This is a genomic window from Thiothrix nivea DSM 5205 (genome assembly GCF_000260135.1).
GTDB classification, from domain to species: Bacteria; Pseudomonadota; Gammaproteobacteria; order Thiotrichales; family Thiotrichaceae; genus Thiothrix; species Thiothrix nivea.
Genome location: NZ_JH651384.1, coordinates 3860754 through 3976096 on the forward strand (window position 1 = coordinate 3860754; position 115343 = coordinate 3976096).

Here is a 115343-nt window from a genome sequence, read left to right on the forward strand (position 1 = left end):
CTGACTGAGGATCACGGTATTGATGTCGCGGTTGCGTGCACCCATGGCCTTGAGTGTGCCGTAATCACGCAGGTGTTCCAGCGTGCTGGCGTAAATCGTCTGCCCGACAATCGCGCCGCCGATCAGCACCGCCAATATCGCTGTCAGGAAAAACGACATGCCCATACCGGTCTGAATCGTCCAGTATTCCACCGCACGGTTGATAAACTCCTGGCGCGTGTAGACATCGTTGTTCGGCAGCCTGTTACGCAGAGTTGCCACCACATCCGGCAGGGTCGCGGGGTCTTTGAGCTTGGCGACGATGAAAGAAGTCTGATTGGCGAAATTTGTGCCCGCAAGACTGCGCTCCATCCATGCATGAGAGGTAAACATGACCGGAACCGTCGTAAAACTGACCACCCCTTGCGACACGCCGACCAGCTTGAAGGATTCTTCCTTGAACACATTGACTTCCCACAATGACCCCGGAGTTAGGTCGCCAAGGCGTTGGCGGGCACTGGCATCCAGAATCATGTAGTTGCCCCCTTTGACATCGGTGGCTTGCCCGCTTTCCATCGCCCAGGGGCCACCGACGCCGCTATCCGGGTCAAAACCCACCAGCTCGACCTGTTCGCGGCGACCGTCATGCAGCTTGAGGAAACCGAACCACACCTGGATGCTGTCAGCCCGCGCCACCTCATCCAGCCCGCGCACCCGGTCAATCAGGTAATCGGGGAAAGGCTGCGAAAAATCGAAATTGGGGACGTTTTTGGACATGATCCAGATGTCAGCATCCGTGTGGCGCACAATCCCCGTAGCGTTGCCCATCATGCCGAGGTAGATACCCACCTCCATCAGGGTCAACACGCCGGAAAAGACAATGCCAACCAGCGTAATGATCAGCCTGGATCGTTCCTGAAACAGCATTTTGAATGCAAGCCAGAACATGGGCGTGGATAGCCTCGCTTACTCTAAGGTATTGGAATCAATGGATAGGTTCCTGTTGGGAACCCTGCTTGTGTATGGGCAGTGATCATACCGAAAGATTTGTTAATGGACTGTCAACAGGGTTTGTTATGTTACTCAGAACCAATTTTCCCTAAGTGGCAAACAATCAAGGTTGTTGACAGCCTGTTGACAAACTTTTCTTTATAGTGGGGTTCGTAACGAATACATGAGGAACTGGGTAGATGAGCATTCAAAAGAAGATAGTAACGGCGATGGCATTTGCAACCACCACTTTGGTGGCGATGCCCGCCAGTAGTGCCGAGCCAGATGACATCACACACGGGAAATACCTGATCCTGACCGCAGGCTGCAACGACTGCCACACCGCCGGGTATGCCGCGAGTGGCGCAACAATCCCGGAGCCTGAGTGGTTAAAGGGGGATAGCCTGGGGTTCCGTGGCCCGTGGGGAACAACCTACGCCGTCAATTTGCGCGAATACATGGCTGGGCTTAGCCAGGAGGAATGGGTTAACAAAGCCAGGACGCTGAAAGCCAGACCCCCCATGCCCTGGTGGGCGTTAAATGCCATGACTGAAAAGGATCTGAAAGCCATTTACACATACGTCAGGGCGCTGGACACGAGTGATAACAAGGTTCCCGAGTTTGTTCCGCCGGATCAGGAGCCACCGATGCCATACGTGCAGTGGCCGATGCCGCAATAAGGTTTGACCCGCTTGCAGCACATTTCCTCCAGACCGTGCTGCAAGCTCCTTTTGGCCAGCCAGCGTTCCTAACCCTCTCGCTGGTTGGCCGTTTTCTTGTTACACGGTTTATTGGGGAGGCTTATGCCCATACACTTCCCGGTATAAAATGTCACGGATGCGGTAAAATTCCTCGGCTGACAGTTCCCGTGGATACGACATGATCCGTAATGGAACGGGAGGCTTGTCAGGTGAAAAAGCCGGTTGTATATACGGGAAATGATTGAGCACAAACCCCAACCTGATATACCAGTCAACCCGCCGCTGTTCGGCCATTCCGCTTTCAGGAAGCTCCACCTCAAGCACCAGCAAACCTGCGTTTAGCTCGCACAACTCACGGATAATCCGCGTGCCAAGCCCGCTTTTTCTGGCGTCACGGGCGATGGCGATATGTTCCAGAAAGAGCAGCCCGTCAAAGTGCCAGGTGGCGGTTATGCCAATGACTTTGCCTGCCGATGTGATGGCACGAAACCGGTAGCGGGGATTTGGCAGGATGTTCAATTGCTGTGAAAGTGAACGCCGTTCGGCGCTGGGGAAACTGTCTTCATAAATGCGCCAAGCCTCCCCGAATTCGGCAGGAAGGCTTGGCGTCAGGTCATTACCACAGTTTGCTGGCATCAGTTGCAGATTACCGGTACGTCAATCAATGGAGCACTGCTCAGTGCCCCGCTTTCAATTTTTCCCAGTAGTCATTGTAAAGCTTGAGCGCAGCGCCGACATCCAGTTGGAATTCACCTTTTTCCAGTATTTCGGCAGGCGGGAAAATAATCGGGTCATTGCGGATTGCCTCGCTGACCAGTACCCTGGCAGCGGTGTTGGGGGTGCTGTAACCGAGTTTTTCCACCATCTGTTTGGCGACTTTCGGCCTGAGCATGTAGTCGATGAACTTGTGGGCATTATCGACATTTTCCGCGCCAGCGGTGATGGCGAGATTGTCCACCCACAGGGAAGCGCCTTCTTTCGGGTAGATGTAGTGGATGTCCTTGTTTTCCTTTTGCGCCTGACTGGCTTCGCCGCTCCAGATCATGCCCAGGTTGACATCACCGGCCAGGAACGGTTCACGCGGTGCATCGGCATTGAATACCCGCACGTTGGGCATCAGCTTTTGCAGGTCTTGGTAGGCGACCTTGATTTCCTCCGGGTTGGTGCTGTTGGAGGAAAAGCCGTTCTTTTTCAGCGCCATGTCAAAGATGCCGCGCAGGTCGTCGGTCAGCAACAGCTTGCCTTTCCATTTCGGTTCCCACAAATCCGCCCAGCCGGTAATGCTGGCGGGATCGATTGCTGCTGCATTCACGGCAATTCCGGTACTGCCCCACATATAGGGGATGCTGTAACCATTGCCGGGGTCAAAGGGCTTGTCGAGCAGCTTGGGGTCAAGGTTGCCGAAATGGCTCAGCTTGGTTTTGTCGATCGGGTGCAGCAGCCCCTCCTCGCGCATTTTCGACACCATGTAGGCGGAAGGCACCACGATGTCATAGCCCTTGCCCTGTTGCAGCTTGAGCTTGGCGTACATGGTTTCGTTATTGTCGTAAGTGGAATAGTCGACTTCGATGCCTGTTTCAGCAGTGAAATCTTCCAGCACGCCGTCGGGAATGTATTCCGTCCAGTTGTAAATCACGACTTTTTCTGCGGCCTGTAACAAAGGGCTGGCCACCAACAACAGGCTGGCAAGCAGGGAACGTATGGGCATGGTGATTCTCCTACACATGAAACTTGAAGGCATTCATTGTGGAGAAAAAGGTGTCAACACACTGTCAACAGCCCGACTTGTTTGATTTATTTCCCAGGGTTTCAGCAAATAGTGAAAGCTGTTGACAGACCATTGACATTTCTTCCGCTACAGTAGTCGCTGGTAATGACACTGGAACAAGACAGGTTAGGGGATTTCCCTGAAAGATTCCCCCGCAATGGCTACACTTGTCTTATCGACAAGCGGAGTCCCTATCCCCATGCCCCCCGAACCCCAAACAGCTAACCCGATCCTGAGTGAATCCCAGATAGCCGACCTGAAACTGGCGGCCTCGAAAATGTCTGGCAGCACCCGCCGTGCGTTCCAGGCGGACATGAGCCGGAAATATTGTGCAGGCAACGCCCGCCAGACTGAAAGGTGTTTTGGCTGGGGTCGGGAGGGGGTGCAGTTGGGTTTGGAGGAACAGCGCAGCGGCATGGTTTGCGTGGGTGCGCAGGCGGCGTATTGTGGCCAGAAGCGCTGGGAGGAAACCCAGCCGGAAGCGGCAGCCGCCTTGCTGGCGCTGGCGGAAGCACATAGCCAGCAAGACCCGACATTCCGCAGCAGCATCGCCTACACCCGCCTGACGGCGGCGGAAGCCATCCGGCAGTTACAGGCCATGGGTTTCAGCGGTGGACAAGTGCCCGCCCCCAGCACCATGGCGCGGATACTCAACCGGAATGGCTACCGCCTGCGCAAGGTGGAGAAAGCCAAGCCGCAAAAAAAATTCCAGAAACCGACGCCATCTTCGCCAATATCCAGGCCAACGATGGGCAGTTTGCCGATGGGGCGGTCAAACGCCTGAGCATGGACTGCAAGGCGACCGTCAACATCGGTGACTACTCACGGGGCGGGAAAACACGGGGTGACAATAAAGCCGCTGACCATGAGATGGGCTGCAAAGAGAAATACATCCCTTTTGGCGTACTGGATGAGGACAGTGGGCAGGTTTACCTGACCTTCGGCAGTTCCAGCAAAACCAGTGACTTCATCGTGGATTCCCTGTGCCGGGTATGGGAACAGATGCCTTCTGCTGACAAGGACGCCTGCCAGTGCATCCAGATCAAAGCGGACAATGGCCCGGAAAGCAGCGGGATCAGGACGCAATTCCTCAAGCGCATGGTGGAATTCGCCAACCATACCGGTAAGACAGTCCACCTGCTGTACTACCCGCCTTACCACAGCAAGTACAACCCGATTGAACGCTGCTGGGGGATTCTGGAACAACACTGGAACGGCACCCAGCTCAAGGATGCCGAAACCCTGCTGGAATGGGCAAAAACCATGACCTGGAAAGGCATCAACCCCATGGTCGAATTCAGCCACAAGGTTTATGAGAAGGGTGTGACCCTCAGCAAAAAAGCTATGGAGGCTGTTGAGGCGAGGCTGGAAAGAAATGCTGCTTTACCAAAATGGGACATTCTGATTCGCCCTGTTTTTGGGTAATGTCTTTGAGGTAAATCACCTTATTCCACTTGCAAACGATAACCTTGCCCGCGTACCGGGTTTATCGAGGCGTCACAGCCCAGTTTACCCAGCTTGGTGCGCAGGCGGCTAACCAGGGTATCGACGCTGCGCTCGTTGCCAAAACGGGTGTCAGTACGTGAAACACATTGGAGTAGTGATTTGCGGGTACAAACCCCTGCCCCATTCTGGACAAGGGAAACGAGAATCCGCTGTTCCGCATCGGTCAGTGTGCAGCGCTCTGTTTTGTCCGTGCGTACAAGCGCATACTCATCCACAAGCAGCAGGCTGTTGCCGATGGTTAATTGCTGCTGGTTGGTTTGCCCCCTGTGCGTATTGACCCGCATGGCGAGTGATTTGACCTTGAATACCAGCTCGGCAGCCACGACCGGTTTATCAATGAAGTCATCAGCGCCTTCACGTAACCCGTTCAACCGTTGCTCGGCACTGGCGCGTGAGGAGATCATGATGACCCCAACGTCAGAATGCTCACGCAGATACGTCAAGGCGTCCAGGCCGTTCACTTTGGGCAGTACCAGATCCAGAATGATCACGTCCACTTTCTGCGTTTGGAGCAGCGCAAACAGTTCCTCGGCACTGCCGCATTCGAGGACAGTGACCTTATGCTCACGTAGGGCTGAACCAATCAAGATGCGTGTGACTTTATCATCATCGACCAACGCCACTTTTGTGTCGGAAAGCGTAATAGAATTCACCAGTGTTTCCCGCCAATACCCGTCTTTGCATTATCCATTGCGATAATGCAAAGAACTCCCTGCAAGTGTTTGTAATGAAACAAAGAGCTTACTATTGACCGCATTTATACTCAAGTACAACGAGTGAACTCCGAGTGAATCCGAGGTGTCTGGCTTGGCAGACGGGCGATGAAATCGGTTTCCAGGTTGCTGGATATATGTAATCCCATGGTCTTGATCTGTTCCAGCATGAGGGTTGCATCCTGTTCAGTGATGTGGGTGTGCCGATAGTGTCATCTGGTGTTCGTCGGCCAGGGCAATAGCTTCGGCTTTGCCGTAATCCAGTGTGCCGTCAAGCAGGTTCAACAATTCACGGCGAACAGGTCTTTGTGTTCGTGCCCCGGCGAGGTGATTTCACACACCCAGTCGGGCAGGGTTTCCATGATGCCGGTGGGGCGGGCAGGAACCCGTTCCTTGCGCCAACCAGCCAAGTCATGGGTAGGGCAGTGGTGTTCGTGGTAGCGGACGCTGATTTCGGTCATGATCCACCAGCCGTCAATGCCATCCTTGCGTTTGAATGGCAGGATTTCATCCGATAGCCCGGACTGCACCAAGGCATGTTCCGAACGCGCCATCGGGCGTTTGATGATTTCGCCATTGATTAGTTCGATGCGCTCATTATCGGCATTCAGCAAATCGGCAATAGTCTTCAGTTGCAGGGCTTCTATCCGCTAGGCTCCAGCAGGTTGATTGCCTGATTATAACGGAAAACAGGGTGCTTCTGGACAAACCCGCAGTCGTGGTATAAACCTACTCCCTTTAACATCCGCCCGACTGTTCATCGGGTCAACAGGAGCCAATATGTCCACGCGCCCCAGCAAGGAACTCGAAACCTTCCCCAACCCCAACCCGCAGCGTGATTACACCATCCGCATCGATGTGCCGGAATTTACCTGCATCTGCCCCAAAACCGGGCAGCCGGATTTCGCCCAGTTCAAGCTCGAATACGTACCTGACCAGAAATGCGTCGAGCTGAAAGCCCTCAAGCTCTATATGTGGAGCTACCGCGAGGAGGGCGCATTCCACGAAGCCGTCACCAACAAAATCCTGGAAGATTTGGCGCAAGCCACTGAACCGCACTTTATGCGCTTGACAGGCGTGTGGAATGTGCGTGGCGGCATCTACACCACGGTCGTGGTCGAACACCGCAAAGAAAGCTGGGTTCCCGCCCCCAAGGTTGAGCTGCCGTAATTGTTTGGAAAAAACAGGGCTGCGCGCTATTATGCGCAGCTTCTAAACAAGCAATAAACACGGGGGACATACTGATGAAACATCTTCTCACTTTTCTTTTTGCAATGATGCTTGGCCTTGGCGCTGCCGGTTGTAATGCCGATGAAAAAGCGGCTGACAAGGCTGACGGGCAGTCAACATCTGGAGGTAACATGTCCACTATTCTGATCGAAACCAACAAAGGCAATATCACGGCTGAACTGTACGTCGACAAAGCGCCCAAGACCGTAGCCAATATCCTGACCTATGTGGAAGAAGGCTTCTACAACGGCACCATTTTCCACCGCGTTATTCCAGGCTTCATGATCCAGGGCGGAGGCATGAACGAAAATATGGCGGAAAAAGCCGACAAGCGCCCACCGGTTGAGAACGAAGCTGACAATGGCCTGAAAAACGACCGTGGCACACTGGCAATGGCGCGTACCAACGACCCGCATTCCGCCTCTTCGCAGTTTTTCATCAACGTGAACAATAACGACTTCCTGAACTTCCGTTCCAAGACGCCGCAAGGCTGGGGCTATGCGGTATTCGGTAAGGTGACCGAAGGCATGGATGTGGTTGACGCCATCGTTAAAGTAAAAACCGGCAACCACGGCTTCCACCAGGACGTACCGGTTGAGCCTGTCATTATCAACAAGGTTTCCGTCGTCGAGTAAGCCTTGCCCGATGGCTACCCTTCCGGCTGGAAGGGTGGCCTTGTCTGCCCACCTGTCGCGAATACGACAAAACGTCCTGAACCCGCCATGCAAAGCAGCTCATTAAGGCAGTTCATATCATTGATGTAAAAAGAAAATTCTTGAATGGCACGTTTCCTGCTGTGCCTCCGGTATTTGTCACAACCGGAGATTTCCCCATGCTGCTGGATACCTACAAAGCCCAAGATCTGATCTGGCTCACCACCGTCAACGCCAAAACCTCAAGCGGCACTTACGCATTCCGTGGTGACCTGGTGGTCAAAGAAGGCGAGATGAACGAGGCGGCAGGCAAGCGCAACCCGCCCATTGCCATGATCAAGGAAGCGGTTATCCTGGCCACCGATGACAAGCTGCTGATGGTGGTCGGTAACTTCGCCGATGTGAACGAATTGCCGGAATACATCGCCCACTTTACTACCGACATGGCGGCAACCTGCAAGCCGGTATTCTACGTCGACAATATCAAGGAAGGCATGGTGGTGGGGGCTGAAGGCTTCACCTACACCCTGATCCCGATCACCTCTGGCATGGTGTGGAACGAGCTGCTCGACCTGTGCTACCTGGAAAAATCCGACCTCAAGGGTCAGTCCACCGAAGACAAGGTAGTCACTGCCTATGAAGCATTGAAAGATTTCAAACCAAAATTCACCACCGTTTCGCTGGATGAAGCGCTGGCCGCTCGCACCGACTCCAAACGCGAAGCCTGGGGCGCGGTGTAATGGGTTTGTTGATTGACGATTTCGGTGCGAAATACCTGCTGGGCGTGACGGTGATGGATACTACCCACCGCGAATTCGCTGATCTCGTCAATCAGCTTGCTGTCGTCAAGGGAATAGGCTTCGACAGCCTGTTCCTGCAACTGTTGGAACACACCCGTGAGCATTTCGCGCGCGAAGAAATGTGGATGCAGGCCAGCGTTTTCCCCGCGATTGCCGAGCATCACGCCGACCACCAGCGCGTGTTGGGTGATATGACCCGCTTCGCCCGCCAAGTGGAACGCGGCCTGATCCCGATGGCGCGCGCCTACGTGCGGGAACTGCCGCGCTGGTTTGCCCTGCACGCCGTCACCATGGATAGCGCCCTGGCTGCGCACATCAAGGCCACTGGCTACACCATCCAGTCTGAGGATTCCCCATGAGCAATAAAACCCTGCAACAAATCCAGCAACAGGTTGATGAAAACCCTGTCATCATCTACATGAAAGGCACGCCTGACGCACCAGAATGTGGCTTTTCCGGCAAAGCCGTCGGCTACCTGAAAAAGGCCGGGGCGGAATTCGCCTACGTCAATGTGCTGAAAGCGCCGTTCATTTACGAATATCTGCCACGCTTTTCACAATTCCCCACCTTCCCGCAGGTCTACATCGGTGGTGAGTTGGTTGGTGGCAGCGACATCGTGGAAGAGCTGTACAACAGCGGTGAACTGACCACCATGCTATCAGCGCTGGTGGACGCAGGGATTGTGCCAACCCTGAAGGTTCCGGCTACAACAGGGGAAGAAACCAAATCAGCCAACGATTTGGTGCAACTCACCTTACCCGGATAGCGCATGGATACACAAACGGCACGTCACTACCACGAACGTACCAAACACCGGCTGGACGCCTACGCCAAAGGCCCGCAATATCTGGACTGGGATCAACAGCCAAACCCGTTCCGCCGGTTTGCAGGTACGGAGGTGGTGGAACTACCGTTGTGGGACGCTTCTTCGCTCCCTGCCCCCCTTACGGGGGAGGGGATGGGGATGGGGGGTATCGCAGCTTTGCTGCAACGCTCCCTCGGCCTCTCCGCTTGGAAACAGTTCGGCCCCGACCGCTGGGCGCTGCGCTGCAACCCCTCCAGCGGCAACCTGCACCCCACCGAAGGCTACATCGTCGCTACCGGCATCGAAGGCTTGCAGGATGGCGTCTACCACTACGCCCCGCACGAACACGCGTTGGAACGGCGTGGCAAGATTGCGCCTGACCCCACTTCCGCCCCACAGTGCTTGCTTGGCCTCAGCAGCATCGCCTGGCGCGAAGCCTGGAAATACGGCGAACGCGCTTTCCGCTACGTGCAACTTGACGCAGGCCATGCCCTCGGTGCCATCCGTTACGCCGCCGCTGTCCTCGGCCTGCAAGTCGAACTGTTGCCGGTAACGGATGCAGACATTTCCACTTTACTGGGGCTCGACCGCGCAGCAGACTTCGATGGTGCGGAAACCGAGCACCCCGACATGCTGTTACGCCTCTACGCCCGCACGCCGGAACACCCCGCCTTCCTGCCCAAGATCCACGAATGGTACGGCAAAGCCAATGCCCTCGGCGGCTATCCACACCCCGACTGGCCTATCATCGACGACGTAACAAAAGCCACCACCAATACCCGTAGGGGCGTATGGCATACGCCCTCTTCACAACCTGCACCCGAACCCCAACCCCGCCTTATCCCCCTGATCCAGCAACGCCGCAGCGCCCAAGCCTTCAGCGGCAAAAACAGCACCCTGCCACAAGCTACTTTCCAGCAAATGCTCGCCGCCCTGTTGCCCGACGCTAACCGCACTCCCTGGGATGTGTGGAACCTGCCCACCCGCCTGCACCCGGTCTTCTTCGTCCACCGGGTAGAAGGCTTGCCGCCCGGCCTCTACGCCTTGCCCCGCCACCAGGAAGCCAAATCACAACTACAGGCCGCCATGAACCCTGATTTCCACTGGCAAAAACCGGTAGGCTGCCCGGATGACCTGCCGCTTTACTGGTTGCTCGAAGCCGATGCCCGCAAGGCCGCACGCACGCTTTCCTGCCATCAGGACATCGCTTCCACCAGCGCATTTTCATTGGGGATGCTGGCGGAATTCGATGCCGGTTTGGCGGAGGGTGCGTCTGTTTACCGCCACCTCTATTGGGAGGCTGGTCTACTGGGGCAAGTGCTGTATCTGGAGGCTGAAGCAGCAGGCGTGCGTGGCACCGGCATTGGCTGCTTCTTCGACGACAGCGTGCACGAGGTGCTGGGGCTGGCGGGGACGCAATTCCAGAGCCTCTACCATTTTACCGTTGGTAGCCCGATCGTCGACGCCCGTCTGGAAACCTTGCCCCCCTATGCGCATTTGTCCAGTGAACGCTTCCACCTTAACGGAAACTGCTCCACCATGACCGAAATTGAAGAATTGGCTGCCCTGAAAGCACGCATTGCCAGCGTATTTGCCCGGCGTGAACAACTCAAACAAGCCATGGGGGAAGGTTCCATGCCACCCCGGCAAGGTTTCCGCGCGCTGGAAAGTGTGGATGCGGAATTGTCCGCGCTGGATTCACATTTCAAGCAATTGTGGGATGCGCAACAGGTGAGGCCCAACAACATGTAGGTGGAGCTATGAAAGTGGCGGTTCTTGGCGGCGGCGTGATCGGCGTGTGTACCGCTTATTACCTCGCCAAAGCGGGGCATGAAGTGCATGTGCTCGAACGTAATGCTGGCGTCAGTTTGGAAACCAGCCATGCCAACGCTGGGGAAGTTTCTCCTGGATACGCCTCACCGTGGGCGGCTCCCGGCATTCCGCGCAAAGCCCTGTGGTGGTTATTGAATAAACACAGCCCGCTGGCACTGCGCCCCTGGGCAGATTGGCGAATGCTGCCCTGGTTGGCGGAATTCCGGCGTTACTGCACTGCCGAAAGCTACCAGCTCAACAAGGGGCGCATGGTGCGGCTGGCGGAATACAGCCGCGATTGTCTGCGGGAACTGCGCGTCGAAACCGGGATCCACTACGACGAACGCAGTCTTGGTACCTTGCAGCTATTCCGTACCCAGAAACAACTCGACCACAGCGCAAAAGACGCCGAGGTGCTCACGGAGCAGGGCGTACCGTTTACGCTGCTGGATCGTGCAGGTGTCATTGATCACGAACCCGGCCTGGAGCAAGTGCAGGGCAAATTCACCGGTGGCCTGCATCTGCCGGGTGATGAAACCGGCGACTGTTTCAAGTTCACCTCAGCCTTGGCCGATAAGGCGGAAACGCTCGGTGTTACCTTCCACTACGGGACGGAAGTCAAACAGCTGGTGGTCATCGACAACAGTTGGGAAGGTGTCATCACCAACAACGGTATTGTGCACGCGGATGCCTGCGTGGTGGCAATGGGCAGTTACTCCGCACGCTTGCTCAAGCCGCTGAATATTCACCTGCCGGTTTACCCGGTCAAAGGCTATTCCCTGACGGTACCGATAACACACCCGGAACTGGCTCCCGAGTCCACCGTGATGGATGAATCCCACAAGATTGCCATTACCCGCTTGGGTGACCGCATCCGTCTGGGCGGCACGGCGGAACTGAGTGGCTTCGACCTGAAGATACCGCCCAAACGCATTGCCACCCTAAAACATGTGCTGAAAGATTTGTTTCCGGAGGGTGGCGACATGGAGCAGGCGGCAGGTTGGGCAGGGTTACGCCCGATGACGCCGGATGGCCCACCCATACTTGGCAAGACGTCCTGCATGAACCTGTTTCTCAACACCGGTCACGGTACGTTGGGCTGGACAATGGCGGCGGGTAGCGGGCGGGTGCTGGCGGACATGATTTCCGGTTTACACCCGCCCATTGCCATTGACGGGTTGGGGTTGGAACGTTACGGATAAGAAAATACAGCCATGATGGCCCACAACCGTAATATTTGGCCTCTTGATAGACAGGTGTTGATAGCTTTAAGGTATGACTGCATTGGGTAGTGGCTGAACGGCAACCCGAGGAAGGTTTGAAAAAGGCACGGAATTTGCACCTCACCCCAGATACGGACAGACCCAACGTCTGCCCTCCTGCTGACGACAACGACTGAGGAGGCGTTATGGCCTTGCTGCATCAGACTGTCGAAGAGATTACCGGGCGTATCCGCGCCCGCAGCCTGTCTTCCCGCCGTGCCTATCTGGCGCGCATTGACCATGCTGTCCGCACCGGCCCGGTGCGTGGTTCGCTGGCCTGTACCAATCTCGCTCATGCTTTCGCCGCCGCACCAACGGGCGACAAGCAGGTGTTACGTGCCCTGCGCCAGCCCAATCTGGCAATTGTTTCCTCTTACAACGACATGCTTTCAGCGCACCAGCCACTGGCGGAGTACCCAACGCTGATCAAACAGGCGGCCAATGAGCTTGGAGCAACCGCCCAGTTTGCCGGTGGCGTTCCGGCCATGTGCGATGGCGTCACCCAGGGTCAGCCAGGCATGGAACTGTCGCTTTTCAGCCGTGACACGATTGCGCTAGCGACAGCGGTGGCACTTTCCCACAACAGCTTTGACGCCGCCGTCTACCTCGGTGTGTGCGACAAGATTGTGCCTGGATTGCTGATCGGAGCATTGAGCTTTGGCCATCTGCCTGCCGTGTTCATCCCGGCTGGGCCGATGACTTCCGGTATGTCCAACGACGAAAAGGCCAAAACGCGCCAGTTGTTTGCCGAGGGCAAGATTGGCCGTGATGTACTGCTGGAAGCCGAGAGCCGCTCTTACCACAGCGCCGGAACCTGCACCTTCTACGGCACTGCCAACAGCAACCAGATGCTGATGGAAGTGATGGGGCTGCATGTGCCAGGCAGCGCTTTCGTCAATCCGGGTACGCCGTTGCGTGATGCGCTGACCCGTGCAGCCGCGCTTCAGGCACTGAAAAACACCGCGCTCGGCGAGCATTTCACCCCGGTCGGTCGCATGATTGACGAACGCAGCATGGTGAACGCCATTGTCGCACTGCTGGCGACCGGCGGTTCGACCAACCACACCATGCATCTGGTAGCGATCGCTCATGCAGCCGGTATCCAGATCAACTGGGACGATTTCAACGGCCTGTCAGCGGTGGTGCCGCTGCTGGCGCGGGTCTACCCCAACGGCAAGGCAGACGTAAACCAGTTCCATGCCGCTGGCGGTAGCGCCTACCTGATCCGCGAGTTGCTTGGTGCTGGGTTGTTACATGCTGATGCGCAGACCGTCACCGGCACACTAGCCGATTACGCCAGCGAACCCTGGCTGCATGAAGGCAAGCTGGCATGGCGTGCGGCTGCTGAACAAAGCGGTGATACGGGAATTCTCCGGCCAGCCAATGAGCCTTTCGAGGCTTCGGGTGGCCTGCGATTACTACAAGGAAATTTGGGGCGTGCGGTCATCAAGGTTTCAGCGGTCAAACCGGAACATCGCGTGGTCGAAGCCCCTGCACTGGTGTTCAATGATCAGGACGAAGTTGCCGCAGCATTCAAACGTGGCGAACTGGAACGCGATTTTATTGCCGTCATCCGCTTTCAGGGGCCGCGCGCCAACGGGATGCCCGAACTGCACAAGCTGACGCCGCCGCTGGCAGTCCTGCAAGGGCGCGGTTTCAAGGTGGCACTGGTGACGGACGGGCGTATGTCGGGCGCTTCCGGCAAGGTTCCCGCAGCCATCCATGTCACGCCCGAAGCGGTTTGCGACGGCCCGTTAGCGCGCGTGCGCGATGGCGACCTGATCCGTCTGGATGGCGAAACCGGCGAACTCAACGTGTTGATTGATCCTGATGAATGGGCGGCACGAACACCCGATTCCATCGACATCAGCCACGCGCATTGGGGCATGGGGCGTGAGCTGTTCGATGGTTTCCGCGTGCGCAGCGTTGGTGCAGAACAGGGTGCGCTGAGCATTCTATGTGACCTGTTCGACATTCATTACACCCCCTCCAGTGCAAGCAAAACGCAGGTGGAAGCATGAGTACACCCATCCATCAGACGGAAAACATGGCGCTTCCGCAGATTCTCGGTCTGGCTCCGGTTATGCCAGTGATTGTAATCGAAGATCTGGCTCATGCTGTACCACTGGCCAAAGCGCTGGTGGCTGGCGGCTTGAGGGTGCTGGAAGTGACGCTACGCACCCCGGTCGCCATGCAGGCCGTTGCCATGATCGCCGCCGAAGTGCCGGAAGCGGTGGTCGGCGTCGGCACTTTGACCCGTCCGGAACAGTTTGCTGAAGCCGAAGCCGTAGGTGCACAGTTCGCTGTCAGCCCCGGTCTCACCTCCGCCCTGGTCGTTGCCAGTAAACAATCGGCCATGCCCTTGCTACCGGGAATATTTACTCCCGGCGAAGCCATGCAGGCATTTGAGGATGGCTTCCGTTACCTGAAGCTGTTCCCGGCCAAACAGGCGGGTGGCTTGGGTATGCTCAAGGCGCTGGGCGGCCCGCTACCGGAATTGAGCTTCTGCCCCACCGGCGGGATCAGCAGCACCGATTTCCGTGACTATCTGGCGCTGCCGAATGTGGTGTGTGTCGGCGGCTCCTGGGTCGCGTCGCTGGAACTGATGCGCGCTGGCGACTGGCAGGCCATTACCCAACTTGCGGCAGAGGCAACGGCCTGAGCAGCCACGCCATGCAGGAGGACAAACCATGATCGAAACGCCTGTCTCCAACCCTCTGCTGGCTGGTCTGCAAGAGGATCAACTGGCCCAACCCTGTATCTTGGTGATCTTCGGCGGTGGTGGCGACCTTTCCAAACGCAAACTGATACCCGCGATCTATAACCAGTCGCTGGATGGGGGTCTGCCAGCCAGCTTTGCCCTGCTGGGTCTGGCCTTGCAGGAAATGGACGATCAGGGCTACCGCCAATTTGCTCGTGAAGGCATCGAAAGCTTCTCGCGACAACCGTTGGATGAGCAACACTGGCCGGATTTCGAGCGCCTGTTGCACTACGAGCCTGGTTCCTTCACCGACCCGCAAACCTACCAGCGGCTCAAGCAGCGGCTGGAAGAAATCGACCAGACTTTCGGCATTCCCGGCAACCGGGTGTTTTATCTGGCGATTCCGCCTTCCCTGATCGAAACCTGCGTGCAAAACCTCAACGACGCCGGGCTGGTCTATCCGGTCGAGGACGCCCAGCACTTTTCACGGGTAATCGTGGAAAAACCGATCGGCCACGACCTACAAAGCGCGCGGCAGGTGAATGACGTGCTGGGGCGCAATCTCGACGAAAGCCAGATTTACCGCATCGATCATTACCTCGGCAAGGAAACAGTGCAGAACATCCTGGCAATGCGCTTCGGCAATACCATCTTCGAGCCGCTGTGGAACCGCAAATACATCGAGCACGTGCAGATTACCGTGGCCGAAGCGGAAGGCGTTGGTACGCGCGCTGGCTATTACGACCACGCCGGGGCGCTGCGTGACATGGTGCAGAACCATATCCTGCAGCTGCTGACCCTGATCGCCATGGAGCCACCTTGGTCAATGAAGGCAGACGTGATCCGTGACCACCGCCAGAACGTACTCAACTGCCTGCGCCCGATCACCCCGGAGATCGTCAACCAGCATGTGGTGCGCGCGCAATACGGGCCGGGCTACCACGGCGGCTTCGATGTGCCCGGCTATCGCCGCGAGGAAGGCGTCGGCCCGGACTCCACCACCGAGACTTACGTGGCGCTGAAGGTATTCATCGACAACTGGCGTTGGGCGGGCGTGCCGTTCTACATCCGTACCGGCAAGCGCATGACCAAACGCGCCAGCGAAATCGCGGTACACTTCCGGGGTGTGCCGCCAGTGCTGTTCAACGCTGACCCCAGCCATCCGATCGAACAGAATGTGCTGGCTTTGAGTATCCAGCCTAACGAAGGCTTGTCGCTGCGCATTTCCACCAAATTGCCGGGGCCGAAGGTGCGCATCTTCCCGGTGAAAATGGACTTCCGCTACGGCTCCACCTTTGGTGACCAGTCGCCCGAAGCCTACGAACGCCTGATGCTGGATGTGATGGCGGGTGACGCCACTCTGTTCATGCGCCGTGATGCGGTGGAAAGTTCCTGGATGTTTATCGAAAACATTCTGGATGCCTGGAACAGCAGCGGTGTGCGTTGGCTACCGGAATATACTGCAGGCACCTGGGGGCCGGTCGAAGCCGAACGTATGATCGAAAACGACGATTTCAGGTGGCGGTTGCTATGAACGAGAAAACCCGCCACCGCCTGCGCAGGGTCGAGGAAAAAAACGTCCGTATCCGCCATATTCCGCGCGAGCTGGACGCCATTTGGGCTGGCTTGCAGCAAGAGCTGGGCGAGGGGCAGGTAGTTACCCGCGCCTGCATGTCCAACCTGATCATTTATTGCGATGACGATGACCAGACCCTTGAGGTTAATGAAGCCCTGCCGCGCATCGTCTCGGCGCACCCTTGCCGGGTGATCCTGCTGACGGGGTTGGGGTATACCGGCGAACCGGGGCTGGATGTGTTTGTCTCCGGGCTATACAGCAAACTGCCCGGCGGCCTGCAGGTCAGCGCCGAACTGATCCGTGTGATTGCCGATTCGAGCGCGCGCAAACGGCTAGCACCGGTAGCGCGCGCCCATCTGGTTGGTGACTTGCCGACTACCCTGTGGTGGGCATCCCATGAACCCGCCCCTTTCCTGGGCGAAACGTTTAACCCGCTCACCGCCATGGCTGATCAGATCATTTACGACAGCTTTGGTTGGCAATCACCCACCAAGGGAATGCAGGCGATGTCGCGCTGGGTGCAGGCGCAAAGTGCTGAATATGTGATTTATAATCTGGCCTGGCGGCGTCTGAAATACTGGCGCAACCTGCTTAGCCAGGTGCTGGATCCCGCCGTGCAGCCGAATGCCCTGTCCGCAGTCAGTAAACTGCACATCGAACACGGCCCCCATGCCGTAGCCATGAGTTCACTGCTGGTCGGCTGGTTGGCTTCGCTGCTGGGCTGGCGGGTCGAAGGCGGCAAGGTGGTTGCCGGTAAACAGACCGTATGGCAATTCAGCATCGGCAATCGCCGCGTACCTGTCACCCTGACACGGCTGGTCGAAGCACCCCCCGGCCCGTCGCGTATCGACTGGCGCTGGCGGGAAGGTAGTGCGGAACGCCGCGCAGTGTTCGCCGATCTGGGCGGAGACCGTATCGGTGTGGTCGAAGTTGAATCGGATATTCCGGTACGCCTGCTTCATGCGCCTGCCGCCTGTCAGGCTGATTTAGTGTCAGCGCAAATGGCTCACCGTGCGCGTGATCGGGTGTTTGAACGCGCCCTGGAAACCGGCAATAGCATGACCAGCGTTCTTCTTGGGTGATTTTTAGTTACCTCAATATACAACCGGTTATTCCGGTTTTTGTGTTGTTTATCGTAAAGAAAGGGCTGCCTGACATATTTTTATAACCTTGTAAGCGCCTGATTCGACTACACTCCTTAGTGGATATTTCAACAATAGCCCCAAGGAAAAGTGTCATGGAGAGAAAGCGTTCGTGCTGTTGTGGTGGTTTGCCCACGATGTGGTGGTGGTTGCTGACCCTGTTGGGTTTGCCCTTGCTGTTTTTACTGATGTTGAGTTCGCGCCAGGGCGTGATTGAGAATGACCTCGCTAGCCGGAGTGAAGCTGGTTTGAAGGCGGCAGGCATGGGCTGGGTCACAGCCAAACTGGCCGGTCGTGATGTGCAACTTCAGGGCGTTGCCGCATCGGAGACAGAGCGGGATGAAGCCGCCCGGCTCGTGCAAGGTATTGACGGCGTGCGGGATGTGCAAAACCTGATTGAGGTCAAGGCTCCCGCAACACTGGCGGATAGTGCAGGCTTGGCGGCGGATGCTGATCCACAGTTAGAGGCTCCGCTAGACACAGGTACAGGTACGCAGGAAGCACTTGCCGCCGCGCAAGAAGTGCCCGCAGCGCCCGATCCAGCATCCCCGGAAGCACAAGGAGGGGGCGCTGCGCTTGAACAGCCTGTTGCACTAACACTCCCTGACCAGTCCGCTATTCCTGGGCAAGCCACTGCGCCCGAGCAAGCTATTGCACCTGATCAAGTTACCGAGCCGGGGCCGACTGGTATGGATGATGCTACCCAGGGGCAGCAGCTTGCTGTAGCGCCAGAGCCGTCAGCGGTTCCTGCTGCTGAGCCAGCCCCTGAACCCGTGGTAGCCTCTGCTTCCGAACCCAGTGCCGAAGAGCAGGCAGTACAGGATTGCCAGCAACAATTGAATGATGCCATGAGCGGCAAAACTATCCTGTTTGAAACCAACAAGGCAGCCATCAAGCGCGGTAGCATTGCCTTGCTGGATTCACTGGCGGGTATTATGTCCAGTTGCAAGGGCGTGGTTGCAGACCGTGGTGTTGAAGTGAGTGGCCATACCGATAACGTGGGCAATGACACTTACAACCAGAAGCTGAGCCAGCGGCGTGCCGATGCCGTCAAGGATTATCTGGTTGGCAAGGGTATTGATGGCGCATTGCTCAAGAGCGTGGGCTATGGTGAAAGCAAACCGGTTGCTTCCAACGATACTCCGGAAGGCCGTTCCCAGAACCGCAGAATCAACTTTGAAATCAGCCCGGAATGAGGAGAAGCGAAATGATGTATTTATTTTCACAACTGTTCTTCTGGCTGCTGCTGGCCTTTATCTTTGGCCTGGTGATGGGCTGGTTTTCAAACTCAGGGAACGAGGACTAAATCATGACGATGTTTTTGATACAGGCTTTATTGTGGTTATTAGCAGTTTTCCTGCTTGGTTATGGGATTAGCCGTTTTTTGAAATCGCTGTTCTGCCGTGATCAGGTGGATGACATTGATGCTTACACTTATAACCGGCCAACGGCGATGCCTGGAGTAGATGCAGGCAGGGTTGGCGCGCCGAGTAGGGGTATTTCGGCCACTACCGCTAGCGCCTTGGGTGGCGTGGCTGCGGCTGCTGCGGGTGCAGTCGCGGTTGCCCGCACCAAAATGGAGGAGGCCGAGTTTCCTGAAGTCTCGTTGAAAACGCCACGTATGGATGCAGACCTGCCAGACGTCTCGTTGAAAGCGCCGCGTATGGATGTAGGGCTGCCAGATGTTGGGTTGTCAGCTCCTGCCATGGTGGGCTTGAGTGGCATTGACCCACACAAGCCGATAGTCAATCCGCCTGATCTTGATATGGAGCTGGAGCTACCAGAGCTAGGCTTGCCTGATATCGAAACCGCTCTGCCAGAAGCTTCGCTGACAATGCCTGAAATTAAGGCTGATGTACCTGACATATCGCTGGAAATGCCGGAAGTCGATGTTCCTGACATATCGTTGGAAATGTCTGAAGCTGAAGTTAACGTGCCAAGCATTTCCCTGCAAGCGCATGAACTCAACCCGATGGACGCGGATGCCAATATCCCGAGCGTAGCGTTCGCCGATGAAGCCCCGTCTCTGCCAGAAGCCAGCACGGATGACGGTGGCAGCTTACTGGACATGGCCAAGGGGGCAGTCGTTGCAGCGGGTGCAGGTCTGGTAGCCAAGGCCGCTTCCGCCATGGATTTCAGCGGTGTTGACCCACACAAACCGATAGTCGACCCGCCTGATTTCGACCTTGATCTGCCAGATATGGCGGTGAAATCTTTGGGAATGGGTGTGGACGGCATTGACCCGCACAAGCCGATCATTGACCCGCCTGACCTTGACATGGAACTGGCAGGATTGGATTTGCCTGATGTCAAAGCCAGTCTGCCAGAAGCCGCCATAGAAATACCAGGGATTAAGGCAGGTTTACCGGATGTATCCGTGGAAATGCCGGAAGTTGAAGCTGACCTGCCACAGCCTTCCCTGCAAGCGCCGGAACTGAGTCCAATGGAAGCAGATGCCAGCATCCCGAGCGTAGCGTTCGCCGATGAAGCCCCGTCTCTGCCAGAAGCCAGCACGGATGACGGTGGCAGCTTACTGGACATGGCCAAGGGGGCAGTCGTTGCAGCGGGTGCAGGTCTGGTAGCCAAGGCCGCTTCCGCCATGGATTTCAGCGGTGTTGACCCACACAAACCGATAGTCGACCCGCCTGATTTCGACCTTGATCTGCCAGATATGGCGGTGAAATCTTTGGGAATGGGTGTGGACGGCATTAACCCGCACAAGCCGATAGTCAATCCGCCTGACCTTGACATGGAACTGGCAGGATTGGATTTGCCTGATGTCAAAGCCAGTCTGCCAGAAGCCGCCATAGAAATACCAGGGATTAAGGCAGGTTTACCGGATGTATCCGTGGAAATGCCGGAAGTTGAAGCTGACCTGCCACAGCCTTCCCTGCAAGCGCCGGAACTGAGTCCAATGGAAGCAGATGCCAGCATCCCGAGCGTAGCGTTCGCCGATGAAGCCCCGTCTCTGCCAGAAGCCAGCACGGATGACGGTGGCAGCTTACTGGACATGGCCAAGGGGGCAGTCGTTGCAGCGGGTGCAGGTCTGGCAGCCAAGGCTGCTTCCGCCATGGATTTCAGCGGTGTTGACCCACACAAACCGATAGTCGACCCGCCTGATTTCGACCTTGATCTGCCAGATATGGCGGTGAAATCTTTGGGAATGGGCGTGGACGGCATTGACCCGCACAAGCCGATCATTGACCCGCCTGACCTTGACATGGCACTGGCAGGATTGGATTTGCCTGATGTCAAAGCCAGTCTGCCAGAATCTCTGCCAGAAGCCAGCACGGATGACGGTGGCAGCTTACTGGACATGGCCAAGGGGGCGGTCGTTGCAGCGGGTGCAGGTCTGGCAGCCAAGGCCGCTTCCGCCATGGATTTCAGCGGTATTGACCCACACAAACCGATTATTGACCCACCTGACCACACTGCGGCTTTGCCTGCTAGCGGCTGGGGTGCAGGTACGGATGCCGGGAAAAGTGAGGAAGACGATGATGATGCTGATTGGTTGTTAGCTTTGGTACGGCGGATCAAATATGAATACCAAGGACGTAATCCCCGCGCGGTCAGCAAGTTATGGGATGCGGTCAGCAGTGATTATGACTGCTCGGCTCTTGATGAATACGAGTCACTCACCTTGCATCCCGCGCAGTACGACAAACTGGGTATAAGCCATTGCGGTGTCCCTCATGCCGGTTTTGTCGCGGTTGGCGGTGATGTCAGTAGCATAGAGCCGGGTTGCGCTGTCCTTTTCCATTACCCTAATGTCGTAGTGTGTCGTGACCACGAAGACAACCATCATTTTATCCGTGTAACCGGTTAAAGTCGTTGTGATTTCCCCTCCACATTTTAGAGGGGAAATCAGTCTCCCCATTAATTTGCGAAATATCAAAAATTATAATGTCTTTGGTTTAGTATTCTAAAAAACCGATTATGATAAGCGAAAAACCCTATCGTAGGGCGTGAAAAATCTTGACCTGCATCAAGTTGGTGCAGTGGCTCAGGCGTAACATGATTGCTCGAAACAATTTACCCTAAATAAAAAAGTAGGAGATAGTCATGAAAACACAAATCCTGATGGTGTCGCTGCTGACGCTGGGCCTAGGCTCTGCGGTCTGGGCGGAAGATGCAGCAAAAACAGAGCTGGCCAAGATTGAAGAATCTGCCACTGCCGCGAAAGATGCTGACAAGCCTGCTGATGTGGTTGCTGCCAAAGATGAACCGATCAAGCCGATTGAGGCTGCTGAAGTCAAAGACCCTGCCATGGTTGAGCTGGGTAAAAAGCTGTATTTTGACCCACGCCTTTCCAAATCCGGTTTCATTTCCTGCAACTCCTGCCATAACCTGAGTATGGGCGGTACTGACAACCTGCCGACCTCCATTGGCGATCACTGGCAACAAGGCCCCATCAACGCTCCGACCGTGCTGAACTCCAGTATGAACGTGGCGCAATTCTGGGATGGCCGCGCCAAAGACCTGAAAGAGCAGGCAGGAGGCCCGATTGCCAACCCCGGCGAAATGGCGTTCACGCATGAGCTGGCGCTCGATGTGCTGCAATCCATCCCCCAATACAAGGATGAGTTCAAGAGCGTATTTGGCAAGGATGAAATGGATATCGGCATGGTGACCGATGCCATTGCCGCGTTTGAAGAAACTTTGGTGACGCCAGATTCCAAATTTGACCAATGGCTCAAGGGTGACAGCAAGGCGCTGGCCGATAACGAACTGGCTGGTTACAAGCTATTCAAGGAAAGCGGTTGCGTGGCTTGTCACAATGGCCCGGCAGTTGGCGGCAACAGCTTCCAGAAAATGGGTGTGGTGGAACCCTACAAGACCGATAGCAAGGCCGAAGGGATGGCCGGTCTGACCAAGAAGGATGAAGACCGTTTCAAGTTCAAAGTGCCAACGCTACGTAACGTGGAAATGACCTATCCCTACTTCCATGATGGGGCTGCCAAGACGCTGGAACAGGCTGTTACCACCATGGGGCAACTCCAGTTGGGCAAGAAGTTTACCGATGCGGAAACTGCCGACATCGTGGCTTTCCTGAAGACCCTGACCGGCAAGCAGCCTGAGCTACAGCTGCCTATCCTGCCGCCTTCCACCAACGATACGCCAGTGCCAGAGCCTTTCAACAAGGCTGATATGGAAAAAGCCAAGCAGAAAGACGCTGCGGCCAAGACTGACGGCAAACAGTCCTGATCCTGCACAGTGAGGCTATCGCCCTTTCCCGGATCGTTTTTACGGGAAGGGGAGGGCGATACTGATGCGTAAACCTTGCCCCGGCCTGTTGGTAGCGCGGATGCTGCCGCCGTGGCTTTCAATGGCGCGGCGGGCAATCGCCAGCCCCAAACCATACCCGTTGCGGGCGGGGCTACCCGTGCTGCTGCGCTGGAATGGCTCAAAAATGCTCTCCAATTCCGTTTCCGGTACGCCACTGCCTTGGTCATCTACCGTCATGTGCAAGCTGTTGCCGTTTTGATGGATGGCGACCGTCACCGTGGTGTCTGGTGGGGTGTGGTGGATGGCGTTGCGCACCACATTTTCCAACGCCCGGTAAAGCAGCTCGCCATGCCCCTGGATGAGCAGGGATTCTTCCAGGTCGGACTGGAATGACACTTGCCGCGACAAGGCGCTGGCCTCAAAGCGGGCGTCATCAATCACCGCGTCTACCAGTTCCAGAATGTCGATATATTCGTCTTTGGGTTGCGGTACGCCGGATTCCAGGCGGGAAAGGGTTAGCACTTCGCCGACCAAAGTATCCAGCCGTTCGGCTTCATGCTCAATGCGCTCAAGGCTGCTGGCTATCTTTTCCGGTTGCTGGCGGGCGAGGCCGATACTGACCTGCAAACGCGCCAGCGGGGAGCGCAGTTCGTGCGAAACGTCATGCAGCAGGCGGCGTTGCGAGGCCATCAGGTTCTGTATCTGCGTGGCCATATCGTCGAAAGCCAGCCCGAGGTCAGCAATTTCATCACGCCGAGAACCGATGGCCGGGCTGACACGCCGACTCAGGTCGCCTTTGGCAACCGCGCCGAAGGCTGCACGTAATACCCCTACCGGTTTGGAAAAATACCACGCCAGCAGGAAGCTGGAGATAAAGCTCACAATAATGCCGGAGAAGATTAGCGATTCTGGCCGTAAGTGGTGTGGCGGTGGCAGACGGTTGCCTGCTTGCTGGAACTGGGGAAACTGGCCTGACAAGGGGGCAAACAACAGGTAGCTTTCGCTGTCTTTCTGTACCTGACGCACGATTGGCAGCTTGAGGTCACCTTCCAGCCCGGCGCGTACCCGTTGCAGGGTATCGGCGGATACTTCCCGCCCTAGCAGTTCCTTGCCTGCGGCATCGACAGCGTAGATTTGCAGGCTGCCGGGGGCTTCATCTTTCTGTTCCTGCAACATGTTGCGCATGGCCGCAGTGCCGCCATACAGGAAGGTGTTGGCGGCTGCCTTGACCGCCAGTACCGAGCTAGGGCGGATGACGACTTCCTTGTCCATATCCTGAAAGCTGCTGCGGTGTATCCAGACGGTAACGCCGGTGACAACGCCTGCGGCCAATAGGGTCAGCCAGAAGGTGAGCAGGATTTTCCAGAACAAACGCCCCATGGGTTACTCCCAGATCAGTTGGTAGCCGACGCCGCGCACGGTCTGTATGCAGGAGCGCCCGTCCGGCAGGTTGCCGAGTTTGTGGCGGAGGCTACTCATGTGTACGTCGACGCTGCGGTCGTAACGGGTGAGCGCGCGCCCGAGACCGTGACTGGAAAGGTCAGCCTTGCTGACGGTCTGGCCTGCCTGGCGGGCGAGCACTTCCAGCAGGTTGAATTCGGTACTGGTCAGCTCCAGCGTTTGGCCTTGGCGCAATGCCTGCCGTTTTTCTGGCCATAGGGTCAGTTCACCAGCGTGGATGGGGTCGCGGTTATTGGCGCTGGTTTCCGGGTTGGCGCGGCGCAGGATGGCACGGATGCGGGCGGCGAGTTCGCGTGGCATACACGGTTTGGGCACGTAATCATCTGCACCCAGTTCCAGGCCGATGATGCGGTCGATGTCGTCGCCACGGGCAGTGAGCATCAGCACGGGCATCTGGCTATGGGTGCGGATGCGGCTGAGGGCTTCGATACCGCTCATGCCGGGCATCATCACATCCAGCACCACCAGTGCGTAACTGCCGTTGAGCGCGGCGCGTACTGCCGAGTCGCCGTCATGCACGGCGTCCACGCTGAAACCTTCCTGTTCCAGGTATTCCTTCAGCATGTTGGTGAGTTCGATGTCGTCATCGACCAGTAGTAGCTTGCTCATGGCGGTGGGTGTTTTTCCGGGTTTTACATACCCCGGATGATACGGTGAATGGGTGGGCAAGGTGGAGGGTTTTACATTTCTTTACATGGGTTTACTTGCGTTTACGGAGAGGGGGGTAGGTGAGCAATAACTGGGCATGGTTGTCAACTTCTTTTTTCTTTTTTGGATGCTTAAACTGTTATAAGGCACAACAAAAGCCTAAAATATGGATAAGTCAACTGCACTTTGTCTGATTTTTATTGTGGATGGTCGGATTTATGGTGGAGCAAGCTATGATGTTAGCGTTTCTGAGGTTTGGGGCAATTGATCCTCCGGTGGAAGCAGGTTGGCTTCCCCAGTTGATAGAGTGGGGAATTCAACATATAGACTTTCTTTTGATTGGGGTGATTATCTTTGGGCTGGCGATTATGCTTTACCTGCAAGGGCAAATTGCTGGTGAGAAGCAAGGTTTTGTCGAAGGGGTCAAGCATCATATTCACATCCAAGCATATGATAAGGCGGATTTTCCGGCAACCTATCAAAAAGATAAATATACCGTTGTTGCACAAAAAAAGCTGGAAAAAAGCTTAAAGCCGAAAGTTCCTGTCGATATTCAAGATGATGCATGAGCAAAGCCTTCATGTTTCTGGCTGGCGCAGTGTTGATGTTGTGGTTGGTTGGTATCTCGCAGCAAGTACCTGTTATGACTGCCAGTGTAACCTTGGGTAGTGTGCCTTACCAACCTCCCGCTCCAGCCGCCCAACCTATCCGGCAAGCAAGATGTCGAGAGTGGTATTTTGTTGTTCAGGGTGACACCCAGTGGACGATAGCCCTCCTGTATTCCGGTAACATCGAGAAACATCTGTGGTTACGCCAGATGCGGTATATGTCAGGTTTGCCAGTGACTGATGAAAATATTCGGACAAACCAGCGGTTATGTGTAGGGTGGTAAATATATTGGGCAATATGATCAAATAATGTCTAACGCGCTTATGTGGCTTCCAATATCCACTCAAACCCCACCAAATTTCTTACCTGCTCATTAAATTCCATTCCCACCAGTAAAATTTGGTGCTGCTAATCCCAATATGGCGCGGCATAATCCTTTTCGCGGATTTGCCGTAGCGCGCTGCCGTCGCTTTTCGTCCCTTCCACTCCACCAGAAACCACGGTGTTGCGGTTTCAAACCAGTGGCATCCTGCCCCTTGATCAACGTTGTCCTGAACAATCGGTCGCAGGGAGCGGATTCCGATCGGCAGTTTTTTCATCACTGGGCAGTATTGCTTGGCTATTGATTAAAGCCAGTATAGCGCAGGGTTTTACAGATGCTACCAATCTCCCCGCGCTAGTCTATAATGCAGCCATCAAACGGATAACGAGCATCAAGGCACTGCGGTTGGGCAACATAATCCCCAACAGGCTGGAGAACAATACGCATGAGCAACCAACAGGGTATGGATGAATCTTTCCTCGACGGCGACCACGCAGTCTTCCTCGAACAACTTTACAGCCAGTACCAGCAAGATCCCAACAGCATAGAGCCACAATGGCAGGCATATTTTCAGCGGCTGGATAGCAGCCCCGTCACCGGCATGGCTGCCATGGGTAGCCGTAATGGCAAAGTGATGGAACACCGCAGCGAACAGTTGCGTGTTTCCCGTCTGATCAATGCCTACCGTTACCTCGGCCATTTTGAAGCCGATACTAACCCGCTGGGCGACTACGCCTACAAGACCAGCGTGCCGCAACTGACACTGGAACATCACGAGCTGGCAAACATACCGCTGGATACGCTGTTTGACCCCGGTTCTTTCAATATCGCGGGTCAGCCAACTCTGGGTAATATCCTTCAGGCTCTGCGCGAAACCTATGTGCGCGCCATCGGTTTCGAGTACATGCATATCCTCGATATCCAGGAAAAGCGCTGGCTACAGAAACGTATTGAGTCGGATTTGGGCAAACCCAAACTTTCCCATCCGCAGCGCCGCAAGATCCTGGAAAACCTGACAGCGGCGGAAGGTTTCGAGCAATACCTGCACCGCCGCTATGTTGGCCAGAAGCGTTTCGGCCTGGAAGGCGGCGAAAGCCTGATACCGCTGCTGCAAACCCTGATCCACGAAGGTGGTCAGCAAGGTTTGCAGGAAATCGTCATCGGCATGGCGCACCGTGGCCGTCTCAACGTGCTGACCAATGTGCTGTGCAAGCCCGCCGGGGATCTGTTCCATGAATTTGAGGGCAAGATCGACGAAAGTTACACTGGCGATGTGAAATACCACAAGGGCTATTCCGGCGATATCAGCACGCCCGGCGGCCCGGTGCATCTGGTGTTGGCCTTCAACCCTTCGCATCTGGAAATTGTCAGCCCGGTGATGGAAGGTTCCGTGCGCGCCCGTCAGGATCGCCGCCAGGACAAGGACGGCGATCAAGTTTTGGGCATTTCCATCCACGGTGATGCTGCGTTTGCGGGGCAGGGCGTGGTGATGGAAACGTTCAACATGGCGCAGACGCGCGGCTACCGTACCCGTGGCACCATCCACATCGTCATCAACAACCAGGTCGGCTTTACCACCAGCACGGTTTCCGATAGCCGCTCCACCTATTACCCGACCGATGTGGCGAAAATGATCAATGCGCCCATTTTCCACGTCAACGGCGACGACCCGGAAGCGGTGGTTTACGCCGCGCAGGTGGCGCTGGAATACCGTCAGGTGTTCCAGAAAGACGTGGTGCTTGATCTGGTTTGCTACCGTCGTCTGGGGCATAACGAGGCTGACGAGCCGACCATGACCCAGCCAGTGATGTACGACATTATCCGCAGCCTGCCGACTACCCGCGCCAAATACGCGCTGAAACTGGCGGAGGAAGGTGTGGTCAGCGCGGGTGGTGCTAAGGGGTTAGTGGATGCTTACCGCACCAAACTGGCCAATGGCGGCATTACCTGCTGCAACAGCCAGACCCGTACCGGTCTGCCACTGGAATTGCTGACCCACTGGAAACTCTACGTCGGCCAGCCGTGGCGTCAGGAGATTGATACTACCTGTTCCGCCGAGCGTATCCATGCATTGACGGAACGCTGGGTCAGCAAGATTCCGCAGGACTTCGTGGTGCATCCGCGCGTACTCAAGGTGTTGGAGGCGCGTGCCGCCATGGGGCGGGGTGGACAGCCCGCTGACTGGGGTTTTGGCGAGACGCTGGCTTACGCCACCTTGCTGGAGGATGGTTTCGACGTGCGCCTGTCGGGGCAGGATTGCGGGCGTGGTACGTTCTCGCACCGCCATTCCGTACTGCACCACCAGAAACGCCGTGAGCAATGGGTTCCGCTCCAGCATACCGCCGATTTCCAGGCCAAATTCACCGTGATCGACTCAGTGCTGTCGGAAGAGGCAGTGCTGGCGTTTGAATACGGCTATGCCACCGCCGAGCCGGAAACGCTGGTGATCTGGGAGGCACAATTCGGCGACTTCGTGAATGGCGCGCAGGTGGTAATCGACCAGTTCATCAGTTCCGGCGAGCAGAAATGGCAGCGCCTGTGCGGGCTGGTGATGTTCCTGCCGCACGGGCTGGAAGGCCAAGGGCCGGAACACTCTTCCGCACGGCTGGAGCGCTTCGTGCAACTGGCGGCACAGGAAAACATGCACATCTGTATCCCATCCACGCCTGCTCAGGTGTTCCATATGCTACGGCGGCAGATGATCCGCAAGTACCGCAAGCCGCTGGTGGTGTTCACGCCGAAAAGCCTGCTGCGCCACCCGTTGGCGATTAGTGAACTGGAAGAGTTCATCAACGGCAAATTTGAAGTGGTGCTGGACGATGTGGACATTACTGACGTGGACGCCAAGGAACATGTCAAGCGCGTGATCATGTGCAGCGGCAAGGTTTACTACGACCTGCTGGAAGAACGCCGCAAGAACGCCATCACCGACACCGCCATTATCCGCCTGGAGCAGCTATACCCGTTCCCGTCACAGGAACTGGTCGATGTGATGGAGTATTACCCCAATGTTGAAGCCGCTATCTGGTGCCAGGAAGAGCCAGTCAACCAGGGGGCGTGGAACGGCATCAAGCACCGTTTCGAAGCGTATGATTACACCGAAGTCGTGTGCGTTAGCCGCCCGGCGATGGCTGCCCCGGCAGTAGGTTCGCTATACATGCACCAACACCAGCAACAGGCACTGGTCAGGGAAGCGTTGGGGCTGGAAACGTAACAAGCTTTCACCACTGCGCGTGGATGTGGTCGTCATGCCGTGCGGCATGACAGCCCTGAAAGCGGATATTGGCCGCCTGCACGCCCAGCTTCTTTTGCAGATACGGTTCCAGCAGGATTTTTTGCGCATCCACCGCCAGTAATTGCAACAGCAGGCGGGTGCGTGCAACGTCCAGCGCATAAGCCGCATAACGGGATTGTAGCCAGTCAAAATTCCAGCGCAGCCAGCCGGCTTGCCTGGGCAAGCCTGTTCCTTGGGTGAAGATGGTTGCTCGTAAAACCAGTAACCCAGCCATGCAGGCGAAAAATCTACCGGCTCGCCCGTTGCTTTGCGCTGGTAGAAATAAGCCAGGTCAACCTTGCCGCCATCCGTGTGGCTGAGGTGGGGCAGTAACGGAAAGCCATCCAGAAACGGAAAGCCTGCATCCAGATACCGCACCGTTGTATCCGGGTAGGTTTGCTGGAATTGACGGGCAACGTCCGTCAGATGGGTTTTGATTGTGGGTTTGACGTAATTGCGCATTAGCAGGCAGTAACCCAGGTTGGCTGGTTCCAACGGCGTATCCTCAGTAGCGAAACAGGGCAGGGGAACCCGCCCGCCTTTAGCCGCCAGTTCTGGCACAACCACTGCCACGCTTACAGCATACAACAGCAGGAATACAGCCAACCCCGACAGCCTGCGCAGCCAACGTGAAGGGGGGCGGGTCAGGTTCGCCAACCTCAGGCTCAGCAACCATAGCAACCCGCCGACCTGTGTCAGCAGGGTTAACAGGATGACTATGGTCAGCAGCATTACGTGGGGTATTTTCGTCAGTTTTAGATTGCGCTGATGGTAAAAAGCCCCGCATTGCGGGGCTTTTTACTGTCTGGGGATGCCGATTTACCAGTAGTGACCCTTGCCGGATACCTTCTGCGCTGCTGCGGAACCCAATGCATTGCTGACGGCAGCGCTGACGCCGACGCCTGCTGATTGCATCAGGCCGGCCAGTTGCTGGTACTGGCTGGTATCCTTGCAGGCGGCGGCGGCCTTGTCATACAGGCTGGCAGCCTTGTCGCTGTTGCCCCATTTCTGCGCCAGTTCAGCCAGGTAGGCGAAGTGGAACAGGTTGTCAGCCTTGGCTTCGGCCTTGTCCAGAATCTGTTGCGCCTGTGCGTCATCACCGAGGTGTTCCTTGACCGCGCTGGCCAGCTTTTTGAATTCAAACGCGCTGGCATTGCCGGATTCCAGTTTGGCCAGTTGGTCGCCGTAGAATTTGTTGGTCCATGCCTTGCCGAAGTCGCTGTCGGCCAGCTGTTTGCACACGGTTTCGCCGAGGCTGCGTACCTGCGCGAAAGTGCCTGCGTTGCTGGCGGCCAGATCCAGCAGGCGGCTCAGCCATGCGTTGTCCTTGACCAGATTGCCGACCGCGAGGATCAATGGCTGATAAGAGGCAAAGCTGAAACTACCAGCAGCCTGCATCTTGTCTTCCGCCGTGGTCAGCAACTGGGTGGCGTAGGATTTATCGTCCAGTTCCTCGACCACTTTACCCGCCAGATCAATGAACTGGTTGGATTTGGTCAGGGTCTTTTCCTGGTTCTGGAATTCGATGTAACGCGCTTGGCTGGCTTCACGCTTGGCAAGCTTGTCGGCGATACGGCTGTTGCGTTCGGTATCGTCAGCCGCCAGCTGCTTGGCGGAAGCGGCCAGTTTGCGCATTTCGTCCAGTGAGCTGACGTTGGCTTCGGCCTTGTCCAGCGCCTGGATGGCAATGTCATTGCTGCCGAGTTTCTGTGCGCGCTGGGCGACATCCAGTACTTGTGCGTTGGTTTCGGTCAGGCTGAGCGCCTTGTTCAGGGCGCTGGCGGCAAGGGCGGTATCCGGGGTGGATTTTGCCAATGCATCCAGCACGCTGGCGCTGTCGGTGAAGACCTTGCAGCTGTCCACGGCTTTGGCGTAGAGGCTGTTGGTTTTGTCGGCGTCCTGCAAAGTGGTGCTGACTTCGCCAGCGAGATTGACCAGCGCGGAGGCGGTGTCGGCTTTGCCTTCGGCAGCGGCGTAAATGCTGGTTACCTTGTCCTTGTCGCCGAGGTTGTCGTTGACGGCCTTGGCCAGCATGGAGAGGTCGGCAACCGTGTTGAGCTTGCTGGCGAGCTTGTCATACGCTTTGCCAGCGATGGCTTTGTCATCCATGTTGGCGGCAGCAGCGGAGGCCAGATTGAGCAGGTCATCCTTGGTACTGAATTCGTTCAGGGCGACGTTGTACATATCAGCAGCGGTGGACTGGTCGCCCAACAGGCTGGCGTAACCGGTGGCGAGGTCAAGGTTTTCCTGCCCGCTCATGGCGAAGTTTTTGCCGTTTTCCAGCAACTCTTCGGCCTTGTCCTTGTTGCCCAGCAGTTTCATGAAACCGCCCGCCAGCGCGACGAATTGCGCCGGGAACATGCAGCCGCCTTCAGCATCACTCAGCGCATCTTCCACGGCTTTGTCATCACCGAACATATCTTTCAGGCCGGTGGCGTAATCGACCACATCCTGTGTGTCGTTGCTGGAAGGTTCCGCTTTTTTGAACACCATGCGCGCGGCATTTTCGTTGCCTTCTTTCTTGATGTCGGTCGCCAGCTTCTGGTAGTCAGCGATGGTTTTGCAGTTGCCGGTCACCTTGCCGAACAGCTTGTTCGCCAGCGCGTTGTCTTGCAGCGCTTCCTGCACGTAGCCTGCATAAGTCAACAACTGGTTGGTGTTGGAGGTTTCGCCAATGGCTTCTTCCAGCAGGGCGCGGCCTTTGTCCTTGTCGCCGAGGTGCAGGGCGATGCTGTAACCGACCAGCGCTTTTTCGCTGGCGTCGAAACAGGCTCCTGCGGCTTCGTCATACAGCGCGGTGGCCTTGTCCTTGTCGCCCGCCGCTACATAGCCTTCGGCAACACTGACGTAATGATCAGGGAAGGAACAATAGGACTCGCCTTTTTCCAGCAATTCTTTTGCGTAATCAGCGTCGGCAGGTTCGGCCAGTGCCTGTTTGGCCAGTGCTGCGCAGGAAGCAGCGTCGGTGCAAGTGGATGCCTGATCTTTGAGTTCGTCGCGGGTAGCCATCGGTTCCTCCGTTGTAGGGATATAGTGCGATCATTTGTGGGGGTTTGTGTGTTGTAAAGGAAAACCGCTTTGGGTTCAAGTACGTGAAAGGGGATATAAGGGCGGCAAACACTGTTTGATTGGTCAGGCATCCCACCACTCAGGCAAAAAAAACTTCTTTCTGTCAGAACACTGTGCGGGATTGCGTGGAGGGAGGCTGAAAATGGTCTGCGTAGAAAACCGTTAATCGCACAAACCCAATCAACATGGAGGATATATGACATGAGCAGCATATCACAGGGAGGTGGCTACAAGGATATTCAGTCCGGCGGCCAGACCCTCAGCAGTACGTCTACCCAGTCCCAAACGGCGAATACCGTTACCCAAAGCGCAGTAGGTTCGATCCAGGAACGCCAGCAAAATCCCTTTTCTGGCAATCAGGAAACACTGACAAACCTGATCCAGCTACTGATAGACCAGATCAGCAAATGGAAGGACAAAAAGGGCAAGCAGCCACCACAATCCCAGCCCCAACCGTTGCAACTGAACAAGGATCAGGATCAGGCTATCCGCAACCGTTTCGGTATTTTCGGCGAGCTGAATTATGAAGTGCTGGACAACAACCGTGACCGCAAACTGAGTGCGGGTGACGAGTTGGTCATTTCTGGTGGTTTTACCGGCGGGGAAATTTCCCGGCAGAAGCTGACCCAGAAGGATGTGGACGCCATCAACGGCTCCGGCCTTACCGATGCGCAAAGCCAGCTGGATGCCAACCGCAAGCAGTGGGAATCACAAGGGATTGACGATTATTCATTTACCTTGCAGCGCAGTTGCTTTTGCCGGGGTGACGCCATCCGCCCGATCAATATCGAAGTCCGTGATGGTAGCGTGACCTCTGCCCGATATGCCGATACGGGGGAGCTGATTCCGGATGACCGCCAAACCAACAAACAGTCGATTTATAACCTGAGCGCGGATGGACTGTTCAATCTGGTCGATCAGGCCATCAAGGGTGGCGCGGCGCAGGTGGATGTGAGCTATGACAAGCAGTATGGCATCCCGACCTCTATCTACATCGACCAGAGCAAGCAAATTGCTGACGAGGAAATGGGTTACAGCATCACCAATTTCCGCCCTGAACCGTCAGTGACAACTTTGGCAGTGGGCGAGGAAGATGGCGGTGGCGGGCCGGTTATCATTGATCCACCGGTTGAACCACCGATTGCGACCACCAAGGCATTGGGTGAGGAAGATGGTGGTATCAAGCCCGGCCCCATCAAACCGCCGGTTGAACCACCCATTGCAACGACTTTAGCCCTGGGTGAGGAAGATGGTGGTTATCTTGGCCCGCCGATTAAGCCACCGGTTGATGACCCTATCGTGACGACCCAGGCTGTCGGCGAAGAAGACGGTGGTGGCTATCAACTACTCCAATAAAAGCAAGGTGTAAGCGGGCATGAGCAAGACAAGCCGATTGTTGATCGCGGGCGGGGATACCGACCCGCAACTGGTACGCCTGCTGAAACGGGCGGCAATGCACGGTATTCCTGTGCATTGCCTGCTTACCGGGCAATCCGGTTCGCCACGCCTGCACTGGGACATCCGCAATAACTGCCTGCTGGATGATGGTGGGAAAGTCGCTGTTAGCGCGGCTTTCATCCGTCAGGATGTATTTGCCTACCTGAAAAGCAACAATACGCAGGACAGCGCCGCTGCCCGTGAGTGGTATGTCGCGGTGTCCGGCTGGTTGCTGGCTACACCCGGTATCCGTATTTTTAATCGAGCTTTCCTGCCCTGCGGTTCGGTCAACAAACCTTATGTGTTGCGGCTGGCGATGGAGATGGGTTTCCATGTGGCGGATACCTTTGTCAGCAATGACATTCCCGCCATGAACGCCCTGCATGATAGCGGTGCGTGGATTACCAAGCCGGTGACGGGTGGCTCCTATTGCTCACTGCTGGAAAAGCACGCGGGCAGTGTCAATAACATCCTCTCCTATCCGCAAATCGTCCAGCAACGCCTGGAGCAACCGGAATTGCGGGTATTTCGTATTGGCGATGCCTGGTTTGGTTTCCGGGTGCTTTCCGAAGCGCTGGATTACCGCACCTCTAGCGCTACCCGGTTGCAAGTGACGGAAGCACCGGGCGAACTGGTGGAAAAGTTGGCGCAACTGTCCGGGTATCTGGGGCTGGATTTCGCGGCGGCGGATTTCAAGACTGACCCTGCGACTGGCAAGTTGCAGTTTCTGGAAATCAACACCAACCCGATGTTTGCCGGGTTTGATCAGGTGGCAGCGGGCGCGTTGAGTGATGCGATGCTGCGTTATCTGGGTGTGTTGCCAGAATGAAATCGTCTTTTCCAATGTCTGTTTGCTAGCGCTTGTTAGCAGCGGGTTTGCCGTTTGCCCGTAAATCTGCCACTAATTGCTGAAATTGGGGGGAATGGCGCAGCAGTGAGCGCCCGGCGGCAATCAGCTCATCCACTTGTGCGGCGGGCAGTTCCAGCGAGGTTCCCAGCTGTTCCAGCCGTTGCGCCTGTGCTGGGGGCAGTTGCCGGAAGTTCAGTTCCGCCAGATAAAAGTTGATGTCCGCGCAGTTTGGGGTGGGACGGGTCTGGCAGCGCCCTGTTTTCACCTGCTGTTCCCACTCGCCGAAACGGTTGGCCAGCAAGCCCAGCGTATCCTGGTTGTAGCGCCGTGACTGGATGGTGGTGACGGCGCTGAGGGTGGCGCTCACGCTTGGGTCGGAACGGTAACGGGCAATGTGGGAGGGGATGGCAGGGGCGGCATTCACCACGATAAAGGCAACCCTGTGGGTGTTGGCCATGCCGTAGGTTTGCATGATGTCCCAGAAATTGCCATTTTGGCCTTCCACCACATGCAATAGCGAGCGTATTCCCAGGTTGTCGGAGACACCGCCATCGACCAGATGCAGGTATGGGTATTGGTCTTTGCGCAAATATTGCAGGAATTCTGTTGCTTGTGCGCCATCCTGATGTGGGTAGGGCTGGCAACCGGGGTAATTGCGCAGGGTGATGGAGGAAAACAGCACTGGCACGGCAGCCGATGCCGCTACCGCGCGGCCTACCGGATATTCCCCGAGGCTGGAGCATAGCCAGCGGAAGCTTTCCTCGGTAAACGGGAATGCTGTGCCGGTTGACAGGTCGGTGGCGTTGATCACGATGCGCGGGCCATCCTTGCGCATGTCACGGAATTGCTTACCACCGAAAATGCTGTTCTCGAAATAGTCCGCCGCCAGATCGCCACGGTTATACAGGCCCGGTGCCAGTTTCAGCCAGTTTTTGGGTTTCAGCAGGCTTTTGATCAGCCTGCGCTGCACGGTTTGTTTCAGGAAACGCTGTTCATAGTCGTTGAAGATGCGCTTGCCATGCAGGCCGAAGTAGGCAGCGGTAAAACTGCCGCCGGAAACCGAGGAAATCAGGTCGGTTTCATCCAGCAGGCTGTGTTCCTGACCGTGTGTCTGGATGGGGGTATTGTTCAGCTCCTGCATGACACCATAGGAAAGGGCGGCGGCGCGCGTGCCCCCGCCGGAAAAGGTCAGGATCAGCGCCAGATCGTCATCGCGCCCCGGGTGGCTGACCGGAGGGAGAGAGCCGGTAGGTGTCGCCATTGCTTTCAGGGGCTTGTTTAACAGAGGGGACACTGCCGAACATCCCGCCAGCAGCAGGGCAAATAAACAAATGGGCAGAGCTTTTTGCATGGCTGTCGCGTTGGGGAAACATAAAGGTATAGGTTACACCAAGCCGGTGGTGTACGCTTGATTTGCGTCCTTTATCAACCCAAAGCTTGGGCATTCCTGTAAAATGGGTGTAAGGGTTGTTTGCATCTTCGCCATTCAAGGCTATGATGATTTTGTTCCGATCAAATAACGCAGAAAATGTCACGCCCAAGGAGGTTAGCCGATGCAAGGTCTACTGAATGTCGATCAACCGTTTACGCATTATTCCGTGCGTCAGGTCGAATTTTCCGCCATCCCCAGGTGGTTACGGCAGGCGTGGGAGGATGTGAAGGCAAACCCCTTGTCCAGTATGGCGTATGGCCTCATTTTCGCGGTGGGGGGCATCATTATGAGTGTCCTTTCCGCTAACAGCCCCGGTTTTTTCATGGCGGAAGCTGCTGGTTTCATGTTGTTGGGGCCATTTCTCGCGCTGGGTTTGTATGATCTGGCTTATCGGCATGAGCAGGGCAAGCCTGTACGGTTCGTGCATTCCGTAGTGGCGCTGAAACGCAACGCTGTCAACCTGTTGCTGTATGCGGCATTCCTGGGCGTGATGATGCTGTTATGGCTGCGTCTGGCTGCTATCGTGATGGATGTGTTCCTAGGGGAAGCGCTGGCGGCGGAGCAAACGTATACCGGTTTCATGGCTGTATTGCTGGGTACGAAGATTGGCTTGCTGTTTACCCTGCCATTCCTGCTGGTGGGCTTGATGTTTGCACTGGTGTCGTTCGTGACCGGCGTGGCGACTGTGCCGATGTTGCTGGAGCGTAAGGTGAGTCTGGTGACAGCGCTTAATACCAGTATTCGCGCCATCCTGGCTAACTGGAAAGTGATGCTGGGGTGGGCGGCGGTTATCGCGTTGATCATTGGCGCGGGCTTGCTGCCTTTCAGCTTGGGGCTGACCATTGCCATGCCACTGATTTCTTATGCCAGTTGGCATGCTTACCGTGATATGGTGGCAACAGTATAAGGTAGGCGGCATCAATCACTCCATTCGTGCTGCATCGCATTCCTTGCTTTCACTTTAAAACGGTGTGTAGAGCAAGGGATTCTGGCAAGCTTCCTCAAAAAATGTCATAAATTCTCCCCCATCTGATCGAATCAAAGGAAAACAGTATGTTGTTACCGCTGGCTGCTATTGTCGTGGGTCTTGCTGTGTTGGTGTGGAGTGCTGACAAGTTTGTCGAAGGCGCTGCCGCTACGGCAAAACATTTGGGGATGCCTTCCCTGTTGATTGGGATGGTGGTTGTCGGGTTTGGTACTTCAGCGCCGGAAATGACGGTATCCGCTTTTGCCGCTTGGGAGGGCAACCCTGCGTTGGCGTTAGGCAATGCTTATGGTTCAAATACACTGAATATCGCGTTGATCCTGGGGATAACCGCAGTCATTGCAGTGATCGTGGTGCATTCCGATATTGTCCGCAAAGAAATGCCGATTTTGTTGGCGGTTACGCTACTGTCAGGCTTGCTACTGTGGGATAAGGAAATCAGCCGTGGGGATGCCCTGATCCTGCTGGTGGCTTTTTTCGGGATTATGGGTTGGTCTATTTATGCGGCGATGCGTGGGCGGAAGGATGCTTTGTCAGCCGAGGTAGAAGAAGAGTTGGCAAGCCACCCAATGAGGTTGAAAACAGCATTGGTATGGTTGGCTATCGGTTTGTTGCTGTTGGTCATTAGCTCAAAGGTACTTGTTTGGGGAGCCGTTGAGATTGCCCATGCTTTAGGGGTTAGTGATTTAATTGTTGGCCTGACGATTGTTGCACTTGGTACCTCACTGCCGGAATTGGCCTCCTCGATTGCGGCGGCCCGTAAAGGTGAATCTGATTTGGCACTGGGCAATATTATCGGTTCCAACCTTTTCAATACCCTAGCTGTAGTGGGGATTGCCGGGCTGATTGCACCGATTACGGTTGCGGATGAAGTGCTGACCCGTGATTTTCCGATTATGCTGGCAGTCACCGCAGGCTTGTTCATTATGGTTTATGGTTTCAAAAAGCCGGGGCATTTGACCCATTGGGAAGGCAGTCTTCTGTTGAGTGTATACGTGGGGTATACGGGCTGGTTGGTCTACGGGGTAATTGACCTGAGTTTTGCATAAACCTTATGCCGTGAGCATGACTTCTTCCATTGCCCATTTCAAGGACGGCTTTTTGGGTTGCCACGTATAGGCAATCAGGCCACAAATCAGATTGACCATGAAGTTGGCGATGCTGCGATGCCGGGTATGCTCAATCTGTGAGATATTTTTCAGTTGGTCGTTGACTGTCTCAATCAGCGCCCGCTTACGCAATAGCAGCTTGTCTTCCAGGGGCAGCAGTTGGTTCTTCATGTTTTTGCGTACCCGTGTGATCAGTTGCAAACCTTGTTCCATCAGGGTTTCAAACAACTTTTTGGAAATGTAGCCCTTGTCACCGAACAGTTTGCCCACCAGTCCGCGCGCCAGTTTGGGGACGGGCGCGCGGTCATCGGTATTGGCGGGTGTTATCTGGAAAGCCAACAACTCCCCCCGGTCGTTGATGACCAGATGCAGTTTGAAACCGTAAAACCAGCCCGTTGAGGTTTTGCCGCGTTTCGCCACCTTTTTGAACACTTTGTGGCTGTGGATACGGCGGTTGTGGCATACCGCAATGGAAGTGGCGTCCACAAAACTGATCCCGGTTTGCTCGCCACGCCGCCCCATCAGGTAAACACACAACGGGATCAAGGCGGTCGGTGTCAGGTAAACAAACCGGGAGTAGCTGACCAGTTCCGGGAAGGCCGAATGCAGCTTGTCCCGCTGGTACAGGTAGTAATGCTTGAAACAGCGGTAGCTGGAGCGGTGGAAATACACCAGGATCGTCATGATTTCACTTAGCGCCAGCTGCTGTGTACGCTGGCGCTGGCGTTCACCGCTGGCCAGTTGGCGGCGGTTCCACTCCGGCACGAACTGCTGGCAAAAATCGTCTATGTCGCAGAATAATTCCAGTAAGCTGTCTTCCATGGCTTCCGTTCCTTTGGCTGTTTGGTGGTGTGGTTATCTCAAACATACCATGGGGACGGAAGCCTGCCCCGCTTAAGCAAAACTCAGGTTAATTGGATAATCCTCTCTCACTTCCAGCATAAAAAAGCCCCCAACAGGGGGCTTTTTTATGGCTGACAGAAGCTTAGACGACAGAACCGTCGGCATTCATGCCTTCGATCTTCTGTTCTTTCTGAATCATGTGCTCACGTTGCAGGCCGAACAGCAGCAGCAGCGGTGATGCCACCAGTACCGATGAATAAATGCCGAACATGATGCCGATGGTTAGCGCCAGCGCGAAGTTGTGCAGCGCTTCACCGCCGAACCACAGCATCGACAACACCATGATCTGGGTGGATAAGTGGGTAATAATGGTACGTGACATGGTGGTGGTAATCGCGCTGTCGATAATGTCCGGAATGCTGGTGTCACGCAGGGTACGGATGTTTTCCCTGATCCGGTCAAACACCACCACCGATTCGTTCACCGAGTAACCCAGCACCGCCAGCACACCTGCCAGTACGGTCAGGTCAAACTGCCACTGGAAGAACGCAAACAGGCCGAGAATGATCACCACGTCATGCATGTTCGCAATGATCGCGGAAACCGCAAAACGCCACTCGAAACGGAACGCCAAGTAGATAATGATGCCCGCCGCCACCAGCAGCAACGCCAGCCCGCCGTTTTCATACAGCTCTTGACCCACCTGGCCGCCGACGAAATCTACCTTGCTCAGGGCGACATCCGGGTTAGATGTTTTCAGCACGCCCATAATCTGCTCGCTAAGCTGGGCACTGGAAACGCCTTCCTTCAGTGGTACGCGGATCAACACATCCTGCGAAGAACCAAAGTTCTGCACTGCTGCTTCATGGACGCCGCTGGCCTTGATGGATTCACGGATCGTGTCCAGCGGCGCAGCCTGCGCGTAACGGACTTCCATCACCGTACCACCGGTAAAGTCTACCCCCAGATTGAGGCCGTAGAAAAACAGTGCCCATACCGAGAACAGGAAAGTTGCGAGTGAAATGGTGGTTGTAATTTTGCCATACCGCATGAAGGGAATGGCTTTCTTGAAATGAAAAAATTCTAACATCGCCCTATCCCCTTAAATTGCAATCTTTTGCAGGCGTGGTTTATAGCCGTACATCAGGTTCACGATCGCGCGTGACACCGTAACGGCACTGAACATGGAGGTGAGGATGCCAAGGCACAACACCACCGCAAAACCCTTAATCGGCCCGGAACCCAGCATGAACAGGGCAACGCCCGCAATCAGCGTGGTCAGGTTGGAGTCAAGGATAGTCCCCCAGGCGCGTTCGTAACCGGCGTTGATGGCCACCTGAGGTGCCGCGCCAGCCCGCAGTTCCTCGCGGATACGTTCGTTGATCAGTACGTTGGCGTCAATTGCCATGCCTAATGTCAGGGCGATACCGGCGAGACCGGGCAAGGTCAGGGTTGCCTGCAACATGGAGAGCAGCGCAAACAGGAAGAAGCCATTGATACCTAACGCCAGGCTGGCACTTAGGCCGAACATGCGGTAGTAAATGATCATGAATAACACCACGGCCGCAAAACCCCAGATGTTGGAGTTGAAGCCTTTCTCGATGTTTTCCTTACCCATGCTTGGGCCGACAGTACGTTCCTCAACGATGTAGACCGGGGCGGCCAGCGCACCAGCACGCAGCAGCAGGGCGAGGTCACGCGCTTCCTTGGGGGAATCCAGGCCAGTAATCTGGAAGCGCTTGCTCAGTTGTTCCTGAATCCGCGCTACGTTGATGACTTCCTCCGTCGTTTTGCTGGTCTTTTCCACCACACCGTTGACTTCCTTGTTCTCGATCTTGGTTTCGATGAACACGACCGCCATCAGTTTCTGTACATTTTCGCCGGTTACTTTGGCGAAACGGCTGGCACCTTTGCCATCCAGGGTGATGTGGACTGCCGGGCGGCCATGTTCGTCAAAACCGGAGGCTGCATCGGTGATGTAGTCGCCGGTCAGCATCACTTGACGCTTGAGCAGGATTGGGCTGCCGTTGCGTTCCATGTAAAGTTGCGAGCCAATTGGCGCGCGCCCGGACGCTTTTGCCTGGGCTGGATCGTTTTGTTCGTCTACCAAACGGAATTCCAGGGTGGCGGTTGCGCCGAGGATGTCTTTGGCGCGGGCGGTGTCCTGCACGCCGGGGAGCTGCACCACGATGCGGTTAGCGCCTTGCTGCTGGATGATGGGTTCGGCTACTCCCAACTCATTGACGCGCTTGCGCAGGGTGATGATGTTTTGCTGCACCGCGAACTTCTGGATGTTGGTCAACGCTACAGGTGACACGTTGGCCTGAATGTCGGTGCTGCCTTCTGCTGCGGTGAATTGCAGGTCGTTGCCGTATTCGTTGCGGAGTGCGCTCAGGGCAGCGTCACGGCTGGCCGGGTCGCGGAATTTGGCCACGATGTTGTCGCCTTCGCGGGAGATCCCTAGGTATTTGATGTCCTTGTCACGCAGGAAACCACTGAATTCGTCTTCGTAGCGGTTGAGCTGCTTGTCTAGTGCCGCTTTCATGTCCACTTCCATCAGGAAATGTACCCCACCGCGCAAGTCCAGGCCGAGGAACATCGGGTTGGCGTTCAGCGCCCGCAACCAGCCGGGGGTGGAAGGGGCAAGGTTGAGCGCTACCGTGTATTGTTCACCAACTGCTTCCTTGAGCGCTTCAGACGCCTTGAGCTGGACATCGGTGTCTTCAAAACGGAACAGCGCCTGCTGGCCATTGTTTTCACTGGCGCGAATGGTCAGCCCCTTGGCCTGAAGCGCCTGCTCAAAACGTTGCATGGTGGCCGGGTCAATCGGCTGGTCAGCTTTCGGGCTGATCTGGACGGCAGGTTCCGGCGGGTAAAAGTTGGGCACGGAATAGATAATCCCGATTATCAGCGTCATGGCAATCAGGATGTACTTCCAGAGTGGATAGCGGTTCATTGTTATAGGTTTCCGTAAAATAAAACCACCGCACACGCCCCGGCATGAGGTGGTAGGAAAGAAGTCATTATGCGCCTTTCATGGTGCCTTTGGGCATGACGGAAGCAATCGCCTGTTTTTGCACTTTGATGGTGACATTATCAGCGATAGTCAGCTCAACGAAGTTGTCATTAAGGCCAGCAACCTTGCCGAGTACGCCGCCGCCAGTGACGACTTCATCACCCTTGCTGAGCGCTTCCAGCATGGTTTTGTGTTCCTTGGCGCGCTTTTGCTGCGGGCGGATGATCATGAAGTACATGATGGCGAAAAATACGCCCATCATCAGGATCATTTCCAGACCACCACCAGCCGGGCCAGCAGCTGGGCCTTCCGCGTAAGCGTTTGAAATCAGAAAGTCCACGTTTCTATCTCCTTGAATATTATTTTCGGCGGCCATTATGCCACCTCCCACGTAAAAGGGATAACCTGTTTAATGTCATCCACCTGCATCCGGCACATCAGCACCCGGTCGATGCCGATGGCGACTCCGGCGCATTCTGGCAGGCCGGTTTCCAGCGCGGCAAGAAAACGTTCATCGACGGGGATGTCGCTGCCTCGTGCCGTTGCATCCCGTTCCAGTATGTGGCGGTTTTGTTCGGCGTCGGTCTGCTCCTGGTAACCGTTGCCAAGCTCCAGTCCGCCGAGGTAGACCTCAAAACGTTGCGCTACCGATTGGCCGTCGCTGTGTTCCACTTTCGCCAACGCGCTCTGGCTTGCCGGGTAGTGGTAAATGAAAGTCAGCTGGTCGGGTGGAAATTGCGGTTCCACGCAGTGGGTCAGCAACAAATCACGCCAGCCTTGGGCAGACATGTCGCTGTCGATGTTGATCCAGTGGGTACGGGCGCAGGCAGCAAGCTCCGCTTCTCCGGCAACATGGGGGTCAATATGGAGTGTTTCAAGGAACAACTGACGATAGGTACAAAAGCGCGCTGGTTTTTGCAGGTGGGGGATGAGTGTGTGCAGCAGGTCGGCGACTTCCCGCATCAGCTGTTGGTAGCTGAAACCGACCCGGTACCATTCCAGCATAGTGAATTCGGGATTATGGCGGGAGCCGCGCTCATCGCGCCGCCACACCTTGCAAAGCTGGTAGATGTCGCCGGAACCTGCCGCCAGCAGGCGTTTCATCGGGTATTCGGGCGAGGTGTGCAGCCAACGCAGGCCGTGGGCGGTGTTGACGCTGAAACTGTCGATGAAAGGGTCAGTGTTGCCAGCTTGCGAAAGCGCGGGGGTTTCGACTTCTAGTACATTGCGTTGCCCAAAAAAAACGCGCACCTGTTGGCACAGGGATGCGCGTTCCTTGAGTGCGGTCAAATTCACGCTTTGACGCGGGAAACGTATTCGCCGGTGCGGGTGTCAATCTTGAGGATTTCGCCTTCTTCCATGTAGAGCGGGACTTTGACCACAGCGCCGGTTTCCAGCGTGGCGGGCTTGGTGCCGCCGGTGGCGGTGTCGCCGCGCACGCCTGGGTCAGTCTGGGTGATTTTCAGTTCGGCAAAGTTGGGCGGGGTAACGACCAGTGGTACGCCGTTCCACAGGGTGACGATGCACTTTTCGTTGCCTTTCAGCCATTTGACGGCATCGCCCATGGCGGCTTCGCCAGCTTCGAGCTGTTCGTAGGAGGAGGTATCCATGAATGTCCAGGCGCTGCCGTCGGTGTAGAGGTATTCCATGTCGCGGTCTTCCACGTCAGCGCCTTCGGCAGTTTCAGTGGACTTGAAGGTTTGCTCAATGGTGCGGCCAGTTTTGAGGTTGCGCACGCGGGCGCGGGTGAAGGCTTGGCCTTTACCGGGTTTTACGAAGTCACTTTCCACTACTGTGTAAGGGTCGCCGTTGATGATAATCTTCACGCCGACACGTAAGTCGTTTGCGCCGTAGGTGGCCATGGTCCATCTCCAAAAATCGTCTGATCAAAATAGCCCGCTATGATAACCGGAATTCAAGTAAAAAATCAGGTAGAAAATGTTTTACCTGCGAAAGTATCGCTGTGGCAGCGTGAGCTGGCGGGTGCGGTGCGTGATCCGCAGGAATTGATGCGGGTTTTAGGGTTGGAAGAACGTTCTTGTTCCTCCCCTGATAAGGGGAGGCTAGGAGAGGCTTCTTCCAACCCGTTCAAGCTTCTCGTGCCTCACAGCTATATTGCCCGAATGGAAAAGGGCGACTGGAATGATCCGCTGCTGAGGCAGGTGTTGCCGCTGGATGAGGAATTGCAGGTGGTGGAAGGGTTCAACCACGATCCGGTCGGCGACCAGCATTCGGTGGTGGCGGATGGGGTGCTGCACAAGTACCACGGGCGGGTGCTGCTGGTGACGACGGGGGCGTGCGCGGTGCATTGCCGTTACTGTTTCCGGCGGCATTTTCCCTACAGCGATTCCAATCCGGTCAGGGGGGAATGGGAAGGGGCGTTGGCTTACATCCGCGCCAACCCGGATGTGCGGGAGGTGATCCTGAGCGGGGGTGACCCGCTTACCCTGTCGGATGAGCGGCTGGCGGTGTTATTCCGGCAGTTGCGGGAGATTGCGCATGTGCAGCGGGTGCGGTTCCATTCGCGTTTGCCGGTGGTGTTGCCGTCGCGGATTGACGGCGGATTTTTACGTTTGTTGGAACAAATTCCGCAGCAGAAGGTGATGGTGATCCATGCTAATCATGCGCGGGAACTGGCGGCGGGGGATGTGCATGGCGCGCTGGTGGCTTTGCATGAGGCGGGGGTTACGCTGCTGAATCAGGCGGTGTTGCTGCGTGGGGTGAATGATAGTGTGCGGGCGCAGGTGGAATTGAGCGAAAGCCTGTTTGCGCAGCGGGTGTTGCCGTATTACCTCCATGTGCTCGACCGGGTGGCGGGGGCAGCGCATTTTGAGGTGGCGGAAGCTGAAGCCATGCGGTTGATAGGTGACATACGCAAGCAGTTACCAGGCTTCCTTGTGCCGAAGCTGGTGCGGGAAGTGGCGGGGGAGAAGGCGAAAACACCTGTATTTGGCTAATGACCCGTACAGGCATTCACGCCGAGGCTGAGTTGGGGTAGCTGATGACTGAATGACGATGTGGGTGTTTATAAGGCTTGAGAAACTGAATACTCTTGTCTGGTTAATATTTCATCCCGCGTAGTGACGCGGATGTTTATACAATCTACCCATGAGATACCCCATCCATTTCCCTTGCCTGTAGTTGGAGCACACGATGGCGCACCCCGGTTACCCCGTCGCCCCTGGAAGCTGGAACCATGGCGGCGCTACCCTCACCGCCGACGGCGTAAATTTCTGCGTCTTTTCCCGCCACGCGGAACGGCTGGAACTCCTGCTGTTCGAGCGCGATGACAGCACGGAACCGTTCCAGATCATCGAACTGGACCCGGGTACACATCGCACCTTCTTCTTCTGGCACGCGCTGGTGATCGACCTGCCGATGGGAACCTGGTACAACTGGCGTGCCCACGGTCCGGGCGATACCCGCACAACTGGCTGTCGTTTCGATGGGAAAAAAGCGCTGCTGGATCCTTGGGCCACCACGGTCAGCGACCGGCTATGGAACCGTGAACGGGCATCCCGCCCCGGCGACAACACGGCTTACGCCATGCGTGCCCAGATCAATGCTGACTGCTATGACTGGGAAGGCGATGTCCCGCTGTACATCCCCCTGAGCGAGTCAGTCATCTATGAAATGCATGTGGGTGGCTTTACCCGGCATCCTTCGTCCGGGGTGGGGCATCCCGGCAGCTATGCTGGCGTCATCGAAAAGATTCCTTACTTACAGGCGCTGGGTATTACCCATGTGGAGCTGATGCCCGTGATGGCCTTCGACCGGCAGGATTTGCCGCCCACAACGGCTGCGCTGGGGTTAAGCAACTATTGGGGTTACAGCACTCACAGCTTTTATGCACCTCACCCGCATTTCGCGGTGGAACCGGCACGCGCCCGTAATGAGTTCCGCGATATGGTCAAGGCCCTGCACCGGGCGGGCATAGGCGTGATCCTCGATGTCGTCTTCAACCATACTGCCGAAGGCAGCCCACTTGGCCCCACCATCAATTTCAAGGCGCTCGGCAACGAAATGTTCTACCACCTCGATTTCATCGACCGCAGCCGCTATCGGGATTACACCGGCTGCGGCAACACAGTGAACTGCAATCACCCGATGGTGAGCCGTTTTCTGGTGGATGCGCTGCGCTATTGGGTGGAAGAAATGCATGTGGATGGTTTCCGCTTCGATTTGGCCAGCGCCATGGCGCGCGGCGAGGACGGCAACCCCCAGTACCATGCACCGATGCTCTGGCATATTGAGCTGTCGCCGTTCCTGAGCCGCACCCATATCATTGCCGAAGCCTGGGATGCCGCTGGTTTGTACCAGTTGGGCGACTTCCCTGGCTTTCGCTGGGCGGAATGGAATGGCCGCTACCGCGACGTGATCCGTGCCTTTGTGCGTGGCGATGCTGGGCTGGTGGCGGAAGTCGCTACCCGTATCTGCGGCTCCAGCGACCTGTACGGGTCACGCGGGCGCTTGCCGTGGAACTCGATCAACTTCATCACCTGCCACGACGGTTACACCCTGTGGGATCTGGTCAGCTATGCAGGCAAGTACAACGAGGCCAATGGCGAGGATAACCGCGATGGCCACAACCACAATCTGAGCGCCAATTACGGCGTGGAAGGCCCAACCGATGACCCGCGTATCGACCGGCTGCGCCGCCGCCAGGCGAAAAACTTCGTCGCCATCCTGCTGCTCAGTCAAGGTGTGCCAATGCTGCACGGCAGTGATGAGATACTGGCCAGTAAGCAGGGTAACAACAACACCTATTGCCAAGACAATGCACTGTCGTGGCAGGACTGGAATCTGGTGGAACGTAACGCCGACATGCTCGCTTTCGTGCAGGGCATGATCCGGCTGCGCCGCCGCCACCCGAGCCTGAACCGCTCCCGTTACCTTACAGGGCAGCCCGGAAACGGCAATGCCGTGCCCGATATTGCCTGGCATGGGACTAAACTCAACGCAGCGCCCTGGGATGAGCCGGAGGCCCGGTATCTTGCCTTTACCCTTGCGGGTATCGGGCCGAATGCATCCGCGTTGCACATTGCGCTGAACATGGCGGAGCAAGCCCAGACATTTGCCTTGCCGTCATTTCCCGGCAAGCAATGGCATCTTGCCGTTGATACCAGTGCTGCACCGGGGGTTTATGAACCCGGCGAGCAACCCGCCGTCAGTACGGCAAGGCTGAAGGTGGGAGGGCGCTGTGTCGTGGTGCTGGAATTACGTTGAAGCATCAACCTTGGGAACGGAGCAGAGCCATGTGCGCCGCCCCAAGCAATGGTGCTTCCGGATTCAGCGACAGTCGCACCGGAACATGTTCAATGGCACGCGCCATCCGCCCCTTGTCGAGAAAACCCTGCATGAACACGCCGCTTTCCAGCGCTGCCCGAATCTTGGGGCCAATGCCGCCGCCGATGTAAATGCCGCCGCGTGGCAGGCATTTCAACGCCAGATTGCCCGCTTCGCTACCGTAGATACGCACGAACAAACGCATGGCTTCAGTGCATAACGGATCATCGCCTGCCAGCCCATGATGGCTGATCACGGCATTGCGGTCTTCGTTCGCCATTTCCGCCTCAATCGCCGGATTCGGCGCTGCAAAACCGGATGTACGCAGGAAATCATACAGGTTGCCGAAACCATCACCCGCCAGTATGCGTTCACCGCTGACATGGCCGCCGAAGCGCTCGCGCAGGAACAGCAGCAAGGCATCTTCCTGACGGGTGTTGGGGCCGAAATCACAATGCCCGCCCTCGGTCGGCATGACGATATGGCGCTGGCCATCCCAGGCCATGATGGCTTGCCCCAGACCTGTTCCTGCTGCAATCACTGCGGCGTGCCCGGCTTGTGGCATGGCTTGCGGATTCAGCTCGACGAACTCATCAGCGGATAGATGCAACATGCCGTGAGCGGTAGCCTCAAGGTCGTTGAGCAGGTATACATCCGCAAAGCCAAATTCCTCAGCCAATTGACGCGCATCTATTACCCACGGCAGGTTGGTGGCTGTGCAGCACTGATCCTGTATTGGCCCGGCAATGCCGAAACAGGCGCGTTCAGGCCGTTGCGTCACTTCGGCCAGAAAAGCGGTGATCAGGTCGCTGAAACGCTCATGCCCCGCACTGGGGTAGACTGCCTTGTAAATCTCTTCCATGGAACCGCCGACAGAGTTGTCGTCAGCCACCTGATACAGGCACAGAACCGTTTTGGTTCCGCCCACGTCTCCCGCGAGTACGTAACTCATACCGCCTCCTTTGCGTCGCTGTTAAGCAGGTAAACCAGCGCAGTCATGATGTGATTGGCCACGTCTGACGGTGGGCTAAGATAAAAGGCTTTCCACGCATCAGCCCGGTACTGGTCATAGTCCTCTGCCGCTTGCGGCTGTCGCTGTAACCAGGCTAGCCGTACTGCATGACCAATCAGGACATCGAGATACACGGTGTCCTCAATGCGCAGTTGCGGGTTGTTGCGCATCACCAGCATCAGCACCTGTAATGCCTCGCCATACAATTTCAGGCTATCCGGCGCGGGTGTCTTGTGGAGGATATGCGTGACACGATCGCGGAAGAGCTTTTCGCCGCGCGTCATGTCGGCGCACAGACGGTGGGCAAGACGTAGTTTGGTGTTCCACTGGTCGCCGATCACCAGCCCATGCGTCTGGTTAACAATGTCCCACACGCCTTCAAAGAAACTGTCGCTGTAACGCCCGAGCTTGCCCTGATTCGAACGCCACTCGTGCCAGTCCGCCGAGTAGGTCAGTTCCGGGTTCATACTGCTGTCGAACTGCACCGTGACCATGCCGCCGGAATCGGACGCAACATGCATCCGCTCCAGTTGTGTCAGGGAGTCATGGGCATCCTGATAGTGTTCAAGTACGTCGCGTACCGCCCGGGCGACCCGGTGCGGAGCCATATTCATCAGTTCATCCATCGCCTGACTGATTGAGAGACGTGTTGCAGGGTTTAAGCGCACCGCAATCAGTTGCAGCAACTGGCCGGTGCGGATCAGCGGCATGTTGTCGAATAGCTCCGGATGCGAGCGCAACATCAGGCCCAGATAGAGGATCAGTTCCTGGGTCAGGATCTGGGCTCGCAGGTCATCAGGGTTAAATTCGCAAATGGCTTGCATCAGCATGTCGGCACCCATCGGACGGCGGAAAGTCGAGCGGCTGCTGTAGGAACGCGACACGCTCAGCGCCTTCTGATGCACCACAATCTCGGTGGCCGCGCCTTCCAGATTGATGTCATGTTTGCCCAACACCGCCGCGCTCAGCCGGATCAAGTACCAGCAACGCTCCTCACAGGCGCGCATGTAGACCTCTTCCAGCAAGTCAGCAACTCGTGCGGGGTGGTTTTCCAGATCACACAGGCCGGTCTCGAAATCCAGCCCATGGCGGGTGGCGAGTTGACGCAGGGCGTCGAACTGTATCTGCAAGTCTGCCCGTGTTGTCATCAGCGTAATCAGGTCTGCATCGCCCAGCGTTTCAAGGGGTACTGATGAAATGATTTCCGTGCCGGTTCCGTTATCCGTGACCGGCAGCAGCGTAAAGCAGGGGCGTTCTTCTTCCTCGCCGCTACCTTCCGGAAACTGGTAGCCGTGCAGGGTATCAATACGTTCGCGCCCGGCAGTTGGCAGAAAGCTTGCCACGCGGCCAAGCTGTACGGGTGTGCCGCCGACCTGGCCTTCGCGGCACTGATCCATGAATTCGAGCAAGGCCAGGCTGCCTTCCGCCGTCAGCATGCGGTCAGTGACAACCAGCACCACCAGTGGCCGCCCCGGCGCGTCCCATTGTTTACTGACATAGGCCAGTAACATTTTCAAGCGTTCGACCAACATGGCGTTATCGAGGCCAAGATAGAAATCATGCTGATTGATGAAGTGTGGCTGGAACAGCATACGCTGGCCTTCGAAGGTATAGACGACGCTGGTTGCCAGCCCGCGTAAATGGCGGAGGGGGCGGCCACTCAGGCCAAGGCGATCATTGCGGCCAAGCTGGCAATAGGCTTCCGCCAGCGCGGTGGCTTCGTGGATGATGACCGGTGAAACTTCGTTGCGCGTTTCCGCCTTGATGCCTTGTTCCTCCAGCCGCACCTTGATGCTGGGCGAGTCGGCCAGCAGGGCAAACTGCACACGGCGTCCGCGCTTGCGTCCTACCCGCAGGCGGCGACCCAGCGGGTCGATGTCGGCTACGTCGAGCAGGCCGTCCTGCACCAATGCGCCGAGGATGTAGAGGCTCTGTGCCCACACCAGCGGCACGTTTTCGTTAGGCTCTCGCTCCTGACTGCGGGGGTTGTTGCGTTCCGCTTCAATGCGCTCTGCCGGAACCCGGTACAGTTCCGGTAGCAACAGGTCGCCGTCACGTTCGACCAGCAGGCTTTCCAGCTTGTCGCGGTAAATTTTCGCCTGCTCTTCATTGCCGCTGAACAGGTGGTGCAGTAGCAGGTAGGTGAAAAACAGCGGCCATTCGCATTCGATATGCTCGAACTGCAACATCTCTTCGGGTTCGTAATGCAGCCGGTTGTGATCCTCGATCACAGTCTGGTGGCCGTCGCGCAGGAAACGCTTGCAGCCGTAACGGCCTTCCAGCTTACTGATGACTTCACCGACGGTTGCTGCGACCAGATTTGCGTCTTCAACCGCGAAGGCAGGGTAACCGACGATACTGAGGGTGGCAGCGTCGACCTCTTTCGACAGGGATTCGCTGGGCAGGGTGGATTCGAGCGTGATGCGGGCGCGTGCCACTTCATCGGGCACGACGTGCACCACCGAGGCTTGCCCGCCGCCGCTGCCGAACAGGTTGAAACCGTTCATGGCCTCCAGCGCTGCTTTCGCCATGCCGACCGAACTGCTGTTGATTTCAGCAATGCCATGGTTGATCTTGTTGCCGCGTTCCCAGATGCCGTAGTCAGGGGTGCGGTAGGCGCGGCCAATGTAGTGCACCAGATTCTGCACGAAATTGACTTCATCAATGGTGAAAATGATGCGCAGCCCGGAGGCGGTCATTTGCGCCAGCATTAGCAGGAATAGTGAAGTCGCATCGAGTTGCAGATGACCCCATTCATCATCGCCTACGACGGGGATACCGGTGCCGGTGTCGTACTTGGCGTGCAAGGCGTCGAGCGGGTTTTGCGTCAGCTTGAAACGCTCCACCTTGGCAGACTGGCGCATCATGGCCAGCAACAGGCCGCGCATCAGCTTGACCACGCTCTGTTCCAGCAGCACCGTGCGGCCATCGCTTTCGTCGAGGCGGCGATAGGCCAGACCCAGACCCCAGACGGCGAGGATGCTGTACACGTTGTCGCGTACCCATGCATCGGTGTAATCGCCGTGCGCGGTGATGGCGGTGCTGGCGGGCAGCAGCCCGGTGATCGGGTGCTGCCGGGAGAGGATGATGCGGGTTACCTGCCGGTAGTAGCGCTCAAGTTGGTCGAGGGATAGGTTCATACAGATTTTCGCTAGTGGGAATCCCCCTATGCTAGCAAGAAATGTTCCATATCCGACAACAGAACCAGACGCTGTAACCCGCTTTCAGAGGCGTTGCAGCAATTCGGCTTTCTTGGTAGCGAACTCCTCCTCGCTGAGGATACCTTTCTGCTTCAGGTCAGCCAGCTTCTCGATCAGGGCAAAAATATCACTTTCTGACGCACCCTGATTGCCGGGAGCCGGTTCCTGCACTGCATTGAAAACAGGTTGGTTATTCTGGACAGGGGCTTGTGGCTGCGGCATTTGCCCATCAACGGAAACCACTGGCAGGCTGTCAATCTGCACCGTGCCGTACTGGCTGGAGAAGGTCAGCGAGGAGCCGCCGCCCTGCTGCTGAGAAACGCCGCCGATCTGGTGATCCAGCGTGTCGTAAACAGTGACATGGCCGTTCACATCCACCGCCAGCCGCTGGGTTACCGGGAAGTAAGCGTAACGGATGTTATTCTGTGCACCGGTAGAAGCCGCCATGCCCAGATCATTCGGCCACCAGTTGCCGGATGATGTGTTACTGACAAACAGGCTGCTTTGCCCGTAATTGAGGTTCTGCTGGCCGCTGCCCTGATATTGTGACTGATGGCTACCTGAACTCATGAACACCGGCGGGTTCTGGCTGGAAAGAATATTGGAAAGCTCATTGCACAGGTTGTTCACGGTATTTTGCAGCCCGTAATTGAACATATCGCCCACCATGGTCATGCCACCCTGCATCCACTGGCCGGAGCCGCCGAGTTCAGGGATACTGAATTGCGCCATGGTGCCATTGCCATTCATCACGGCATAGAGCATGTTAGTGACGGCATCGGTAGAAATGCCATAGCGTTGGGATAAATCATTGATGACGCTTTGGCCATGTTCGGTAAATGTTTGCACGGGAAAATCTCCGGTAGTGGTGGGTGGCTTCCGTTCTTGGATGGCGGGTTGTTTAGGATTGTGCTTTGCATCATTCCGCCAATCACTGCATTATCGGGGCTAAATGTTTAATTGCAATGATTTGCTGAAAAGGTAGCAAAAATGAATCTGAGTATCGCCGCCCGAGTAGGTATGCCTGCCAGCGGCCTTGCGCGCGGCGCTGTGTTGATCCTTGCCTCGGAATTTTTTCTGGTGTGTTCGGGGATGGTGGTCAAGTACCTGCATGGAACGGTTTCCACTGAACAGACAGTCTTTTTCCGCAACCTGTTCGGCTTGCTGCTGCTGCTACCGTGGTTGTGGCGTAATGGTACGCGGGCGTTGAAAACCGATTGCATCCACCTGCATTTCCTGCGCTCTTTCATGGGCGTGACGGCCATGAGCTGCCTGTTTTATGCGTGGGCACACCTGCCACTGGCGGAAGCTTCACTGCTCAAGCAAACCATGCCGCTGTTTGTACCCGTGGTGGCGTTTTTCTGGATGGGGGAACGCCTGTCGTGGCTGAACTATGTGGCGTTGGGGCTGGGGTTTGCGGGCATTCTGCTAGTGCTGAACCCAACGCAGGAAACACCAGTGCTGAATCTGGCGGTATTGGCGGGGCTGGTGGGCGCGGTGATGGGTGGTTCCACCAAAGTCAGCATCCGGCGGATGCGTTCGGTCGAGGAACCGGCGCAACGGGTAGTGTTCTACTTCGCCCTGTTCGGCACGCTGTTGTCGGCGCTTCCGGCGGGGTTGGACTGGGCGCCGTTGGACTGGAATGCCGCCCTCTGGCTGTTTCTGTTGGGCATTACCGCAACGCTGGCGCAACTGCTGCTGACGGCCGCCTACGGTTACGCGCCCGCCGGGCAACTGGGGGCATTTACCTACGCTTCGGTTATTTTCGCCGCGATCCTCGGCTGGTGGTTGTGGGATGAAACCCTGTCGCTGCTGGCAGTTGCCGGGATGTTCGTCATCATCGCCGCCGGGTTGCTGGTAATGCTGGGGCAGCCGCGCCCCAAGCCTGCGCCGACTGCTTGCAAGGCTTGCTGAAGGTGAAACTTGCCGGGCTAAGGTTTATGTCATGAACCCGACAATGCGTCCTGAACTTGCTACGCACAGCACCAGATTGAGCACTATAGCAGCTTGATAGAAAAGTAATTTTTTAAGTGGCACGTTTCCTGCTGTACGGCAGGCATGAAAACATTCCTCGACTGGTCAGCTTACAAGGACGCCGGGATGGGCGACGCCTACGCCGACATTCCCAAAACCGGCGGCAATTTTGCCAAGGCGGTAGCGGTTTGCATCAACAGCCGCCAGTGCGAAGCCGACGGCAGACAGGTGATGTGCCCCAGCTACCGGGTCACGGGCAATACCCATTTTTCCACTGGTGGGCGGGTGCGATTGCTGAAAGCGGCACTAAACAGCGACTTGGCAGCAGCGGCGTTGGCTGACCCTGAACTGGCTGAAGCCATGGATTTATGCGTCGGCTGTAAGGGTTGCAAGCGCGAGTGCGAAGCCAATGTCGACATGCCATTGATCAAGGCGGAATACCTCGCCCAACGCGCCGCCCGCGATGGCCTGAGCCTGCGTAGCCGCCTGTTTGCGCATACACCACGCTGGTTGCACCGTGCGCCTTGGCTGGGAAAACTGGTTGGCTGGCGTAACCGCAGCGCCTTGTTATCAACGTTGTCGCAACGCTTCCTTGGTCTGAGTGCGGAACGCAACTTGCCGGAGCCTGCTACCACGCCCTTCCTTGCCCCCGAACCGCCAACAATGGAACCGGCTGACCTACCGGAAGTAGTGCTGTGGGTCGATACCTTCAGCCGCCATTTCGAGCCGGAAATCCCCACCGCCGCTGTCGAGGTATTGCAGGCGGCGGGCTACCGCATCCTGATCGCCAAGCCTGCCGCTGAGTTGGCGGATACCGCCCGCCCCCTCTGTTGTGGGCGCACCTATCTAGCCCAAGGCATGGTGGAGCAGGCGCGCGCGGAAGCCTTCCGATTGGTCGACAGCCTGCTGCCGCATGTAAAGGCCGGGCGCGTGGTCATTGGTCTGGAAGCCTCCTGCGTGTTGGGTTTGCGTGACGATGCGCAAACGCTGGGGCTGGGGGAAAACGCCGCGCTGGTAGGCAAAAGCGTGCTGCTGCTGGAAGAATTCCTCGCCCGCGAAAGCACCGCCAAACGCCTGCATTTGCCGCTGCAAGCCCTGCCACCGGGGGAAACCCTGATCCACGGCCACTGTCACCAGAAAGCAGTCGGGGCGATGAAGGCGATGCGCCGGGTGCTGAAACTGATTCCCGGTCACGATTTTTCCATCATCGAAGCCGGTTGTTGCGGCATGGCAGGCACTTTCGGCATCGAGGCCGAACATGCCGACATGGCCAGCGCCATGGCGGAACAGGCACTACTGCCCGCGTTACGGGCGAAACCGGCAGCACGGGTGGTGGCGAACGGCTTTTCCTGCCGCCACCAGATGCGGGCGCATGGCGATACGCGGGCGCAGCATCTGGTGCTGTTGCTGCAAGCGGCGTTGCCTGACACCACGAGGAGCACCAACCCATGAACGTAACCACCCTGATGCCGGAGCGGGTGATCTTCGGCAAAAATATCCCCGCCCCCATCAACGCGCTGTTGCAGGAAGCGGCGGGCAGCACCGGCAACTTCGCCCATGCCGAACAGTTGCTATTGCGGGCGCAGCGGCAGGCTCCCGAGCAGTTGCCGGTCTACACCGCGCTCTACAAGCTGTATTTCTACAACGGTTACACCGACAAGGCGGAAGAGGTGGTGTTCCAGTCATTGCACAAGGCGGCCAAACAGGGGGGCTTCCACTACGACTGGGCAACCGTACAGGCAGGCGCGGATTGGGGCGAACCCGATTCCGCCGGTCGCGCCTACCTATACAGCCTCAAGGCGCTGGCTTTCGTTCGTCTGCGCCAGAACGATTACGGCAGCGCACAAGCCATACTGGCTAGCCTGCAACGCCTTGATCCGGCGGATGTGGTGGGGGCAAATGTGATCCGCGACCTGGCGGCTTCATTGGCAGAGGAACAGGCATGAAACTGCAAATCGAACGCATTTACGTCGAATCACTGGTCGGCGCATTCCCTGACCTCGACCACCTGCGCGAGCAACTGAAATTCGGTAACAAGGCCGAATTGCCATTCCAGCAGCTTTCCGCGCAGCAATTGGGTTTCCTGCAACAATTGTACGCCTCCGCCGGTTCCGCCATGCAAGGGCGGGCGGCGCAATTGGCGACCCTGCAACGCGCCATGAACGATGACAGCAGGCGCTATCAGGAAGGTGAACTGGAACGGCTGGTTCCCGACATCACCGAATTCCTGCTCCGGGACGGCATACGCGGCTGGCTGTTCAAGGCCAACACCGCAGGCAAGCCGTTGGCGTATCTGGTGGCGCGGATTGATTTCACCCCGCCGGGCGAGGAAGAAGCCGGGCGCATCCTGCTGGATCTGAAAACCAACAGCATGGCGAAAATCGCCACTGCCAACCTGATGCTGCGCGAACGTGACATCATCGGGCAAACCCTGCCCGAAATGCTGGCGGCGAAAGGCTTTTTCAAGGAAACGCCGGAACTGATCGCCGCGTATGAGCAATCGGCGGAACGCTATTTCGCCTGGCGCGCCGATTACGGGCGGCAATTTTCCGGGCGCGGCACTGGCATCATCGCCGAAGACCCCACTGCCACACACCGTAACACTGACTGGTCGCGCAAAAGTGTGGTGGTGCTGTCCTCCGGCGGCGGTTGGGCGCGGCTGGTAAACGACGAGGAAATCATCAAGGATCGGGCGCTGACGCTGGATGCTTCCGGCGATATTCTCGGCAAATACCTGCGCAAGGCAGGGCGCAGCAACAATTACAACAGCAAGGTGGAAAACGCTACCGAAACCCTGCAAGGCGGCATTCCGCACGGCATGTTCACCGATCTGCCAGTGCAGGGCTATATCCTGATGTTCCACCTCGAACTGCACCAGCATGTGTGGGTGCATGTGGACGACATCGAGCCGTATGTGTACCAGCCTGAACTCAAGGACAAGCTGATCCTGCCGCCGGAACAGACCGACCTGATCGACATCCTCACCGCTGAAATGGACGTGCTGATGGATGATATTGTGGAAGGCAAGTCGGGCGGCACTACCGTGCTGTGCGCCGGGCCGCCGGGGGTGGGCAAGACGCTGACCGCCGAGGTGTATTCCGAAATCATCAAGCGACCGCTGTACCGGGTGCACTCCGGGCAACTCGGCCTGAATGTGGCAGAAATGGAAACCGCGCTGAAAAACACCCTCACCCGCGCGCAACGCTGGGGTGCGGTGATGCTGATCGATGAAGCCGATGTGTATATCAAGCGGCGCGACGACAATATCGCTGCCAATGCGGTCGTGGGCGTGTTCCTGCGGGTGCTGGAATATTTCAACGGCTTGCTGTTCCTCACCACCAACCGGGTTGACGACATCGACGAGGCGATCATTTCGCGCTGCATCGCACTGATCAAATACCATCCGCCGGGGTTGGAAGACCGCCGTAAAATCTGGCAGGTCATGACCGAGCAGTTTGGGTTGAGGGTGGAGGCTGGGTTGATCGAGCAGCTTTCCGACCTGTTCCCGGAAGCCAGTGGGCGCGACATCAAGGGGTTGGCGAAACTGGTCGCCAAATACTGCCATCATAAAGCCGTTGCGCCGACGCTGGAGGTATTCCAGCGATGCAGCATGTTCCGTGGGCTGGAGCAGGCGCATGAGTGAGGCACGCATACTGGCCGTCGCCAGCAAGGAAGGGCTGGCCATCAGCGAACACTTCGGCCACGCCAAGGCGTTCTGGATTTACGCCGTTACGCCTGATGCCTGTACCTTGCTGGAAAAGCGCGAGGTCGAGCATTACTGCCTCGGGAATACGTCCAGCCAGACCGCGATGGGCAAAATCCTCGAAACCATCAAGGACTGCGAAGCGGTGTTCGTCGCCAAGATCGGCGATGGGCCGATCGAAAAACTGGCCGCAATCGGGGTGCGGGCAGTTGCCGACTACGCCTGGGAAACGATCGAAGAATCGCTGCTCGATTACGTGCGCAACACTGCCGGAGCTACGTCATGAATGCCGAATATGTGCGCCGCTGGGTGCGGGAACATCCGCTGTCGCCCGTTCATGTCGATTGCGCCACTGCGGTCATGCTCATTGAAATGTGGAGGGATATAAGCAACGCCATACCACGTAGAAACACATTATAAAGTCGCAGCATAAATAGTTAATCGCAATTCGGCATCCGTAATCATTTCAATAAACGGCTTTTTACCGGATCGCTGCTCACTTTCCGCGAGGATCACATCCACTCCCGAACCACGCCGATCCATCAGGTATTCCCGCCCTAAACCGCTATCACGTACTGGATAGTAACGGGCAAACAGGCTGGAAAGCACATCATTACGAGGCAGGGACATGGCCTGCATGGATTCCACTGTCATGGAGTTGGGTAGCGCGCCCGGTGAGTATAGTTCCAGCCGGTCGGCAAACATGTGCAGGCGGATTCGTCCATTCCAGATGGAGTAATCCCGATGCGCTACGGCGTTGACGATGGCTTCAAACACCGCTCGCAGGCTGTACTGCGGATAATCAATGCGCCCCAGTTCCTTGCGGGCAGGCACTTTCATATTCAGCCGGACAAAATCAAACGCATCCCAGATTTGCCGGTCAATCGGCCCTTCAAAATCCTTGGCGTCCAGTTGGTCGTTGGGGTCGTTGTTGACGCCGCTGTAGGCCACCGCCTGAATGTAGGCGGACGGCATCCAGCGCACCGGCTTTTCAGTGCACAGTAATACGCCTGCCACGGACAGGCATTCCTCTCCTTCCAGATCAGCCAGCAGGTGCAGACGGCGTAACTGTTTGCGCTCATCGCCTTCGTTTAGCCGGATGAAACGCCGCAACAGCAACGCATCGGCATCATCCAGCGAAGTATTAGCGACACCTTGTTCCTCAAAACGGATCAGCCGCGCTTGGCTGCGTTGCTGGAACAGGCGAGCCAGCACATCCGGCGTCAGTTTGCGTTTGCTGTCGGCAACCCGGCGAAAGTAACCGTTGGCGCTTTCGTGTATCCACAAACTACGGGGCACAGTGACAACCACCAGCGTGACCATTTCACCGGCGGCATTGGGCAGGTTGATGTTTTGGGTATGTATTTCCAGTGGAGGGGTAATGCGGTCGTTGGCAATGCCTCGCAGCCAGCTTCTGACGGCTTCCATTTGTTCGACTGGAATACCCGTCGGCATCAATGTTTTGTCATCCACACCCAGCACCAGCGTGCCGCCATTGGCATTGGCAAACGCGGCCAGTTCATCAGACAAACCGTCGGGATGCGGTTCAACCACTTTCTGCGGGCCACGAAAGACGACTTGTTTGAGTTCCAGCGTGGAGTCTTCCCCCAGACGGATGCGTTGCTGCAAGGTTTGGCTATCCATTTTTCGTGCTTAATCCACCGTTTTCTGATGATGCTTAGCCTATAACAATAGCCGGAAACATCCCAGCCTGCCGACGCTGTACTTCATCACTTCCTCGGCGGCAACTCATCATGGCTGGGCAACGCCGTTGGTTCCACATACCAGTCTGCCCGCGAAGCACAAAAGATGTTCTGGATCGGGCGGATTTCCGGTTCCTGATCCAGCGTACCGGCAGGCACAATCAGGGCCTTTCCCGTTTGCGCCAGCCACGGCAGGGATGAGCCGCACTGCTTGCAAAACGCGGTGGCGAAGTGTTTGGCTTCCGGCAACGCAAATGTACCGACCAATTCCTCGCCTTGCAGCCAGCGGAAATCCTCGGGCGCAACCATGAGGTTGGCGGCGAAGGCGCTGCCGGTGAATTTTCGGCAGCGCGAGCAATGGCAGTACTGGAAAATACCCAGATTACCGCTGATTTCGTAGGTGACATTGCCACACAGGCAGCTACCGGTGACGGGTTTATCGGACATGGCGACCTCCTTCGGCTGACAACAGGCACAGGCTTTCCCGCATCATAACGGACAAAACGCAGGCGGGGAAAAGCGCCTTGTTTGATTGCGACAAAGAAGCTGCTATAAGTCTTGGTATGAGTAACTGGCGTCACATCCTGTTCCCTTCCAAACCGCGTTCCTACCCCGGCGACCGTTGGGTGAACATCATCGTGCGTAGCCTGCATCTGGTGGGTGTCGCTGGGATTGGCGGTGGTTTCCTGTTCGACTTGCCGGAAAGCCGCTACCTGCCGTTCTGGCATCTCGCCATCAGTACGGGCTGTGTGCTGGTGCTGCTGTATGTGTGGGAAAACGGGCGCTGGCTGCTGCAACTGAAAGGGGTCGCCATCATGGCCAAGCTGGCGCTGCTGGTGCTGGCCAGCCTGTTGCCAGCGTGGCGGGCGGAACTGTTCGCGGCGGTCATCGTCATTTCGGGGGTAATCGCCCATGCACCCGGCAAGCTGCGCGGCTATAGCCTTTTTTCAGCACACCACAAGGGATGCACGTGAGCCTGACGATTATGCCCGCAACGCTGGCTGACATCCCGGAGCTATGTTGCCTGCTGGATCGGCTGTTCACGCAGGAAGCCGAGTTCCAGCCTGACCGGGCGGCACAGGAACGCGGGCTGACAGCCATCATCAACCAACCGCATGTCGGGCATATTCTGCTTGCACGGCAGGATGATGAAACTGTCGGCATGGTCAACCTGCTGTATACCGTTTCCACCGCGTTGGGCGGGCGGGTGGCGCTGTTGGAGGACATGGTGATTGCGTCGGAAGTACGGGGGCAAGGCGTGGGGAGCACCTTGCTTGCGGCAGCCATTGATCATGCCCGCCAGCAAGGTTGCCGACGCATCACCCTGCTGACGGATGCGGATAATCATGTGGCGCAGGCGTTTTACCGCAAACAGGGATTTAACACGTCGGCCATGCTGCCAATGCGGCTGATGTTGCCTCCAGCATGAGCAGTAGTTCTGTCGGAAAAGATGTAGCAAATCTAACAACCCTGCGCTGAAAATTTCCTATATCATTGATATTAAAGATGGTATTTGATTGGTCTGTTTATTGCTTTGCATTGTCGGGAGACAATGGAGGCAAACCGGATGTATGTATGTGTTTGTAACGCAATCAATGACCGTCAGGTAAAGCAGGCGATGAATGAAGGCATGTTGTCCGTGCGGGCATTGCGGCAGTATTTCGCCTATCCCGAGAAGTGCTGCGGCAAATGCAACCGCTGCCTGCGCGAGATGATCAACGAACATTTGGGGGAGTCGGTTGATGGATGCACTAGCCAGGATATGTGTGAAGAATGTCTGGCATAACCCAACCAAAACGCAGAAAAATATTTGTTTGCGCCAGAGAAAACCTGACGGAAAAGCAGTTTCTATTGGTTGACCTGTTGTATCGGGGGGAACCGCACTCGGCAATCGTGTTCCGCTATGAAGGCACGGTATTCGCCTACCTGAACCAGTGTGTCCACATGCCCCGACCGCTCACCTGCGAAAGGGATACGATTTTTGATGCGCAAGCAAACCTATTGCGTTGCTCCATGCATGGCATTGTCTATGATCCTCGTAACGGGGAATCCCTCAGCACGATGTGTCAGGGGGAGCGCCTTCAGGCGCTGAGGCTGGAAGAGGTCGATGGTGGGATTTTTATCCGTGATAAACGGGTTACACCGAGGTAACCGCCTTTGTCTTACATCACTTAGGTATCTGCATGGCGGCTTGGCTGTCAGTTTTGTAACCCTGGCCTGTCTTGCTTGCTTGCTGCTAAACTCCCCCACCTGTTTCCCAATTTTATGTAAACAATAACGATGAGCTTGCAAATTCCTGCCTTTGACCGGGCGCGCATCCTGGTAGTGGGTGACATCATGCTGGATCGCTACTGGTCTGGCCAAACCTCGCGTATTTCCCCTGAAGCCCCTGTTCCTGTCGTGCATGTCAAAGCCAATGAGGAACGCCCCGGCGGTGCGGCCAACGTGGCCTTGAATATTGCCAGCCTCGGTGGTCAAGCCATCTTGCTGGGCTATGTCGGTAATGACGAGGCCGGGCAGTCGCTGGCAAAAACCTTGCGGGCGCGTGGCGTGCAAACCCATTTCGTGACGCTGGATAACGCCCCGACGATCACCAAACTGCGCATCCTCAGCCGCCACCAGCAACTGATCCGGCTGGATTTTGAGGAGGGTTTTTCAGGGCAGGATCACAGCAGTTTGCAGGCCGGGTTCCGCAACCTGCTGACGGACGTGGATGTGGTGGTGCTGTCCGACTACCGCAAAGGCACGTTGGAACAGGCGCGGGAATTGATTGCCCTGGCGCGCGATGCAGGCAAGCCGGTAGTCGTTGACCCCAAAGCCAAAGATTTCGCCACCTATCACGGTGCCACTATCATTACCCCCAACCTGGCCGAATTCCGCGAAGCCGCAGGCGATTGGGTGGATGAAGCAGATCTGGTCAAACGCGGGCGAGAACTGCTGATCCGCTGCGAACTCGGCAACCTGCTGATTACCCGCAGTGAACACGGCATGACCCTGCTGCGCGGCGGCATGGAGCCTTACAACCTGCCCACCCGCGCCCGCGAAGTGTTTGATGTGACCGGGGCAGGCGATACGGTGGTGGCAGTATTGGCCGCCGGCATGGCTGCTGGTTTGCCGGTGGAACAGGCAATGGCGCTTGCCAACCTCGCCGCCGGTATCGTGGTCGGCAAAGTTGGCACAGCGACTGTCAGCGTTCCCGAGTTGCACAAGGCATTACAGCAGCACAAGGCGCAGGTCAAGGGCGTGGTCAGCGAGGAACAACTGCTGGCGGCAGTGCAGGAAGCCCGCGTCCACGGCGAACGGATTGTCATGACCAACGGCTGCTTCGACATCCTGCACGTTGGCCACGTCACTTATCTGGAAGAAGCGCGCAAGCTCGGCGACCGCCTGATCGTAGCGGTGAATACCGACGCATCGGTGCGCGAACTCAAAGGCCCGACCCGCCCGGTCAACACCATGGCCAACCGCATGAAAATGCTGGCGGCACTGTCCTGCGTCGACTGGGTAGTGGATTTCAGTGAAGATACGCCAGAACGCCTGATTTGTGCCGTCAAACCCGATCTGTTGGTAAAAGGCGGCGACAATGACCCGCAGAAGATCCCCGGCAACCGCTGCGTGTGGGATAACGGCGGCGATGTGGTGGTGCTGAGTTTCGTCGATGGCGTTTCCACCACCAGCACCATTGCGCGTATCCAGAACATGGAAAAAGAAGCCCGATGAAGGTTGATGTGCTGATCGTCGGCGGTGGCATTGCCGGGCTGTGGCTGCTGGCGGAATTGCGGGCGCAGGGCTTCAATGCACTGCTGGCGACCGATGAGTTGGGCAAGGGGCAGACCATCGCCTCCCAGGGCATCATCCACGGCGGCACCAAGTACGCCCTGACCGGCAAACTGACCCATGCGACCCTGGCGATTGGCGATATGCCACGCATCTGGCGGGCGGCCTTGAATGGCGAAGGCGCGGTCGATCTGAGCCGGGTCAGGATACTGGCGGAAGCGCAACTGCTGTGGACTTCCGGCGGGATTGGCTCGCGCATGACCGGCTTTTTCGCCAGCAAAGTGATGAAAAGCCGCATGGAAGCTTTGCCCCATGGCGATTACCCCGAATTGTTCCGTCACCCTGATTTCCATGGTGCTCTCTATCGGCTGGATGAGCCGGTGCTGGATGTACCGTCGTTGCTGGAAACCCTGCGCGAACAACTGGCAGATGGCTTGCTGCACGTGGATGCACAGCGTTCCGGCTTGCAGCAGGTGGGGAAGGAATACCGCTATGATGCTGTGCAGCCAGATGGTACTGAACTGGAAATCGAAGCAGGGCACATTGTCCTGACCGCAGGTGCAGGTAATGAGGCGTTGCTGGTTTCGGCTACGCTCAGCCAACGGGAATTCCCCACCATGCAACGCCGCCCTTTGCAAATGGTGCTGCTACGCGGCGACCTGCCGATGATCTACGCCCATGCGCTGGGTATGAGCGACAAGCCGCGCGCCACCATCACCTCGCACTGTGATGCGCAGGGCAGGGTAGTGTGGTACATCGGTGGGCAACCGGCGGAACAAGGCGTAGGCAAACCCGCAGCTGAGGTGATCACCGCGACCCGCGACGAACTGGCTGACCTGTTGCCATGGATGGATTTCAGCTCCATGGAATGGGCAACCTGGCATGTTGACCGCGCCGAAGGCGGCCAGCCGGATGGCCGCCGCCCGGATCAGCCCGTTTTCACCCGCATCGCCAATCTCACCGTAGCGTGGCCAACCAAACTGGCATTCGCGCCGATGTTGGCAAACCGTTTGCAATCGGAACTGGGCGTGGCAAAATCGGGCGCAGATCGGGCGGGTAGAAATCTACCAATGCCTCCGGTCGCAAAAACAGTCTGGGATTCACTGGTTTTCCGCAAACTTTGAATAGAACCATAACGGGCGAGTGCGCGTCACAGTCATAAGAAATTTGCCAAGAAACTCAACAAGGAGATTGTGTTATGTCAGTAAAAAACATCCCCGCGAACCGCGCGGTTGATTGGTACAAAGCAGGGTGGGACATGTTTTCCAAAGACATGGGAACATGGGCGTTGATGGCGCTGATCATGGGCGTTGGGGCAATTGTCCTCAGCGTATTGCCTATCATTGGTCAGATTGTCATGTTGCTGTTAATGCCATCGCTGGTGGCTGGCGGGTTGTATGCGGCGCAGCAATCCAAAGCGGGTAACCCGGTCAAGATTGAGCAGTTGTGGTCAGTGCTGATGAACCCGCAAAAGCGTAACCAGTTCCTGTTGCTGGGTGGCCTGCTGTTTGTGGCAGCGATTACCATTGCGGTGATCAGCGCGGCATTCATTGGCGACAACCTGTTGCGGGGTGCAACCGTTGGGGTCGGTGGTTTCGGTGTGGGCGGTTTGGTGTTCATGCTGGTGGTCGGGTTCGCTTCATTCGTCATTTTCAATTACACCCCAGCGCTGATGCTGTTCCGCGACATGCCGTTGGTGGATGCATTGAAAACCTGCGCCAAAACCGCCAGCACCCAGATTGCGCCATTGTTGGTGCTGTTCCTGATTTACGCCGTGCTGAGTTTTATTGGCTCGATTCCGTTCGGCTTGGGCTTGCTGGTAGTGATTCCGATGACCATCGGTGCCATTTATGTCAGCTATGAGGAAATCTTTGCCTGATGAAACGTCGGCCCGTCGCCAGCACCGGCATAGAAATCAGCCCGCTTGGTTTGGGTACGGTCAAGTTTGGGCGTAATCAGGGCGTCAAGTACCCGCAGGGGTTTGAGTTGCCATCGGACAGGGAAGTGCGCGAACTGCTGGCACTGGCCTTCGACTTCGGCATCAACCTGTTGGATACCGCCCCGGCCTATGGCTTGAGTGAGGAACGGATTGGCAAGTTGTTGCCTAATTCGCGTCACGACTGGGTGATCGAAACCAAAGTGGGGGAAACTTTCCGCGCTGGCGAATCCCGTTTCGACTTTACGGCAGCCGGGACGCGCAACAGCGTGGAAAACAGCCTGCGCCTGCTAAAAACCGATTACCTCGACATGGTGCTGATCCATTCCGATGGCGATGACGTGCGCATCCTGCGCGAGGAGGCGGCGCTGGATACCTTGCTGCAAATGCGCCAGGAAGGCTGGGTGCGCGCGGTTGGCATTTCCTCGAAAACGGTGGAAGGCGCTTTGCTGGCGTATGAACTGGGGTGTGATGTGGTGATGGCTGCGTACAACCCAGTGTACACCGATGAATTGCCGGTACTGGAAGCGGCTGCGGAACAGGGGCGCGCCGTGCTGGTCAAGAAGGCGTTCGCCAGCGGCCATCTGGATAAGCTGGGCGGGGCAAATCCGGTGGAACACGCCCTCGGTTTCATCTTCGGTCAGCCGGGGGCGACCAGCGTGGTGCTGGGGACGATCAACCCACAGCATTTGCGCGAGAATGTGGCAGTGGCGCTGGAGGTATTGGGCGCGTGAGTACCCACCGCTTCCTCTATACGCTGTTGATGTACCTGCTGTCGCCGCTATTTGTGCTGCGCTTGTTGTGGCGTAGTCGCGCCAACCCCGCCTACCGGCAACGGCTGGGTGAGCGGTTTGGTTGCGTGCCTGCTACCGGGCGACCCTGCATCTGGTTACATGCCGTGTCGGTGGGGGAAACCATCGCTGCCCGACCCCTGATTGAACGTTTGCTGGTGGAATATCCGCAGCATCCTTTGTTGGTGACGACCACGACGCCGACGGGTTCCGATACTGTCAGGCGGTTGTTCGGGGGGCGTGTGCTGCATTGCTATTTTCCGTATGACTTGCCGGATGCGCTGGCGCGTTTCCTGACACGGATGCAACCCCTGTTGCTGGTGGTGATGGAAACCGAAATTTGGCCGAACCTCTACGCCGCTTGCGCCCAACGGAATATTCCCCTGATGTTGGCCAATGCGCGCCTTTCCGGACGTTCCACCCGTGGTTATGCACGGCTTGCCTCGCTGGTAAGGGAAACGCTGGCCAACGCCAGTCTGATTGCTACCCGCGACCCGCAGGATTCCCAACACTTTCAGCAGCTTGGCGCAAAGCCGGAACAGGTGGAAGTATGCGGTAACATCAAGTTCGACTTGCAGGTTTCTTCTACAGTGGTGGAGCAGGGCAGGCAGTTGCGCAGCCAGTGGGGCAGTCAGCGTCAGGTATGCGTGGCCGCCAGCACGCATCAGGGTGAAGACGAGATTATCTTGCGGGTATTTGCCCGCTTGCGGGAACAATGTCCTGATCTGCTGCTGGTGGTTGTGCCGCGTCACCCGGAACGCTTTGATGCGGTCGCCACACTATGCGCCAACAGCGGTTTGCCGACCGTGCGGCGCAGTACGGGCAGCGCGTTTTCCCTGGATACCGCCATTATTGTGGGTGATAGCATGGGGGAAATGCTGTTGTGGTATGCTGCTGCCGATGTAGCCTTTATCGGTGGCAGTTTGGTTGCGCATGGTGGGCATAATCCGCTGGAAGCCGCTGCGTTTGGCGTGCCGGTGGTCAGCGGTGAGCATGTACACAACTTTGCCGATATTTTTCCACCGCTTTGTCAGGCAGGTGGCGCAGTGTTAGCTCAGGATGAAACCGGGTTGTATGCGCAGTTACAGGAATGGCTACAGGATGCTGCGGAACAGCAACAAGCTGGGCAGGCGGCAAAAACGTTTTTCCAACAGAATCAGAGGGCTGTGGATTGCCTGATTCAGGCTATAACAACATTGATGACAACATCACGAGGTTAGAGATGAAAGTATTGACTCCTTTGACGCTGGCGGCTGTGACCGCATTGATGCTGACGGCTTGCGGCGAAACCAAAACGGATACGGCAGCCAAACCGGAGGCAGCTGCGCCCGCCGGTCAGGAACAGAAAATTGCGCCCAGCGCACCACCACTGGCAACTGCGCCGGTCGCTGCTAACGGCGAACATCCGGGCAAGGCCATCCATGATGCCAATTGCATCAGTTGCCATGATTCCGGTGTTTATACCCGTGCTGACCACAAGATGACGGATTTCGCCATGCTGTCTGCGCAGGTGCGCCGTTGTGATGCCAATCTTGGTACCAAGCTGTTCGATGAGGACATGGACAAGGTGGCTGAATTCCTGAACGATACCTACTACAAATTCCCCAAGCCTTAGGTGATTTACCTCAAAGACATTACCCAAAAACAGGGCGAATCAGAATGTCCCATTTTGGTAAAGCAGCATTTCTTTCCAGCCTCGCCTCAACAGCCTCCATAGCTTTTTTGCTGAGGGTCACACCCTTCTCATAAACCTTGTGGCTGAATTCGACCATGGGGTTGATGCCTTTCCAGGTCATGGTTTTTGCCCATTCCAGCAGGGTTTCGGCATCCTTGAGCTGGGTGCCGTTCCAGTGTTGTTCCAGAATCCCCCAGCAGCGTTCAATCGGGTTGTACTTGCTGTGGTAAGGCGGGTAGTACAGCAGGTGGACTGTCTTACCGGTATGGTTGGCGAATTCCACCATGCGCTTGAGGAATTGCGTCCTGATCCCGCTGCTTTCCGGGCCATTGTCCGCTTTGATCTGGATGCACTGGCAGGCGTCCTTGTCAGCAGAAGGCATCTGTTCCCATACCCGGCACAGGGAATCCACGATGAAGTCACTGGTTTTGCTGGAACTGCCGAAGGTCAGGTAAACCTGCCCACTGTCCTCATCCAGTACGCCAAAAGGGATGTATTTCTCTTTGCAGCCCATCTCATGGTCAGCGGCTTTATTGTCACCCCGTGTTTTCCCGCCCCGTGAGTAGTCACCGATGTTGACGGTCGCCTTGCAGTCCATGCTCAGGCGTTTGACCGCCCCATCGGCAAACTGCCCATCGTTGGCCTGGATATTGGCGAAGATGGCGTCGGTTTCTGGAATTTTTTTTGCGGCTTGGCTTTCTCCACCTTGCGCAGGCGGTAGCCATTCCGGTTGAGTATCCGCGCCATGGTGCTGGGGGCGGGCACTTGTCCACCGCTGAAACCCATGGCCTGTAACTGCCGGATGGCTTCCGCCGCCGTCAGGCGGGTGTAGGCGATGCTGCTGCGGAATGTCGGGTCTTGCTGGCTATGTGCTTCCGCCAGCGCCAGCAAGGCGGCTGCCGCTTCCGGCTGGGTTTCCTCCCAGCGCTTCTGGCCACAATACGCCGCCTGCGCACCCACGCAAACCATGCCGCTGCGCTGTTCCTCCAAACCCAACTGCACCCCCTCCCGACCCCAGCCAAAACACCTTTCAGTCTGGCGGGCGTTGCCTGCACAATATTTCCGGCTCATGTCCGCCTGGAACGCACGGCGGGTGCTGCCAGACATTTTCGAGGCCGCCAGTTTCAGGTCGGCTATCTGGGATTCACTCAGGATCGGGTTAGCTGTTTGGGGTTCGGGGGGCATGGGGATAGGGACTCCGCTTGTCGATAAGACAAGTGTAGCCATTGCGGGGGAATCTTTCAGGGAAATCCCCTTAAAGCTCATGCCATATAGCGTTACAATCCTGAATACCCCGTGGCGTTTCCAGGTGGATGACGGTGAAACCGTGTTGCAGGCAGCCCTGCGGCAGGAAGTTCCGGTTCCCTGGGGTTGCGGGGGTGGGGTCTGTGGCGTGTGCATGGCGCAGATTGTTTCCGGGGAAGTTTGCTACCCCGACGGTGAGCCGTTGGCGCTGTTTGAGGAGGATGCTGAAGCGGGTAAACTGCTGCCCTGCGCCAGCGAACCGCGTTCCGACCTGGTGCTGGATGTGCCGGAAATGGGGGAAGACTGGGAGCCTTTGAAGGCGTTGTGAAGAGGGCGTATGTGATACGCCCCTACGGTTGCACGGCTTCCTTCCAGGGTTTGCCCTCAATCAGCAGGTCGCGGATGGCGGCGTTGCCCTGCCGGTCAACTGACAGCACCAACTCGCCCTTACGGTCGCGCACCTTGTCTTCCAGGCTTTGGGCGTATTCCTCCGGGATGTAGAAACGTTCTATGTCGGCAAGGAAATCCGCGCTGCTATCGCAACGCCCGCGGATGAACAGCCCACAGTCCTGCGGCAGGCTGCCCTGCGGATAGATGCCACGCATGGGGCGCAGGCACACGCTGGCTTCAGTTCTATGCTCGCCGCAACCGTTTTCCACCCCGTAATCCACCCGGTATTGTAGATAGTGACCGGATAGCAGGTCACGCGGGTCAAAGCCCGTAATCGGCAGCACCACTTCCTCACCATTGGCACGTTGTGCGCTTTTCAGGTAGGCGTTCAAGCCAAGGGAGAGGATGGGTAATGCCAGCGCCACGATCAGCAGGATACGCTTGTTCATGAGTGCAACCCCTTCGTCCACTGGCGCAGACGGTTTCGCCCCTTGTACCACAACCACGCCAGGTTGATGATCAGGCTGCCGGACACAATCAGGCCGATGCCGGTAGCAGCCAAGCCTCCCATGGCTTGGAAATAAAGGATGACAAAACGCAAACCGATCAGGAAAGTGACCAGGTTGAAGGCGCGCTGGTGGCCGGTATTGCCCGCATGGACGGCGTACAGGAACAAGATCAGTAAGGTCAGCAGCGGCGCGCGGATGTCGTCCGCCTGCCAGAAACTGACATCAGCATGGGTGGATGTACCAAACAGGGTATAGCGTTGCGCGCCGCTAAACAGCAGGTCGGGGTGATAGTACAGCAGCAGCAACCCTAACGCGCCCAATAGTAATAGCCGGTTCAGCAGCCGGTATTCCTGGTGCAGCAGGATACCTGCCGCCAGGATAGCTGCGGCTACATAAGCGGGTAAATACCAGAGGGTCTGGTAGTCATGCATTTCCCCACCGGAACGGGCGATGTCGACGAATGCCAGCGCAACCATGGCACTGAGCTGGAACCAGAAAAACAAGCTGTTGGCATAGCCATGAAGTTGTTTGACATACACGGCCAGATAATACAGCAAAGCCGCCAGCAGCGGGGTGAACAGCAAGGCGGCAGGCAGTTCCTCCATTCGGTGACTGAAATCATGGCTAGTCAGCGCGATCGTGCTCCAGACCACGCCGTGCAGGAACAGCGTCACCCAGAAAAGGCGCGTGAACAGGTTACGGGCAAACAGGCTGAGCAGGGAGGTGATGACGGCCCAGAACAGCAGGGCGTGATACCACTTGCCACCGATATGGTAAATCTGCGCGATCAGGCCGATGCTGGCGAGGCATAGCAGCATGAAACCAACCAATAGCACTTCAAACCATACGCCATGCTGGCGGTTGGGGTATTGCCAGTGAATGCCTATAGCCAGTAATCCCAACAGGGCAAAGTCTGCGCCCAGCTTGATGTTGTCGGGGATGTCCGCCCAGTTGGCCGCGATCAGGGAAATGACGCCCAGCCCGATGATGGCCGTACCGAGGATCATGAGGCTGTACAGCCACCAGTTGGAACGCTGGGGGTGTTCGGCCTCGAAGGCGAGGATGGCGGCTTGCTGGGCTGGGGTGATTAGTCCGGCTTGCAGCCACTGGTGCAACTTTTTTGTGTTGTTCATCTGTAGTAGTCCCGACTTGTAATTAACAGTTGCCGGTTTTGTAAAAGTATCTAATTGACTGAAATTCTATCGTTTTTGCGTAATAATTTGTGATGCTAGTCATATTCACATCAAAAAAATTTTGCTAGTTTAAATACCTCTTATTGGGGTGTGGTTCTGTGGTGTCGTTATGGTCAGGGGCTGGTTACTATGATAGTAAAGGTTTTTCTTCGGTGTATGTTGATCTTCTTTACTGTGATTTGTACACCGGTTTTGTCCTGGGCGGCGGATCCCTTGACTGATGAAGAAAAAATTGCAGCCATCCTGCCGATCATTTTTGGATTGTTGGATTCTAACCACGCCCCCTCCATCAGTGGCACACCCGGCACATCTGCCAATGTTGGGGGGGCATACAGTTTTACCCCGACAGCCAGTGATATGGATGCAGGTGACACCCTCACTTTCAGCATTACAAATAAGCCGACATGGGCGACGTTCGATACAACCACAGGTAAATTAAGCGGCTCGCCCACGGCAGCGGACGCCAGCACAACGACCAGCAATATCATCATCAGCGTGACGGATAACAAATCCGCCCCGGTCAGCCTGCCTGCATTCAGTATCAGCGTTGGCGCTGACACCGCCGTGCAGGATGCGCTGGCTTCCGGTAGTGCCGATGCGGTGACGACGGAAGAACTGCTGAGTGCCATGTCAGGCGTGCTTAATGGCTTTACTACGCAGTGTGAAGCAGCATTGAACACTCTCTACCCGAATGGTCTCGTGCCCAAAGCGGATGTGAACATCGGCATGTTGCAATCGCTAACGGATACCACGCCGGGCTGGATACCGTGGATTGTGGCAAACAATGCCGGTAGTCCCAAGGTATATGCCTATGTCAGGGAACTGCCCAATGGCACTCGCGTGGTTGCCAGCGGCATTCCATTATTCAGCCCGTCAGAAATGAAAGCCAACTTCAATGATGGTGCTGACAAGACTGCAATCCTCAATCTCCTCAAATGGCTGGCAGGAAGTAAAGGCAAGGATGTTAATGGGCAGTTAAAGTCTGATACTGATTTCCTGAATAGCCATCTGAACATTACCTACCACGGTGGTGCGGCTGATTGGGGGTATGGCGATTGGAATGGCCTGTTTAAACTTGACCAGTGGATTGGGGGTAATTTTAACCCCAGCACAGGTGTAACATTTGCAGCCAGCGGCCTGCCAGCAAACTGGACAAATACCAAAACCAATGCTTCGTGGAACGTTGTTGATCTGACCAAACTGGCTGATGCCAACCAGGATATTTTCATGTTGGGTGAAGCGACTGATGAGGCGATTGATACCGTACTGGCGCACGCAGCCAATGGTTCCCCCAAAGGTTTGTATGTGCAGTATTCTCCGCCAACCTATAACACCAAGGTTAATAGTCGCCTGGGCATCAAGAAAAGTGGTGCATGGTTCGGGGATGACCAGCTTGCCTACGGCGATTCCGTCAGTCTTGCATCACAATGTGCAATTGGCAGTACGCCAGCATTGATCGCACTGGTGCATAGTCTGGAAACCGGTTTGCCGGACTTCAATTACGAAGCGGGCGATTGTCTCAACAATATCGGAACGGTGAGCTGTGATCTCAACAAAGTGACGGATGCCGCTGGAAATAGCGTGGCGCAATTGTTCAATGATGGGGCTAGCGCTATACGTAGCCGTTTGTTGGAGTGGGACTCCAGCGGCATAGATGTGTTCTCATTGGGGTCTGAATACGACTTGTTCAAGCTGGCAGTGCTGGCAGGTGACAAGTACCGGGCCAATATCCAGTACCCGATGGACAAGATTGCGACGGACGATACGGCATTCTATCAGGCGCTGTTTGCGGACTTTACGGTGCATTATTCCCGTGAGGGGAATGCTTACCAGCCGGATATGGGTGACTTCACCGATGCCCAGGCGGCGCTGAATGCGGCTACTACCAAAACGGCAATCCGCACTTATACGCCGACTGTTTACGGGGAGTGGACCAGCACCGGGTTGTATGCTCCGCCGGGCAAGGTTATTACCGTGCGTCGCACGGATAGCAGTGATTCCGAAGTGAAATTCCGCTTCAATTTACTGCGCGAAAGTACCCGCCTGTGGAATGAAAATAAATACAGTCGTCCACGATACATGTCGAGTCCAGTCGTGACGCTGGAAAAGGGTCAGACCTACACCTTCTCCACCCCTTACGGTGGCTCGGTTTATCTGGGCTGGAATGGAGTAGAGAGCGGGGCAACGCCTTTCACGGTGGAAGTGACCGGTGTGCTGGATAATCCGCTGCTGGATGCGTTTGATGCGGTTTCCATCCAGAGTTTCCTCAATGATGTGTTACTGACGGATAGTGACTGGGTGGACATCAAAACACCGTATGCCGAGATCCATTCCCTTAAATCCTATGTCCTGAAATCATTTGATAGTCAGGATGGCACTACCGGCAACGGTTATACGCCGGAGGATGTACAGGCATACATTGAGGATCTGAATAACTATCTGATTGCAGGTAACTATGAGTATGCCGGCTTTACGGGTACAGGCTTGCAGCCGTTGAATGACGAGGCAAGCGGTTTTTGTGGCGAATTCAGCCTGAACAGCGTCGATTATCTGGAAGATGGTACTCTGAGGGAGCTGTGCACGGATGCTATCATTCACGCCAAACCCAGAATCCAGCATATCAACGCTGATATCAATGCCGCCTGTGGTGCTTTGTGTTCCGGCAATCCATTCGATTCCTATGCGCCGATTGACCCATTGGGCTGGGGTGAGAACCATGAAATGGGACACAACCTGCAACGTGGCCGTCTGAAGATTTATGACGGACGCAGCACAGAAGTTTCCAACAATATCTTCCCGCTGCACACCCAGTGGCGCTGGACTGTAGATCAGGGGCTGGATAAACATCCAACCCAGACAAGCCCGGCTAATCAGGAGGCATTTACGTTGTTGCAAAATGCCATTGCAGCTAACACGCCAGCGAATATCAATCACCCGTTGTGGTCTGGCAGCGGCACCTATGACAACGCTTTCCTGCGTTTGTCGTTCTATATGCAATTGGCATACACCCAGCAGTCGTGGGATCTGTACACCAAGTTGTACCTGATGGAGCGTATTTACACCGATGCCATCAAGTCTGATACCAAGTGGAGCGCTGTGAAAGACCTGCTTGGATTCGGCAGTTACCCGCGCGCGGATTCGGATGGTGTCAGTGGCAATGATGCGACCACCCTGAGCGGGAATGATTTCATGTACATCGCTGCCTCGAACATTGCCGGGAAGAATTACAGTGATTTCTTTGAGGCATGGGGTATCGAAGTCTCACAGATGGCGAAGGATCAGGTGGCAGCGTTGGGGATTACCACGCAGGTTCCGAAACTCTTCTACTACGTGCATGATGAACTGCCAGCCGTGATGCCAACCATGGCTGATACCATTCCGCTGGATGGAACGCGCACTTGGACGGTTCCAACAACACCATGATGAGAAAAGTAAAAATGAAGTGGAAGTGGTTGTGGAAACAGACGTTGTTGTTATGTGGCCTATATGCCGTGACGCCCCTGTGGGCGGCTGATATGCTGACCCAGGAACAGAAGGTGGCGGCTATCCTGCCAGTCATTTTTGAGCTCTTGCTGACGGAAGAGGGTACTGGTGGGGGGCAAGTTAACCATCCACCGGTTATTGGCGGCAGCCCTTCCACCCAAGTAAAAATCAACACGCCTTACACGTTTACGCCGGTTGTCACGGATGCAGATGGTGACGGGTTAACCTTCAGTATCGCCAATCGTCCCTCGTGGGCGGTCTTTAATTCCGCAACTGGCACACTCAGCGGTACGCCAAATGTGTTGGGAGCGACTGGCAACATCACCATCACTGTCAGTGATGGCAAGGGAGGAACAGGCCGCCTTGATTTTGCCATTGAGATTGTGCCGCCTATCCCGTTGATGCGCGACACGGATCTCGACGGGAAAATTGATGTCATAGACACGGATGATGACAATGATAACGTGTCTGACAACGAAGATTACCGGCCACTGGATAGTACCATTTCTGTTGCGCCGGTCTATTCCGGAGTGGTGAATTCTTCCGCGCAGACCTATGTCCGTCAGGACAATTTGACTACCAATTACAGCGGCAAAAGCTTTATTCAGTTACGCAGTATCAATGGAAGCTATGCGACTGCCGGTTTGCTGTATTTCACTATTCCCGCCACGCTGGATGGCAAGCGGGTTGACCGGATTACTGAGGCGAAACTGACTGTCCAATCCGATACCGAAAAGAATAGCGTCAACGTATACGCCACGACGGATGCCGCATTTCCGGATGCTGCGAGTGCTACCTGGAGTAATACCATGCACCTGTTTGGTAGCACGCTTTACGGGAATATCCCGCTAACAGCAGGTGCTGTCGGTAGTGCAGTGTTGTCGCAACCCATCTCCGCAGGCGACATCAGATTCATGCTGGATGAAACGGGTAATGATGCACGCAACGACCTGTTTAAAGGCAGCGCCTACAACTATCTCGACCTGAAGTTTAAAGAAGTTGACCCTGAAATCGTCAACTTGACGCAGGTCGCGGATAGCCGGGCCACCCAATCCGGCGGGCAACTGGTTTATCAGGTCAGCCTGACGCAAGCCCCGACCGATAACGTTTACGTGCCGGTCATGCTGGGCAGTACAGCGACGGCAACGCTAACTACGTCCGAAGTACTGACCTTCACGCCGGATAACTGGAGTACCGCGCAAACGGTTGTGATTGCAGGTAAGGACGATCTCACTAATCTGGGTAGCAAAGATAATCAACTGCTGGTCTATCCCCTGCACAGTAATGACAGCTATTACAATGGCAATAATCCCGTTGATCATGATTTCACGGTTTACGCTGTTTTGACGGATGAAAATGCAGCGGCAGGTTCCAGTGGCGCGGCCAAATCCGGTCAGGCTTTCAGGGCAAGCGCTGGTTACAGTAATCCGAACAAGACTGCCAGCTTTGCTTTGGTGGGTGCGCCGGTTGGTATGAGTATCAACGAAAAAACCGGCGTCATTAGCTGGCAACCCGATATTTCCGAAGTGGGCAGCTACGATTTCAGTATCACCGCCAGGGAAAACGGTACGTTGGTATACAACAAACTGGTTAATCTGCCGGTGGAACAGCTTGCGGCCAATCCAACCGATGGCTTCTATGTGGTTCCGAATGGCACGCCAGCGGATGCCAATGCTGCTCAGGGGTCAATTGCCAACCCTTACACCAGCATCGAAACGGCATTGGCTGCTGCTGCGTTGAATCCTGTCAAGCGTAAGGTTTACGTCCGTGGTGGCCGTTACCCTGAAACTGCCGTGACGGTGGACAATGTGCGGGGTCAGGAAGGTAATGAAATCACCCTCACCCGGCTACCGGGTGAACGGGTCAAGTTCGAGTTCTCCGGCCTCAGCGCCTTCGCTATTGGTGGAGACGCCGATTACGTGGTATTTGACGGTTTCGAGGTGGACGGCAAGTCTATCAACGATCATTGGGATATGCTGGCAAACCACTGGTGGGATCCGTTAGGCGACCGCACCATCGGTGGTGGGCAGGCGTTCAATGTGGATGGCCAGCACATTACCATCAAAAACAATGTGATACACGATACGTACCAGAAAGGCGTCAACATCTACAAAGGCCGCTATGTCAACGTGCAAGGTAACGTGGTCTACAACATCGGCCATTCTTCCCTCAGCGGTGGCCACGGCATCATGCGCAAGTGGGAACGGAATTTCTCCGTCAACCCAACGGCGGATAACCCTGCTTCTGCTGTAATCGGGCCGGATGTGTATTCTGACACTTACCCCTACCGCTTCGACATCACTGGCAACCTGTTGCTGGCGGTTGAACAGCGCATTTACTCGCGGGTATTCAACAAGGGTTACGCCAACCTGACCATCGACGAAGGCAAGCCGATGGCGTTCGACGAAACCCAGGACACTGACCCCAAATCGCGGGTATCCAACAATCTGGTGCTATACGGCGGCATCGACCACATCCGCCTGAAACAGAACCCGAACATGGAGGTGTATAACAACAGCGTCCTGCCGGATCTGACCCGCACGGATATAGCGCTGGATGGCATCACCGACAAAACCAAGCTGAAGAACCTGAAGTTCTACGGCAATCTGGTTGCGTCCAATGACATGGCGATTGATGTGGGCGACAGCTTCGGTACGGTGGATGGCGACGAACTGCCGATTGCGCAGCGTCAGTATGCCAACTACATTGCGGGTGGCGGCACATTCAACGCCGGTCTTGGCGCGGGCATCACCGATAAGGGTGGTACGGATGCAAGCCCGCTGTTTGCCGATGTAGCGAACAACGACTTCCGCTCTGTGGTGGTTGACAGTGGCGGTGCGCCTACGGGGGTTGGTGAAACCTACCTGACCCACCTGATGACGTTGGCCAATGAGTACGGCATTGAACTGAAACCTGGTGGATGGGTACACGACCATCTGGCGAATGCCGACACCCTTGTTGCAAACATTCCTGCTGACGTATTTGACCGCTCGGCCTACTACATCGGGCCATCCTCTGTGGAAGAAGGACATCAGGCACTTTTCATCAAGTTTGTCGATACGGATGGCAAATGGCTCTACACCAAGCGCGAAGAGGAGGGTGTTGCCTGGGGCGCATTGGCCAATCCTGACCTGGCCAATGACAGCATCTACAATCTGGATGCCGTCGATATTCAGAAATGTGATGTCTGTACGGGGGCGTATGTGTTCCAGTTAGTGTTACCACATGAGTGGTTTGATGCGCACGGCAATGCCGGTAACACAGCGTTTTCCATTACCAACAGCGATGGAACGACCAGCCAGGTCATCTATCTGGATCCAACGAACGCGGATCACCAGATCATCATGGACTACTCGGCAGAGGGTAAAGTCAGATCTTATTAATCTTCCCTTACCACTAATCGAATCCCGCCCCGCAAAGGCAGGATTTGTTTTATCATGACATAAATCTTAGTTATCAATAACAATAATTTACGCCATGAAAGCCAGCTGTCTCCTGTTCGCCGTTTTACTGTTTATCGCGGGTATCCAGCCCACATTTGCGGATGTTTCCCTGCAAGCCAGGCTGTTGCTGCAAGGCGCATACGACGCCACCACCGGCCTGATGCGAGATGACTTGCGCAGTAAAAACCTGTTGCCATCCACCCAACCCTACAACTACCAGCCATTCAATTACACCGGGGCGGAAACCGCGTCGCCAGATCTGCTGGTAAGGGAAGGGGATACGGCAGTTGTTGACTGGGTATTGGTGGAACTGCGTCCCGCCAATGGCAATGAAACGCTATTGGCCAGCGTAGCGGCCATGCTGCAACGTGATGGCTGGCTGGCCGACCCGCACAGTGGCGAGGGCAAGTTGACGTTTGCCGGTGTCAATCCGGGTGATTACCGCATTGCCATCCGCCACCGCAACCACTTGCCAGCCATCTCCCAGTCAGTAGCCTTGGGGCAGGCGGCAACCATGGTGGATTTCACTACGGCAGTAGCGGATGACATCAGCCGCTACCAGACGCAGGGCAAGGCCCTGTTGTGGGCGGGGGATGCCGATGCCAATGGCCGCATCATCGGCAGTGGGCCGGATACCGATGTCAACACCTTGCTGGGCTTTGTCCTGACCGAACCGGACAATCTTAACCAGTTGGCCAATTACCGTCTGGATGGTTACTACAACGCCGACTTGAACCTGGATGGCGTCACCCTGTTTGCCGGGCCGGGTACAGACGTTACCTTGCTCAAATCCAACCCGATCCTGCATCCCTCCAATGCCAGCTATAGCCTGAACTTTGTGGTCGCGACGGGGAATGAGAGTACTGCCGTAATTACCCCGCCTGTGGTTGACACGGCTACCCTCAATATTGCCCGCTTGTTTGGTGCTGCCACGCAAGGGGCTGACTACGGGGAACCTCTAAAAACCCCCGTTCCCGCGCCGACTATGCGAAAATAGCCACTTGACCGACAAACAGCCCCGATCACGATGAGTAAGAAAAGCGCCATCAAAACCAGTCTATTTGCCGCTGAAGAGCGGGAACAGAAACTCGACCGTAAGGGGGACCTGTTGTCCACGCTGGAAAAACACGTCAAATTTTCCGATCTGGCTGCTGAAATCGACCGGATTGCCCCGCGCCCCAACCGAAAACAGGGAGGCCGTCCGCCCTACCCGACCGAACTGATGGTGCGGGTGTTGGTACTGCAGCATCTGTATAACCTGTCGGACGAAGCGCTGGAATACCAACTGCTTGACCGGCTGTCCTTCCAGCGCTTCTGCGGTCTGCGGCATTCCAGCAGCATCCCGGATGCCAACACCCTGTGGGTCTTCCGTGAACGGATCAGCGCGGCAGGAGGTGCTGATGCCTTATTTGATGCCGTGCAGCGTCAGTTGCAGCAACACGGGTTCATTGCCCGTGGCGGGCAAATCGTTGACGCCACGCTGGTGGAGGCTCCCCGGCAACATTTCCGCAAAGCGGAGAAAGAAAAGCTGGTACAGGGTGAAACACCACCGGAGTGGACGGACGCGCAACGCCGCCAGAAAGACACCGAAGCCAGTTGGACAAAGAAGCATGGCAAAAGCCACCACGGTTACAAGCTCAGCATCAGTGCCGACCGGAAATATAAACTGATCCGCAAACGCCACGTCAGCACCGCCAAAGAACACGACACCAACCACTTTGAAGACGTACTTGATCCCGCTAACACCAGCCGTGACGTGTGGGCGGACAAGGGGTATGAGGACAGGGCGCGAGAACAACGCCTCCAGCAAAACGGTTGGCGGTTGCACATCCAGCACAAAGCCAAACGTGGCAAGCCGCCATCCGAATGCCAGAAACGCCGCAATACCCGTATCGCCAAACCACGTGCACGGGTCGAGCATGTGTTTGGGGCGATGTTGGCGATGGGCGGAAAACGGATCCGCAGCATTGGGTTGGCGCGAGCAGAATTTGGCCTAAGCATCAAGGCGGCTGTTTACAACCTGCGGCGGCTTTGTTCGCTCAAAGAAAGCGGAGTTGCGCCCATTTGAGGGGAAATCCCCCCAGAATCCGCAAGAAGGCGGGAAAATAGGCATAAAGTAGGCTTGATACACCCCAAAAATGGGTTGGCTTGATTATTTTTTAACAAAATACCGGAAGGGTAAAGCTAAGTGCTGCGCTACTCCGGCTTTTTAGAGGTTCCCTACGGTAGTTCCATCGCCTCGCTGGCGATCGATGGGGATGCTGCCACCATCAACCACACCCAATGCAACTCGACCGACAACTGGTGGCAGTTGCGTCTGCCTGACCCGACCAGTGTGGCCCGCATCGTGGTGACAGGCCGCAGTACCTGGGTTTCCCGTATCCAGGATGCCGGGGTATATCTCACAAACGCGCCTTACGCAGGTACGCTCAATGAAAGTGATCGCGTCTATACGCTGGCCGGAACAGCCGCCGCGCAGGAAATCGCGCTGCCCACCCCCAAATCCGCCAGCTACCTGATCATCAAGGCGGCAGGTGAAAACTGCCTGCACATGCGCGAGGTGGAAGTGTATGGCGATACTCCGGCTGCCCCCTACATTGCACCGCATGAATCGACCTACCTGCTGCGGCACGATAGCGCGATGGGTAGCGTGGTTGCCGGTATCACAGCGACTGATTGGCAACTGGACAAACTGACCTACCAGATTGTTGGCAGCGTCCCGTTCGCCATTGATGCGCAAGGGCAAATCAGCGTGAACGGTAGCCTGACGCCCGGCGCATCCCACACCTTCGATGTCATGGTCAGCGACGGCAGCCATGCCAGCACCACGACGCTGACCGTCAACGTTACCGCGCTGGATGCGGTGGAAGATGCGCTGGCCAGTGGTTCCATTGCCAAAGTCACCAGCACCGAGTTACTGGACGCGTCCTTGAGGGCCATCACCAATAATCAGGATTTGCTGCTGGACGCCAAAGCAATATTGTTCAACCTGAATGCGGATGGCACGGCCAAAGCAGATGGCTCCAGCCTCACCGCCATCGACTGGGAACCGACCCACGACGCCTCACTGATGCTTTCCACCTATGGCATGAATGTGCCGGTACTGAAAACCAACGCTGCTGCCAGCGGCTACACCGTGTATGAAAAGGAAATCGGCATCATCGGCGAAGCTGCTTCCCGCTACATGGTGTTGGGTGGCAACCCGATGCGTAATTACCGCTGGGACAACACCTCTCTCAACGCGCAGATGCACCAGTTTCTGGAAAACAGTCTGTTCTGGCTGAGTGGCCGCACCGACCTGAAAATGGCTCCGTTCAATGTGGTCATTGCGCACATGGATGACAGCTACTGGTTCCCGGATGAACGCGCCGTGCGTGAATGGCTGGATGCGCATTACCCCGGTCAGGTCAGCTACAACGCGGCGGATACCTGCGACGATGCTGCGCTGTCAGTTTGTCTGGATGCAGGGGCTGACCTGCTGATCATTTCCCAGCAACTGAATACCGGCAGCGACCCGGCGGCGATTGCCGCGACAGTCAAGGCGGCCATGCAGCAGGGGATTCCAGTGCTGTACTTACATCTGGATGGTGGAATTACGGAGCTGGGCAAGACGCTGTTCCCGCTGTTAAACGTGACTTATCAATGGGACAATTACTGGAAAAAGCTGAAGCTTTCCGCCTTCGACACCAGCAAATCGTTGAACGCCATGCCTGCTGAAATCAGCGGTATTCAGAGCATGTTGCAACATTTCAAGGCACGGGATTATGCGTTTGACTGGAGCGCCTGTGACGATGACAACTGTGGCTCCGTCAGTGGTCTGGACAGTGAATTCCAGCAGGGGGCAGATGCAGTGCGCGCCATGATGAATGCGCTGGATAGCAGCAAAACCAACCTGTTTGCTGACAAAGGTTTTCGCCTGCAAAAACTGCTGGCCCTGCTGGGCGACAGCTACCGGCAGAGTATTCACTTCCCGATGGACAAGCTGATTACCGATGATACCGAACTCATGCAAGCCTACTTTGCGGATCATGCTGTCTACAACTACCGCCTGATCAACCCGGTGCAGCCGGACATGGGCAATTTCAGCCGCAGCGATTTCGGTCACATCACGCCGGTCAGCAAGACGGTTGATCTGGAAAGCAAGGTCAATTTCCGCTCCGCCGGTGTATACGCCCTGCCTGGGCAGACAGTGCGCGTCACCCGTCTGGATAACAGCGACCTGACGGTGAAAGTGTTTGTTAATACACAGCGTTCCGGTTCTACCCACCAATGGGCGGATTACGGCTACAGCCGCCCCAAATACCTGCAAAGTGCGTGGATGGAAGTGAAAAGTGGCGAAACCATCGCGTTTACCTCACCTTACGGTGGGCCGGTGCAGGTGGCTTTCAGCGCCAATGACCTGCCGGTGCAACTGCGCTTTGAAAATGTGGGCGAGCATCCATACTGGCGCAGCAGTGCGGATGACACCAGCTTTACCGCGAAACTGGCGGCGGGCGATTACGACTGGGCGGAACTGGTGACACCGGGTTTCGAGGTGCATTCCACCCTGAACAAAATGCGCGAATCCGTTACCAACTGGAGCGATGCAGCCAATCTGGCGGCGAAAACCATGCGCCACCTGCACAACTTCCCGCACGTACTGGCTGGTTTCCAGGGGCCGGGGATTGATGTGGTGCCGGAAATCCACGATTTCGCCGCTGCCAAAGGGCTGACTATCGAGACGCTGGATATGGTCAAGCACATGAACGCCGATCAGGCGACCTGCGGGTATGGCTGTTCCGGCAACCCGTATGATGCTTACTGGGCGTTTGATGCCATCGGCCACGGCGACATCCATGAACTGGGGCACGGGCTGGAAAATGGCCGTTTCCGTTTTGCCGGTTGGGAGGGGCATTCCACCACCAACCCGTATTCTTACTACAGCAAAACGCAGTATTACAAGGATACAGGCAACGATCCGGTTTGCCAGAGCCTGCCGTTCGAGAGTGTGTTCAACACCTTGCAGGCGAGCGTGGGGCAGGCTGACCCGATGGCGTATCTGCAAACCAATCTGTGGGCAACGTCCAACTGGTCACATAAGGTCAGCATGACCATCGAAATGATGATGGCAGCGCAGCATCAGGGAGCGTTGCAGGATGGCTGGCATCTGCTGGCACGGCTGCACATCCTGGAACGCGAGTTCAACAAGGCCAAATCCAGCGAAGCCAGCTGGGCGGCGAAAAGGGATAGTCTGGGCTTCGCTGGTTATACGCTGGCCGAAGCGCAAGCCATCAGCAACAATGATTGGCTGGTGGTCAGTACTTCTTGGGCAACCGGGCTGGACTACCGTGATTTTATCCGCATGTGGGGACAGGATTTCAGTGCCAGGGCGGATGCGCAGGTGCACGGTTTCGGCTACCCGGTAGTGCCGCGCCGTTTCTTCATCAGCAGCCCGGCGGGTTACTGCAAAGGTGAGGGCTTTGATGGCGTGAACCTACCGGTAGATGGGGGGCAGGTCTGGCCATGACACCCGCAGGGAGCAATAGGGTGTGGTGGATGGCCGGTAAAAGTGTTGAACATTTGTTTGTGGATAATGGTCATTATCAGAGACAATGCATGATTTAATAGGATATTGGGGCAAAGATTATTATGGCTGTGGGGAGCAAAAGAGGTAGTTCTGGTGTAAAACTGTTCTGGCATGTGCTGGTGGGCGTGGCTTTGCTGGCTGTGTTGAGTGCCTGTGTTACGCCTGCCGGTTACGGTTATCTGGCGCAGGAAAAAGTCTATCGTTTGGCACCACAGCTTGGCGCATTACAACGGCGCTCCCTTGCTCACCTGTTCATACCGGTGGCGCAGGTTTCACCGGCAATTGATTCCCAGCGCATCGTCTTGTTCAAGCCTGCCTATCAGCAGGATTTTCTGGCAAACGGGCGTTGGCCAGACCGTTTGTCCACCTACTTCACTTCGACCGTGATTGATGCCTTGTCGCGTAGTAATGCTTTCCTGACCGTTTCTGACCGGCCAACCAGCAACCAGGGCGGATACAAGCTGTTGTTGCGTTTAACTGGTTTTCATGCTGAATACCTTCCCAAGTCGCAGGCCAAAGTTGCTGTGGTAGCGCAGATGGAGGCCTTGTTGATAAGGGAAAAAAATCAGCGGATTCTTGGGCAATACCGTTATGATATTCGCAAAGATAATATTAATGCCCACCCGGATAGTATCGTTGTAGCCCTGAATCAGGCATTAGCGGACAACCTGACTTCGCTGGCTAATGATATGGGAAAAGATTTGCCCGTGCTGTTTTAACCTGGTCATTTGGTAGTTAATCAGTATTATGCCTGAAATATTGCTCAACAATTTTCTGTAACTCTGCTGCGTGGTACTGGGCAGACGTATCATTTTGATTGGCTTTTTCTTCTGCAATTTTCATGCTTTTCAGCATGACAGTATTTAAGTCATAATAATCGTTGCTTGGCCTATGTATTTTGATTTCCCTTTCAATATAGGGAGGAGGGATCTGCGTAGCAACTTTACAGGCTGGTTCTGTATTTTGGCTAACCATTTGGCAACCACCCCCAGTTAAGGGGGCGGTTGCTAATACCATGTAAACGCCTACTGTTTTATATGATTCCATATTCATGATTGACATGCATCTTCGCTTGTGAATAGTGAAAACTTGTTTTATTGCCAGTATTTTGCGAACAATTAACCAGTTAACGTTTTATGGTGTTGTTTCGGTCAGGTGCCATCACCAAAAGAGACTTTCGAGGTGTATTTCAGGTCAGAGCTTGTTTCCGCATTCAGTTGCTGGCGTCCATCGCCGGAGGTACGGGTGATGCGTGAGGTGTCCACCTGAACAACCTGAGTTTGGGCGCAGACCTGGGGTTTCGCTTCCACGTCATACCCACAAAAATGCTGGTTGTCCTCATACGTATCAACCTTGTAGGTGACGCTGCTCGCCGGGCAGTTTTCTTGGCAGGGGTAGTAGTCCGCATGGGCAGTGGTGGCTATTCCTGGCAATAACACGGGAATGGCAATGATAAAGGCTTCTTTCAACATGGTCATGGGTAGATCCTTGCTCTGTTCGGATATTCAATTCTGATACAGGAACCTGTACCCCAAAAGGTCGGGGTTCAGGTTTGCTGATGGATTCCGGTTTGTTATTGGTAACGTTCTTCAGCGACTGTAGCTGAATTGTATTTCGTGGTATGGGTTCCCCACGTAAATACGTCATTGGATGAAGTTGTCCAGTCGACCCCGACTTTTACGGATGAACCGGAAATATCCAAGCAGGCCAAAGGTTTTCCGTCAGCATCTTTGGGAACAAGACGCTCATGGAATTGGCCGGATTTTACCGGGTGATAAGTGACGCACGTAGCGCAAGTATTGGTTACCGGTTTTGGTGGGGGAGGCGGAACAGCGCATGGATTACAATCGTTTTTTACCACGGGTTTTGGCGGGGGCAGTGGTGCGGCACATGGATTACAATCTTTGGCGAAAACAGAATGGGTGAATCCAAGTGTTAATAAAGTAGTCATACCAAGCACACTCAACGAGGCTTTATAGTTCATAGCCTTATTCTCCTTGAGAAATTGACGGGAAGGGGTTTTTCACTGCATCGTGTATTAACTATAGAACGGGACGGTAAATTTTTTCTATATACTGGACAAAAATAATTCTATTTGAATAGAATTTATTCGTCTTTTGGCTGATTAATCGTAAGGCGATAGTTTTGGGCGATTGATTGGCTGACTTCTATACCGCCTGTAATTCAACGGCTTTGACCTGCGGTCAAGACAGGGCAAAATAGGCGTGTCGACTTTGTTATGGGTGGCAGATGATCAAACTGGAACAGCAGCAGCAGGAAGATACCCTGTATCTCGGGCTACGGGGTGATTGGGTGTTTGACCAGTTGGAGGCTATCCATGCGCAACTGGCCGCTATTAACCCAGGCGCTGCCAGCATCGTTGTTGAGGCCAGGGATGCCGGGCGCGTAGATGTGACGGCTGCATGGCTGGTCTACCAGCAGGCCAATGTCTGGCGTGCGCAGGGCAAAGACGTGTTGCTGGAAGATTTTCCCCAGGAATATCTGGATTATTTCGCCCAGGCAGCGGCAGGCAGGGAACCATTGCCCGGTATCCGTCAACGCGCACTGTCTATTGTTGCCAGGCCGGTGCGCCTGCTGGGGCAGAGGGGTCTGCATTTGGCGGGGCTGTGGCGTTCCGGCATCACGTTTTTCGGCCATAGCCTGGAAGCATTGCTGGCCAGCTTGTTTGCCCCGCGTGTGTTCCGGTTCCGTCCCGTATTGCACCATATCTTTGTCACGGGTGTCAGTGCCATGCCCATTGTGGCTTTGATTGCCTGCCTGATCAGTATCGTCATGACCTATCAGGGGGGTGGCCAGTTACGCGATCTGGGGGCGGAAATTTATACGGTGGATATGGTAGTGATTTCCGTGCTGCGCGAACTGGGCGTGTTGCTGACGGCGATCATGGTGGCGGGGCGTTCCGGCAGTGCTTTCGCGGCGGAAATCGGCCTGATGAAAACCAATCAGGAGGTGGATGCGCTGCGGGTGATGGGCAGTGACCCGTTCCTGATCCTAGTGGTTCCCCGCTTGGTTGCGCTGGTCATTGCCTTGCCGTTACTGACTGTTCTGGCTGATATTGTTGCGCTGGCGGCGGCGGCGTTGATTTCTTCCGTTATTCTGGATATTTCCTTCACGCAGTTCTACACCCGGGTGGCGACCAATATCGAATTCCAGACTTTTGCCGCCGGGGTGATAAAGGCACCGTTTTTCGCCGTGGTCATCGCGCTGATCGGTTGCTGGCAGGGGATGCGGGTCAGTGGCTCCTCCGAAAGCCTGGGCAAGCACACGACGCAAGCGGTGGTCGATGCCATTTTTCTGGTGTTGCTGCTGGATGCGCTGTTTTCCGTGTTGTTCTACCGGTTGGGGTTTTAGCCATGGATGTGCTCATCAGTATCCGCAACTTGGTCAACCAGTTTGGCAAGCAGCGTATCCATGACGGGTTGGAACTGGATATTTTTCGCGGCGAAGTGCTGGGCATTGTGGGTGGGTCTGGTTCCGGCAAATCGGTGTTGTTGCGCACCATCCTGGGGCTGAACGCGCCAACCAGCGGAGAAATCCATTTCAGCGGCAAGGAACTCACCGCCATGCCGGATGCCGAGTTTGCCTGCCTGAAACGCCGCTGGGGCGTCATGTTCCAGAAGGGGGCGCTGTTTTCATCCCTGACGGTGGCTGACAATATCCAGTTCCCTCTGCGTGAGTTTTCCAGCCTGAGGGCAGAGGAATGCCGGGAATTGATGTACGTGCGTCTGGAAATGGTGGGTTTGGAACGTGATGTGGCTGATAAATACCCGGCGCAACTGTCCGGTGGCATGGTCAAGCGCGTGGCTTTGGCCAGGGCATTGGCGCTCGACCCGGTGGTACTGTTTCTGGATGAGCCAACCTCTGGCCTAGACCCGGTGTCGGCGGAAGAGTTCGACCAGCTGATCGCGGCCTTGCACCGTAACCTGGGTCTGACCGTTGTCATGGTCACGCATGACCTGGATAGTTTATTCTCGACCTGTGACCGCATCGCCATGCTGGCGGACAAGAAAATCATCGTGGGCGGGCTGCGCGAACTGCTGGCAAACCCGCATCCGGTGATCCAGTCCTATTTTGGTGGTGGCCGCGCGCAAGCCTTGTTAAGGGGGAGTTGATGGAACGTGACACCCATTATTTCGTGGTCGGCTTATTCGTCATCCTGACAGCTATCGCGGGTGCATTGTTTGCGGGGCTGTTCTATAACAAGCCCTATGTCGCCACGAAAACATACGCGGTGCATTTTGACATGCCGGTAGAGGGGCTGGAAGAAGGCAGTGAAGTGCGCTACATGGGTATCAAGAAAGGGGAGGTGACGCAAGTCAGTTTGTTGGCTGATGACCCTTCCATCGTCAACGTAACCCTAGTCGTGGAGCAGGATACCCCCGTCAATAAGGCGACAGTTGCCACGTTACGGCTGGTGGGGCTGACGGGTGTGCCATTTCTGGGGTTATCGCAGGCGGATGGCATCAGGCCTGAACCTTTGCCGGAACCTGCCAAGGATGAGGTTCCCATCATCCCTGTCAAGCCTACGCCTATGGATGCCTTGGTAGAAAAACTCCCTGGGCTGGAAACGGAACTGTCAGTACTGATCCACGACGCTAACGATGTGTTGAATGCTGAAAACCGGCAACATTTCGCTGGTTTGCTGAAAAATCTGGATGCGGCCTCGGCTGATCTACCGGCTTTGATCAGCGGTCTGGATGAAACCACCGTTAAGTTGCAGACGCTGATGCAGCAGTTAGGTGTCATTGCCAGCCGTTCGGAGGCAGGTCTGGATACCAATATGCAGGAATTGCAGCAAACCCTGGCCTCCATTCGCGCCACTTCACAACGCCTCGATATGCTTTTCAGGCATGTCGACCGGCTGGTAGTTAACAATGAAGGCAGGGTCAACGAACTGTTGGGTGAAGGCGGCGAAAACCTCAAACAGCTGCTCAATGAATCACGCAAAACGGCGGCTGCCATTCGCCAGTTGGGCGACAAGCTGGAACAGAACCCTTCACAGCTCATTTACCAACCTGCGCCGCAGGGGACGGAGTTGCCACGATGAAGATGCAGCGTATTTTACCCTTTTCACTTTCCATTATCCTGCTATCGTTATCAGTAGCCTGTTCCTCCCCCCTGAAAAGCGACTTGCCCGCTGACCAGGTGTATCGGCTAGCCCCACAAGTCAGCACCGTTTCGCCACGGCTGGATGTGAACCTCTATCTGCCCGGTGTGGAGGTTTCCCCCGCGTTGGATACAACCCGCATTACTTTGGTCAAGGAGCAGCTCCAGCAGGATTTCATCGCCAACAGTCGCTGGCCGGATGAGCTTTCCGGCTACCTGCACGCTGTCATGCTGGATGCGTTATCCAGAAGCGGGGCATTCCAGTCGGTTTCTAGCCAGATGTTGGGGGCCGGTAAACATTACAAACTGTTGTTGCGGGTTTCCGCATTCCAGGCCGAATACCCACCGCAGGGTAAGGGTAGCGCGGCAGTGGTGCTGGGGATGGAAGCCATCCTGGTGCGGGTGCAAGACCAGCGTGTGCTAGGGCAGCAGCGTTACGACATCCGCAAAGACAATATTCCGGTAAGCACCAGCAAAATCGTCGGGGTCATGAATCAGGCGCTGGAGGAAATGCTTGTCAGCTTGATGGCTGATTTGAGAAAGCATTTCCCCTTATCCGCCGATAACCACCGTTGAAAACAGCGTCAAACCGTTTGTCAGATAGCCACAACCGCTACATTCATATCCCAAAGCCCCTCCCACAATTTTCATTCAGACTCTTGCTAAACGCACAGCGACGCTGACCAGGCGGGTTGCCTGCGGGTAGTTGTTGTTTTAATTAATTATTCTGATCATTCTGATAAAAATAGAATATTCGCTATTGTGTGGTTGCTTGCCTATAAAGATGCCAGGGCTATAACCAGCAATATTCTCCGGATAAATGGTTGGGTTCGTGTCACTTTGGGTATTTTTATGCTTCAGATCAATAAACATCTTGTCTGTTTGGCAATTTTGATGGGTGGGGTTTGTTCCAGTGCTTATGCGGCTGGGGCAAAAGCTTGTGATGCAACGGTTAGCGCCAGTAATCAGAAGCAGGCAGACCCTTTTCAACAGGAAATCCGCCAGGCAGCCAAACGCTATGACATCAATCCTGCGCTGATCAAATCCGTTATGATGGTGACAGATTGTCCCGACCCTGACCGGGTGGCCGCCAATGGCCAGTCAGGCTTGATGCAGCTGATGCCTGCTACCGCCAAACGGTTTGGTGCGACCGCCATTTTTGACCCGGCGGAAAATATTGATGCTGGTGCACGCTACATTGCCTACCTGATGAAGCGCTATGAAGGCAGCGTGGCTCAAGTGTTCACCGCTTACGCTGCTGATGAGGGCTGGGAGTGGGGACATGAAACCGTCATAACCCCTTTCAAGGATGTGAGCAAACCTGTTGGCAGTATGCTGGATGGTTTGCAGAAGCTCGGCTACTACAACAAAAAGGCCAACCGGCAGGCGCACGCCTTGTTGCGGGAGTGGGAGTCCTCTGATCCGGCGTATCATGCTGCTTTACAGGCATTACCGTTGTCCGCTGAGCAAAAAGCCGAGGCGGCTTGGTTGAAGGCACGTAGCGCCAAAGTGCATTACCCGCGCGGAAAAGAGTTGCGCAGCTGTGAGGGTGTCAGCGGTAAAACTATCGAAGCCTTGGCCGTCCCTTACGACGGCATTATCCAGAAAGCGGCCAAACGCCATGGGATCAACCCTGCCTTGCTGAAATCCGTGATTGCGGCGGAAAGCTGCTACCGGGAAATGGTGGTGTCTTACAAGGGGGCATCCGGCCTGATGCAATTGATGCCGGCAACGGCGGAAGATCTTGGGGTGTTCGACATTTTCGACCCTGAAGAAAACGTCAATGCCGGTGCCCGTTATCTGGCGTCTCTGCTCAGAAGCTATAACGGCAGCATCTCCCATGCGGTCGCAGCCTACAATGCCGGGCCAGGGAGAATAGAAAAGGGCGCTCCCATCACGGTTTCCTTTACAGAAACCCGGGGGTATATCCGGAAAGTCCTGACCAACCTGACCAAGCTGGAAAAAGGTAAGAAATCCGTTGAGCGCGCCCGCCTGTTGCTGGCTGACTGGGAGCAGGAGGAAAAAGACTATCAGGCTGGCCTGCGGGGTGAAGTGCTGGCGGTTGTAGAGCCGGAGGCAGAGACAGACAGTACCGCAGCGGCAACCCTGCCGCAGCCAAATCCGCCAACCCCAATAACCGTACAGGATTCCACCCGTTTACAGGAGCAGCCTCCCCAACCAGTGACAGTGGCTGCTGTGAGTGCGCCAACGCAAATTTTCGGGGAGGCAACGCCAGAATTGAAACTGGCCAGCCTACGTGGTGAGAGTGCGGTTGGCACGCTGCAACATGCCGGTTTCCGGCCTGACGTGCGCCTGATTTCCGCTATTGACCAAGGTATTGTGCGGGTAAAAAGTGTTAGCTCTGTGACGATAGCGCCCGCTGCGGTAACAGAGCTGCCAGCGACCAAGGTTGCCCCTGCGCCTGAACCCGCCGGGTTAGCAGATTGCAGGACACTGCCACAAGCCCTGGCTGCACATACCCGGCCACAGGGCAGTGGCCGCTACCAGGCATTTTTCTACCACGCCCAGGGGGGTGAAACCCTCGCAAGCATTGCAGCCAGACTGGGGCTTAGCCCCATCGGTATTGCCCGCCTCAGCAATCTGCCACCTGATGCCCAGCCCAATGCAGGGAGTCGTCTGAAGGTCGCGGAGTGCGCCAGAAACTGATCCGGCACTGATCCGGCTTGGTTCAGCGTGGCGAGAGTGACTCTTGCCCGCCCGCCTAGCGTTGCCGCTCAATGTTCTGTCTGAAACGTTGTAACTGCCGGGTGCGCACTTGTTGCATATCCAGCTGATAAATGTCGTAGGGGAACAGGAACTCGGTCACGCCGGAGTCAAACAGGCGACGAACCTCATATTCGTCATGCGAAGCGCCACGCTGATAGCGGTAATTGAGGTAAGTGCGGTTGGTGTGGATGATGAATTCCACCCGCATCCCACCCATACGCGCAAAGAATTTCAGCATCTGGGTATTGCTGCTGCTGCCGATTGAAGTAGCCTGGTAGCGGTTGCCTGCCAGCGTGTCGGAAATATCTTCCAGAATCATGAAAGACCCGGCACGCACGGCAGCACGTGTCAGGTGGCGCACAAAACGTTTCACATGGCTGGGGTTGTCCAGCACTGCCATTAGCCCCAGCTCATCATCCACCGCTACGGCGGGATTTTTTTCATTCTTGCGCAGCAGTTTCAATACTTTCGCTGCCGAATCCTTTTTTCGCACTGTGACATACACCGGGATTTCCTGGCCGTTGTCTTGGAACAGACGGCGTTTGACCAGGGTCAGCTTCTCGTTTTCAGCAAATTCGTGCAGGTAGTGCGCTTCCTCCAGGCTGGTCACGTCCACCTGGGTGCAACTGAAATCGTCGGCGTCGTGGTGGCTGTGCAAACAGGCCATTTCCAGCTCGCCAATCCTGAGTTGCGGGCTCCACACATACTGGTTGAGGAAGTTGAGGAAGGCGGAAAACTTGCTCTCGATATCGGTTTCGTGTTCACGCTGGTCGATGGAGCCAGCCAGTCCCATCAGCACCAGCTTGCGCTTGGCCTCGAAACGCAGTTTCTGGTGGTAACGGTTGTCGAACACTGTCAATAGCAGGTCGACCGGGTTTTGGGTAGTTTCAATTTCGTTGCTGATTTCGATGTGTGAGCTGTAAGGGGCGAGCACTTTGCCTTTGAGATGGCCGATGACCGCGTCGGCGGTATTCATGTATTCGTGAATTTTGCTGCGGATTTCCGACAGCCCGCCACTGATGCCGAACAGGTTGCCAAGCAGCCGGTAAGCGCGCTCGGTGCGCTGCCCGCGCAGGTCGGGGTAGCGGATCAGCGCAGGGATTTCGTCAAAACTCCCGATTTGCAACAGGTCGAACAACTGGTCACGCACCGCACGGTATTTGGTCGCCATCTGTCTGTCGTGCCGGAAGATTTCTGCCCACTGCCGGTTCTGACGGCAAAATGGATGCTCAAAGGAAATCTGGTCGCGGACGGCAAAAGGCCCATCCTGCTTCATGGCAATAAATATGGATTTTTCGTCTACGACGCTCATGCTGTACCCGTTGTGGGAGGATTGGCTGAATTAGTAGTGTAAGTGTACAGCAACATTTGCGCCATTGCGTTGGGGGTAGCTATCAAAACGCCTCCGGCCAACGCCGCGCCGTATGCAAAACCGCCAAAATATCCACTTGGTTACTCTTGATCCGGTACACCACAATAAACGGCGTACCCGCCACCACCAGTTCACGGGTAGCTTCCACCCGCCCCGGTCTGCCCAGGAAAGGATGTTCTGCCAGTTGCCCGACCCGTTTCTCGAGCAGCTCACACACGGTCAAGGCGGCAGGTGGGTTTTCCATGCCAATGAATTCAAACACGGCATCCAGATCGCGGATTGCCCCTTGTTGCCAGACAATCAGCATCAGTTCAATTGCCCTTGCAGCCGTTTGCGCAGATTGGAAAATACTTCCTCGTGGGCGACGCCTTCCTCCCCGGCATCTGCTGCCGCCAGCCGCTTGCGGATCAGCTCCACCTGCCAGTAGTGCAGTTCCAGATAAGCGTCGATGGCCTCATTGATCAGGGTGGAACGGTCAAGCTGCATGGTTTGCGCCAGTTGGTCCAGCGCACTGCGTTTCTCGGTTTCAATGCGGAACCCGATGGATTCTTTCGACATAACACGCCTCCGCCTCAAACAATGTATAACGCCATGTTACAATGTTTATAAACGCCACTCAAATATTTTTCGGATCCAGCGCATCCCGCAACCCATCCCCCAGGAAATTCAGGCAAAACAGCGTCACCGCCAGAAACCCCGCCGGGAACAGCAGCATCCACGGCGCGGTTTCCATTTGTTGCGCACCTTCGGCAATCAGCACGCCCCAACTGGTCAGCGGCTCCTGCACCCCCAGCCCCAAGAAACTTAGGAACGACTCGAACAAAATCACCTGCGGCACCGTCAGCGTCGCGTACACGATCACCGATCCCAGTGTATTCGGCACGATATGACGGCGGATGATGCCGAAATGGCTGACCCCGCTGACCCGCGCTGCTTCCACGAACGTGCGCCCTTTCAGCGACAATGCCTGACCCCGCACAATCCGTGCCATCGTCAGCCATTCCACCGCACCAATTGCCACGAAGATCAGGAAAATACTGCGCCCGAAATACACCATCAGCAGGATGACGAAAAACATGAAGGGAAGGGCGTACAACACATCCACAAAGCGCATCATCAGCGCATCGGTGCGCCCGCCCAGGTAGCCTGCCGCCGCGCCGTACAATACCCCAATCAGTAGGCTCACGCTGGTCGCCGCCAGACCCACCATCAGGGAAATCCTTCCCCCAATCAGCGTGCGCGTGAACAGGTCGCGCCCATTCGCATCCGTCCCAAACCAGAAACCATTCGCCCAGTCTGGCGGCGTACCCATATTGTCCCAATAAATTTCATCGTAAGGGTGCGAGCTGAACAGCGGCCCCAACAAACACAGCAAACCAATAGCCAGCAACACCAGCGCACTGCCCACTGCCATCCGGTTACGCAACAACCGCCGCCATGCTTTTCCCCATAGCGAATTACTCATACCGCACCCTCGGATCAACCAGCCCGTAAGTCACATCCACCAGTAGATTCATCGCAATGATCAGCGCCCCGTAAAACACCACCACGCCCATCACCAGCGTGTAATCCCGGTTCAGTGCCCCTTGCACGAAATGCCGCCCGATACCCGGAATCCCGAATATCTGCTCGATCACCACCGAGCCGGTAATGATCGCCGCCGTCGCCGGCCCTAGCCAGGAGATCACCGGCAGTAGTGCTCCTTTCAGCACATGCCGCCGCAGGATCAGCCCCAACGGCAAACCCTTGGCGAACGCGGTGCGGATGTGCGGGCTGCCCAAGGTTTCCAGCATACTGGCACGCATCATCCGCGCCGCGTAGGCAATCTGTGGCAATGCCAGTGCAATCACCGGCAGCACCGCTGATTTCCAGCCCTGATTCCAACCCGCTACCGGCAGCCAGTGCAGGAATACCCCAAACACCAGCGCCAGCAATGGTGCCATCACGAAATTGGGGATGGTGATGCCGGTCATCGCCAGTGCCATTACTGCATGATCCAGCGGCTGGTTCTGCTTCAGTGCTGCCAGCATCCCGGCGGGGATACCAACCAGCAGCGCCAGCAGCATGGCGGATAGCCCCAGTTGCATCGACACGGGAAAGCCTTCCGCAATCAACTCGCTGACGCTGTGATCCTTGTATTTGAAGGAGGGGCCGAAATCCCCCCGCGCTATGTTCAGCAAGTAATAGCCGTATTGCACCGGCAATGGCTGATCCAAGTGGTAGGCGCGATCCAGATTGGCCTGGATTTCTGGCGGAACCGGGCGCTCACGGTCAAACGGCCCGCCGGGCGCCAGCCGGACAAGGAAAAAAGCCAGCGTGACGATCACCAGCAGGGTAGGCAATGCGCCAGCCAAGCGTTTGAAAAGATAATGCAACACAACAAATTTCCGGATTAAGGTGACAATCTGATGGAAAACCTTTAGAATAAGTTTATTCTAATATGCTAATTTACCTCATTAGACCCGCTAGCCGCCTATTTTATAAACGACCTGGATACAGGTGAAAAAATGCAAGAGCAAGATTATCGCATCACATTGGACGGTGTGCCGGTGGAAGAAGACAGCATTGAAGCTGTATGCCGTTCCCTCAAGGCGGCTTCCCACCCGCTGCGGCTGAAAATCATGTGCCTGCTGAAAAATACTGACATGACTGTACAGGAAATTGTCGATCATGTCGGCACGACCCAGAGCAATGTTTCCCAGCATCTGGCGATCATGCGTGATAAAGGACTTTTATTGTCAAGCAAGGTTTCCAATCGTGTTTATTACCGGTTGTCTGATTCCCATGTTGCCCTCCTGGATGCTTGTTCCCCTTTAAAATAAAAACCATCAAACGGTTCTTTGCCGTTGCCTGTAAGCAGGTCGGTTTTCCCCGGCTATTCATCCTGATTATGGTTGCCTGATTGTACATACGCAATTCAGAATATTAGGCTACACTTGTGTGAAGCGACTTACATAATGAAGGAAAAATAATGAGCACGCAGTATTTGACCCTTGCTGGAGTTGGCAAAAATGATTGGTGGCGTTATCTGGTCAGTATTATCCTGATTGTATTTTTCTGGCAGGTCATTGGTGCGTTGCCACTGGGGGCGCTGGTTATCGTGCTGATGGGGGATAATGACCCAACCACCAATGTTGAGCTTGACCCACTAAAGTTTGAAGGGGTCGACAGTATCTGGCCCTATCTGGCCATCAATTTCACCATTTTGGGGATGTTGTTGGGGCTGTTTCTGGCTGTGCGTTTCATCCACAAACGTTACCTGCGCACAGTGGTGACGCCGCTGGAGCAGGTTGACTGGCGGCGCCTGCTGCTGGGGTTTGGCGTGTTCTTGCTGCTGATTGCCTCCGCCACGTTGATTGAGGCGCTGTTTAAGCCGGGCGAATATGCAGTGAGTTTTGATGCGCGCCAGTTTCTGCTGTTCCTGCCAGTGGCACTGGTAGTGACGCCCTTGCAGGCAGCGGCGGAGGAGTTGCTGTTCCGGGGCTATCTGATGCAGGGCATGGGTTTGCTCACCCGTAGCAAGGCCGTGCCGGTGCTGGGTTCCTCATTACTGTTCATGGCAGCGCACCTGACCAACCCGGAAATGGTGGAAGATGTCTATCTGGTGCCAGTGCTGTATTTCCTGCTGGCGTTGTTCCTGGCGGTCATCACCATCAAAAGCAATTCGCTGGAGCTGGCGATTGGCGTGCATGCAGCCAACAACCTGTTTGCAGTGCTGGTGATGAATTATGAGAATTCGGCTTTGCCTGCACCCTCCATTTTTACCGCCAACGCGATTGACCCGCTGGCTAGCCTGGTCAGTTTCGTGGTGGTGGCGTCAGCGTTCTACTGGATTGTGTTTGTTTGGCGTAAGGTTTAGTGGTTGGAATGGCAAGAGATGAGCAAATTGTCGTGTTATGTCCTCAACGGCTGCGCACTGGAATACGTGGCGCGGCAAAAGCTGCCCAAAGCACTGTTGGCGCAACTGGAGGGGTTGTCCCCATTTTTGCATGATCGCAATGCTTTAGAGTAAGCTTGTTTCATACGAAAGGACTCAGGAAAACAACGCCCGGCTACTTCGTGAAAGTTGAACTGCATCCCGACGCCGAAACCGATCTGGTTGATGGCTTCACTTTTAGGTAATGAATGAATCTAACCCCCGACAATTACCTCTCCCCCTCGCCCGCTCAGCGGGAGAGGGGAGCGGGGGGTGAGGGTTCTTCCCCATGATCGGTATCCTCGGCGGCACCTTCGACCCTATCCACTTCGGCCACCTGCGCACCGCGCTGGAAGTCGCGGAACATTTCGGCATCCCCGACATGCGCCTGATCCCCGGCAAGGTTCCGCCGCACCGCCCACAGCCGGTCGCTACCCCTGAACAGCGGTTGACCATGCTGCAAGCCGCCATCGCCAGCGAACCCTGCCTGCAAGCCGACGACCGCGAACTGCGCCGCGACGGCTATTCCTACAGCTTCGACACCCTCACCTCCATCCGCGCCGAAGTTGGCGGCAAACGCCCGCTCCTGTTCACCCTCGGCTTCGACGCCTTCCAGCATTTCCAAAGTTGGCATCGCTGGCAGGAAATTTTACAACTCGCGCATCTGGTCGTCGTCCACCGTCCGGGGTATAGTCTGCCCCCCGAGGGCTGGCACACCCCATTCCTGGGTACAAACCCGGACGATTTGCACACCACCCCGGCAGGAAACATTTATTCGCTGGCGGTGACCGCGCTGGATATTTCCGCCACCGACTTGCGTACACGCTTGAAAGCAGGAAAAAACCCCCGATATTTGTTGCCGGACACAGTTCTCGGCTATATTCAAACACATCAACTGTATTGTGAAACTTAATGGAATTTGAAAAACTTCAGCAATTAGTCATTGAAAAATTGGAAGATATGAAAGGCACTGATATCAAGTGTATCGATGTGCGCGGTAAATCTTCCATCACTGATATGCTCATCATTGCCACTGGCAACTCCACCCGCCATGTCAAATCCCTCGCCCAAAGCGTTGAGCTGGCAGCCAAGGAAGCCGGTAACCAACCCCTTGGCGTGGAAGGCGAACGTGATGGCGAATGGGTGCTGGTTGACCTGAACGACATTATTCTGCACGTTATGCTGCAAACCACCCGTGATTTCTACAACCTCGAAAAACTGTGGGAAGCGGGCGAAGCGATCCCGCAAGTACGTGCCGGAGCCGCCTGAGTGCGGATTCACCTGCTGGCCGTTGGTACCAAAATGCCGGGGTGGGTGAATACGGGTACAGAGGAATACGCCAACCGGATGCCGCCGCAATGCCAGTTGCTGATCCGCGAAATTGCTGCTGAGAAGCGCACCAAAAACAGTGACCTGCAACGCATACGCCAGAACGAAGGTGAAAAGTTGCTGGCCGCTATTCCGGAGGGCAGTTTGGTGATTACGCTGGATGTGAAAGGCAAAGCGTGGTCAACCGAACAGCTTGCCCAGCAGCTCGATAGTTGGATGATGTCGGGTCGTGATGTCAGTCTGCTGGTCGGCGGCCCAGAAGGCTTGTCGCCCGCCTGTTTGCAACGCGCCGAACAAAGTTGGTCGTTGTCGCCGCTGACCTTCCCGCATCCGCTGGTGCGTATTGTGGTGGCTGAACAATTGTTCCGCGCCTGGAGCATCCTGACGAACCATCCTTACCATCGCGGGGACTAAATGAAACAGCCGCAGCTGGTGCTGGCATCCGCTTCGCCTCGTCGCCGCGAATTACTGGCGCAAATCGGCCTGAATTTTCTGGTACAAACGGCGGACATTGAGGAAACGCCACTACCCGGCGAATCCGCCGAAGCCTTGGTCAAGCGTCTGGCGAAAGAAAAGGCCGAAGCTGTGTGGATAAGTAGGGGCGTATCGCATACGCCCTCTTTGCCGGTACTAGGTTCCGACACCCTCGGCATCCTGGACGGCGAATTGCTGGTCAAACCAGCCGATTTCGAGGACGCCCGGCGGATGTTGCGTAAAATGTCCGGCCAACGGCATGAAATCCTCACAGCGGTTGCCCTGACTGGCGCAGGCGGGACGCAAGTCATTGTAAACCGCAGCGTGGTGAAGTTCCGTGCATTAACCGATGCGGAAATTCTGGCATACTGGCAAACAGGGGAACCGCAGGATAAAGCTGGCGCTTACGCTATCCAGGGGTACGGAGCCGTATTCATCGAACAACTGGAAGGCTCGTATTCAGGCGTCATGGGGTTGCCCCTGTTTGAAACGGCGCAACTGCTGCAAGCGGCAGGTATAATAATATTCTAGAAATCAAAGCGAAGGCGGATTCATGAGCGCAGAACTGTTAATTAATGTCACCCCACAGGAATCACGGGTCGCCTTGCTTGAAAATGGTTGTTTGCAGGAGGTACTCATCGAACGGACTTCCCGTAAAGGCATTGTCGGCAATATCTACAAAGGTAAGGTCTGTCGGGTGCTGCCGGGGATGGAGGCCGCGTTCATCGACATCGGTCTGGAAAAATCTGCCTTTCTGCACGCATCCGACCTCACCCATCCCTCACTCGAAGAATTCCACGACCATACTATCCCGCGCCCGACCGTACAGATCAGCGAATTGCTATACGAGGGCAAGAAGCTGTTGGTGCAAGTCATCAAGGATCCGCTTGGTACCAAGGGCGCACGTCTGACCACCCACGTCACCATTCCTTCGCGTTATCTGGTGTTGATGCCTGACAACAACAACCTGGGCATTTCCGGCAAGATCGAGGAGGCGGCGGAACGTGAGCGGCTGCGTAAGCTGATCGAACAGCTCCGCACTGAACTCGGTGATGATTACGGCTATATTGTGCGTACAGCAGCGGATGGGATCAGCGAAATTGAATTACGCCGCGACATGAAGTTCCTGCGCAAGCTATGGGAAAATATTGCAAAAACGTCGGCGGAGTCGCCCGCGCCGACGCTGGTGTATTCCGACCTGCCGCTGGTGTTGCGGGTACTACGCGACATGGTGGGCGAAAAGATCAGTCGGGTGCAGATTGACTCGCGCGAAACCGCTACCAAGGTCATCGAATTCAGCCAGAAATACATCCCCGATCTGGCCGGTACTATCGAGCATTACCCCGGTGAGCGCCCGATCTTTGATTTGCACGGCGTCGAGGAGGAAATTCAGAAAGCCCTGCAACGCAAGGTGCCGCTCAAATCCGGCGGCTACCTGATCATCGACCAGACCGAGGCGATGACCACTATCGACGTAAATACCGGTGGTTTCGTTGGCAGCCGCAACCTGGAAGAGACCATTTTCCGCACTAATCTGGAAGCCGCGCAAACCATTGCCCGCCAATTGCGGCTGCGGAATCTTGGCGGTATTATCATCATCGACTTCATCGACATGCTGCAACATGACCACCGCCAACAGGTGCTCAAGTTGTTGGAAAAATCACTGGAAAAGGATTACGCCAAAACCTACGTCTGCGATGTCTCGCCACTCGGGCTAGTGGAAATGACCCGCAAACGCACCCGTGAAAGCCTGGAACATATCTTGTGTGAACCTTGCCCCTCGTGTGGCGGTAATGGCTTTGTCAAAACTGCCGAAACCGTCTGCTATGAAATTTTCCGCGAAATCCTGCGCGCGGTACGCCAGTTTGACGCGCGTGAATTGCTGGTGCTGGCATCGCAGGAAGTGGTAGATTTGCTGCTTGATGAAGAATCCGACAGTTTGGCGGAGCTGCAACAATTTGTAGGCATACCGATCAGGCTGCAAGTGGAATCACTTTACACCCAGGAGCATTTCGACGTTGTACTTCTCTAGCGGGCAAGGCGGTTTTATCATCCGCCTGACATACCTGCTGCTGACGTTTTTCTTTCATCTGGCCATTTTTCTGGTTGCGCTGGTGGGGCTGGCGAACTTCTGGTTGCCAATGGTGGATGATTACAAAGGCATACTCGAAAAGGAATTGTCTGATTTCGTTGGTAACCGGATCAGTATTGGGTCTATCCGCGTCGACCGGGATAGCGAAGACCCGCGCTGGATCATGGAAAACCTGCAACTGACGGAAGCTTCCGGGCAATCCCCCATCCACATCCAGAAACTGGCGCTGACGCTGGATTTGCGCGAGAGCCTGCGCACCCTGCGCCTGCAACCGGCGGACGTGCAACTCGAAGGCGTGGAGTTTGTGCTGCGTCAGGATAGCGAAGGGTTGCCAACAGTGGAAGGTTTGCAGTTTCCGCTGCCGGGACAGAAAAATTCCGCCCTGAATATTGAGCGCAAGTCACCCATCCGGGTCGACATCAATGGCGGTTTTGTCCACTGGATGGATACAGTCAATAACCGCACGCTGGCGTTAGGGGATTTGCAATTTACCGGTGAATTCCTGCCCCAGGAAATCATCCTGCAAGCCGATGCCCTGTTTCCCCGTGAAATAGGTGAATCATTGGCGGTAGACGCCGTGCTGCATCAGGCCAAAACCGATGATGGTGAGACTGTCTGGGATGGCAATCTGCATACCCGCACCCAGATATTCAACCTCGCAGCCTTGCCCTCTCCCTTGCTGAAGAAATATGGCGTCACGACAGGTGCATTGAAACTGGACGCCAACATCAAATCCGTGACCGGCAAACCGCTGCAAGTCAGTGGTGAGGGTGAAATTTCTTATCTGGGTTGGCAAGGGACTGAAACCATCCCGGCCATGAACGGGGTTAATGCCAGCTTTGTCGCCGACAACGATGGTGGCAAGGTTAAAGTCAAAGTCAAAGACAGCACCCTGAATTATCCACACTGGTTCGAGCAGCCCCTGCGGGTGGATGCGCTGGATGCTGATTTGCAATGGTCGGTGCAGGAAACCGGTTGGTACTGGCAAATGACCGGGCTACAGGCACGCAACCCGGATGCCAGTGCGCAAGGTTCCGCTACGCTGGATGTGCCGGTGGGCAAGCCTGCGGAAATCAACTTGAACATGCATTTTGCTACCCAGCGCACGGTAGACAATGTGCGCAACTACATTCCGGCCATGTTGCCTGACAGTACCGAGAAGTGGTTAAAAACGGCGATTGTCCATGGTTACGTACCGCGTGGGGAGTTTATCCTGCGTGGCAACCCGGCAGATTTTCCGTTCCGCAACAATGCCGGGGAGTTTGACATCCGCTTTGATATCGAGAATGGCGTGTTGGCCTATTTGCCGGAATGGCCGGAGGCACGTGCCGTGACCGGTGAGTTGCGTTTCCATAACGCCAGCATGAGCGCCAAGGTCAAAAGCGCCAAAATCATGGATCTGGATGTGGTGGGTGGCACGGTTGATATTCCTGATATGCATAAGAATGCCCGACTACTGTTGGATCTGGACACGCAAGGTGATTTGCAGGCACACATGAATTATTTGCAGGATGCGCCCATCGGCAGGAGTCTGCGGGATTTCATGCAGGTGGCGAAATTCTCCGGGCCTTCCGACCTGCGCCTGAAGCTGGATGTGCCGTTGACAAAAAGCATACTGGACAAGGAAGGGGTGCAGGTCGATGGGCTGGTCAGCCTGCATGACAACCGTTTTTCCATCCCTGAGTATAACCAGACATTTACCAAACTGAACGGCGCGGTGTACTTTGACCAGCATGGCGTGGATACTAATAGCGCCAGCGGCGAATACCGGCAGCAGCCTGTCAAACTGAGCGCCAGTACCGACAAGGCGAAAGGCGTGATTACGGTTGGCCTGCAACAGCACAACGACCCGGCCCTGTTCCTGCCGGAAAACTTGAGTAGCTTGAAAAACTACCTGCATGGCAAAACAGCGATTGAAACCCGATTGGAGTTGCCAGCCTTCAATTTCAAGGAAAGCAAATCACCCGCCAGCTTGAAAATCCACTCCTTCAGCGACTTGCAAGGGGTGGAAATCAGTTTGCCTGCGCCGTTGGCCAAACCTGCCGAAACTGCGCGGAAGGTGCAGGTGGATGTGGAGCTGCCATTTGATTCCCTCAAACCCTGGCAAGTGGGTGTGGACATGGGGAAACACCTGAAAGTGGCCGCAACCTTGCCCCACAAAGGCAAGCAGGCATCTGCCATTGGCATCAGTTTGGGCGGCAAACCAGCCAAACTGCCTGCGCAGGGCGTCAGCATCGGTGGCGAACTGGAAACATTTGACCTGCTGGCCTTGCAGGGCATGGGTACTTCCGTAAGTCAGACGGGGGGCAAGGGTGCGGACGAATTGCCGCCCATCAGCGCCAACCTCAGCATTGACGACCTGAAGCTCGGCCAGCAATCCCTGGGCAAGGCCAGCCTGACAGCCGAAGGGCAGGCGATTTTGCAGGCGCATGTCCGTTCCGGCAAAGCACAAGCCAACCTGCACTTGCCCGTAAAGGACATCAGCAGCGGGCGGGTGAACGTCGACCTCAACCACATTGATCTGGATCAATTGAGTGACAGTATGCCCAATCAGGGTAAAGGCAACAGTTTGTCGCCAGCGGATTTCCCTGCCATGCGCCTGACCTGCCGGGATTGCCGCAAGGGTGATTTCCCCATCCAGAACCTGACCCTGAGCATGAACAAGGTGCGTAAGGACTTGCAGATTGAAAAGCTGGAAATCAGCAATCCCTTGTTGGCCTTTTCTTCCACGCAAGGGCGTTGGTATACAGCAGCGGATGGCTCTTCCCGTACCGAGTTACATGCCATCGCGCATATCCCCGACCCCGGCAAGCTGCTGGTGGAGCAGGGTAGCGAGGCTGGTTTGCAAGGCGGGGAATTGCACGCTACGGCGCAACTGGCCTGGCAAGGCGCGCCCTTCAGTTTCGCGCTGGATTCGCTCAGTGGGGAAGGGCAAGCGACGCTGGGCAAGGGCAATCTGACTGAAGTGGAACCCGGCATCGGGCGTCTGCTGGGGCTGTTGGACATCCAGCGCCTGCCGACGCGCCTAAGCATGGATTTCCGCGACATGACCGGCAGGGGGGTTGCATTCGACAGCATCAGCGGCAGCTTCCACCTCGAGCATGGCGTGCTGACCACCGAAGACACTATCATCGACGCGCCTGCCATGACCGCTGGCATCCGGGGCAGTACTGACCTGGTGAGCAAGACACACAACCAGAGCGTGACAGTCATCCCCAACCTGCGTTCCGCCTTGCCGTTGATGGGCGCGGCGGTAGGCGGGCTGGGGGGAGGAGCCGTCATGCTGTTATTCAACTCGATGACGGAAAAATCACTGGAAGAGAAATTGAACTCTTCCGGTGGTTTCCGCTACCAGGTAACAGGCTCATGGGCCAAACCGGATGTGAGCGAAATAAAAACACCAGCCAAACAGACGGATGTTGATGTTTTGCCGCATTGAACACAAAATGACGCCATGCAAAAAACCACGGGGAGAAATGGAATGACGATAGTTGCGGCACTGCAAATGGCATCAGGCCCACAGGTACAAGCCAACCTGATGGAGGCCGGTCGCTTGATCAAGGAAGCTGCCGGGCGTGGGGCCAGGCTGTTGGTGCTGCCGGAAACCTTTGCCATGATGGGCGTGCATGAAACAGACCGGGTGAAAATTGCCGAACCTTATGGCAATGGCCCGATCCAGTCGTTCATTAGCCAGCAGGCCAAACAGTACGGCGTCTGGATTGTGGCGGGAACTATCCCTGTCCATTCCGACAACCCTGATCGCCCCTATGCCGCCTCCATTCTGTTCGACGACAAGGGTAAGGCCGTCGCCCGCTATGACAAGATTCACCTGTTCGATGTCATGCTGAGCGAAAATCAGGAAGTTTATACCGAAAGCGACACCACCACGCCGGGGCGCGAGCCGGTCATTGTCGACACCCCGTTCGGCAAGCTAGGCATGTCGATATGTTATGATCTACGCTTCCCGGAACTGTACCGGCGTCTGTCAGCTATGGGTGCACAGATTTTAGTCATTCCTTCATCCTTTACTGAACTGACCGGTAAGGCGCATTGGGAAACGCTATTACGTGCCCGTGCTATCGAAAACCTGTGCTACGTCATTGCCCCCGGCCAGGGTGGCTATCACGTCAATGGCCGCACCACCTACGGGCACAGTATGATCATTGACTACTGGGGGCGTATACGCGGCGAGTGTGACCGGGGTGCTGGCGTGGTGCTGGCAGAACTGGATATGGATGCGCTGGAACAGACCCGCAAAACGTTCCCGGTGCTTTCCCACCGTTGCCCACCAGAGAACAAACTGTAAGGAATAACATGAAACAGGCAATCGACTTCGCCCGCGCGGCCTTTCTGGAGCCGGCGGGTTTGACCGAACAACATCTGGAACAGGTGTTCAGCCAGCTCCTGACCAAGGATACGACGCTGGCCGATTTGTATTTCCAGTCTGCCCGCTATGAATCCTGGGGTCTGGAAGAAGGCATCATCAAAAGCGGTAGCTACAGCATCGAGCAAGGTGTTGGCGTGCGTTCCGTGTGTGGCGAACAGACTGGTTTCGCCTACAGTGGTGAAATCAGCCTGGCTGCCTTGCTGGAATCCGCCAAGGCAGCCAGTGCTATCAGCCGCGCCGGGCAGAACGGCAGCGTGAATGCCTGGAAAGTGACCACGCCTTCCCGCAGCTTGTACGGAACAGATGACCCGCTGAACTCCCTGTCCGAAGAGGACAAGATCGGTTTCTTGCGCCAGATCGACAGCCTTGCCCGCGCTGCCAGCCCGTATGTGCAGCAGGTGATGGCCAACATGGTCGCCGTACACGAAATCATCATGATCGTGGATGAAAGCGGGCGCATGACCGCCGATGTACGCCCGCTGGTGCGCGCCAACGTCTCCGTGATTGTCGAACGCAACGGCCAGACCGAAAGCGCCACGGCAGGCGGCGGTGGCCGCTTCAGCCTGGATTTCTTCCTCAACGGCCACAAGGCACAGGAATATGCCGAAGAAGCGGTGCGCAAGGCGTTGATTAACCTCGACGCCGAAGCCGCGCCCGCAGGCAGCATGACCGTGGTGCTGGGCAATGGCTGGCCGGGCGTGTTGCTGCATGAGGCCATCGGCCACGGTCTGGAAGGTGATTTCAACCGTAAGGGCACATCTGCATTCGCTGGCCGTATCGGCGAGCAGGTGGCCGCCAAAGGTATCACCGTGGTAGACGACGGCACACTGGAACAGCGCCGTGGCTCCCTGAGCGTGGATGACGAAGGCACGCAAACCCAGTGTACCACCCTGATCGAGGACGGCATCCTCAAAGGCTACATGTTCGACCGCCAGAATGCGGCGCTGATGAACACGCAATCCACTGGCAATGGCCGCCGCCAATCCTACGCCCACCTGCCGATGCCGCGCATGACCAATACCTACATGCGCGCGGGTGAGTATGCGCCGGAAGAAATCATTGCTTCGGTGGACAAGGGCATTTACGCCGTCAACTTTTCAGGTGGGCAGGTGGACATCACCTCCGGCAAATTCGTGTTTTCCGCCTCCGAAGCTTACGTGATCGAAAACGGCAAGCTCGGCAAGCCACTCAAGAATGCCACCCTGATCGGCAATGGCCCGGATGTACTGACCCGCGTCAGCATGGTCGGCAATGACCTGCAACTGGATACCGGTATTGGCGTCTGCGGTAAGGATGGCCAAAGCGTGCCGGTTGGCGTTGGCCAGCCTACTTTGCGGGTTGACGGCCTGACCGTCGGCGGAACTGCCACAGCATAAGGATAACAACATGATTGAACTGGAAAATCGTTTTGACCTCGCCACCGAATTCCAGGCGATGGCTGAACATGTATTGGACGTTGCTAAAGCCAAAGGTGCGACCGCTGCCGAAGTGGACATAGACAAGAGCACGGGTCTGTCAGTCGAAGTGCGCATGGGTGCGGTGGATAAATTGCAATACCACCGTGATCAGGGCATCAACCTGACGGTTTATTTCGGCCACCGTAAAGGCTTTGCCTCTACCGGTGACTTCTCGAAGCAAGCCTTGGCAGACACGCTCGATGCCGCTTGCCGCATCGCCCGCTACACCTCCGAAGATGAGTACAATGGCTTGGCAGACCCTGAGCGGATGGCGAACGAATTCCCCAAGCTGGACTTGTACCATCCGTGGGAGCTGGATGCGGAAATGGCGATTGAAATGGCGCTACAGGCTGAAACGGTTGCGCGCGAACACGATAGCCGCATTACCAACAGCGAAGGCGCAGGCGTTGACAGCCACGCCGGTTTGAGCCTGTATGCCAATAGCCATGACTTCATGGGTGTGCGCCATTCCACCCGCCATTCGTTGAGTTGTGCGGTAGTGGCGCAGGAAGGCGATTCCATGCAGCGTGATTACTGGTATACCGTATCAAGGGTTCCGGGGCATCTGGAGTCTGCTGATACCGTGGGCGCGGAAGCGGCCCAGCGTACCGTGCGCCGGTTACATGCATGTTCGCTTTCCACCCGTGAAGCGCCGGTGCTGTTCGTGCCGCAACTCGCGCGTGGCTTGGTCGGGCATCTGGTGGGGGCAATCAGCGGTGGTTCGCAGTACCGCAAGGCCAGTTTCCTGCTGAATTCCATTGGGCAGCAGGTGTTTCCGGAATTTGTGCAATTGCATGAAGACCCACTCATCCGCCAGGCGCTTGGCAGCCGTTCCTATGACGGTGAAGGCGTGGCGACGCAGCAACGCGACATCGTAAAGGATGGCGTTATCCAGGGTTATTTCCTCGGCAGTTACAGCGCCCGCAAGCTGGGGATGCAAACCACCGGCAACGCCAGCGGAGCCAGTAACCTGTTGTTGGCGGATACTGGCGTCAGTTTCGTGGATCTGCTCCAGCAGATGGGAACCGGCTTGATGGTGACAGAACTGATCGGCCACGGTATCAACAGCATTACCGGCGACTATTCGCGTGGTGCGGTGGGCTATTGGGTCGAAAACGGTATGATCGTACATCCGGTGGAGGAAGTGACCATTGCGGGCAATCTCAAGGACATGTTCAAGGGCATCGTCGGTATTGCGGATGATGTGGATGAACGTGGTAGTATCCGCACCGGTTCCATTTTGATCAACAAAATGACGATTGCAGGTCAGTAATTTTAAAGGAAGTTTATGAGTCAGTTTGAGAATGTCAGCGTTAACAAGACGGCGAATGTTTATTTCGATGGCAAGTGCGTTAGCCATACGGTGACGCTAGCGGATGGTACGCGCAAAAGCGTGGGCGTGATCCTGCCTTCCACGTTGACGTTCAATACTGGCGCGCCGGAAATCATGGAGTTGCTGCAAGGCCGTTGCAAAGTGCGGATGGCGGGCAGTGATGCGTGGGCGGAGTATGCAGGTGGCCAATCATTCAACGTAGCGGGTCATTCTTCCTTCGATATTGAAACGCTGGAAGACCTGCATTACGTTTGCCATTTTGGCTAGTCGGCTACGGCTTCCTACACCGCATAAGTCAGGCGTTCGCCTTGCCCCAGCAGGGATTTGAAGTAGGCGTCAACAACCTGGAACTGGGCTGAAGTGGTTTCCTGGGCATACATTGCCTGGCGGAAACGGTTGCCGTCATGCAGGCCATTGGTGTACCAGGCAATGTGTTTGCGGGCAATGCGGCAGCCGCTGTATTCGCCATAGAAAGCATACAGGTCGTCCAGATGCCTGAGTAAAACCGTATGGACTTCCTCAACGGTGGGTGGGGGCAGCAATTGCCCGCTTTGCAGGTAATGGGCGATTTCGCGGAAAATCCAGGGGCGGCCTTGTGCCGCGCGCCCGATCATGATGGCGTCCGCGCCAGTCAGTTCCAGTACCTGTTTGGCTTTCTGCGGGTTGTTGATGTCGCCGTTGGCGATGATGGGGATGTTGGTGTTGCGCTTGGCTTCACGGATCAGCCCGTAGCTTGCCTCCCCGGTGTACATTTGCTCACGGGTGCGGCCATGAATTGCCAGGGCGGCAATACCCGCCTGTTCGGCCATTTCGGCTACCCGCAGGATGTTTTCTTCACCGTTGACGTAGCCCAACCGGGTTTTGAGTGTTACCGGCACATCGACAGCGTTGGCAACAGTATCCAGTATCCGTTTCACCAGAGCTTCGTCTTTTAGCAGGGCGGAACCGGCGAGTTTGCGGCAAACTTTTTTGGCAGGGCAACCCATGTTGATGTCCACGATTTGTGCACCGTTGGCCACTTGATAACGGGCGGCTTCCGCCAGTGTTTCCGGCTCGGAACCGGCGATCTGCGCGGCTATCGGGGCAAGCTCCCCGTCAAAGTTGGCGCGGTAGAATGATTTCTTCTGGGCGTAGAGGGCGGTGTCTGCCGTCATCATTTCGCTGACGGCATGACCAGCGCCGAAATGCTTGCAGAGGGTGCGGAAAGGGCGGTCAGTCACGCCCGCCATGGGGGCGACGATCAGCGGGTTATCCAGCGTGTACGGGCCGATTTGCATTCGGGCTGGCTCACCTGATACGGATCAGGCGGGTGCGGGAAAAACGGTCGTGCCAAGCCAGCTTTTCCGGGTCGATGAGGGAAACCAGAAAGCCGACGCCCAATGCCCCCCAACTGAGAATAGCCCACAGGAAGCGTTGGGTGGCTTGTTGCCGGTTGATGGGTTGCCCTGCATCACTCACGATACGGATTTTCCAGGCACGCATCCCCAGCGTTTGCCCGCCGTGCGTCCAGAACCACATGAAGAATCCCCAGGCCATCAGCAGGTAGACCAGCACTTTCAGCGGGTCAGGCAATTCAACGCCGGTTGCCTTGCTGAACAGGAGAAAGGGGATGCTGGCGACAATGACAATGCTAAAACCTGCCAGCACGGTGTCGTAGATCATCGCGCCGAGGCGGCGCAGCAGGGTGACGCTATTTTCCATCCAGAAAATTCCGCAGCATTTCGTGCCCGTACTGGGTGAGGATGGATTCAGGGTGGAACTGTACGCCTTCCACCGGCAGGGTTTTGTGGCGAACACCCATGATTTCATCCAGCTTGCCATCCGGGGTTTCTGTCCACGCGGTAATTTCCAGGCAATCAGGCAGGGTTGCCTGCTCAATCACTAATGAGTGGTAACGGGTGGCTTCCAGCGGGTTGGGCAGGCCGGAAAATACGCCCATGCCTTTGTGGTGGATCATGGAGGTTTTGCCGTGCATGATTTCCTTGGCGCGGATGATGTTGCCGCCGAACGCCTGACCGATAGACTGGTGGCCGAGGCATACGCCCAGGATCGGGATTTGGCCCGCGAAGCGCAGCAGGGTGGGGATGGAGATGCCTGCTTCGGTTGGCGTACAGGGGCCGGGGGAAAGTACGATCTTGTCGGGCGCAAGGTCGTCAATTGCTTCCACTGGAATTTCGTCGTTACGCACCACTTGTACATCTGCACCCAATTCACCGAGGTATTGCACAAGGTTGTAGGTGAAGCTGTCGTAGTTGTCGACCATCAGAACTTTCATGTTTCACCTCCTCACTTGTGTTTGCCGTTGAGGCCGGATAGTGCAGCACTGGCAGCGCGGAACACCGCCCGCCCCTTGTTCATGGTTTCTTTCCATTCGAGGTCGGGGACGGAATCGTAGACCACACCTGCGCCCGCCTGGATGTGTAATATGTCATCCTTGATCACGGCAGTGCGGATGGCGATGGCGGTATCCATGTTGCCATTCCAGGCCAGATATCCGACTGCGCCGGAATAGACGCCGCGTTTTACCGGCTCGAATTCGTCGATGATTTCCATAGCGCGGATTTTGGGTGCGCCGCTGACCGTTCCAGCGGGGAAGGTGGCGCGTAATACGTCCATCGCATCCAGACCGGGCAGCAGTTTGCCGGTGACGTTGGAAACGATGTGCATGACGTGTGAATAGCGTTCCACGATCATTTTGTCGGTGAGCTTGACCGAACCAATTTCGCTGACGCGCCCGGTGTCATTGCGGCCAAGGTCGATCAGCATCAGGTGCTCGGCGATTTCCTTGGGGTCGTTGAGCAACTCGGCTTCCAGTTCCTGGTCGCGCTGTTCGGTTTCGCCGCGTTTGCGGGTTCCGGCGATCGGGCGCACGGTGATTTCGTTGTCTTCCAGCCGCACCAGGATTTCCGGTGAGGAGCCGACGATGTGGAAATCGCCGAGGTTGAGGAAATACATGTACGGCGACGGGTTGAGGCGGCGCAGGGCGCGGTACAAATCCAGCGGCGGCGCTTCAAACGGGATGCTCATGCGCTGTGACAGCACCACCTGCATGATGTCGCCTGCCTTGATGTATTCTTTGGCAGCGATGACGGCATCCTTGAAACCCTGTTCGGTAAAGCCGGAGACGAAATCGCTTTCGTCGATTTGCCGGGTTTTGGGGGCAGGGCGGTACAGGCGGCGGGCTTCCTGCAACTGGCGTTCCAGTGTATCTAGCCGCTGTTGCGCCTGCTGGAAGCCGCCAGTTTCGGCCAGCACGATCAGGTGCAATTCGCCGCGTAGGTTGTCGAATACCACGACCTCATCCGATACCATCAGCAGGATGTCAGGCGTGCCAATCGGGTCAGGTTTGTCACGCCCCCGGCTGAGCTTTTTCTCGATGTAACGGATAGTTTCATAGCCGAAATAGCCGACCAGCCCGCCGTTGAAACGCGGGAAGCCTTCAATATCCGGCACTTGGTATTGCTGCTGGAACCCGGTAATCCATGCTAGCGGGTCAGCCACAGCGAAGGTTTCCAGTGGCTGGTGGGCACGGTGCAATTCCACCGTGTGGCCAAACACCTTGATGATGGTTTTGGCAGGCAGGCCGAGGATGGAATAGCGGCCCCATTTCTCCCCGCCCTGTACGGATTCGAACAGGTAAGAGTAGGGCGCGTCAGCCAGCTTGAGGTAAGCGCTTAACGGGGTATCAAGATCCGCCAGGATGGTGCGGCGGACGGGAACGCGGTTATAGCCTTGGGTAATAAGGGTATCAAAGGTATCCTGATTCATGGGTACTTCCAGATAAAACGGTCAACGAAACACTTCCAGCAAAGGTCTCAGCAGGAACACCATCGCCACGTTTTATTTGGAAAATGTCTCATCATGTGCAGCTAATCAGGTTGCTTAATTCTGCCATGGAGTCTATCACAGCATCCGGCGCATAGTTACGAATATCTTCGCCGTGATTATAGCCGTATGTCATGCAGATGATCTGGAAACCTGCGGCGCGCGCGGCTTTCACATCTGATTTGGAATCGCCCAGCATCAGGGATTCTTCCGGCTTTACGCCTAGTGCATCCGCAGCATGGAGCAGGGGCAGGGGGTGTGGTTTCTTTTCCGGTAGGGTGTCGCCGCTGATGACGATCTCGAAACGGTCGAAAATGCCCAAATCTTGCAGCAAGGGGTGGGTAAATTGCGCTGCCTTGTTGGTGACGCAGCCGACTTTCAAACCCTTGCAGTTTTGCAGGTAGTCCAGACCTTCCAGCACGCCGTCGTACAAGCGGCTGCGTTTGGAGGTATTTTCCGCATACAAATCCATGAAAATGGGCATGGCGCGTTCAAAGAGTGCTGTTTCCGGCATACCGTCGAGGTCGTTGGTCAGGCCGCGTTCCACCAGGCGCTGCACGCCGTTGCCTACCCATTGGCGCACGGCGGTTTCGCCACGTACCGGCATGTCCAGTTGCTTCATCATTTCATCGACGCAAAACGCCAAGTCGGGAACGCTGTCTACCAGCGTGCCGTCTACGTCGATCAGTACCATTTTCGGTTTGAACATAATCATAGATTCCTGAAAGAAACCCCTCCTAACCTCCCCTTATCAGGGGAGGAACAAGAGATGCCCCCCATCAGCAATTCGGAGTTGCGGGCAAGGCTCTCTCCCCTGATAAGGGGGGGGGCTGGGGAGGGGGTTCTTCAAAGGGTTATAAACTTATACGTTTGCTTCTGCCAGCTGTGCGCGGAAATCAGTCAGGATGCTGTTGTAGTGCTGCGGGTCAGACGTTTTAGCTGCGCCAAAGATTGCAGAACCCGCGACAAATGTATCCGCGCCTGCTTCCTTGATTTCCCGGATGTTGCTGGCTTTGACGCCGCCATCAATTTCCAGGCGGATGTCGAGGCCGGAATCGTCAATCATCTTACGTGCCTGACGCAGTTTGTCGAGCGCGGACGGGATGAAGCTCTGGCCGCCGAAACCAGGGTTGACGGACATCAGCAGGATCATGTCCACCTTGTCCATCACGTATTCCAGCACGGATAGAGGAGTGGCAGGGTTGAACACCAGGCCGGATTTACAGCCTTCGCTGCGGATCAGTTGCAGGGTACGGTCAACGTGTTCGGACGCTTCCGGGTGGAAGGTGATGTAGCTCGCGCCAGCCGCTGCAAAATCCGGGATGATGCGGTCAACCGGCTTGACCATCAGGTGTACATCGATAGGTGCGGTTACGCCGTGCTTGCGCAGTGCTTCGCAAACCAGTGGCCCAATGGTCAGGTTGGGGACGTAGTGGTTATCCATGACATCGAAATGCACGATGTCAGCGCCGGAAGTCAGTACGTTGACGACTTCTTCCCCCAAACGGGCGAAGTCGGCAGACAGGATGGATGGTGCGATGAAATCAGCTTGACGTGCCATGAAACCTTCTCCTCAAAATGACGGCAATCAAAAACGCCACCACTCTACCCGAAAGGCCGCGCCATTGCAGCCCTTCCGGGTGAGATAGGTCGGGAGCTAGTATTTTCCTCTTGAAATCTCCCACAAACGCCCCCATCTCTCGCCCATCGAACGAACAAGATGTGAGGACCAACAACCTATGACTGACAGTGCAACCAAGGAAAACATGCAATTCCAGACAGAAGTAAATCAGCTTCTGCACCTGATGATCCACTCGCTGTACTCCAACAAGGAAATCTTCCTGCGTGAGCTGATTTCCAACGGTTCGGATGCTTGTGACAAGCTGCGCTTCGAGGCCATCGGCAATGACAGCCTGTATGAAAACGACGGCGACCTGCGCGTGGAAGTGGAATTCGACAGTACAGCAGGCACGATCACCGTGCGTGATAACGGCATCGGCATGAGCCGCGATGAAGTTGTCAATAACATTGGTACTATCGCCAAATCCGGCACCAAGGAGTTCCTCAGCAAACTGACCGGCGACCAGCAGAAAGACTCGCACCTGATCGGCCAGTTCGGGGTCGGTTTCTACTCATCCTTTATCGTTGCCGACAAAGTGACGCTGACCACCCGTCGGGCTGGAACAGCAGCTTCCGAAGCTGTACGTTGGGAGTCCGACGCGCAATCCGGTTACTCACTGGAACAGGTCGAAAAAGCTACACGCGGCACTGAAATCGTCCTGCACCTGAAAGAAGACGAAAAGCTGCTGGCCGATGGCTGGCGTCTGCGCAACATCATCCGTCAGTATTCCGACCACATCCCGCTGCCGGTCATGATGCACAAGCAGGAAGAGGGCAAGCAGGCCGAGGAATGGGAAACCGTCAACAAAGCCAACGCGCTGTGGACGCGTTCCAAATCCGACGTGAAAGACGAGGAATACCAGGAATTCTACAAGCACGTTTCCCACGACTGGGAAGACGCGCTGGCGTGGAGCCACAACCGCGTCGAAGGCAAATACGAGTACACCTCGCTACTGTACCTGCCATCCAAAGCGCCATTCGACCTGTTCGACCGCGACACCAACCACGGCCTGAAGTTATACGTGCAGCGCGTCTTCATCATGGAAGACAAGGAAAACAAACTGTTGCCACGCTACCTGCGCTTCGTGCGCGGCGTGCTCGATTCCGCCGATCTGCCACTGAACGTGTCGCGTGAAATCCTGCAAGGCAACAAGATCATCGAAAGCATGAAAAGCGGCTCGGTGAAGAAAATCCTCGGCCTGCTGGAAAACATGTCTGCCAACGAGCCGGAAAAATATCAGAGCTTCTGGAAAGAATTCGGCAAGGTGCTGAAGGAAGGCCCCGGCGAAGACTTCGGCAACCGCGAAGAAATCGCCAAGTTACTGCGCTTCTCCTCCACGCTGGACGATAACGCTGAGCAGAAGGTTTCGCTGCCTGACTACATCGCCCGGATGAAGGAAGGCCAAGACAAAATATTCTACATCACTGCCGATACCCACACGGCAGCGAAAAACAGCCCGCATCTGGAAGTGTTCCGCAAAAAGGGTATCGAAGTGCTGCTGCTCTCCGACCGCGTGGATGAATGGCTGGTGCAGCACCTGATGGAATTCGATGGTAAATCCTTGCAATCCGTTGCCAAAGGCGATCTGGACTTGTCCAAACTCGAAACGGAGGAAGACAAGAAAGAGCAGGAAAAGGTCGAAGCCGAAGCCAAAAACATGGTCGAACACATCAAAAAGGCACTCACAGACAAGGTGGAAGACGTGAAGGTTTCGCACCGCCTGACCAGTTCACCGTCCTGCATTATCCTTGGCGAGCACGACATGGCTCTGTATATGCAGAACTTGCTCAAGCAGGCTGGCCATGAAATGCCGACCACCAAGCCGCTGCTGGAAATCAACCCGACCCACCCGCTGCTCAAGCGGATGGAGGCGGAAACCGATGACGACCGCTTTGCCGAATGGGCGAGCGTGTTGCTGGATCAGGCTATCCTGGCCGAAGGCGGGCAGCTGGAAGACCCGGCGGGTTTCGTGCATCGCCTGAATGGTTTGATGCTGGCGATGGCATAAAAATATTCGCAAATACTCGTCGATCCCTCTCTCACAAAGTGGGCGGGGGATTTTCCTGAATTCTTCCAACGGGGCTGTTTTTTACATGTATGATAGGGTAGTGCTTGTTCCGTAAAATAATTTAGACATTATCGTGCCATGTCACAGCAATTACCACCGCTAAACGCCTTGCGTGCCTTTGAGGCTGTCGCCCGCCACCTGAGTTTTACCAAGGCGGCGGAAGAACTCAGCGTGACCCGCGCTGCCATCAGCCACCAGATCAAATATCTGGAGGATTATCTGGGCTTTGCCCTGATTGAGCGCAAAAACCGGGCGATTGTCCTGTCACCGCAAGCTGAGGCAGCCTTGCCCCAGCTCCGTGAAGGCTTTAACAATCTGGCGGAAGCCGTGCGTCTGATGCGCAGTGCTACACCAACGCTCAGCATTACGGTGTGTACAGCCCCATCGTTTGCCTCCAAGTGGCTGATTCCGCGCCTGCCACGTTTTTCCCGTCAGCATCCGGAAATCGATATGCAGATCAACAGTAACGCCATGCTGGTGGATGCTGATTTGCAACAAGGTGCTGGTGCGATCGACAGTTTTTTCCGTCAGAACCAAGTGGATGTGGTAATCAGTTTTGCAACGGGTGGCCATGCCGGGGAGGATGCCGAGAAGCTGTTCCCGGTGTCGGCAGTGCCGGTGTGCAGCCCTGCGCTGGTTGGAAACGCCCACCCACATCCATTGCTGACGCCGCAGGATCTCGCTTTCCACGCGCTGCTGCATGATGATACCAACTACGTCGGCCATCCAACCTGGGCGAAATGGCTGCAACTGCATGGGGTCGAGGGCGTTAACGCCAACCGTGGTTTGCACTTCAATCATGTTTCACTG

At 56.0% G+C, this 115343-nt stretch carries 104 protein-coding genes and 2 pseudogenes (2 of these 106 cut by a window edge); 67 read left to right on the plus strand and 39 right to left on the minus strand.

Features of this window, described 5'->3' with window-relative positions; translation table 11 throughout:
- A protein-coding gene (locus THINI_RS19255; RefSeq protein ID WP_002710188.1) for an ABC transporter permease crosses the window boundary here: on the minus strand, positions 1-927 show its 5' portion. The gene continues 213 nt to the left of window position 1, outside the view; 927 of the gene's 1140 nt are visible here — the first part of the coding sequence; it begins with the start codon at positions 925-927; its stop codon lies beyond the left edge, outside the window.
- Between the two features lie 242 nt (positions 928-1169).
- Between THINI_RS19255 and THINI_RS19260 the strand changes: the two genes are divergently transcribed.
- Positions 1170-1649 (plus strand): c-type cytochrome, encoded by a 480-nt coding sequence (locus tag THINI_RS19260; RefSeq protein ID WP_002710189.1) that lies wholly within the window; start codon positions 1170-1172, stop codon positions 1647-1649.
- 108 nt (positions 1650-1757) lie between these two features.
- Here THINI_RS19260 and THINI_RS19265 read toward each other — a convergent pair whose 3' ends face one another.
- Positions 1758-2306, minus strand: a complete 549-nt coding sequence (locus THINI_RS19265; protein ID WP_002710190.1) for a GNAT family N-acetyltransferase — start codon at positions 2304-2306, stop codon at positions 1758-1760.
- Between the two features lie 40 nt (positions 2307-2346).
- Positions 2347-3378: an extracellular solute-binding protein gene (locus THINI_RS19270; RefSeq protein WP_002710191.1), complete on the minus strand. Its 1032-nt coding sequence runs from the start codon at positions 3376-3378 to the stop codon at positions 2347-2349.
- 475 nt (positions 3379-3853) lie between these two features.
- On the opposite strand from THINI_RS19270, the pseudogene THINI_RS19275 reads away from it, so the two are divergent.
- A pseudogene (locus THINI_RS19275) lies at positions 3854-4863 on the plus strand (ISAzo13 family transposase).
- Positions 4864-4883: 20 nt separating this feature from the next.
- Here THINI_RS19275 and THINI_RS19280 read toward each other — a convergent pair.
- Together THINI_RS19280 and THINI_RS19285 are read right to left on the minus strand one after the other, a co-directional pair.
- On the minus strand, positions 4884-5597 hold the full coding sequence (locus tag THINI_RS19280) for a response regulator transcription factor (protein WP_002710192.1): 714 nt from the start codon (positions 5595-5597) through the stop codon (positions 4884-4886).
- A gap of 341 nt (positions 5598-5938) precedes the next feature.
- Positions 5939-6271 carry a Uma2 family endonuclease gene (locus tag THINI_RS19285; RefSeq protein ID WP_002710194.1) on the minus strand — a complete coding sequence of 111 codons (333 nt, stop codon included), beginning with the start codon at positions 6269-6271 and terminating at the stop codon, positions 5939-5941.
- 166 nt (positions 6272-6437) lie between these two features.
- On the opposite strand from THINI_RS19285, the gene queF reads away from it, so the two are divergent.
- From queF to THINI_RS19355, 14 genes are all read left to right on the plus strand, one after another.
- Positions 6438-6827, plus strand: coding sequence for a preQ(1) synthase (queF, locus tag THINI_RS19290; RefSeq protein ID WP_002710195.1), 390 nt, complete (start codon positions 6438-6440; stop codon positions 6825-6827).
- A 74-nt stretch (positions 6828-6901) separates the two neighbouring features.
- On the plus strand, positions 6902-7522 hold the full coding sequence (locus THINI_RS19295) for a peptidylprolyl isomerase (protein WP_211206998.1): 621 nt from the start codon (positions 6902-6904) through the stop codon (positions 7520-7522).
- Between the two features lie 197 nt (positions 7523-7719).
- The gene (locus tag THINI_RS19300) at positions 7720-8280 is read left to right on the plus strand and encodes a hypothetical protein (protein WP_002710197.1); all 561 of its coding nucleotides are present in this window, start codon (positions 7720-7722) and stop codon (positions 8278-8280) included.
- Positions 8280-8699 carry a bacteriohemerythrin gene (locus tag THINI_RS19305; RefSeq protein WP_002710198.1) on the plus strand — a complete coding sequence of 140 codons (420 nt, stop codon included), beginning with the start codon at positions 8280-8282 and terminating at the stop codon, positions 8697-8699. Before THINI_RS19300 ends, THINI_RS19305 begins: the two co-directional genes overlap by 1 nt.
- The gene (grxD, locus tag THINI_RS19310) at positions 8696-9106 is read left to right on the plus strand and encodes a Grx4 family monothiol glutaredoxin (protein ID WP_002710199.1); all 411 of its coding nucleotides are present in this window, start codon (positions 8696-8698) and stop codon (positions 9104-9106) included. Before THINI_RS19305 ends, grxD begins: the two co-directional genes overlap by 4 nt.
- Positions 9107-9109: 3 nt before the next feature.
- Complete coding sequence (locus tag THINI_RS19315) at positions 9110-10897, plus strand: SagB/ThcOx family dehydrogenase (protein WP_002710200.1); 1788 nt, start codon at positions 9110-9112, stop codon at positions 10895-10897.
- An 8-nt stretch (positions 10898-10905) separates the two neighbouring features.
- Positions 10906-12159 carry a D-amino acid dehydrogenase gene (locus THINI_RS19320; protein ID WP_002710201.1) on the plus strand — a complete coding sequence of 418 codons (1254 nt, stop codon included), beginning with the start codon at positions 10906-10908 and terminating at the stop codon, positions 12157-12159.
- Positions 12160-12365: 206 nt separating this feature from the next.
- Positions 12366-14240, plus strand: a complete 1875-nt coding sequence (gene edd / locus THINI_RS19325) for a phosphogluconate dehydratase (RefSeq protein ID WP_002710202.1) — start codon at positions 12366-12368, stop codon at positions 14238-14240.
- The gene (locus tag THINI_RS19330) at positions 14237-14881 is read left to right on the plus strand and encodes a bifunctional 4-hydroxy-2-oxoglutarate aldolase/2-dehydro-3-deoxy-phosphogluconate aldolase (protein ID WP_002710203.1); all 645 of its coding nucleotides are present in this window, start codon (positions 14237-14239) and stop codon (positions 14879-14881) included. Before edd ends, THINI_RS19330 begins: the two co-directional genes overlap by 4 nt.
- 28 nt (positions 14882-14909) lie before the next feature.
- Complete coding sequence (gene zwf, locus THINI_RS19335) at positions 14910-16454, plus strand: glucose-6-phosphate dehydrogenase (RefSeq protein WP_002710204.1); 1545 nt, start codon at positions 14910-14912, stop codon at positions 16452-16454.
- Positions 16451-17578: a glucose-6-phosphate dehydrogenase assembly protein OpcA gene (locus THINI_RS19340; RefSeq protein WP_002710205.1), complete on the plus strand. Its 1128-nt coding sequence runs from the start codon at positions 16451-16453 to the stop codon at positions 17576-17578. The genes zwf and THINI_RS19340 overlap by 4 nt, the downstream gene beginning before the upstream one ends.
- A 155-nt stretch (positions 17579-17733) precedes the next feature.
- Positions 17734-18834: an OmpA family protein gene (locus THINI_RS23785; protein WP_002710206.1), complete on the plus strand. Its 1101-nt coding sequence runs from the start codon at positions 17734-17736 to the stop codon at positions 18832-18834.
- Between the two features lie 113 nt (positions 18835-18947).
- Positions 18948-21464 carry a hypothetical protein gene (locus THINI_RS19350; protein ID WP_002710208.1) on the plus strand — a complete coding sequence of 839 codons (2517 nt, stop codon included), beginning with the start codon at positions 18948-18950 and terminating at the stop codon, positions 21462-21464.
- A gap of 236 nt (positions 21465-21700) precedes the next feature.
- Positions 21701-22843, plus strand: a complete 1143-nt coding sequence (locus tag THINI_RS19355) for a cytochrome-c peroxidase (protein WP_002710209.1) — start codon at positions 21701-21703, stop codon at positions 22841-22843.
- 39 nt (positions 22844-22882) lie between these two features.
- On the opposite strand, the gene THINI_RS19360 is transcribed toward THINI_RS19355, so the two are convergent.
- Positions 22883-24244 carry an ATP-binding protein gene (locus tag THINI_RS19360; protein ID WP_002710210.1) on the minus strand — a complete coding sequence of 454 codons (1362 nt, stop codon included), beginning with the start codon at positions 24242-24244 and terminating at the stop codon, positions 22883-22885.
- 3 nt (positions 24245-24247) lie between these two features.
- Positions 24248-24934, minus strand: a complete 687-nt coding sequence (locus THINI_RS19365; RefSeq protein WP_002710211.1) for a response regulator transcription factor — start codon at positions 24932-24934, stop codon at positions 24248-24250.
- A gap of 257 nt (positions 24935-25191) precedes the next feature.
- On the opposite strand from THINI_RS19365, the gene THINI_RS19370 reads away from it, so the two are divergent.
- A complete protein-coding gene (locus tag THINI_RS19370) occupies positions 25192-25542 on the plus strand; it encodes a hypothetical protein (RefSeq protein WP_154724459.1) in 351 nt (116 codons plus the stop codon).
- A complete protein-coding gene (locus THINI_RS19375) occupies positions 25539-25865 on the plus strand; it encodes a hypothetical protein (RefSeq protein ID WP_154724460.1) in 327 nt (108 codons plus the stop codon). The genes THINI_RS19370 and THINI_RS19375 overlap by 4 nt, the downstream gene beginning before the upstream one ends.
- Before the next feature lie 79 nt (positions 25866-25944).
- Here the strand turns inward: THINI_RS19375 and THINI_RS19380 are convergent, their stop codons facing one another.
- A complete protein-coding gene (locus THINI_RS19380; RefSeq protein WP_040839613.1) occupies positions 25945-26181 on the minus strand; it encodes a hypothetical protein in 237 nt (78 codons plus the stop codon).
- Between the two features lie 168 nt (positions 26182-26349).
- On the opposite strand from THINI_RS19380, the gene THINI_RS19385 reads away from it, so the two are divergent.
- Positions 26350-29118, plus strand: coding sequence for a 2-oxoglutarate dehydrogenase E1 component (locus tag THINI_RS19385; RefSeq protein ID WP_002710214.1), 2769 nt, complete (start codon positions 26350-26352; stop codon positions 29116-29118).
- On the opposite strand, the gene THINI_RS25390 is transcribed toward THINI_RS19385, so the two are convergent.
- Both THINI_RS25390 and THINI_RS19395 read right to left on the minus strand, forming a co-directional pair.
- Positions 29056-29910 (minus strand): hypothetical protein, encoded by an 855-nt coding sequence (locus THINI_RS25390; protein WP_002710215.1) that lies wholly within the window; start codon positions 29908-29910, stop codon positions 29056-29058. The genes THINI_RS19385 and THINI_RS25390 overlap by 63 nt on opposite strands.
- A gap of 87 nt (positions 29911-29997) precedes the next feature.
- Entirely contained in the window at positions 29998-32187 is a 2190-nt protein-coding gene (locus tag THINI_RS19395; RefSeq protein WP_002710216.1) for a hypothetical protein, read from the minus strand.
- A 261-nt stretch (positions 32188-32448) separates the two neighbouring features.
- Here THINI_RS19395 and THINI_RS23795 point away from each other — a divergent pair, with 261 nt between their 5' ends.
- Positions 32449-33603, plus strand: coding sequence for a DUF6174 domain-containing protein (locus tag THINI_RS23795; protein ID WP_002710217.1), 1155 nt, complete (start codon positions 32449-32451; stop codon positions 33601-33603).
- A gap of 19 nt (positions 33604-33622) precedes the next feature.
- Positions 33623-34513, plus strand: a complete 891-nt coding sequence (locus THINI_RS19405) for an ATP-grasp domain-containing protein (protein WP_002710218.1) — start codon at positions 33623-33625, stop codon at positions 34511-34513.
- Between the two features lie 25 nt (positions 34514-34538).
- On the opposite strand, the gene THINI_RS19410 is transcribed toward THINI_RS19405, so the two are convergent.
- Positions 34539-35885, minus strand: coding sequence for a patatin-like phospholipase family protein (locus tag THINI_RS19410; protein ID WP_002710219.1), 1347 nt, complete (start codon positions 35883-35885; stop codon positions 34539-34541).
- Positions 35886-36087: 202 nt separating this feature from the next.
- On the opposite strand from THINI_RS19410, the gene THINI_RS19415 reads away from it, so the two are divergent.
- Complete coding sequence (locus THINI_RS19415) at positions 36088-36873, plus strand: DUF2189 domain-containing protein (protein WP_002710220.1); 786 nt, start codon at positions 36088-36090, stop codon at positions 36871-36873.
- 146 nt (positions 36874-37019) lie between these two features.
- The gene (locus THINI_RS19420) at positions 37020-38000 is read left to right on the plus strand and encodes a calcium/sodium antiporter (protein WP_002710221.1); all 981 of its coding nucleotides are present in this window, start codon (positions 37020-37022) and stop codon (positions 37998-38000) included.
- A 3-nt stretch (positions 38001-38003) separates the two neighbouring features.
- On the opposite strand, the gene THINI_RS19425 is transcribed toward THINI_RS19420, so the two are convergent.
- From THINI_RS19425 to efp, 6 genes are all read right to left on the minus strand, one after another.
- On the minus strand, positions 38004-38882 hold the full coding sequence (locus THINI_RS19425; protein ID WP_002708892.1) for an IS982 family transposase: 879 nt from the start codon (positions 38880-38882) through the stop codon (positions 38004-38006).
- 163 nt (positions 38883-39045) lie between these two features.
- Positions 39046-39993, minus strand: coding sequence for a protein translocase subunit SecF (gene secF / locus THINI_RS19430; protein WP_002710222.1), 948 nt, complete (start codon positions 39991-39993; stop codon positions 39046-39048).
- A 12-nt stretch (positions 39994-40005) separates the two neighbouring features.
- On the minus strand, positions 40006-41859 hold the full coding sequence (gene secD / locus THINI_RS19435) for a protein translocase subunit SecD (RefSeq protein WP_002710223.1): 1854 nt from the start codon (positions 41857-41859) through the stop codon (positions 40006-40008).
- A 67-nt stretch (positions 41860-41926) separates the two neighbouring features.
- On the minus strand, positions 41927-42259 hold the full coding sequence (gene yajC, locus THINI_RS19440) for a preprotein translocase subunit YajC (RefSeq protein ID WP_040841138.1): 333 nt from the start codon (positions 42257-42259) through the stop codon (positions 41927-41929).
- Between the two features lie 35 nt (positions 42260-42294).
- Positions 42295-43215, minus strand: a complete 921-nt coding sequence (epmA, locus tag THINI_RS19445) for an EF-P lysine aminoacylase EpmA (protein ID WP_002710225.1) — start codon at positions 43213-43215, stop codon at positions 42295-42297.
- The gene (gene efp / locus THINI_RS19450) at positions 43212-43781 is read right to left on the minus strand and encodes an elongation factor P (protein WP_002710226.1); all 570 of its coding nucleotides are present in this window, start codon (positions 43779-43781) and stop codon (positions 43212-43214) included. The genes epmA and efp overlap by 4 nt, the downstream gene beginning before the upstream one ends.
- Before the next feature lie 39 nt (positions 43782-43820).
- Between efp and epmB the strand changes: the two genes are divergently transcribed.
- On the plus strand, positions 43821-44876 hold the full coding sequence (epmB, locus tag THINI_RS19455; protein ID WP_002710227.1) for an EF-P beta-lysylation protein EpmB: 1056 nt from the start codon (positions 43821-43823) through the stop codon (positions 44874-44876).
- Between the two features lie 196 nt (positions 44877-45072).
- Complete coding sequence (glgX, locus tag THINI_RS19460) at positions 45073-47145, plus strand: glycogen debranching protein GlgX (protein WP_002710228.1); 2073 nt, start codon at positions 45073-45075, stop codon at positions 47143-47145.
- A gap of 4 nt (positions 47146-47149) precedes the next feature.
- Here glgX and glk read toward each other — a convergent pair whose 3' ends face one another.
- The 3 genes from glk to THINI_RS19475 all read right to left on the minus strand — a co-directional run bounded on the left by glk (position 47150) and on the right by THINI_RS19475 (position 52266).
- A complete protein-coding gene (gene glk, locus THINI_RS19465; RefSeq protein WP_002710229.1) occupies positions 47150-48157 on the minus strand; it encodes a glucokinase in 1008 nt (335 codons plus the stop codon).
- The gene (locus THINI_RS19470) at positions 48154-51357 is read right to left on the minus strand and encodes a phosphorylase b kinase regulatory subunit alpha/beta (RefSeq protein WP_002710230.1); all 3204 of its coding nucleotides are present in this window, start codon (positions 51355-51357) and stop codon (positions 48154-48156) included. The genes glk and THINI_RS19470 overlap by 4 nt, the downstream gene beginning before the upstream one ends.
- Positions 51358-51441: 84 nt before the next feature.
- Positions 51442-52266, minus strand: coding sequence for an SHOCT domain-containing protein (locus THINI_RS19475; RefSeq protein WP_002710231.1), 825 nt, complete (start codon positions 52264-52266; stop codon positions 51442-51444).
- Positions 52267-52407: 141 nt separating this feature from the next.
- On the opposite strand from THINI_RS19475, the gene THINI_RS19480 reads away from it, so the two are divergent.
- The 5 genes from THINI_RS19480 to THINI_RS19500 all read left to right on the plus strand — a co-directional run bounded on the left by THINI_RS19480 (position 52408) and on the right by THINI_RS19500 (position 57380).
- Positions 52408-53331 (plus strand): DMT family transporter, encoded by a 924-nt coding sequence (locus THINI_RS19480; RefSeq protein WP_002710232.1) that lies wholly within the window; start codon positions 52408-52410, stop codon positions 53329-53331.
- A 144-nt stretch (positions 53332-53475) separates the two neighbouring features.
- Positions 53476-54843: a (Fe-S)-binding protein gene (locus THINI_RS19485; protein WP_002710233.1), complete on the plus strand. Its 1368-nt coding sequence runs from the start codon at positions 53476-53478 to the stop codon at positions 54841-54843.
- Positions 54840-55337, plus strand: a complete 498-nt coding sequence (locus tag THINI_RS19490; protein ID WP_002710234.1) for a tetratricopeptide repeat protein — start codon at positions 54840-54842, stop codon at positions 55335-55337. The genes THINI_RS19485 and THINI_RS19490 overlap by 4 nt, the downstream gene beginning before the upstream one ends.
- Positions 55334-57034 (plus strand): AAA family ATPase, encoded by a 1701-nt coding sequence (locus THINI_RS19495; protein WP_002710235.1) that lies wholly within the window; start codon positions 55334-55336, stop codon positions 57032-57034. Before THINI_RS19490 ends, THINI_RS19495 begins: the two co-directional genes overlap by 4 nt.
- Positions 57027-57380 (plus strand): NifB/NifX family molybdenum-iron cluster-binding protein, encoded by a 354-nt coding sequence (locus THINI_RS19500; RefSeq protein WP_002710236.1) that lies wholly within the window; start codon positions 57027-57029, stop codon positions 57378-57380. The genes THINI_RS19495 and THINI_RS19500 overlap by 8 nt, the downstream gene beginning before the upstream one ends.
- Before the next feature lie 128 nt (positions 57381-57508).
- On the opposite strand, the gene THINI_RS19505 is transcribed toward THINI_RS19500, so the two are convergent.
- Positions 57509-58738: an ATP-binding protein gene (locus tag THINI_RS19505; RefSeq protein WP_002710238.1), complete on the minus strand. Its 1230-nt coding sequence runs from the start codon at positions 58736-58738 to the stop codon at positions 57509-57511.
- A gap of 86 nt (positions 58739-58824) precedes the next feature.
- Positions 58825-59244, minus strand: a complete 420-nt coding sequence (locus THINI_RS19510) for a GFA family protein (RefSeq protein ID WP_002710239.1) — start codon at positions 59242-59244, stop codon at positions 58825-58827.
- A 116-nt stretch (positions 59245-59360) separates the two neighbouring features.
- Here THINI_RS19510 and THINI_RS19515 point away from each other — a divergent pair, with 116 nt between their 5' ends.
- The 10 genes from THINI_RS19515 to THINI_RS19560 all read left to right on the plus strand — a co-directional run bounded on the left by THINI_RS19515 (position 59361) and on the right by THINI_RS19560 (position 66916).
- On the plus strand, positions 59361-59771 hold the full coding sequence (locus THINI_RS19515; protein ID WP_040839618.1) for a hypothetical protein: 411 nt from the start codon (positions 59361-59363) through the stop codon (positions 59769-59771).
- On the plus strand, positions 59768-60226 hold the full coding sequence (locus THINI_RS19520; protein WP_245536653.1) for a GNAT family N-acetyltransferase: 459 nt from the start codon (positions 59768-59770) through the stop codon (positions 60224-60226). Before THINI_RS19515 ends, THINI_RS19520 begins: the two co-directional genes overlap by 4 nt.
- Before the next feature lie 138 nt (positions 60227-60364).
- Positions 60365-60583, plus strand: coding sequence for a (2Fe-2S)-binding protein (locus THINI_RS19525; RefSeq protein WP_002710242.1), 219 nt, complete (start codon positions 60365-60367; stop codon positions 60581-60583).
- Positions 60571-60948, plus strand: coding sequence for a Rieske (2Fe-2S) protein (locus THINI_RS19530; protein ID WP_002710243.1), 378 nt, complete (start codon positions 60571-60573; stop codon positions 60946-60948). Before THINI_RS19525 ends, THINI_RS19530 begins: the two co-directional genes overlap by 13 nt.
- Before the next feature lie 129 nt (positions 60949-61077).
- Entirely contained in the window at positions 61078-62517 is a 1440-nt protein-coding gene (gene hldE, locus THINI_RS19535; protein ID WP_002710244.1) for a bifunctional D-glycero-beta-D-manno-heptose-7-phosphate kinase/D-glycero-beta-D-manno-heptose 1-phosphate adenylyltransferase HldE, read from the plus strand.
- Entirely contained in the window at positions 62514-63698 is a 1185-nt protein-coding gene (locus THINI_RS19540; protein WP_002710245.1) for an FAD-dependent oxidoreductase, read from the plus strand. Before hldE ends, THINI_RS19540 begins: the two co-directional genes overlap by 4 nt.
- 74 nt (positions 63699-63772) lie before the next feature.
- Positions 63773-64453: a BPSS1780 family membrane protein gene (locus THINI_RS23800; protein WP_002710246.1), complete on the plus strand. Its 681-nt coding sequence runs from the start codon at positions 63773-63775 to the stop codon at positions 64451-64453.
- Positions 64453-65244 carry an aldo/keto reductase gene (locus THINI_RS19550; RefSeq protein WP_002710247.1) on the plus strand — a complete coding sequence of 264 codons (792 nt, stop codon included), beginning with the start codon at positions 64453-64455 and terminating at the stop codon, positions 65242-65244. The genes THINI_RS23800 and THINI_RS19550 overlap by 1 nt, the downstream gene beginning before the upstream one ends.
- Positions 65241-66521 (plus strand): lipid IV(A) 3-deoxy-D-manno-octulosonic acid transferase, encoded by a 1281-nt coding sequence (waaA, locus tag THINI_RS19555; protein WP_002710248.1) that lies wholly within the window; start codon positions 65241-65243, stop codon positions 66519-66521. Before THINI_RS19550 ends, waaA begins: the two co-directional genes overlap by 4 nt.
- A 2-nt stretch (positions 66522-66523) precedes the next feature.
- Positions 66524-66916 (plus strand): hypothetical protein, encoded by a 393-nt coding sequence (locus THINI_RS19560; protein WP_002710249.1) that lies wholly within the window; start codon positions 66524-66526, stop codon positions 66914-66916.
- Positions 66917-66935: 19 nt separating this feature from the next.
- Here THINI_RS19560 and THINI_RS27400 read toward each other — a convergent pair.
- Positions 66936-68242: pseudogene (locus THINI_RS27400) on the minus strand (ISAzo13 family transposase).
- Here THINI_RS27400 and THINI_RS19570 point away from each other — a divergent pair.
- Positions 68241-68549 carry a 2Fe-2S iron-sulfur cluster-binding protein gene (locus tag THINI_RS19570; protein ID WP_002710250.1) on the plus strand — a complete coding sequence of 103 codons (309 nt, stop codon included), beginning with the start codon at positions 68241-68243 and terminating at the stop codon, positions 68547-68549. The pseudogene THINI_RS27400 and the gene THINI_RS19570 sit on opposite strands and share 2 nt — an antisense overlap.
- 22 nt (positions 68550-68571) lie before the next feature.
- On the opposite strand, the gene THINI_RS19575 is transcribed toward THINI_RS19570, so the two are convergent.
- Positions 68572-69060, minus strand: coding sequence for a GDYXXLXY domain-containing protein (locus tag THINI_RS19575; protein ID WP_002710251.1), 489 nt, complete (start codon positions 69058-69060; stop codon positions 68572-68574).
- Positions 69057-70253: a DUF2157 domain-containing protein gene (locus tag THINI_RS19580; protein ID WP_002710252.1), complete on the minus strand. Its 1197-nt coding sequence runs from the start codon at positions 70251-70253 to the stop codon at positions 69057-69059. Before THINI_RS19580 ends, THINI_RS19575 begins: the two co-directional genes overlap by 4 nt.
- A 273-nt stretch (positions 70254-70526) precedes the next feature.
- Here THINI_RS19580 and THINI_RS19585 point away from each other — a divergent pair, with 273 nt between their 5' ends.
- The 6 genes from THINI_RS19585 to THINI_RS19610 all read left to right on the plus strand — a co-directional run bounded on the left by THINI_RS19585 (position 70527) and on the right by THINI_RS19610 (position 83524).
- Complete coding sequence (locus tag THINI_RS19585; RefSeq protein ID WP_154724462.1) at positions 70527-73736, plus strand: ImpA family metalloprotease; 3210 nt, start codon at positions 70527-70529, stop codon at positions 73734-73736.
- Between the two features lie 14 nt (positions 73737-73750).
- Positions 73751-77179, plus strand: coding sequence for a putative Ig domain-containing protein (locus tag THINI_RS19590; RefSeq protein ID WP_002710254.1), 3429 nt, complete (start codon positions 73751-73753; stop codon positions 77177-77179).
- 94 nt (positions 77180-77273) lie between these two features.
- A complete protein-coding gene (locus tag THINI_RS19595) occupies positions 77274-78236 on the plus strand; it encodes a hypothetical protein (RefSeq protein WP_002710255.1) in 963 nt (320 codons plus the stop codon).
- Positions 78237-78266: 30 nt separating this feature from the next.
- A complete protein-coding gene (locus THINI_RS19600; RefSeq protein ID WP_002710256.1) occupies positions 78267-79307 on the plus strand; it encodes an IS5 family transposase in 1041 nt (346 codons plus the stop codon).
- A gap of 120 nt (positions 79308-79427) precedes the next feature.
- Positions 79428-82745, plus strand: coding sequence for an ImpA family metalloprotease (locus THINI_RS19605; RefSeq protein WP_002710257.1), 3318 nt, complete (start codon positions 79428-79430; stop codon positions 82743-82745).
- A 128-nt stretch (positions 82746-82873) separates the two neighbouring features.
- A complete protein-coding gene (locus tag THINI_RS19610) occupies positions 82874-83524 on the plus strand; it encodes an ABC-type transport auxiliary lipoprotein family protein (protein WP_169314647.1) in 651 nt (216 codons plus the stop codon).
- Positions 83525-83540: 16 nt separating this feature from the next.
- Here THINI_RS19610 and THINI_RS19615 read toward each other — a convergent pair whose 3' ends face one another.
- The 3 genes from THINI_RS19615 to THINI_RS25395 form a co-directional block, all read right to left on the minus strand.
- Positions 83541-83858 (minus strand): hypothetical protein, encoded by a 318-nt coding sequence (locus THINI_RS19615; protein ID WP_154724464.1) that lies wholly within the window; start codon positions 83856-83858, stop codon positions 83541-83543.
- Positions 83859-83956: 98 nt separating this feature from the next.
- Complete coding sequence (locus tag THINI_RS19620; RefSeq protein WP_002710260.1) at positions 83957-84283, minus strand: hypothetical protein; 327 nt, start codon at positions 84281-84283, stop codon at positions 83957-83959.
- Positions 84284-84378: 95 nt separating this feature from the next.
- The gene (locus THINI_RS25395) at positions 84379-84789 is read right to left on the minus strand and encodes a hypothetical protein (protein WP_002710261.1); all 411 of its coding nucleotides are present in this window, start codon (positions 84787-84789) and stop codon (positions 84379-84381) included.
- Positions 84790-85055: 266 nt separating this feature from the next.
- On the opposite strand from THINI_RS25395, the gene THINI_RS19625 reads away from it, so the two are divergent.
- From THINI_RS19625 to THINI_RS23805, 5 genes are all read left to right on the plus strand, one after another.
- Entirely contained in the window at positions 85056-86177 is a 1122-nt protein-coding gene (locus THINI_RS19625) for an MlaE family ABC transporter permease (RefSeq protein ID WP_002710262.1), read from the plus strand.
- 2 nt (positions 86178-86179) lie between these two features.
- A complete protein-coding gene (locus tag THINI_RS19630) occupies positions 86180-86938 on the plus strand; it encodes an ABC transporter ATP-binding protein (protein WP_002710263.1) in 759 nt (252 codons plus the stop codon).
- Positions 86938-87873: an MlaD family protein gene (locus THINI_RS19635; protein WP_002710264.1), complete on the plus strand. Its 936-nt coding sequence runs from the start codon at positions 86938-86940 to the stop codon at positions 87871-87873. The genes THINI_RS19630 and THINI_RS19635 overlap by 1 nt, the downstream gene beginning before the upstream one ends.
- A complete protein-coding gene (locus THINI_RS19640) occupies positions 87870-88508 on the plus strand; it encodes an ABC-type transport auxiliary lipoprotein family protein (RefSeq protein WP_002710265.1) in 639 nt (212 codons plus the stop codon). Before THINI_RS19635 ends, THINI_RS19640 begins: the two co-directional genes overlap by 4 nt.
- A gap of 318 nt (positions 88509-88826) precedes the next feature.
- Entirely contained in the window at positions 88827-90599 is a 1773-nt protein-coding gene (locus THINI_RS23805) for a transglycosylase SLT domain-containing protein (RefSeq protein WP_002710266.1), read from the plus strand.
- 55 nt (positions 90600-90654) lie between these two features.
- On the opposite strand, the gene THINI_RS19650 is transcribed toward THINI_RS23805, so the two are convergent.
- The 5 genes from THINI_RS19650 to oppB form a co-directional block, all read right to left on the minus strand.
- A complete protein-coding gene (locus tag THINI_RS19650; protein ID WP_002710267.1) occupies positions 90655-91971 on the minus strand; it encodes a hypothetical protein in 1317 nt (438 codons plus the stop codon).
- A gap of 82 nt (positions 91972-92053) precedes the next feature.
- Positions 92054-92338 (minus strand): type II toxin-antitoxin system RelE/ParE family toxin, encoded by a 285-nt coding sequence (locus THINI_RS19655; RefSeq protein WP_002710268.1) that lies wholly within the window; start codon positions 92336-92338, stop codon positions 92054-92056.
- Positions 92338-92589, minus strand: a complete 252-nt coding sequence (locus tag THINI_RS19660) for a CopG family ribbon-helix-helix protein (protein WP_002710269.1) — start codon at positions 92587-92589, stop codon at positions 92338-92340. Before THINI_RS19660 ends, THINI_RS19655 begins: the two co-directional genes overlap by 1 nt.
- Positions 92590-92647: 58 nt before the next feature.
- A complete protein-coding gene (locus THINI_RS19665) occupies positions 92648-93496 on the minus strand; it encodes an ABC transporter permease subunit (protein ID WP_002710270.1) in 849 nt (282 codons plus the stop codon).
- Positions 93489-94409 carry an oligopeptide ABC transporter permease OppB gene (gene oppB, locus THINI_RS19670; protein ID WP_002710271.1) on the minus strand — a complete coding sequence of 307 codons (921 nt, stop codon included), beginning with the start codon at positions 94407-94409 and terminating at the stop codon, positions 93489-93491. The genes THINI_RS19665 and oppB overlap by 8 nt, the downstream gene beginning before the upstream one ends.
- Positions 94410-94538: 129 nt before the next feature.
- Here oppB and THINI_RS19675 point away from each other — a divergent pair, with 129 nt between their 5' ends.
- The 13 genes from THINI_RS19675 (at position 94539) to ppnP (ending at position 107286) form a co-directional block, all read left to right on the plus strand.
- Entirely contained in the window at positions 94539-94853 is a 315-nt protein-coding gene (locus THINI_RS19675) for an ArsR/SmtB family transcription factor (protein ID WP_002710272.1), read from the plus strand.
- 149 nt (positions 94854-95002) lie between these two features.
- Entirely contained in the window at positions 95003-95890 is an 888-nt protein-coding gene (locus THINI_RS19680; protein WP_002710273.1) for a CPBP family intramembrane glutamic endopeptidase, read from the plus strand.
- A gap of 18 nt (positions 95891-95908) precedes the next feature.
- Positions 95909-96043, plus strand: a complete 135-nt coding sequence (locus THINI_RS27045; RefSeq protein ID WP_002710274.1) for a hypothetical protein — start codon at positions 95909-95911, stop codon at positions 96041-96043.
- 193 nt (positions 96044-96236) lie between these two features.
- Positions 96237-96860: a nicotinate-nucleotide adenylyltransferase gene (nadD, locus tag THINI_RS19685; protein ID WP_002710275.1), complete on the plus strand. Its 624-nt coding sequence runs from the start codon at positions 96237-96239 to the stop codon at positions 96858-96860.
- A complete protein-coding gene (gene rsfS, locus THINI_RS19690) occupies positions 96860-97216 on the plus strand; it encodes a ribosome silencing factor (RefSeq protein WP_002710276.1) in 357 nt (118 codons plus the stop codon). The genes nadD and rsfS overlap by 1 nt, the downstream gene beginning before the upstream one ends.
- Positions 97217-97690: a 23S rRNA (pseudouridine(1915)-N(3))-methyltransferase RlmH gene (gene rlmH, locus THINI_RS19695; RefSeq protein WP_002710277.1), complete on the plus strand. Its 474-nt coding sequence runs from the start codon at positions 97217-97219 to the stop codon at positions 97688-97690.
- Positions 97691-98281, plus strand: a complete 591-nt coding sequence (locus tag THINI_RS19700; protein WP_002710278.1) for a Maf family protein — start codon at positions 97691-97693, stop codon at positions 98279-98281.
- Positions 98282-98303: 22 nt separating this feature from the next.
- Complete coding sequence (gene rng, locus THINI_RS19705; protein WP_002710279.1) at positions 98304-99782, plus strand: ribonuclease G; 1479 nt, start codon at positions 98304-98306, stop codon at positions 99780-99782.
- Positions 99769-103281, plus strand: a complete 3513-nt coding sequence (locus THINI_RS19710; protein ID WP_002710280.1) for a YhdP family phospholipid transporter — start codon at positions 99769-99771, stop codon at positions 103279-103281. The genes rng and THINI_RS19710 overlap by 14 nt, the downstream gene beginning before the upstream one ends.
- 42 nt (positions 103282-103323) lie before the next feature.
- Positions 103324-104148, plus strand: coding sequence for a carbon-nitrogen hydrolase family protein (locus THINI_RS19715; protein ID WP_002710281.1), 825 nt, complete (start codon positions 103324-103326; stop codon positions 104146-104148).
- Positions 104149-104156: 8 nt separating this feature from the next.
- Positions 104157-105605 (plus strand): metalloprotease TldD, encoded by a 1449-nt coding sequence (tldD, locus tag THINI_RS19720; protein ID WP_002710282.1) that lies wholly within the window; start codon positions 104157-104159, stop codon positions 105603-105605.
- Between the two features lie 10 nt (positions 105606-105615).
- On the plus strand, positions 105616-106959 hold the full coding sequence (gene pmbA / locus THINI_RS19725) for a metalloprotease PmbA (RefSeq protein WP_002710283.1): 1344 nt from the start codon (positions 105616-105618) through the stop codon (positions 106957-106959).
- 15 nt (positions 106960-106974) lie between these two features.
- On the plus strand, positions 106975-107286 hold the full coding sequence (ppnP, locus tag THINI_RS19730) for a pyrimidine/purine nucleoside phosphorylase (protein WP_002710284.1): 312 nt from the start codon (positions 106975-106977) through the stop codon (positions 107284-107286).
- A gap of 14 nt (positions 107287-107300) precedes the next feature.
- On the opposite strand, the gene dusB is transcribed toward ppnP, so the two are convergent.
- From dusB to rpe, 6 genes are all read right to left on the minus strand, one after another.
- Entirely contained in the window at positions 107301-108296 is a 996-nt protein-coding gene (dusB, locus tag THINI_RS19735; RefSeq protein ID WP_002710285.1) for a tRNA dihydrouridine synthase DusB, read from the minus strand.
- A 10-nt stretch (positions 108297-108306) separates the two neighbouring features.
- Positions 108307-108720, minus strand: a complete 414-nt coding sequence (locus THINI_RS19740; RefSeq protein WP_002710286.1) for an RDD family protein — start codon at positions 108718-108720, stop codon at positions 108307-108309.
- Positions 108710-109294, minus strand: a complete 585-nt coding sequence (locus tag THINI_RS19745; protein WP_002710287.1) for an anthranilate synthase component II — start codon at positions 109292-109294, stop codon at positions 108710-108712. The genes THINI_RS19740 and THINI_RS19745 overlap by 11 nt, the downstream gene beginning before the upstream one ends.
- 11 nt (positions 109295-109305) lie before the next feature.
- Positions 109306-110787 (minus strand): anthranilate synthase component I, encoded by a 1482-nt coding sequence (gene trpE, locus THINI_RS19750; RefSeq protein ID WP_002710288.1) that lies wholly within the window; start codon positions 110785-110787, stop codon positions 109306-109308.
- A 91-nt stretch (positions 110788-110878) separates the two neighbouring features.
- On the minus strand, positions 110879-111553 hold the full coding sequence (locus THINI_RS19755; RefSeq protein ID WP_002710289.1) for a phosphoglycolate phosphatase: 675 nt from the start codon (positions 111551-111553) through the stop codon (positions 110879-110881).
- A gap of 153 nt (positions 111554-111706) precedes the next feature.
- Positions 111707-112405 carry a ribulose-phosphate 3-epimerase gene (gene rpe, locus THINI_RS19760; protein WP_002710290.1) on the minus strand — a complete coding sequence of 233 codons (699 nt, stop codon included), beginning with the start codon at positions 112403-112405 and terminating at the stop codon, positions 111707-111709.
- Between the two features lie 178 nt (positions 112406-112583).
- On the opposite strand from rpe, the gene htpG reads away from it, so the two are divergent.
- Positions 112584-114473, plus strand: a complete 1890-nt coding sequence (htpG, locus tag THINI_RS19765) for a molecular chaperone HtpG (RefSeq protein WP_002710291.1) — start codon at positions 112584-112586, stop codon at positions 114471-114473.
- Between the two features lie 138 nt (positions 114474-114611).
- Positions 114612-115343, plus strand: the 5' portion of a protein-coding gene (gene gcvA / locus THINI_RS19770; protein WP_002710292.1) for a transcriptional regulator GcvA. It continues 246 nt past the right edge of the window; the window shows 732 of its 978 coding nt (coding positions 1-732); the start codon lies at positions 114612-114614; its stop codon lies beyond the right edge, outside the window.

What these genes read in the sequence shown, in the direction of transcription:
- glk (WP_002710229.1), bottom strand. Translation starts at nt 48,157, where the DNA reads ATGAGTTACGTACTCGCGGGAGACGTGGGCGGAACCAAAACGGTTCTG.
- grxD (WP_002710199.1), top strand. Translation starts at nt 8,696, where the DNA reads ATGAGCAATAAAACCCTGCAACAAATCCAGCAACAGGTTGATGAAAAC.
- THINI_RS19590 (WP_002710254.1), top strand. Translation starts at nt 73,751, where the DNA reads ATGAAGTGGAAGTGGTTGTGGAAACAGACGTTGTTGTTATGTGGCCTA.
- htpG (WP_002710291.1), top strand. Translation starts at nt 112,584, where the DNA reads ATGACTGACAGTGCAACCAAGGAAAACATGCAATTCCAGACAGAAGTA.
- rng (WP_002710279.1), top strand. Translation starts at nt 98,304, where the DNA reads ATGAGCGCAGAACTGTTAATTAATGTCACCCCACAGGAATCACGGGTC.
- THINI_RS23795 (WP_002710217.1), top strand. Translation starts at nt 32,449, where the DNA reads ATGAGCAGCATATCACAGGGAGGTGGCTACAAGGATATTCAGTCCGGC.
- THINI_RS25390 (WP_002710215.1), bottom strand. Translation starts at nt 29,910, where the DNA reads ATGCTGCTGACCATAGTCATCCTGTTAACCCTGCTGACACAGGTCGGC.
- THINI_RS23800 (WP_002710246.1), top strand. Translation starts at nt 63,773, where the DNA reads ATGTCAGTAAAAAACATCCCCGCGAACCGCGCGGTTGATTGGTACAAA.
- THINI_RS19530 (WP_002710243.1), top strand. Translation starts at nt 60,571, where the DNA reads ATGTCTGGCATAACCCAACCAAAACGCAGAAAAATATTTGTTTGCGCC.
- THINI_RS19410 (WP_002710219.1), bottom strand. Translation starts at nt 35,885, where the DNA reads ATGCAAAAAGCTCTGCCCATTTGTTTATTTGCCCTGCTGCTGGCGGGA.
- THINI_RS19300 (WP_002710197.1), top strand. Translation starts at nt 7,720, where the DNA reads ATGCTGCTGGATACCTACAAAGCCCAAGATCTGATCTGGCTCACCACC.
- THINI_RS19620 (WP_002710260.1), bottom strand. Translation starts at nt 84,283, where the DNA reads ATGACCATGTTGAAAGAAGCCTTTATCATTGCCATTCCCGTGTTATTG.
- THINI_RS19350 (WP_002710208.1), top strand. Translation starts at nt 18,948, where the DNA reads ATGACGATGTTTTTGATACAGGCTTTATTGTGGTTATTAGCAGTTTTC.
- THINI_RS19755 (WP_002710289.1), bottom strand. Translation starts at nt 111,553, where the DNA reads ATGTTCAAACCGAAAATGGTACTGATCGACGTAGACGGCACGCTGGTA.
- THINI_RS19640 (WP_002710265.1), top strand. Translation starts at nt 87,870, where the DNA reads ATGAAGATGCAGCGTATTTTACCCTTTTCACTTTCCATTATCCTGCTA.
- THINI_RS19420 (WP_002710221.1), top strand. Translation starts at nt 37,020, where the DNA reads ATGTTGTTACCGCTGGCTGCTATTGTCGTGGGTCTTGCTGTGTTGGTG.
- THINI_RS19485 (WP_002710233.1), top strand. Translation starts at nt 53,476, where the DNA reads ATGAAAACATTCCTCGACTGGTCAGCTTACAAGGACGCCGGGATGGGC.
- tldD (WP_002710282.1), top strand. Translation starts at nt 104,157, where the DNA reads ATGAAACAGGCAATCGACTTCGCCCGCGCGGCCTTTCTGGAGCCGGCG.
- THINI_RS19425 (WP_002708892.1), bottom strand. Translation starts at nt 38,882, where the DNA reads ATGGAAGACAGCTTACTGGAATTATTCTGCGACATAGACGATTTTTGC.
- THINI_RS19370 (WP_154724459.1), top strand. Translation starts at nt 25,192, where the DNA reads ATGGTGGAGCAAGCTATGATGTTAGCGTTTCTGAGGTTTGGGGCAATT.
- THINI_RS19650 (WP_002710267.1), bottom strand. Translation starts at nt 91,971, where the DNA reads ATGAGCGTCGTAGACGAAAAATCCATATTTATTGCCATGAAGCAGGAT.
- THINI_RS19305 (WP_002710198.1), top strand. Translation starts at nt 8,280, where the DNA reads ATGGGTTTGTTGATTGACGATTTCGGTGCGAAATACCTGCTGGGCGTG.
- THINI_RS19540 (WP_002710245.1), top strand. Translation starts at nt 62,514, where the DNA reads ATGAAGGTTGATGTGCTGATCGTCGGCGGTGGCATTGCCGGGCTGTGG.
- THINI_RS27045 (WP_002710274.1), top strand. Translation starts at nt 95,909, where the DNA reads ATGAGCAAATTGTCGTGTTATGTCCTCAACGGCTGCGCACTGGAATAC.
- THINI_RS19375 (WP_154724460.1), top strand. Translation starts at nt 25,539, where the DNA reads ATGAGCAAAGCCTTCATGTTTCTGGCTGGCGCAGTGTTGATGTTGTGG.
- THINI_RS19635 (WP_002710264.1), top strand. Translation starts at nt 86,938, where the DNA reads ATGGAACGTGACACCCATTATTTCGTGGTCGGCTTATTCGTCATCCTG.
- glgX (WP_002710228.1), top strand. Translation starts at nt 45,073, where the DNA reads ATGGCGCACCCCGGTTACCCCGTCGCCCCTGGAAGCTGGAACCATGGC.
- THINI_RS19265 (WP_002710190.1), bottom strand. Translation starts at nt 2,306, where the DNA reads ATGCCAGCAAACTGTGGTAATGACCTGACGCCAAGCCTTCCTGCCGAA.
- THINI_RS19360 (WP_002710210.1), bottom strand. Translation starts at nt 24,244, where the DNA reads ATGGGGCGTTTGTTCTGGAAAATCCTGCTCACCTTCTGGCTGACCCTA.
- epmB (WP_002710227.1), top strand. Translation starts at nt 43,821, where the DNA reads ATGATAACCGGAATTCAAGTAAAAAATCAGGTAGAAAATGTTTTACCT.
- THINI_RS19385 (WP_002710214.1), top strand. Translation starts at nt 26,350, where the DNA reads ATGAGCAACCAACAGGGTATGGATGAATCTTTCCTCGACGGCGACCAC.
- THINI_RS19745 (WP_002710287.1), bottom strand. Translation starts at nt 109,294, where the DNA reads ATGAAAGTTCTGATGGTCGACAACTACGACAGCTTCACCTACAACCTT.
- THINI_RS19525 (WP_002710242.1), top strand. Translation starts at nt 60,365, where the DNA reads ATGTATGTATGTGTTTGTAACGCAATCAATGACCGTCAGGTAAAGCAG.
- THINI_RS19500 (WP_002710236.1), top strand. Translation starts at nt 57,027, where the DNA reads ATGAGTGAGGCACGCATACTGGCCGTCGCCAGCAAGGAAGGGCTGGCC.
- THINI_RS25395 (WP_002710261.1), bottom strand. Translation starts at nt 84,789, where the DNA reads ATGAACTATAAAGCCTCGTTGAGTGTGCTTGGTATGACTACTTTATTA.
- THINI_RS19560 (WP_002710249.1), top strand. Translation starts at nt 66,524, where the DNA reads ATGAAAGTATTGACTCCTTTGACGCTGGCGGCTGTGACCGCATTGATG.
- THINI_RS19395 (WP_002710216.1), bottom strand. Translation starts at nt 32,187, where the DNA reads ATGGCTACCCGCGACGAACTCAAAGATCAGGCATCCACTTGCACCGAC.
- rpe (WP_002710290.1), bottom strand. Translation starts at nt 112,405, where the DNA reads ATGGCACGTCAAGCTGATTTCATCGCACCATCCATCCTGTCTGCCGAC.
- THINI_RS19330 (WP_002710203.1), top strand. Translation starts at nt 14,237, where the DNA reads ATGAGTACACCCATCCATCAGACGGAAAACATGGCGCTTCCGCAGATT.
- pmbA (WP_002710283.1), top strand. Translation starts at nt 105,616, where the DNA reads ATGATTGAACTGGAAAATCGTTTTGACCTCGCCACCGAATTCCAGGCG.
- THINI_RS19570 (WP_002710250.1), top strand. Translation starts at nt 68,241, where the DNA reads ATGCCATATAGCGTTACAATCCTGAATACCCCGTGGCGTTTCCAGGTG.
- THINI_RS19260 (WP_002710189.1), top strand. Translation starts at nt 1,170, where the DNA reads ATGAGCATTCAAAAGAAGATAGTAACGGCGATGGCATTTGCAACCACC.
- THINI_RS19630 (WP_002710263.1), top strand. Translation starts at nt 86,180, where the DNA reads ATGGATGTGCTCATCAGTATCCGCAACTTGGTCAACCAGTTTGGCAAG.
- THINI_RS19270 (WP_002710191.1), bottom strand. Translation starts at nt 3,378, where the DNA reads ATGCCCATACGTTCCCTGCTTGCCAGCCTGTTGTTGGTGGCCAGCCCT.
- hldE (WP_002710244.1), top strand. Translation starts at nt 61,078, where the DNA reads ATGAGCTTGCAAATTCCTGCCTTTGACCGGGCGCGCATCCTGGTAGTG.
- THINI_RS19660 (WP_002710269.1), bottom strand. Translation starts at nt 92,589, where the DNA reads ATGTCGAAAGAATCCATCGGGTTCCGCATTGAAACCGAGAAACGCAGT.
- THINI_RS23805 (WP_002710266.1), top strand. Translation starts at nt 88,827, where the DNA reads ATGGGTGGGGTTTGTTCCAGTGCTTATGCGGCTGGGGCAAAAGCTTGT.
- edd (WP_002710202.1), top strand. Translation starts at nt 12,366, where the DNA reads ATGGCCTTGCTGCATCAGACTGTCGAAGAGATTACCGGGCGTATCCGC.
- THINI_RS19700 (WP_002710278.1), top strand. Translation starts at nt 97,691, where the DNA reads ATGAAACAGCCGCAGCTGGTGCTGGCATCCGCTTCGCCTCGTCGCCGC.
- THINI_RS19490 (WP_002710234.1), top strand. Translation starts at nt 54,840, where the DNA reads ATGAACGTAACCACCCTGATGCCGGAGCGGGTGATCTTCGGCAAAAAT.
- secD (WP_002710223.1), bottom strand. Translation starts at nt 41,859, where the DNA reads ATGAACCGCTATCCACTCTGGAAGTACATCCTGATTGCCATGACGCTG.
- trpE (WP_002710288.1), bottom strand. Translation starts at nt 110,787, where the DNA reads ATGAATCAGGATACCTTTGATACCCTTATTACCCAAGGCTATAACCGC.
- THINI_RS19365 (WP_002710211.1), bottom strand. Translation starts at nt 24,934, where the DNA reads ATGAGCAAGCTACTACTGGTCGATGACGACATCGAACTCACCAACATG.
- THINI_RS19295 (WP_211206998.1), top strand. Translation starts at nt 6,902, where the DNA reads ATGAAACATCTTCTCACTTTTCTTTTTGCAATGATGCTTGGCCTTGGC.
- THINI_RS23785 (WP_002710206.1), top strand. Translation starts at nt 17,734, where the DNA reads ATGGAGAGAAAGCGTTCGTGCTGTTGTGGTGGTTTGCCCACGATGTGG.
- THINI_RS19415 (WP_002710220.1), top strand. Translation starts at nt 36,088, where the DNA reads ATGCAAGGTCTACTGAATGTCGATCAACCGTTTACGCATTATTCCGTG.
- THINI_RS19665 (WP_002710270.1), bottom strand. Translation starts at nt 93,496, where the DNA reads ATGAGTAATTCGCTATGGGGAAAAGCATGGCGGCGGTTGTTGCGTAAC.
- THINI_RS19315 (WP_002710200.1), top strand. Translation starts at nt 9,110, where the DNA reads ATGGATACACAAACGGCACGTCACTACCACGAACGTACCAAACACCGG.
- rsfS (WP_002710276.1), top strand. Translation starts at nt 96,860, where the DNA reads ATGGAATTTGAAAAACTTCAGCAATTAGTCATTGAAAAATTGGAAGAT.
- THINI_RS19715 (WP_002710281.1), top strand. Translation starts at nt 103,324, where the DNA reads ATGACGATAGTTGCGGCACTGCAAATGGCATCAGGCCCACAGGTACAA.
- queF (WP_002710195.1), top strand. Translation starts at nt 6,438, where the DNA reads ATGTCCACGCGCCCCAGCAAGGAACTCGAAACCTTCCCCAACCCCAAC.
- THINI_RS19595 (WP_002710255.1), top strand. Translation starts at nt 77,274, where the DNA reads ATGAAAGCCAGCTGTCTCCTGTTCGCCGTTTTACTGTTTATCGCGGGT.
- THINI_RS19600 (WP_002710256.1), top strand. Translation starts at nt 78,267, where the DNA reads ATGAGTAAGAAAAGCGCCATCAAAACCAGTCTATTTGCCGCTGAAGAG.
- THINI_RS19470 (WP_002710230.1), bottom strand. Translation starts at nt 51,357, where the DNA reads ATGAACCTATCCCTCGACCAACTTGAGCGCTACTACCGGCAGGTAACC.
- THINI_RS19625 (WP_002710262.1), top strand. Translation starts at nt 85,056, where the DNA reads ATGATCAAACTGGAACAGCAGCAGCAGGAAGATACCCTGTATCTCGGG.
- THINI_RS19510 (WP_002710239.1), bottom strand. Translation starts at nt 59,244, where the DNA reads ATGTCCGATAAACCCGTCACCGGTAGCTGCCTGTGTGGCAATGTCACC.
- THINI_RS19740 (WP_002710286.1), bottom strand. Translation starts at nt 108,720, where the DNA reads ATGGAAAATAGCGTCACCCTGCTGCGCCGCCTCGGCGCGATGATCTAC.
- THINI_RS19615 (WP_154724464.1), bottom strand. Translation starts at nt 83,858, where the DNA reads ATGAATATGGAATCATATAAAACAGTAGGCGTTTACATGGTATTAGCA.
- THINI_RS19575 (WP_002710251.1), bottom strand. Translation starts at nt 69,060, where the DNA reads ATGAACAAGCGTATCCTGCTGATCGTGGCGCTGGCATTACCCATCCTC.
- nadD (WP_002710275.1), top strand. Translation starts at nt 96,237, where the DNA reads ATGATCGGTATCCTCGGCGGCACCTTCGACCCTATCCACTTCGGCCAC.
- THINI_RS19495 (WP_002710235.1), top strand. Translation starts at nt 55,334, where the DNA reads ATGAAACTGCAAATCGAACGCATTTACGTCGAATCACTGGTCGGCGCA.
- THINI_RS19505 (WP_002710238.1), bottom strand. Translation starts at nt 58,738, where the DNA reads ATGGATAGCCAAACCTTGCAGCAACGCATCCGTCTGGGGGAAGACTCC.
- efp (WP_002710226.1), bottom strand. Translation starts at nt 43,781, where the DNA reads ATGGCCACCTACGGCGCAAACGACTTACGTGTCGGCGTGAAGATTATC.
- THINI_RS19515 (WP_040839618.1), top strand. Translation starts at nt 59,361, where the DNA reads ATGAGTAACTGGCGTCACATCCTGTTCCCTTCCAAACCGCGTTCCTAC.
- THINI_RS19355 (WP_002710209.1), top strand. Translation starts at nt 21,701, where the DNA reads ATGAAAACACAAATCCTGATGGTGTCGCTGCTGACGCTGGGCCTAGGC.
- THINI_RS19480 (WP_002710232.1), top strand. Translation starts at nt 52,408, where the DNA reads ATGAATCTGAGTATCGCCGCCCGAGTAGGTATGCCTGCCAGCGGCCTT.
- THINI_RS19320 (WP_002710201.1), top strand. Translation starts at nt 10,906, where the DNA reads ATGAAAGTGGCGGTTCTTGGCGGCGGCGTGATCGGCGTGTGTACCGCT.
- THINI_RS19675 (WP_002710272.1), top strand. Translation starts at nt 94,539, where the DNA reads ATGCAAGAGCAAGATTATCGCATCACATTGGACGGTGTGCCGGTGGAA.
- THINI_RS19655 (WP_002710268.1), bottom strand. Translation starts at nt 92,338, where the DNA reads ATGCTGATTGTCTGGCAACAAGGGGCAATCCGCGATCTGGATGCCGTG.
- secF (WP_002710222.1), bottom strand. Translation starts at nt 39,993, where the DNA reads ATGTTAGAATTTTTTCATTTCAAGAAAGCCATTCCCTTCATGCGGTAT.
- THINI_RS19580 (WP_002710252.1), bottom strand. Translation starts at nt 70,253, where the DNA reads ATGAACAACACAAAAAAGTTGCACCAGTGGCTGCAAGCCGGACTAATC.
- THINI_RS19380 (WP_040839613.1), bottom strand. Translation starts at nt 26,181, where the DNA reads ATGAAAAAACTGCCGATCGGAATCCGCTCCCTGCGACCGATTGTTCAG.
- THINI_RS19405 (WP_002710218.1), top strand. Translation starts at nt 33,623, where the DNA reads ATGAGCAAGACAAGCCGATTGTTGATCGCGGGCGGGGATACCGACCCG.
- THINI_RS19550 (WP_002710247.1), top strand. Translation starts at nt 64,453, where the DNA reads ATGAAACGTCGGCCCGTCGCCAGCACCGGCATAGAAATCAGCCCGCTT.
- THINI_RS19680 (WP_002710273.1), top strand. Translation starts at nt 95,003, where the DNA reads ATGAGCACGCAGTATTTGACCCTTGCTGGAGTTGGCAAAAATGATTGG.
- dusB (WP_002710285.1), bottom strand. Translation starts at nt 108,296, where the DNA reads ATGCAAATCGGCCCGTACACGCTGGATAACCCGCTGATCGTCGCCCCC.
- zwf (WP_002710204.1), top strand. Translation starts at nt 14,910, where the DNA reads ATGATCGAAACGCCTGTCTCCAACCCTCTGCTGGCTGGTCTGCAAGAG.
- THINI_RS19340 (WP_002710205.1), top strand. Translation starts at nt 16,451, where the DNA reads ATGAACGAGAAAACCCGCCACCGCCTGCGCAGGGTCGAGGAAAAAAAC.
- ppnP (WP_002710284.1), top strand. Translation starts at nt 106,975, where the DNA reads ATGAGTCAGTTTGAGAATGTCAGCGTTAACAAGACGGCGAATGTTTAT.